Here is a 114,080-nt window from a genome sequence, read left to right on the forward strand (position 1 = left end):
ACAACGGAATTTTCCGTGTCACACAGTGTTTTGAAAACTTTCTGTGTGACCGGCAATGATGCTGAAAAACTATTGGCCGCACAGATTGCAGTGATGCGTGTCTGCAACCTGTCCGGTGTAGACACTACATTGACCAATAGTAACTAAATCGATTTAATTGTCGGTTTAATGCTTTCGTTTTCAGAATCATAATTGGAACTCCCTTTGCTGTTTTGATTTGTTGTATAAGACAATAAACTATTAGAATAATTCTGTCAAGTACTAACCTAATTTTAATCTTCTTTAATTTTCAAACACTCTTTAAAAAGTGCATATTAACGGCTTTTATGGCTGCATCATTATTTTTAAATATTTTTAGCAAATATTTTCAAAGTATCATTTAGCGACCAAATGTCCCGAAATATAAGCTTTATTGTACTTTTAAAAAATACTAAGGCGATTAAAACAATCATTATCCGTGTGAACTATTAAGTTGATTACTAAATGACAGAGGTTCTTACATTAGACAGAATTACTCTCGTTTATTAAAGCCGACTATTTTTCATTAATGACTATGAGAATTGAATAAGTAGATTATTCTTTCAACTTGACAAATTTTAAATTATTGCGTAATGTAAGTGCCAATTAAACACCGCTCATACAAACCAATGATGTGGAGATCAAGATTACCGTGCACGTAAAGAGAGCCGCCGGAGCTGAGAGTGCGACCGAACGCAGGTAGTTAAATGGACCATAGAGGGGCGCCCTGAAAGATGTGAGTGCGGAGGTTGGCGTTTAGAGACCAGCGTATAAGAAGCTAACTAAAGCAAAAATCCCGGTTTTGGATTTATGTTTTAGTTAGCTGATACATAGGTCTCTGCCAACCGCAACACGTTTAGGCTATGATGCCTATCTTGCAAGTACGGGAGCACGTACAGACATACGTCAGTTGTCGGAAATGTGATGACGCATTTCGCTAAGGGTGATGCGAGGGAGCAGTCCCTGCATCAAATTAAGGTGGCACCGCGGAAATAATATCCGTCCTTAACTCAAACGCTATTTGTAGCGTTCTTGTTATGGGCGGTTTTTTTGTTGCAAAGCGTGAGAGAAAACGCTTTGAGACCGGAGTGTAAGAGACTTGGAACAAAAATCCCGGTCTTGGATTTATGTTCCAAGTCCCTTACATGCAGGTCTCAGTTTTCTCGAACGCGTTTCAGCACTCTAACCGTAAAGGAGCACCTATGTATGACAAATCCCAACAACCAAAAACGATGGCAAACTCCAAATTTTAATATCCTAAACCCTAACAAACACTAAATTGGAGGAATTTACCATGACACTAAACGAACTGCTCACCGCTGCCAAAGGTTATCCAGCAGCACCCGTTACCTTAGAATTTCAGCTGCCCGACTTTGACGCTGTAACGCTATTCAACGCTTTGAAAGAAGCCCAAGAACCCGGCTTTCTCTTAACTGGGAAACCTAAGAAGACCGAAGATGGCTATACCTTTATTGGTCTCGCCCCAAAGCAAACCTTCACCTACCGTGATGGCGTACTAACAACCACGGTTGAAGGTGGCGAAACCACCACCAAAGAAACGGCACTCAAGCCCATTTTAGAAAACATCTTAAAAAAACACCAAACACCTCTTATCTCTGGACTACCACCATTTACTGGCGGGTTAATCGGCTACTTTAGCTATGATTATGCCAAGTATGCCACAACGGCACTCAAACAAAAGGTAGCTGACCCAATGAATCTGGATGACGCAGATCTGCTGTTGGTTGACCGCGTCATTGCTTACAACCACCGCCAGCAAAAAGTCACCATCAGTCAAATCATTCCAACAGATGAACTGAAAGAACGCTACGCTGATGTGATGGCTGATTTAAAACAGCTTCAACAGCTGATTCTGAATGCTCAGCCAAAGCCACTACCACGCTTTGCTTTGACTCAGCCCTTTCATTTCCAATTCAGCCTTTCAGAATTTTCAGAACGAGTCGCGGTTGCCCAAAAACACATCGTGGACGGCGATATTTTCCAACTGATTTTCTCAAATCCGCAACAAGCTGCTATGAGCGGTTCGTTGCTGGGCGTTGCGCCAACCCTGTTCAGGGATAGTCCAAGCCCCTACCAGTTCTACTTCCACCACCGCGACTTTGAAACCCTAGGTGCGTCACCGGAAACCCTGATCACTAAACGTGGCAACACCTTGTTCACCTACCCATTAGCGGGTACCAGACGTCGTGGGGCAACTAAAGAAGAAGACGATAAATTTGCTCATGAATTGCAGACTTCAGAAAAGGAAAAATCGGAGCATAACATGCTGATTGACTTAGGTCGAAATGATTTAGGCGTTGTCAGTCAGTTTGGTTCCGTCAAGGTAACTAAGACCCGTAACCTACTGAAGTTCGCTAACGTGATGCATCTGGGTTCAACGGTGGAAAGTACTGCTGACCCGAAAGCATCCGCCATGGATATCGTCAACGCAGTTCTGCCCGCTGGAACGCTATCAGGCGCACCAAAAATCTCCGCCATGCAGATTATCGCTAAACTCGAAAATCGCAAACGCGGCGTTTACGGTGGCTGTCTCGGTTATCTGGATTTCAGCGGTGACTTGGACCTTTGCATCGGGATTCGGCTAACTTACCGCAAAGGTGATCAAATCGTGGTTCATTCCGGAGCCGGCATCGTGGCCGACAGCATCGCCAAATACGAGTATCAGGAATTTAACAACAAAGCCCGTGCAGTGGTTAACGCAATTAACACAGCAGATCAAGGAGGCGTCGCTCATGCTTTATCTAATTGATAATTACGATAGTTTCACCTATAACTTGTATCAACTCATCGGCACACTGAGTGAGGAACCTATCACCGTAGTCAAAAACGATGAACTCACTGCTGATGAATTATTGGCCAAACACCCCACTGGGATCATCCTCTCCCCAGGTCCTGGTCGTCCGGAAGACGCCGGTAATATGATGCAAATTCTTCGCGTCTTTATTGGCAGAGTACCGATTCTCGGGGTTTGCCTCGGTCACCAAGCAATCGGTGAAGCCTATGGCGCCCAAGTAGTTCACGCACCGAAACTGATGCACGGCAAGCCTTCAATGATGACCCAGCAAGGAAATTCGGACATGTTTAAAAATTGTCCCCTTCAATTTGAAGCTGCTCGATACCACTCACTAGTTATCGAACCCTCAACCATGCCAGGTGACTTAACCGTCACGGCAACCGCTGATGATGGTACGATTCAAGCTGTGACTGATGAAGCTAACCAGGTTTACGGCGTTCAATTTCACCCTGAATCCATCATGACCGATGCTGAAGTTGGCAAACAAATTATTAAAAATTATTTGGCTCAGATTCGCATTGCAATGGCGCTGGGCAGGCTTGCATAAAATTAAATTTAGAAAAAAGTATTGACAATATTTTCATAAAGTTTTAATCTATTGTCAATCAAACAAATTCGCTCATACAAACCAATGATGTGGAGATCAAGATTATCGTGCACGTAAAGAGAGCCGCCGTAGCTGAGAGTGCGACCGAACGCAGGTAGTTAAATGGACCACAGAGGGGCGCCCCGAAAGATACCGAGTACGGGAGCACGTACAGACATACGTCAGTTGTCGGAAATGTGATTACGCATTTCGCTAAGGGTGATGTGAGGGTAAAGTCCCTGCATCAAATTAAGGTGGCACCGCGGAAATAATATCCGTCCTTAATGTAAACGCTAGTAATAGCGTTCACGTTATGGGCGGATTTTTTGTTGCAGAGCGTGAGGAGAAACGCTTTGAAACCGGAGTGTAAGAGACTTGGGACAAAAATCCCGGTCTTGGATTTATGTTCTAAGTCTCTTACATGCAGGTTTCAGTTTCTCCGAACGCGTTTCAGCAATATAACCGCGAAGGAGATCTTAATCATGACAAATTTAAATCAGAAACGATGGCAAAGCCTTACAGCTGAATCAACTCAATTGATGAACACGAACTGACAATAAACTGGAGGAATTTACCATGACAATGACTATTGAAAACGCAATTACTAAAGTAACTAGCCGTAACGATTTAACCTTTGACGAAATGAACGACGTGATGAACGAAATCATGGATGGCAAAGCAAACGACATTCAAATTTCAAGTTTACTCACTGCTTTGACAGTCAAACACGAGACAGTACAAGAAATCGCCGGGGCCGCTAACTCAATGAGAGACCACGCCTTAACCTTCAAAGCCGGCGAACCGGTCCTTGAAATCGTCGGTACTGGTGGTGACCACGCCAACTCATTCAACATTTCAACCACTTCGTCATTAGTTGCCGCAGCCGCTGGTACACCAGTTGCTAAGCATGGTAACCGGGCCGCTACCTCTAAGAGCGGCGCTGCTGATGTCCTTGAAGCCTTAGGCGTTAACATCAACGTCACACCAGAAGCTAGCGAAGATATTTTAAATCAAATCGGCATCTGCTTCTTGTTCGCTCAGGAGTACCACAAGGCAATGCGCTTTGTCGCCCCTGTTCGTAAGACGTTAGGTATTCGGACCTTGTTCAACGTCCTTGGACCACTGGCTAATCCAGCTCACGCCGGCATGCAGTTATTCGGTGTTTACGATGATTCGCTGGTAGAACCAATGGCACACGTGCTCCACGAATTGGGTGTTCAAAATGCCTTAGTCATTTATGGGACAGATGGTTTGGATGAAGCTTCCATTTCCGCCCCAACCCACGTGGTTGAAGTTCGCGGTGATAACTTCAAATCTTACACCATCACACCAGAACAGTTCGGTTTAAAACGTGCTAAGAAGGAAGACATTGTTGGTGGTACACCTGCTGATAACGCCCAAATCACCCGTAATATTTTAGCTGGCAAGAAGGGTCCACAACGCGATATCGTTCTTTTGAACGCTGGTTTAGCCCTTTACACCGCACATCCAGAATTAACCATGGAAGGCGCCGTTAAGAAAGCAGCTGAAGTGATTGATAGCGGTGCAGCTCAAAAGAAACTTGACGAATTCATCGACTTAACGAAAGGAGCACAAGTAGCATGATTCTAGACGACCTTGTGGCAGCTACGAAACGCCGCCTCCAACGCGAAAAAGAAGTTGTTTCAGTTGACGACATGAAGGCTAAAGCCGCCGCAGCGCCGACTAAGGATTCACAAGCGGTTTACGACCGTTTCAATGCTCCTGGCATTCATTTGATCGGTGAAGTAAAAAAAGCCTCACCTTCAAAGGGATTAATTGCTGACCAGTTCCCCTACCTGGAAATTGCTAAGGATTATGATCAGCACGGTGTCAGTGCCATTTCTGTTTTGACTGAACCCGATTATTTCAAAGGTGACATTCGCTACCTACAAGAAATTGCTGCTAACGTCAGCGTTCCGGTTCTGCGAAAAGATTTCGTAGTTGATTCTTATATGCTTTACCAAGCTAAAGCAGCTGGTGCCAGCATCGTGCTATTAATAGTAGCAATCCTCAGTGATCAGCAGCTGAAAGACTACTTTAAACTAGCACACGAACTGGGATTAGCGGCCTTAGTTGAAGCCCATGACGAACAGGAATTAAAACGAGCTGTAGACGTGGGTGCCAAGTTGATTGGCGTCAACAACCGCGATTTAAGAACCTTCGATGTTTCGCTAAACAACAGCATCAAGTTACGCAAACTGGTGCCTAATAATATTGCCTTCGTTGCTGAAAGTGGCATCCATACTAGAGACGACGTAAAGGTGATGGAAGAAAACCACATGAACGGTATCTTGATTGGTGAAGCCTTAATGACCGCACCGGATAAAGCTGAAAAAATTACGCAATTATTAGGAGTGTGATGACATGACGCAAATCAAAATCTGTGGCTTAATGCGAGAACAAGATACGCAGGTGGTTAATGAAGTGCACCCAGATTTCGCTGGTTTTGTATTTGCGAAAAGTCGTCGTCAAATTTCACTGGCAACTGCCTTAAAATTCCGGCAACTGCTTGACCCATCAATTCCAACGGCTGGCGTATTCGTTAACGAACCACTAGAAAATATGCTGAAGATCTATCAAAGCGGTGCGATTCAAATCGTCCAGCTTCACGGGAATGAATCAGAAGACACAGTGAAAGCATTAAAAAATGCTGGCGCAACCGTCTTCCAAGTCTTTAAACCAGATGCGAAAATCACACCTACTGCAGCTGATTACGTCATGTTGGATAGTGGCAATGGTTCAGGAATTGCCCTAGACTGGACGCGAGTACCAAAAGCGCCCCATCCGTTTATTCTCGCTGGTGGACTAACACCAGAAAATGTCACTACCGCCATCAACACGGTTCACCCAGACGTGATCGACGTCTCTAGCGGTGTTGAAACCAACGGCCAAAAAGATCCCGATAAGATTCGCGCAATCGTTGCAACTACTCATGCTAATTAATGAAAGGAAACCTATCAATGACTGAACTTAATTTGGAACTTAACAAGAATACCTCCGGACGCTACGGCGAATACGGTGGTCAATATATCCCCGAAACTTTAATGAACGAACTGGATCGCATGACCAAAGCTTACGAACATTACAAAAATGATCCAGAATTCAAAACCGAACTTCACGATTTATTAGTGGATTATGCGAACCGTCCTTCATTACTGTACTATGCGGAACGCATGACTAAAGACCTTGGTGGTGCTCAAATTTACTTAAAACGTGAAGACCTTAACCATACTGGTGCACATAAAATTAACAACGTGATTGGCCAAGCCTTACTGGCAAAACACATGGGCAAAACCCGTTTGATTGCTGAAACTGGTGCTGGTCAACATGGTGTGGCAACCGCGACTATCGCTGCCTACTTTGGGATGGAATGCGAAATCTTCATGGGGAAGAAAGATACTGACCGTCAACGGCTAAACGTCTACCGGATGGAATTGTTAGGTGCCAAGGTGCACCCCGTTACCAGCGGTTCAATGGTCTTGAAAGACGCTATCAACGCGGCACTGCAAGACTGGACTAAACGGGTGGATGACACCTTCTATCTCATGGGTTCAGCAACTGGTCCACACCCTTACCCATTAATGGTTCGGGACTTTCAATCAGTGATCAGCCAAGAATCAAAGAAGCAACTCAAGGAAAAGACTGGCAAATTACCTGATATGGTGGTTGCCTGTGTCGGTGGCGGTTCAAACGCCATTGGTTCATTTGCCAACTATATTGATGATCCAAGTGTTCAATTGGTCGGTGCTGAAGCAGCTGGTAAGGGCGTTGAAACTGAATTAACTGCAGCCACAGTTGAACGGGGTTCTGATGGTATTTTCCATGGTATGAAGTCCATGTTCCTGCAAAACAAGACCGGTCAAATCAACCCAGTGTACTCAATTTCAGCTGGTCTTGACTACCCAGGTGTCGGTCCAGAACATGCTTACCTCGCTAAAACCGGCCGTGCCCAATACGTCGGTATTACCGATGACGAAGCCGTTCAGGCCTTTGAATACATTGCCAAAACGGAAGGTATCGTAGCTGCTATCGAAAGTTGCCACGCGGTTGCCTACGTTGAAAAAATTGCACCAAAGATGCGTAAAGATCAAATCATTGTCTGCACCCTCTCCGGTCGGGGCGACAAAGATGTTGCTTCAATTGCTAAATACAGAGGAGTGGATATTGATGAGTAAATTAACTGATGCCTTTAAAAACCAAAAAGCCTTCATCCCGTTCGTTGCAGCCAACGATCCCGATTTTGAAGGTACTGTCAACAACGTGGTCGCACTAGCAAAGGGTGGTGCGGATATTGTCGAACTAGGTATTCCCTTCTCCGACCCAATCGCTGATGGCCCCGTCATTCAAGCAGCGGATCTACGCGCCTTAAAAGCCGACCCTGATTTACCAATGGATACGATTTTCGATATGGTTAAGGAAATCCGCAAGCAGACTGATGTGCCGCTAGCGTTCCTGACTTATTTAAACATCGTCTTCCAATATGGATACGAAGCCTTTACCGCTCGTTGTGAGGAACTAGGAATTTACGGGTTAGTCATTCCAGATATGCCTCTGGAAGAACGTGGCGAATTAGCACCCATTGCAGAAAAGCACAACGTTGATTTAATTCCGTTAGTAACCCCAATTTCTGCTGATCGTATCGAAAAAATTGCCGCTGCTGCTACCGGCTTTATCTACGTGGTTTCATCACTCGGTGTCACTGGTGAACGAAGTGAGTTTGCGAATGGCTTGGCTGACTTAGTTAACCGGATCCGTAAAGTCACCGACGTCCCAACCGCCATTGGTTTTGGGATTCACACCCCAGAACAAGCCACCGAAATGGCGCAAATCGCTGATGGTGCCATTGTTGGTAGTGCCTGTGTCAACATCGTGGCCGAATACGGTCGCCAAGCACCCGCAAAATTGACCGATTATACCAAACAAATGAAAGCAGCTGTTAATGCCAATCCGGTGAGATAGGCATAACTGTTTACAAAAACAGGAATCACTCTTCCAAACCCTTGGACTTGTGGTTCCTGTTTTTGCAGAAGCGACAGTTAAAACGAACTGCTCAGCCGATAATAATAAGTTTATAATTTTACTTTTAATAATCACTTGATATCAGCTTCACATCAGCATTTCCAACCATTGTAAACCCAACTGATTTAAATTTATTTGTCAAAATCAAGTCTTTATGGTTGTGATTGCAAGCATATGCTGGTATCCTACAATCGAATTACATTTCTGAGTTATATTTTGGAGGAGGGGGTCATCATGAACACTAAAACAACTGCTAGCTTAATTCATCGTATCGCAAGTTTCGAGACCCAGTATTTGAACCAGCAACTACGCACCTTAGACCTGAATTCGGATCAGGCCCGGGCAATCAATTTTATTGCCAGTCACCCTAATAGTATGCAGCGTGATATCGCACATTACCTTAACCGGCAAGAAGCCAGTGTCACCAACTTATTAAAGGGGTTAGTTCGTCGTAATCTCATTGTCCGCACGATTCCGGTGGAAAATGAACGAACCAAGCTGCTTTCTTTAACCCAAGCAGGTGCAGATCTAGTCGATGACATTCAAAAGTCTTTTTCACAAATGAACATTCTTTTAGAAGATTCTTTGTCTGATGCTGAAGCCACAAAGTTAACCCAATTACTGTATACGATTCAAAAACAAATCGATGGCGAACAGAACTAATTTTGTATATCCGGGGTAATAATAAATAAACCCGTGAACGTCTCTTTATCCTTGAAAATACTGGATAAAGAGGCTTTTTTGCGCTCCTCGTTTTAAATCATGTAAAATAAGACTAACAGCATCTTACAGAAAGAAGGCCTTCACCATTTCAATAGATATCAATTGGCTCTACCAAACCTTGCTTGACCACATGGGGCCTTCTGGCTGGTGGCCCGCAGATGATAAACGAGACATTATTGTCGGCGCTATTTTGGTTCAAAATACCGCTTGGCAAAATGCCGATGTGGGCTTAAACAACCTAAAACACCGCACCGAGTTGGACCCCGAAGCGGTGTTATCGTTATCACAAACTGAATTAATTGACCTGATTCGGGCAAGCGGTTTTTACCGTAATAAAGCTAAGGCCATCCACAATGTCTTTCAGTGGTTCGACGACCTAAACTGGGACTACGCCGCCGTGGCTGCAAGTACCACTCAGACTGAGCTTCGCAAACAGCTACTGGCGCTACCTGGCGTTGGTCAGGAGACTGCGGATGTTTACCTTGTATACATCTTTGATTTACCAACCTTTATTGCTGACTCCTACACCCGCCGCCTCTTTAAACACCTAGGTTATCGGCGCACTGATACTTACCAGCACCTGAAACAGCAAGTCACCCTACCCGATAATTTCACCTACGAAATGGCACAGGATTTTCACGGCCAGTTGGATGAATTTGGCAAACAGTATCTACAGCGTGACGACACCTTTGAAGACAGTTTTCTAGCCCGAGAGTTATCTAAATAGTAACAAGCTCAATAGTGCTAAAAGACCAGGAATCCCTTGAGTCCAAGCAATCTGACGATTTACCGTTAAACCACCGAAGATGCCGGCAATAAATACAAAAGCCGTGAACAGTAAGCAACCCGGCATTACCGCATTGGCAGGCATCCCGAAGCGCATGAATAGTAAGCCGATGCCCACAAACCCGTTATACAAACCAAAATTAGCCATTGTGGCCTTAGTTTCTGGCTGCTGTTGATACTGCATCGAAAAACCAAAGGCCCTTTTTGCAGCAGCAGTTTGCGAGCCAAACATTTCCAAACATAATATCAATAGTGCCTCTACTGCAACAATTACCACTAACACCGTACTAATGACTGACATATCATTCCCCCTAAAATAATTTAGAATCGCCAGTGGGTACCAGGTAAATACCAAATGAACCGTAACCGCTAGGCCAATTATGGTAATCAGACGTATACCCATGAGGTGTGGCGTAAATGCCAATCTGATAGCCCTTATACTTGGCCCGTTTTGACGCCGTATAGCCCTGTGCATCCAAAGCAGCACTGACTAGTTTCGAATAGTCCGTTTTGCTTGAAGTACTGATCCAGTTATAGGGCGTAAAAATACCAATGGCCGACGCGTTTTTATTGAGCTTCGAATACGTCACTGACTTGCTCACACCGGCATTCAAATCGTTTCGAGCATCGTTTGAATAACTTGAATTGAGAATGGTCCCCGGAAATAGTGCGAGTATATCTGCCTGTAATTTAGCCGCTTCACGCACCGATTTAATACCTGCTAAACCACTGCCGTATGATTTCACAACTGCACTGTGAGCAAAGGCGTCTCTCGGATTATCGCCCTTAGTTAGATACGTGTGGTAAACTAATCCTTTAACTTTGCCGTTATTATTCGTTACTTGGTAATAGTAGCCGGTCTTTTTCCCAAGCTGAAGTTTAATTTGTTTGTAGACATACCACGTTGTTCGCGGGTAATTCTTCAGATTATGAATCTTTTTAGTGTGAGTGGAATTCCACATATATTTATTACTGGTCGCCTTTGAATAGTAGGCAACATCGCTATAATTCTTTGTCTTTACTATTTTCCAAGCAGTTGCTGCCTTCCCCACTGTCGGTAGCGTAACTTCCCCTATACCGCCAAGTACTAGTCCCGCTGTCAATGCCATTACTAACTTTTTCATCTTGACACTCCCCCATTCGGATACATCATACGTTTAATTCAAATGTAGCAGAGGTAAACGTTGGTCGCAAGGGGGTTCCACTAAAAAGCCCGCTTACCAGTTAGAACAACTGATAAGCGGGCTTAAATCTTCTATGCTATCTAATTATTTATTGAATCGCCTTTTTAGCAATCTGATAGACTGTTGCTGCTTGTTGACCCTTCACATTTTCAATCTGCTTATTGTTCTGCCATTTGATTTGGTTGGCAGTCGTATCCTGAGCGCTAGAATAGACCGTGACTGCCCCCTTATCGACGTCCTGATTGGTGATTTGATTTGTCTTTAGCTGCTGATTAACCTGAGCCGCTAATTTTTCCGGATCAGTCCGCAAGGTTTGAGTTGTATCAGTCACCGTTGTCACTGACCAGTTCTCCTTTTGCCAACTCACGTAAATGTGACCCATAACACCTTGTTCCGTTGCTTTGGTGCCATCGCTTAATTTCACTGTTTCACCATTATGATCTTGGTCAGAGACTGCATCCGCTGCCTTAGCCGCTGTAGACTCAGTGGTTTGCTGATAAGTAGCAGTTGGCTCAGATTGACCCGATTGCTGATAAGTCACTTTTGCGTTGGCCGTTGTTCCCGTCACTTTAGCAGCCGTAGCCGTTTGCGCACTAGTCTGAACCGTTTTAGGCACTGATAAATCCGCAGTGGTTGGCTGGTCATTACCATGAACCAGCGGACTCGCAAAGATAACTGCTGATAACAATCCCGTTACCAAGATGCCAGCTGGAATTAAAACGCGTTTTTTCATCTCGATCACTCCTTCCTACTTCGTCGCATTAGCGTTTACGTAACCCATCCAGGTGTTGCCATCGTAAAGTGAGTAGTAAACTTTCCCGTTACCGGCAGTATAAGTATATTTAGCCGTGTATGAACGACCATTCAAATTCGTGCTGTTGTACTTAGCAGTCGCGAATAGGAGACTATTCCACAGACTATAACCATTCTTCTTCAACGTCACTGTCTGATTATAAGCAGTTGGTTTCATGACCGTCATAGCGTTCTTATTAACATAGCCGACCCATTTGCCGTGTTTGTCATAGAGCGAATAATAGGTTGAACCATTGTAATGATTATAGTAGTACTTGGCCATGTAGTCGGTCCCCACTTTAGTCGTTCCTTTTTTACTTGAGAAAACTAAGTTACCCCAAATGGTGTAATTAGCCTTGGAAACGGTCACTACCTTGTTGTAACTGATAGCTCGCGATGATAGGAACCAACTGGTGTTCTTAACGTGCTTCTTGCTGGCATCCACATTTTGATTCAGCGCAGAAGAATGCCAAGCATCCGTGTACTGCCATAGAACGTGGCTCATACTTGGCTCAGCTGACTGATAGGCTGCTAACCAGTAGCCGTCATAGTTCTTCATGGACGTGGCAGCGTACTCGTTGGCGAAGCTTTGATAGGAATAAAATAAGATACGCTTGTGTGGCACCTTAGACCTTAACTCACTGTACCAAGCCGCAGTCGCACTATTAGTCGTTCCGCTAGTAACGGTCTGATCCTCATAATCATTAACGTAAAAGGCTGCAGATGGTGCACGGGAATACAGATCTGACGCTTCAGTTTTAGCGTCTGACGTACTGCTGTACTGGCTAAATGAATAGACACCGTACTTCAGGCCATACTTTTCGCATAGTGCAGCATTATTCGCAAAATCTTTGTCCTTATAGTCACTCCCATACTGAACACGCAAAATTACGAACGGAACGGTTTTCTTTAAATTCTGTACTTCGGTAGCCGTGAGCGCACCTTGCCATTCTGATAAATCCGGAATCGAAGTCCCCACTGCTGCATGTGCCGTTGTTTGAACTGCCATGGCACCGCTAAATAGCGCTAAGCTACATACGACCCATTTGAGACACGTTGTTTTTAACTGTTTTAAGTTCATCATCTATTCACCTCAAATCTACGACAACGTCATTGGGCGCGCATAACCGACCACGTGCCACCACGGTGCGGAAATCGCTTCAGTAATGACCCCGTAGTTTTGAGCGTCGATCATTTTACCGTTGCCTGCAACGATACCGACGTGGGAAATACTGCTGGTACTGCCACCAAAGAAAGCTAAGTCACCCGTCTTTATATTAGCTTTGCTGACATGGGCATATGTGTTGTATTGCGATTGAGCTGTCCGTGGCAGCGACTTATCTGCAGCTTTCTGATAAACGTACTTCGTTAATCCGGAGCAATCAAACGCACTGGGCCCATTAGCACCATAGCTATAAGGTTTACCTAACTGTTGTTTGGCATAACCTAGTACGGTTGTTGAGGTGGCACCAGTTTTTAAATAACCGTGCCAGATCCAGCCAGAAACGCTTTTGCACTTATTAGTGATGTAGTAATAAAGATATGTAACACCGTTTGATTTCTTCATATACATTTTTTTAGTGGCTTCCCAAGTGGTATTGGGATAATTCGACAACGAATGGGTCTTTTTACTGAACGTAATTGCACTGCCATTCAAACTTAAGTTGTAAGTGCCACCCTTTGTTGATTTTCTGACGTAAGTCTTGGGTGTCATATTGCTTTGACTAACTAACGTGGCATCTGCCGCACTGGCCTGCGTTTGAACACCAAAAAATAGGCAACACATAAAGCTCAATGCCATGATTAGTCCAATCCGAAGATGATATTTTCGACTCATTTAAAACACTCCCTCACTTGATTTCACTATCCACGTTACGCTGGTAATATAACGGGAGCGTTACATCAATCTTGCATAAAAATTAACAATAAGTTACGTGAAATGCATTTGCAATCATTTTGTTATAATTATAGATTGAGCCTTGTTATATCAGCTGTTTTGCTAATTTGTGTACCTTAAATGAAGCTTAAAAAGACCACTATATTTGAATAATTATAAATTAAGTATAATAAAAATGGCATTGTACCTTATTCAATGCGTCAATATGGCCTAATCATGCGTCAAAACTTAGATTCCTGCCATTTAACGCAAATAAAGCCTATTCCGAAAAGTTCGTCGGAATAGGCTTTATTCACGTTAAATTCTGGAATCTACCAAGTTTTGTCACACACTCACACAAAAAAGACGCCCCATCACTGGGACGCCCATACAGCCACTTAGCCGAAACTAAATGGGTTCTCAAAAATCCACATTTCCTTTGAACCAAGGCAGCCGCAAATCCGGCGGTGTTACATTGCCTGCTGTGCAAAAAATCACCTAGTTGCTCGCGCAAACCGCTATTGCTAGCGACGTGATATTCTCGACTCATCGCATGTAAAGTATCATAGCACGGATTGATACCAGAAGCAAATCAACATCATCATTTGTCGGTCGTTTCTGTATCCTCATCTTCGTCTTTCTTTTCCTGATTCTCTTTGATTTGATCTAACTGCTTATCTAACCACGTTGCGATGGCAGTTGCCATATCAGCTTGATGACTGACAAAATCATCTGCCGAAGCCACCTTATCAATTCGCAAGGAAGACGCATTGATATCTGGTGATTCAACAATGCTATAAACACTGATTGGTAAAGTATCATCATCCGCCAGCATCTTCTTCATGGCATTCAGATAACGTAATGGCAGATTGACCACGCTAGTTTCCAGATGTACTTGAATATCAGCATCCGTTAAGGTCAGCGTGGCCTGTGCCAATTTATTTTCGCCAATTGCTTTAACGATCATATTGACCATTGGCTCAAGCGACTTAACCGCACCATCCTTTTTGATTTCAGCTAAACTGCTACCAAAATTCTGTGTATCATAATTTTCAGCTTCAACTTCTTCAACGAAGTCCTTTACTAAACTTTCCATAGTTACCTCGATTACTTATTTTGTTTGGCTTTTTCCTGCTGCATCTTTTTAATTTCTTCCAGCTTATCATTATCACGTTTATTATCAAGCCAGTGACGATATCGGAATGCTAATATCATCCAATAGCCATTAAAGAGAATGACTAAGAAGTCTGCCAGGATAACCGCCGCTTTGATACTAAGAATTGCTTTGCTGCTAAACATCACCGTTACAATACCATTAAACAGGCCAAATGAATAGATGATGATCACCATCGCTAAGACGTAATAGCCAGAATTATGACCTAAGGCGCCCCAAATCATGGGTAATGCGTAAAGCACCAATGAAATAATAAGGGAACTGATAATAGCTTTCATCTGAAAGGGATGCCCCAACGCGACTAGCTTAGATGACATCACGAGGTTCATCGCGGAAAAAAGCACCCACGAAACGATGCCAAGTGTGATTAATTTTTGCTTAAGCATGTGATTCTCCTTAATCGTTATTAATAGTTCAAATTGTAGCATAGTTCCGCATTAAAAATACAGGTTTGCTCCGAGCAATGTGTGCTGGGGTAAACCTGTATTTGTTTTGATGTTTGTGCTTATTGGGTTGTGGTTAATGTGTTGGTAGAAAGCTGCTCGACTTTTATATAGCCAAATCGGGCTACACTAGGCAGAGAGCTGCATGTAAGTCAACTCTGGTATAAATCCAAAACCGGGATTTTTACCGGCATTAACTTAGGCTCCAGTCTCTAAACGCCTGTTTCCGCACCTTGGTTGAATCAGGCTACACTAGGCAGAGAGCTGCATGTAAGTCAACTCTGGTATAAATCCAAAACCGGGATTTTTACCAGAGTCACCTTACACTCCGCTCTCTAAACGCCTAGTTCCGCACCTAAGCCAACAAATCCACCAACTCATCCTTCTTAATGCCCATGAAGTACTGACTAATGTCCACATCAGCAAACGCCTTTTCCAAGTTTTCACGGTCATACCGGATTCCCTTTAACTGTTCCGCTAATTCGTTAGCATCCTTTGGTCCGAAGAAATCACCGAAGAACTTGATTTGGGAAATCTTACCTTGTTCTACTAAAATCCGGGCATCAATGGTACCTGAATCAAAGTGTTGACGCTTCTTTACCGTAAATTCTGGTGAAGTGCCGTAAACCCAGTCCCAGTTGTTGTAGTACTGTTCATAGATCTTATCGATTTCTTTTTGTTCATCAGGGGTAACAACGTATTCCTTATCCTTGATTTCATCCAAACTGTCTACATGGAACAATTCCTTTAACAACTTGTCACGGAATTCTGGTACCGTAATGTTTTGATATTCAGGTGCCAAGTATGGCTTCAAGTTAGTTACACGAGAACGCACTGATTTGATTCCCTTTGAAGCAATCTTATCTTCTGGCACGTTTAAGGCATCCGCAATCACGTTTTGGTCCACATCCAGCATCAATGTACCATGTGAGAAGGTCTTACCATTCTTGGTATACATTGCGTTGCCAGAGAACTTCTTACCGTCGACTAAAATATCGTTACGGCCAGAAACTTCTACTGAAGTAGCCCCCATGTCATGTAAGGCATCAACGATTGGCTGAACGAAAGACTTGAAGTCCCCGAACTGTTCAGAGTTACTATCCAGCACGAAACTGAAGCACAGGTTACCAAGATCTTGATAAACCGCACCACCGCCTGAAAGCCGACGAGTAACCGTAATGTTGTGTTCCTCAACGTATTTTTGGTTAATTTCTTCCAAAGTATTTTGGTTACGGCCAACAATGATACATGGCTTTTCATAGTAGAAAAGCACTAAAGGTTCACCGAAATCCTTATTGTTCATTAAATATTGTTCAGTAGCTAAGTTACGCCCAATATCGTGGGCTGTCATAGAAACATACCGCATGTCCAAACTTCCCTTCCAAATATTAATAACCAATCTTGTAACTTTTGTAACCGACTTTCATTTTACCATAATCATGTAAGGGGTTACAGTTTGGGCACTTAAATTGTGCACGAAAAAACCATTACCCTCGCTTTTAACCTAGAAATTGCACAAACTCGTCCAGCGTGATACCAGCAAAATAATCTCCCACGTTGACGTGAGCTAACGCCTTTCGCAGTGACGGTTGGTCATAACGAACATCCTTGAGCATTTTTGCCAAATCAACCGCGTACTTCTCACCAAAGAAATCACCGAAGAAGGTCACCTGCTTAATGCGACCCTTTTCCACTAATACTCGCGCGTCAATCGTCCCTGCATCAAAATGCTGCCGTCTCTTCACTGTGAATTCTGGTGACGTACCGTAAACCCAGTCCCAGTTGTTGTAGTAGTCATCGTAAAGCTTTTGAATCTGCTTTTTATCTTCATCCGTTAGATGATAAGCTTTGTCAGCAACTTTAGCGAGATCGTCTACGCCATAGACTTTCCGTAATATCGTGTCACGGAACTCGGCAATCGTTAAGTTTTGATATTCTGGTTTTAAATACGGTTTCAGATTAGTCACCCGCGAACGCACTGATTTGATTCCTTTAGACGCAATCTTATCCTTGGGCACGTTTAAGGCATGAGCGATAACACTTTGATCGACGTCATACATCAAAGTCCCGTGAGAAAACATTTTGTCATTCTTCACATACATCGCGTTACCGGAGAACTTCTTGCCGTTCACTAAAATATCGTTACGGCCTGATACTTCGATTGATGTGGCACCCATCTCTTTTAGCGCATCAACAATGGGCTTAGTAAAGGCTTTAAAATCACCAAACCGTTCGTCATCGCGATCCACCACGAAGCTAAACGATACGTTTCCTAGATCGTCATACACAGCACCACCGCCGGAAAGCCGTCGTGTCACTTGAATATTATGTTTTGCCACGTAATCTTGATTAATTTCCTCTAAGGTATTCTGATTACGGCCAACGATAATGCAGGGCTTTTGGTAGTAAAACAGTAAAATAGGTTCATCAAAGTCTTTATTATTCATCAGATATTGTTCAGTCGCTAGATTATAACCGATATCTTCTGTTTCCATATTGTAATAGTACATACAGCAGCTGCTCCTTCAAATGGTTTTACTCTTAGTTTACCGCATTATAGGCAAAATGAAACCGCTGTAATTAGCTTTATACTAATTACAGCGGTCCCTTAATGACGGCCGTAGTCGCCAATCAGTTCTATACTATTATTATGTAACCTCACACCTAAAATAACAACGATTTAGCCCACGAAAAGACTTACAAATATAGTGCAAAATATGAAAGCTTTGAAATGACTTAGCTTTTCTTCTTTATCCACTAGTCAATTGACTATTATGCCGATCCAGCAATAACAAGTTTTCATTTTCCTAATACTAATGGCTAAATTATGGTAAAATGAAGGGTGAAGTACTAGTGGTTCGTTTTGTTGGGCAAAACCATGGCGTGCTTACGAAAAGGTTTTATGATGGATTTATTATTTGTGAGGGAGTGGCGTATATGGACCAGCAATACAATAACATTCTTGCACCGGTTGATGGATCGAAAGCCACTGATCCGGTGTTAGACAAAGCAATCGAAGTCGCTAAGTTAAACGATACTCATTTGGATATCTTAAACGTCTTGGAAGTTAACCAGTTTAGTGACACTTACGGTGGTGCCGTTAGTGGCGACGTGATCTACAAACTTTCAGAAGACGTGCAAGCACGTTTAAACGAGTTAAAACAAAAAGCCTTGGACGCAGGGGTTAAGTCAGTTGATATTCACGTTCGGTTTGGTAATCCTAAACCCGTTATCGCCCGTGAATTTCCAGCTGATCATGATACTCAACTCATCGTCATTGGTTCAACTGGTTTAACTGCCGTTGAACGTTTGATGATTGGCTCGGTTACCAACTATGTCAGTCGTTCTGCTGTTTGCGATGTCTTAATCGTTAAACCAGCTGAATTGGCGAAGTTAAATAAGAAATAATTTGTTAGACACCAAGCACCCTTGCCCATTCTCGGGTAAGGGTGCTTTTTTGGAGGTACTTTCATGGCTCAACCCACACAATGGCAGTTCACAGCACAACTCCCACGCGACTTTCAGACCAAGACGTTGCGCCAGCTACTTATGACAAACTGGTATCTGCCAAAGCACTTAGTATTTAGTCTAAAACACGGTAAACGAGTATTGGTAAACAACCAATATCTCCCAGTCAATTTTGACGTACATCCGGGCGACCGTATCAACCTGACGTTTCTAGCAACTGATTTTGAGCATCCGTACTCAAACGTTATACCCGATAGTGCTGCCACCGTTAAAGTGCTGTATGAGGACACCAACTTACTGGTGGTCAACAAAACTCAGGGCAGCAAAACTCATCCCAACCAGCCTGGCGAAGTCGGCACAACCTTGAATCACGTTGCTGCTTATTTAGCACCAAAAAATCAGCAACCATACGTTATCAACCGACTGGATCAAGAAACCAGTGGCGCATTACTCATCGCCAAAAATCCAGCAGTCGTGCCCGTTTTAGTTCGCTTAGTTAAGAAAAAATTAGTTCGCCGTACATATTTGACGTGGGTTCACGGCCGCCTCAATAGTTCACAGGGCCTCATTGCAATGCCGATTGGCCGCAATTTAGCTGATAAGCGAAAACGGCAGCTAAATGGTGACCATCCGCAAATGGCCATTACTCGTTACAAAGTTATCAGTCGTAAGCCAGATGCCACTTTAGTTGCCGTTCAACTGCAAACCGGTCGCACCCACCAGATTCGAGTCCACTTTGCCGGCCTCGGCCATCCAATCGTTGGCGATCCACTATATGCTAATGACCCACGACAGCAACGACTATTACTGCACAGTTGGCAGTTACGCCTACCGCTACCTTTTTCATTTAACCATATTATGCTAACAGCCAGTGTGCCAGAGCCTTTTCGGCAGTTTGAACAACAACCGTTCAAATAGAGCCAACCGTTATTTTTTGATTTGAAATAACGATTGGCTCTATTTTTTCATTTATAAGCCACTCCCTTACGCAGTCTCTGCCAAAAATGGCTTTCATCCGCCTGTAAAATCAGCCCCTTATAAATACTGCTGATATACCAGGTCAAACCGATGATCGTCAGAATTAAAAGTCCAAGTGAGATGCTAATTTCCATTAAACTGGCTGACTGATTAATAATCCGTAACGGCATGAAGTACGACGAGAAAAATGGCACATAGGACATGATTTTGACAACCAAAGCATCCGCATTATTCTGAAATGGGAAAGTCGCAAAGAACGCAATCATACTCAGGTAAACAGCCGGATACGCCGCCTTTGAAGCATCTTCAGCCTTAGAAACTAACGCACCGCTAAAGGCCGCTAATATCGTGTAGATAATCACACCCAAGAATAAGAACAACAAATTGACGTTGACGAGATTATGAACCACCTGATCAACTAACGAACCGTACTGATCAAAGAATGGTTTGGCCATATTCATTTGTTTAGCAGCTATCAAACTGATCCAGCCACCAATCAGGTATACCAATAATTGAGTCCCAATCACCATTAGCACACCGAGGATCTTACCGCAGAAATACTTAGCCGCTGTGGTGCTGGAAAAGACCATTTCCATCACTTTAGTCCCCTTCTCGGAAGCAATTTCCTGCGCAGTAATTGACGAGTAGGTCGTCAAAATCATGTAGACCATGAAGACTAGGATCCAGAACGAAACGGTGCGAGCAGTTTTGACTAGGCCATCACGTTTCTGAATAACCTGCTTAAAAGTTGGCTGAAGAGATAGCTGCTGGAGTTGCCGGTGAGTCAGCTTAGCTTGAGCCACGTTATTTTGCGTCTGCAGCTTACTCAAGAAACCCGTCAGTTGTGTCTTGTCGGAAGCTGACATCGCCTCTTTACCATGGTAAACCGCACGATACTGAATACCTTGGCTTAAAGTCACGTAGCCACTGATATCATTTGCTTTAAGTGCATGCTTAGCCGCTGCTTCAGTGGTTAATTTAGTATCCACTTTATCCTTACCAGCGACTTTGATATAGGCTTGCCGCAGTGCTGGCTGATCAGCTACCACCGCGATATCGTTACCATCAGTCGCTGAGTTAGCAGAGATAAAGCCCACGCCAAACGACACCAGCAGCATAATAAATGGTGACAGCACTAAGATGACAAAACTCCACGATTTCACCTGACGTAAATAAGTGGTCAGTGTCACGATCCACATCTTTTTCATCTGGGGTCACCCGCTTTCAATCGAAAAATCTCGTCTAGGGTTGGCGGTTGTTGACTGAATTCCTCCATATATTCACCGTTTGACAGTCGCTGAAAGATCTCCCTGCCAGCTACCGGATCATCCACTCTTAAGCGATAACGCTGATGTGAAAGTGCCGTCACTTCTACCACGTGAGGTAACTGTGATAATTGCACGGTTGACCAATCCGTAGTGACAAAAATTTCATTTTTACCAAACTGTTCACGAATGGAACGAATCTCGCCGTGCAGTACCATCTCACCCTTACGCATCATGACTAACTCGTCGCAAAGTGCTTCCACGTTGCCCATATCATGACTGGAAAAGATGATCGCTGCACCGTCTTTCTTAGCGTTTAAAATTGCCTGCTCCAAAATATCAACGTTTACGGGATCCAGACCACTAAAAGGTTCATCTAGAATAATCAGCGATGGTCGATGAATCAGCGTACAAATCAACTGAACTTTCTGCTGATTACCTTTGGATAAGGACTTGATCTTATCGGTCTTTTTCCCTTTCACTTCGAACCGTTGCATCCACTGATCAATAGCCGGTTTAATCTGCTTGGCAGACTTACCCTTTAAACGCGCTAAGTACAGAATCTGCTGTTCAACCGTCATCTTAGGCATTAGACTGCGTTCTTCGGGTAAATAACCAATTTGATTGAAAACCTGCTCGTTGATTAGCTGACCATTCCAAGTAATCTGGCCGTCGTAATGAATGAAACTTAAGATGCTATGAAACGTAGTTGATTTACCAGCGCCGTTTTGACCAATTAAACCTAAGATTTCGCCTTTTTCTACGTTATAGGTGACGTCATTTAAGGCCTGTAAATCGCCAAACCGCTTAGACAAGTGTTCGATTTTTAGCATGCTAGCTGCCCCCTTTTTCCGTGCGTCCAATCTTATGTTTATCATACCAAATCAACCGAAACATTTGGCCAAAATAAGTGGTAAAGGACAAAATATGAGGTCATCATTTTGGTAAATTTAAATTAAAAAAGTTACAAAAAAACTTAGTTTCATTCTAATCTAGGTTCCTATTAGTGGATGATGGTATAGTATAACTACAAAATCATTCATTGTTTCACATCTGCAACCACCGCAAATTTGATACATATCTAACCTTGGAGGATATCCCTTGAAAACGAAAATTTTATTAGTAGAAGACGAAGCGGCTCTAGCTGACTCCTTAACAACCGAATTTGAACTGGAACTTGATAATGTAGAAGTGATTTGGGCTAAAGATGGTCTGGAAGCACTAGATAAGTTTCGGGATAATCAGGCAAACCTAGGCTTAATTGTGCTGGATTGGATGCTACCGCGCCTTGATGGCTTCAGTGTGCTACGACGAATTAGAAAAACCAGTCAAGTCCCGATTATTATGCTGACTGCTCGGGATTACATCGGTGATAAAGTTGCGGGGCTAACTGGCGGGGCTGATGACTATGTCACTAAGCCATTCGAGATGGAAGAACTGATTGCCCGTGTCGAGGTGGCATTACGCCACAGTGTGCCAGCGCAGGAAACCACCAAAGTTTATACCGTCTCAGATTTAACTGTCGATACTGAAAATAAGCGTGTTTCGCATAACGGCAAGATTATTCCGCTAACTCAACGAGAATATGAGCTTCTGGTCGTGTTAATTACTCATGAAAATGAACCCTGCTCACGTGAATCACTCTTGGATAGCGTCTGGGGCGTAGATTTTGACGGCCAGCCAAATATTTTGGATGTCTACATCAAAAACTTACGTACTAAGATCGATTCAGTTCACAACCAGCAAAAATTAATCCACACCGTTCGAGGCGTCGGCTATATGCTGTCTGAAAACGTCCAAGAAAGGTGAGCAACATGAAAAAAGGAAAGCAGCGTAATCAATCAAGCGCAGCTATCATGCTCCGAAGCCTGATGACCATGGTGGTCGTTCTCACCCTTGCCTTAGGATTGATGACTATTTTAGCGGTAGGCCATCAGTTATTAAGAGAAGTCGGCTCGAATACCATAAACATTACTAACAGCCTCATCAAAGTCAATATTGATGGCGATGATGACTGGAAAAGCTGGCGTAAAAACAGCACGTTAGATACCAGTGCAAGTTATGTTTACGTTCATAATCGCCGCGCAGATGCTAAAACTGAATATTACTTTTCACCTAATGCGCGTGATCTTCTAAAAGTTAAACCGGTAAAAATACCTTTAGTACCACACGTTTACTATCGTCCCGGCTTTGGTTTTCTATACCACCGGCTAGTCCATGCCCGTGGTATCACTTACACCCTTTGGCAAAATATGTACTCCCAGTTGGCTGTACTCTTCCGGGTCATTGAAGTAACAGCATTTTTACTCATTTTGACCGTGCTTGTGGCACCACTTTATATTCGTCGACTGACCAAACGGCTGACTGATCCCGTGTCGAGTCTTTCTAGAACGACTAAAGTGATTGCTGCCGCCAAAGAACCAGGCTCCATGAAATTGCCCGTCCCTAATCGGCCAATGGAAGTTAGCGAACTGGCTACCAACTTTAATGAATTATTGGGTAAACTGGACAAACGACAAGAACAGCAGAAACTCTTCGTTATGAATGCTGCCCATGAATTACGGACACCGATTGCGACCATTCGCAGCCATGCGCAATTGATTGAACGTCATGGCAAGGAGCACCCCGAGATCATCGAAAAATCAGTCCGCTATATTACCGAAGAATCCCGCCAAATGCAGCAGCTGATTGAAGAATTACTGGCGTTATCGCGAGCTGATCGATTAGTGCTGGAAGTTCAACCGCTCGATTTAAGTGCGGTTGTGGCAAATACCGTTCAGAAAATGACCGACACGTTCCCGCAAACTTTCAAAACTGAGATAGCGCCAAATGTGCACCTCACTGGTAACGAAAATGCGATTGAGCAAATTCTCAACAGCATCTTAACCAACGCTTCGAAATATTCACCCAAAGACAGTACGATTGAAATCAGTCTTGTTCAAACGAACGACGGTGGTTCGCAAATCGCCATTAAAGACCAGGGCCGAGGCATCAGTGATGAAGACAAGGCACACATCTTTGAACGTTTCTATCGGGGTGCGGATGTTCGCGGTTCCGTTTCGGGGACTGGTCTTGGATTGGCAATCGCTGCACAATTAACAGAACTTCTCGGCGGTGAGCTAAGCGTTAAAGATAACTACCCAACTGGCACGATTTTTACTTTAGAAATTGCATCTAGGCCAGCCTGAATGCAAGATACTTTAAACCTACAAAAAACTTCTCAAATTTTTTTGAGAAGTTTTTTTGTACTTTTTAAGTGAATTCTGAATTTTCTTCAGATAAAAAGCCTAACGCCGCAATATTTACCATCATTTAACTAAAAAAAATTGAGTTTTAATTGAGTTTTTATAGGTGGGCAGCACATACAAATCCGTCTATTCTGATTACATTATCAACCGACGAAAGTCTGGATAAGAAGGGGGACTCATTTATGTCCATATTAATACTTACCACCTTATTACCACACCTGATCAGCCAATTTGGCAACCTTGTCTACGTTGGCCTATTCGCCCTAATCTTTATCGAGACCGGCGTTGTTGTCCTACCGTTCCTGCCTGGGGATTCGATTCTGTTTCTATGCGGATCACTCGCAGCATTGAGTACCCATTCACTCAATATCGGTATCCTCATACTCACACTTGGCCTTGCTGCCATCCTAGGTGATTCCCTAAACTTTGAAATTGGTAAACATTTCGGCAAAAAACTGTTTCAACATCGGTTGCTTAGCCGTTTTATTAAACCCGAATATTTAACTCGCTCCGAAAAATTCTATCAAAAACACGGTAAATCAGCTATTTTCCTTGGCCGCTTTATTCCCATCATCCGGACCTTTACACCATTCACAGCTGGGATGAGCAACATGCGACATCGCGATTTTATTATCTACAACGTTTTAGGCGCAGTGTCATGGATCTTAATCACTCTTGGTTCTGGCTTCCTACTTGGCAATAACGTGATCGTCAAAGCCCACTTTGAGCCCATCATGCTTGCGGTTGTCGGTATTTCAATGATTCCAGCCGCCATTTCAGTTCTGCGGCATCGTGGAGGTGCAGCAAATGCCAGCTAGGCAAAAAAATCTCGTTGGTGCAGGGTTCCTGATTGTCTTCACCTATCTAGCCTATTGCGTGGTTACTCACGCAGTTTGGCTACAGCAATTTGATTCAGCTACCGCAACATTATTAGCAGGAATCGTGACCCCAGCGAACTCAATCGTTTTTAAAGCCATTGCATTCCTAGGTAGTCCAGCAACGGTGATCGGTATCACTTGTATCCTCTGTCTCTGGCTTTGGATTAGGCACAGCGTAATCTTGAGCCTCTGGATTGGCGGTCTTCAACTGTTTGGTTCTGCTATCGCTGAAATAATCAAGAAAATCGTTGCCAGACCTCGACCGTTACACCAATTAATTCCTGACACTGGATTCAGTTTTCCAAGCGGTCATACCTTTTGCACAGCTATTTTCGTTTTTACCATCCTCATGCTTGTTCTACCATCAATCAAAAAACGTAATTGCCAAATCGTAGCAATCATAGCCGGCATTATCTGGATTATGTTTGTCGCAATCTCCCGTGTTTACTTCCGAGACCACTTTGCTTCTGACGTGATTGGCAGCGCCCTGCTAGCATCAGGTTATTGGCTTCTGATTACGCCCTACGAAACTCAAATTAAAAATTTAATCGGTAAATGTTTACCGGAAAGGATTCAATCATTATGAACACTCAAAAACTAACTATCGTGATTCCAGCCTACAACGAAGAAGAAATTCTCGTTAATTCAGTCCATCGTCTAATCGATATTGAAGACCAGATTGCAGCAAAGGAAGCACAAGGACTCCAAGGAATCCGTGCTGATATTTTAATTGTGGACGATGGCTCCAAGGATCGAACTTGGGAACTGGTTGAACAGTTACATCAAGAAAATTCTCGCGTTAAGGGGCTCCGTTTTTCCCGTAATTTCGGTCATCAGCCAGCTTTGATTGCCGGTTTAAATGAAGCCGTTAAAACTGCTGATATGTTAGTCACTATTGACGCTGATCTTCAAGATGATCCGGACAAAATCCCAGAGATGGTTGAATTGTACGCTGGTGGTGACGACATCGTCTACGGTGTTCGCAATAACCGCGACTCTGATTCCTGGTTCAAACGTACTACGGCTCAAGGCTACTACCGAACACTCCATATGCTAGGTGTCGAATTAGTCCCCAACCACGCTGATTTCCGCCTCATGTCAAAACGGGCCGTACAGACTCTCCTGGACTACCCTGAACGCAATATGTTCATCCGTGGCATTATTCCAAAGTTAGGCTTTAAAACGGGGCGCGTTGAATACAAACGAACCCCGAGAATGGCTGGTGAATCAAAATACCCGCTTAAAAAAATGATTGCCTTCGCTTGGGATGGCATTACGAGTCTTACCATCGCGCCCGTGCGTTTGATCTTGATTCTCGGAACAATCGCTTGTCTCTTAGCAATGGGCATGGTTGCGTATGCTGTTATTTTAAAGATCTTAGGTCTGACCGTTCACGGCTGGTCTTCCCTCATGGTTTCAATGTGGTTCATGGGTGGTGTGCAGCTAATCAGTTTAGGTGTCATTGGCGAATACATTGGCAAACTAACGACGGAAGTAAAGGACCGTCCAAGATACACGATTCAAACCATCTTAGAGTAGGTGAAAATAATGACTCGCAAGGCCTTTCCAACTTTTTTATCAGCTGTGTTAATTGGCTGTTTAATAATTGGTATCCTTGGCAATTTAACTGATTACACTGGCATCGCGGTGCTAATCGTAGCCGTTCTCATCTGCATCAGTACCCAGTTACTTGCTAATCGGATCAACACATTAAAATTTACCCATTTCCGTCTCGCAATTGGTATTGGCTTACTAGCCATGCTAGCAGGGCAAATTTTTGTCCTGGGCACCATGCCGGTAACAGTCTACCATGACCCCTATCGCGTTCTTTCTCAGGCGGATCAAATAGCAGCCGGCCATATGACTTGGGACATTACGTATTTCTGGCGTTATGCCAATAACGTCCCACTAGCCTACCTGATGTCGCTTTGGTTGAGAGTCACTCAATTATTTGGATTGACGACTAACTTATCCGTACATTTATTAAGCATTCTCACCCTTGATAGCTTTATCGTCTTACTGCTATCAACTATTTGGAAAATGAGCCATCGAAAAAGTTTGGTAGCCGGTGTTTTGGCCTTCCTGGCACTAACGCCATTTGCCTACACCTACTATTTACAAGTTTTTTATTCGGATTTGACTACCATGCTAGTCCTTCTGATTGTTATGAGAGTTGTCATGGACTGGCCACAGGGCTCAAAAACGAACCACCTTTTGTCCGGTATCGGTCTAGTTATCAGTGTCTTAATCGGTGCGTTACTTAAACCAAATATTATCGTCTTGCTGCCGGCTTTAGCTGTTGTTGCCCTTATTCTGATGAAAAAGAAATTATTTAAAAAAAGCCGGTTGTTAGCCCCCATTATTTTGATTGCATTAAGTTTTGGCTTAAGCCTACCTGCCACTCAAGCAATCAACCATGCCAGCAACTATACACCTGAAGCCAAGTACGCCTTTCCCGTCACCCACTGGATGATGATGGGTGTTAATCCAACACACTATGGGACTTATTCAGGTAAAGATGTGGGCCAAGACATTAAACTACCTAACAAAACCGCTCGAAGCCACTCTGACTTAAAGCACATTTCAAAGCGAGTTAAAAAATTAGGCGCGTTGGGATTAATCAAACTTTGGGTAGTCAAAATTGGGATTCTACTGAATGTTAGAGGTATCCAAGATTGGTATAATGGTGGCTTCCGTTCAGCACCCGTTTGGTACCAGCGACACGCTCGTTTCTTCATGGAACTCACCATTATCAGTTACGCTGCCGCAACTCTAGCACTTTGGTTGACCCTGATTCGCAGGCTATGCGTTTGGCGACCTGATCTTACCGATAGTCATCAGGTAACCGCGTTGCTAGCAATCGTGACCACCCTAGGTTATTTTGCTTTCCACACACTGCTATGGGAGGTTGAACCTCGCTATGGTCAAGCTGCATTACCATTGATCTGGCTTTTACTAGCCGCAACGCCGATTCCCGCAAGAGACCAGCAACGGGTGACTAATGCACCGAAACGCTTGGCACCTTTGAGCATGGCAGTGACTTTCTTACTGGGTCTTGGCTTTGCTGGCATCTTTGGTCACTCGCAGTTTAAAACCATCGTCGTAGCTGCACAACGTAGTCAGCTTTCCGAGCAATATCACGCTAAACCGACCACAATACAACCAGGACAGACGATTACTGAAGATGTCACTCTATCAGGGGCTGCCAACCGTTTTGCCCTACAGATTCATAATGGGTCAAAGGTAAACGCCAGCTTAATGAATCTCAAAACACATGTAAATTATCATCTGACGCCAGCAACACGAAACTATCATCTTCACCAACACCTTACAGCTGGAAAATATCGTATGACGATTCGAAACGGCACCAGCAAAAGTCAGCCAGTCGATGTGGTCCAAACCTACCACTATCAATTAGCTGATCACCCGGTCGTCGTTAACGGGCAAGCTAATCAAAATGCTTCTCTAGTTTACACTTTCCGACTACACCTCTAAAAGGAGTTACTTTTAATGGACAAAACTATCAAAATAGACTGCATCAAGCGTAGTGAATCGTTCCGTTACCTCGTTGTTGGCGGTGGAACCACCTTAATCAACATCGTCTTCCTCTTCGGTTTAACTCACATTGCTGTCCCGTGGGCTTTGGCAAATATGATCGCTTGGTTCGCAAGTGTTCTATTCGCCTTTATCGCCAATAAGATTGTTTTTGCCGATTCTGCAATGGCTGCTCCTAAAGTCGTCGTTAAGGAGGGACTGCGTTTCTTCGTACTTCGTGGTGCCTCACTGCTGGTTAATACCGCTATTTTATTTACCACGGGGATGACCCTAATGCATGGTTCACACGTAGCTGTAGGTTCTACAAATAACTTAAAACCCGTTAATATTGTCTGATTAAAAAGGAGCTGTAACTTTGGATAAAACCATCAAAATTCTCTACACTAAATATGGCGAGGCCTTTCGCTACCTCGTTGTTGGCGGACTAACAACCCTAATCAACATCGTCATCTTTTTTAGCTTGACGCATATCGCTATTCCCTGGTTCTGGGCAAACGTTGTTGCTTGGTTCTTAAGTGTCTTGTTTGCCTTTATCGCCAACAAGAAAGTCGTCTTCGGTTCAACTGACATGGCTCCCAGCGTCGTTTTTAAAGAAGGCATGAGTTTCTTCGCGCTTCGGGGCGCTTCATTGCTGGCTGATACCGCCATCCTATTTGTGGGACTGACCCTCATGCACGGTTCACCAATCATTGTCAAAATTGTTGATCAAGTCGTCGTCATTGGCTTGAATTACGTCTTTAGCAAGCATATTTTCTCTTGATGCAGTGAGTGACAAAACTCGGTAGATTTCAGAATTTAACAAAAACAATGCGTATTCCGTCAAATTTTGTCGGAATACGCATTGTTTTTGTTAAATGGCAGGAAGTTGAATCTTGACACAGCCCCTTGATGTTACTTTCTATGATTGACTACTGGACGGTTCACCACCGGATTTTTTAGTTGAATAGCTTCCACCGTTGGCCGTTTGGCAACGTGATGTGTCAAACGATTGCTCAGCTTCTCGTAGGAACCTAATTTAGGTCCCACAAAATGGCGTCTTGCTGATAGAACATAGTCAATCATCAAGACCACGATGACCACAAACATAATTTTCCCTGTAGCATAATGCAGCATCACGTGAGCCGTTAACTGAATGTCTGTTGGTGATAAGATCATCAGACCAATCAAGAAGATGACCCATAGACAAGCAACGATACTAACAGGAACACTCCACTTACCCAAGTGCCATGGTCCGTTATCATCAGCTGTCCAAGCACCTCGAAACTGTGCCCGCAACTTCAGTGCAATCGGAACAAAGTAGGAACTGTATAACCCGATAACACTCATGGTGCCAATCACCGCGTAAATGCCATCAGAGATGCCGGCAAGAAACGCGATGACTGCAATCACCCAAATGGCAACTGCTGGTGTATGAAATTTAGTGGAAATTCGCTTCAAATACCGTGAAAATGGTAACCCGTTATCACGGCTAAACGCGTAAACCATCCGTGATGACGACGTGATAGATGAACACCCACAAAACCACATTGCAATCGTCACTAGCCACAACAGTACACCACTGAAGCGACTCCCAACGGCCTGCTGAATGGCAACGATAAAGGCGTTGTTACCCGCTGCAGCAACCGCTGCTGGATTTTTAATTGATAAAGTCACTAATGCTAATAAAACAAAACCGAAAATTCCTGAAATAGCAACGGATAGGAAAACGCCCCATGGTGCTTGCACTCGAGGATTCAAAGTTTCCTCACTGGTATGTGCGGAGGCATCATAACCAGTCAACGTCCACTGGGCCTGTAATAACCCGATCAGGAATGCACCCCAGTAAGGCATTGACGAAGATGTCTGGGTTGAAAATGTGCTAAATAGATAACTGACGTGATGTTCAGGACCGGCAACCATCAAAACACCAATGATCAGTAAGACACCAACCACGTGATAGATAGCGGAAAGTGAATTTAACTTTGAAACTAAATCGATACCGAAATGGTTCAGTAGCGCGTGGCTTGTTAAGATAACGGCGTAGGTGAGCAAAAATTGCATTTTATTAGGATGCGCCATTAGTAAGTTAGAGGCAAACGTTGCACAGCCATAATCGATGCCGGCAACGATCGTCACTTGGCCGATAATGTTTAGCCACCCTGTAAACCAGCCCCACGTTGGCCCACCTAAAATGGCTGCCCAGTGATAAATGGCTCCGGATGTCGGAACTGCTGAGGTTAGTTCAGCCATTGCCGCAGCCACGAACAAGACGAAAAACGTTACTAGCGGCCAGCCAATTCCCATGATTGCAGGACCACCTTGACTGAACCCGTAACCATAGTATGAAACGGCACCAGTTAAAATGGAAATAATTGAAAACGAAACCGCAAAGTTAGAAAAACCGCCCATATCTCGAATTAGTTCTTGTTGATAGCCAAATGATTTGGTTGATGATTTCGCTTGATCATGGTTCAGTTGCCATTGCCGCACTGAATGTGCCGCATTGACACCAATGAAACCCATCATGACTAATGTTAATCCTAAAATTGCAATACCTAAAAAACTCATCTAACCACGTTCCTCTCTACCTGCCATTGGGAATATCAAAACTACATGTTAGATTATATAACATAAATAACAATTTTCAATACGTTTTCACAAATTTCTCTTATTTATTTTTAATTTTACATAGGTATGTTATAAGCACTGAAAAATCAACGTTACACGACAATGTAAACAAAAAATAATTTGAATATGGCTACTCCAAAAATTAAAAAACGATTGCATTCAAAATAATCAATGTTATTATTTATAACATGGAAGTCAAAAAAGAAGGTGACATCATGGTTGAAAAGCTTCGAACAGTTGGCATCGATATTGGTACATCAACGACTTCTTTGATTATCGCGGAACTGACGATTACCGATATCTCAGCCGGCTTTTCGCTGCCACAATTGGCGATTAGCCATAAACGCATCATCTATAGAAGCCCCGTCATTTTCACGCCGTTACTGAGTGAAACTCAAATTGATGCCGCACAGCTTAAACAGTTTGTCACTTCCCAATATCATCGTGCTCATGTTACGAAGAGCAGCTTTAAGTTGGGCGCTATTATCATGACCGGGGAAACAGCTCGGAAAGCAAACGCCGATCGGGTCCTTCACGCGCTTAGTGAATACGCTGGTGACTTTGTTTGTGCAACAGCTGGTCCCGGCTTAGAAAGTGTTATTGCTGGCAAGAGTGCAGCCCATTCCCTACTAACACAACCCGACCCACAGCCAGTGATTAATTTCGATATTGGTGGTGGAACTACTAACCTGGCTTACTTCGTCAATGGCGACTGTCAGGACACCGCCTGTTTCGATATTGGGGGCCGATTGATCCGACTCGATCATGACAGCAACGTGATTACTTATATTGCGCCGAAAATTCAACAATTAATTACCCAGTTAGACCTGCCAATCCGGTTAGGTGCCGTTACCAGCGTGTCACAGTTACAACCATTAATTAATGCCATGGTGGCCCTACTAGAAAATACGATTGGCCTCGGCGATCCCGTTGCCTATTTCAATCAATTTGTAACGGACAAATCGCTTCAACCGGTGCCGTCAACAGTTCGCTTAACCTTTTCTGGCGGGGTTGCTGATTGCCTAGTGGATCAGTTACCAGTAGATTCTTTCCGTTACGGCGACATCGGCCTTCTTCTGGGACACACTTTAAAACAGTCGTTGCTCTTTAAAGAAAGGGTTGTGTGTCCTGCAGATGAAACTATTCAGGCCACTGTCATTGGCGCCGGTTCACAATCAATGATACTCAGTGGCAGTACCATCAACTATGATCGGTCAACGCTGCCACTGAAAAATTTACCAGTCGTCAAAGTTTCTCAATCGCTAAAAGAATATTCACCAGAGACAGTGGTCGCAAATATTCAGCAACAATTATCCCTGTTTGAGCAATCAGTTATCGCCCTAGCGTTAGGTCCCGTCACCGCAACTTTTGAAGGTCTTCAACAATGGGTGGCGGTTATCCTTAAAAGTATGAACGCTTCTATTAAAGACCGGCAGCCACTCATCATCGTCACACAGGAAAACGTTGCCCAAGCCTTAGGTAATAGCCTTAGAAGCCAGCTTCCTCCAAATTATCCGGTCGTCGTACTGGACCAAATTAGCGCATCATCCGGTGACTATCTCGATGTTGGTCTCCCCGTTGCCGGTGGTGAAGCTGTTCCCGTCATCGTTAAAACACTGATCTTCAGTTGAAAGGAGTTTTCTTATGCATTTAAAAGTCACGTTATCTGGCGTCCACTACCAGTTTCAATCCGTTAAAGAGGTCATGGCCAAGGCTAATGAAGAGAAATCCGGCGATACTTTAGCAGGAATCGCCGCCAAAAGTACCGCAGAACGGGTTGCCGCTAAAATCGTTTTATCGCAGTTAACGTTAAACGATATTTATGAACATCCCGCTGTGGACTATGACCATGATGAAGTCACCCGCATGATCATCGATGACCTCGACGACGAGGTTTTTAACCAGATCAAGAACTGGACCCTTGAGCAATTAAGAGAATGGCTGCTGGAGCCCCAAACAACTAATCAGATGGTTCACTACATTTCTAAGGGATTAACTTCGGAAATGATTGCGGCCGTTTGCAAGTTAATGACCAACATGGATCTCATTACCGCCGCTAAAAAAATCACCAACGAAAAAACGGCCAACACTACGATTGGCCGTCCCGGAACCTTTTCTTCTCGATTACAGCCCAACCACCCTGCCGACGATATCAACGGCATCATGGCTTCCGTTATGGAAGGGCTGAGCATGGGAATCGGTGATGCCGTTATTGGTTTAAATCCCGTAAACGATACCGTTGATAACGTCACTCAGATTCTTAAAGCGTTCGATCAATTCTGTACCACTTGGCAGGTGCCTACTCAAACCTGTGTACTGGCGCACGTCACCACTCAGATGAAAGCAATCGAACAGGGCGCACCGGCTGGACTGATTTTCCAATCGATTGCTGGTTCCGAAAAAGCCAACACAGCGTTTGGCATCAACCGTCAACTCATTGATGAAGCTAATCAACTTGGTCACGAACGCTTACATAACAGTGGCCCTAACGTGATGTATTTTGAAACTGGCCAGGGATCAGAACTCTCTTCAGATGCCAACTTTGATGCCGACCAAGTCACGATGGAGGCACGTTGCTACGGCTTTGCCCGCCACTATGACCCCTTCATCGTCAACACTGTCGTTGGCTTTATCGGTCCAGAATATCTATATGATGCGAAGCAAGTCACCCGTGCCGGACTGGAAGACCACTTCATGGGTAAACTTAGCGGACTAGCAATGGGCTGCGACGTTTGCTATACCAACCATATGCAGGCGGATCAAAACGACATTGAAAACTTGGCGGTTCTACTGGCCACTGCTGGCTGCACGTACATTATGGGTGTCCCTCAAGCTGACGACATCATGCTGAACTATCAGTCTACGGGCTATCAAGAAACCGCCACGATTCGCCAGTTGCTCAGCTTACGACCAATACCTGAGTTTGACAGTTGGCTGGAGAAAATGGGGATTAGCCGTAACGGTCAGTTAACTAGTAAAGCTGGCGATGCATCATTATTTTTAACCAAGGAGGCTCTTTAAATGAAATTAATCGCACCTCGTATAGAAGCTTTACCCGTTGACGAAACCGGTAGCATCACAGATTTACGTGCCATTGATCAGCAACAGGAGCTGACGGTTAAAGAACCTGCCAACGCTAAAGGTTATTTGGCGATGAAGAAAAAGACAACCGCTCGTTTAGGACTGGGAAGAATCGGCACACGGTATACGACTCGATCCGTTCTGCGATTACGTGCGGATCACGCAGCTGCTAAAGATGCTGTCTGGACTGATGTCAGTACCACGTTTATTCAAAAAATGGGCTGGTTAGCCCTCCAGTCAACCTGTAAAACTGAAACCGAATATCTGACCCGTCCCGATCATGGCAGAATCATCGCGCCAACGGAACTCCACAAGCTTACACCGTTATTTCCAACGCCACCCCGTGTTTTATTAGCCGTTGGTGACGGTCTTAGTTCTTCCGCTATCGAAGCGAATGCAGCCGAAGTCATTCCTGCCATTAAACAGGGATTGGCTTTATCGCAAATTCAAATTGGCACCATCCCCTTCATCCGGTTCGCACGTGTCGCCGTTGAAGATTATTTGGGCGAAGCCACTCATGCCGACGTCGTTTGCCTATTAATTGGTGAACGCCCCGGATTGGCAACCGCTAAATCAATGAGTGCTTACATTGCTTATCGGCCCACTGTTGGCATGCCTGAAGCCCGCCGAACAGTGGTTTCTAACATTCATCCACAAGGTGTACCTGCTGTCGAAGCTGGCGCCTATATTGCCAGCGTAATCAAAGAAATGCTGGCTAAACAGGCTTCTGGTATTGCATTAAAAGATGCAAAATAGTCTGATTCCCTACAAAATAACCGGTGTCGTCCCAATACTAGGGATTACACCGGTTATTCTTATTGAACTAGGCGCCCTGTTTCACGCTCTCAAATTGATTTTCCACGTATTCGCGATATAGCGGATGATTCTTAACCAGTTCTTGATGCGTCCCATGGCCGCTGACCTTGCCATGTTCGATAAAGTAAATCTGAGTTGCATCGACAATGGTACTCAAACGGTGAGCAATGACTAAGGTAGTCCGGTTATGCATCAGCTTTTCCAGTGCTTTTTGAACCATGATCTCTGATTCTGAATCAAGACTGGCCGTAGCTTCATCCAACATTAATATCTTCGGATCACGCAAGAACGCTCTGGCAATTGCTAATCGTTGCCGTTGACCGCCGGAAACCTTAATTCCGCGTTCACCAACTTGGGTATCTAAGCCATCTGGCATGTCTTGAACGAAGGACTTAGCATAAGCCATCTCTAACACGTTCCAGAGCTGGTCATCCGTATAGCTGCCGTCCAGCCCATAAGTCAGATTATAGCGAATCGTTCCTGCCATAATGGCAGCATCTTGACTCACTAAACCAATCTGACTGCGCCAGTTATTCATGTTCACATCGTCAATTTCGGTATCGCCAATCTTGATTTGACCCTTATCTGGATTATAGAACCGTTCCAACAAGCCAAAAATCGTTGATTTACCACCACCTGAAGGGCCGGCAAAAGCAATCACGCTGTTCGGCTTTGCAGCAAAGGAAATATCCTGCAAAATTGGTTGATCCTTTTCATACTCAAAATCAACGTGTTCCACGGATAATGCTTGACCATCCATATCGATATCTTCACCAGAAGTCTGGTCCTCTTCGCTAGCTTGCAGCAATTCTTGAATCCGGGCAGTTGAACCGCTAGTCTTAGCCATATCAGTGAAGAACTGGCTTAACTGGGTGAACGGTCCAATCATTTGAGTCAGGTACATCAGAAATGAGATCAAGGTTCCAAAAGTCATGGTGCCTTGAGAAACACGAGTAGCACCATAGATCAGCATGCCAATCATCATACCCATCATCATCATTTGCATTAGCGGGTTGGCAACGGAGTCGTAAATCGCTTCTTTCAAACCGATTCGGTACAATTTGTCGATCTTCTGGTGGCCATCTTCGCGCTCAACGTCTTCGGCAGTGGATGATTTGACCAGACGAATATCACTGAGAATCTCGCTGGACTGACCATTGAAATCAGCTAATGCATCCTGGCGAGCAATGGAAATTTTGTGTGACTGCTTGATAACGGGCATCATCAAAACTAGCACTAGCGGTACAGCAATGAACATGATCAGTGTCATCTTCCAGTCCATAACAAGCATCAGGACTAAGGCACCAACCAGCTGCAAAATTGAGGTCACCATGTTAGGAACGGAGTTTGCCAGCAAATCCTTGACCTGGGAAGTATCATTGATCAGCCGAGAAGAAATTTCACCTGAACGGGTCTCGTCAAAGTAACCCACGGGTAAACGCAGAATTTTGTCCCAGAGGAACTGACGCAGCTTGCTGACAACGTCTTCACCAAAGAAGCCAAGAATACTGCCAGAAAAAGCACTGATCAGCGCACTGCCAATGAAAGCGGCAATGACGAGAAACATTAACTGAGAATTCATCGCGTGGCCAAGTTGATTAATCAGCTGCTTAGCTAACTGCGGCACCGTTAATTGAATCCCGGTAGCAATCAGACCGAATAGTAAGCCAACACCAAGCTGCCAAAAATGCGGTTTGATTTTGATGACCAACTGTGCAAAATCTTTGAAGTTAAATTTTTGACGTTTGAAAGGAACGCCGCCTGCTTGTGGGCCTCTTCCACCCTGTGGAGCTTGTCGTTGCATGTCTATTTGCCTCGTTTGATTAGTTATTTGTTGTTACGATCTGGGTTAAATTCACCCTGTTGCGGACCAAAACCATTAGGACGTGGGCCAAATTGACCGTTACGTGGGCCTTGATGACCAAATCCGTTTGGCTGTTGACCAAATTGACTTTGCTGCGGACCTTGATGGCCGAAGCTGTTACCTTTAAAGCCTCCCCATCCTTGAGATTTTTGCCCCTTAAAGAAAGCGTTTGGCATATTATCTAAAAATTCTGGCCGCTCTTCGCCGTCATCCCACTTAGCAAATTTTTCGTTTAAGCTGGTAGTTAATTTATTCAGTAACTTGCCCAATGTCTCTTGTTCTTCCTTAGTCAGGGAATCAAACAGTTCGTCGGAAAATTCTGTTTTAAAGTTATGGGAGGAAGTAATCGTTTCTTTACCCTTTTCAGTTAATGAAATCAAACTAACACGTTTATCTTTAGTTGAATCATGGCGTTCAACCAAACCTTCTTCTTCTAGCTTCTTAACCATGACGCTAACGGAACTTGGCCGAATGTCTAGTTCATCAACGATTTGAGAGTTAGTTAATTGATCCTTATCGTTGAGTAACAGTAACAAGCGCATTTGACCACGTTGCGGTTGTTTAGCCCAAAACTGCTGACCCCGTTTAGAAAAAGCGGAAAAACCACGTTGCCGAAAAGTCATCATAAAGTCGCCAAATTGTTTTAATAAATCTTGTGAGTTGTATGTCATTTTAATAATCTCCTGTCAGTTCATAATATTTAGTTAGTTTTCTAAATGATTAACTAACGATTTAGACTATAATTCATTAGTTAGTCATTGTCAACACAAACTAACTATTTATTTTCGATTCTCAACCAATCTACTAGTACCCCCCATTTTTGCGTTATAATGATGCTTAAGGGGGGATAACCGATGAAAATCAAAAAATTGATTGGTCTCACGGCAGCAACACTACTCGCAGCCCTAGGTTTGGGCCTATCGACGCAAGCCAACGCTGCAACGAGTAAGTCTTTTTACGCAACGACGACCCGACAGATTAAATCGGGAAAGGTGACTTTGCCGGCTAATACGCGTGTATCTGTTTGGTATACAGCAACTAAAAACCACAAACAATATGCTTCCATTGATCTAACGCAAATGAGCTATGGCACTCGTCACACAACTAAGGCAACTTCAATCACAATTCCATATAGTCATAATTTAAAAAAATTGAAAAGTAATGATCCAGCCTCATTATCTTTGGGAAAAGGGTTCAAGTATGCCTCTAATACATGGACCAAGACACCTAAACTAAACTTCACTACTGATAATTATGTTGAATACTTCGCAAATGGTAACCTTAATCAGAAGCCAACTTCTTCAACTAAGATTACAAAAACAAGGCAAAAAGGCAATGTGACTTACTACTATGCCAAGAAGAACATGCTAAAATTACCTGACAAACGCATCAGTAAAAAGGGTAACTACCAGTATCGCTTAACAGTTCGGAAAAACAAGGTTGTTTCAGGCGACCTATCAATCAGTTACTCGGTTGGTAGCAGCAAGAACTACTTTTATACACCGACACTAAAAGCTTAATCTTATAGGCCTTAACTAACATCCAATCAGATGCTAGCTAAGGTCTTTTTAAATGATATATGAGCATTTGCGACAGCCACCAAACAGTTCTGTTGACTAAATGTGGCAGAGTAAATGCAGTGGCCTGGTTTCACGCAACGAAATGACCCCTTAACCAATCCCCTCCCCTAATCGATTCCACAAAAAAGCACTCCGAGAAAAATCTCGAAGTGCTTTTAAACGTGCTTTTAAGCAATTAAATTACTTAAGTGGCGTCCACTTCCAGTTCGTGACTTCTGGCATATCAGTACCATTTTCACGAATGTAAGCAGTGTGCTTAGCAACCATGTCATCCATATGCTGTTCGAAGGAAGCACCTTTGACAGCGTATTCTGGCATGCTCAACAAAGCATCCTTTGCCAAGTGGTAACGGTCAAGTTCGTTCAAGACACGCATATCAAATGGTGTGGTGATATCACCGTTCTCACGGTAACCGTGAACACGAAGGTTGTGGTTGTGACGATCGAAGAACATGTCACGTACCAAGTCTTCGTAACCATGGAAGGCGAAGATGACTGGCTTGTCAGTAGTGAAGTAACGGTCGAATTCTTCGTCACTCAGGCCACGAGGGTCTTTCTTTGGTGAACGAAGTCTCAACAGATCAACAACGTTAATGACACGCATCTTCAATTCAGGGAATGCTTCATGCAACAATGAAACAGCTGCAAAGACTTCCCAAGTTGGTTCACTACCAGCAGCAGCGAAGACAACGTCAGGTTCTTGACCCTGATCAGTTGAAGCCCAGTCGATGTAACCTAAACCATTGTGAACCAGGTTAGTGGCTTCATCGATTGAGAACCATTGTGGGCGTGGGTGCTTTGAAGTAACCAGCAAGTTGATTGTCTGATAGCTGCGGAATGCAACATCGGCAACGGCAAGCAATGTGTTAGCGTCACCTGGCAAGTATTCACGAATCAACTCAGGCTTCTTTTCGTACAAGTGAGTTAACATACCTGGATCTTGGTGAGTGTAACCATTGTGGTCTTGCTGGAAGACAGTTGAAGTATCCACGAAGTTCAATGAAGGATACTGCTTACGCCATGATTGTTCTGAAGCTTTACGCAACCACTTCATGTGTTGTGTCAACATTGAGTCGACGACACGACCAAATGATTCGTAAGTTGCGAAGAAGCCATGACGACCAGTCAAGACATAGCCTTCCAACCAGCCTTCAGCTTGGTGTTCAGAAAGTTGTGAATCGATGACACGGCCTTGGGGAGCCATGTTTTCATCGTTAGGTTCTTTAATAGATTCTTCCCATTGACGCTTACCAGTATCCAACATTGAGTACAGACGGTTTGACTTTGATTCATCAGGACCGAATGCACGGAAGTTGTCAGGGTTCATCTTCATGGTGTCAGCAACCCAGTCAGACCAAACAATCATGTCTTGGGCAGTAACAGCACCTGGAGTAGTGACCTTAACGGCATACTTCTTATAGTCAGGTAACTTCAATGGTTCTGGCTTGATCCCACCATTTGTGATAGGGTTCATAGCCATGCGTTGTTCACCCTTAGGCGCCATATCACGGACAGATTCCTTGATAGTGCCGTCTTCGTTAAAGAAGTCTTCTGGCTTGTACGACTTCAACCACTTAACTAATTGATCAGCATGTTCCATTGACCCTGCAGCAATTGGTAGCGGAACCTGGTGAGCACGGAATGAACCTTCAACGGGGTTACCATCGAAGTCTTCCTTAGGACCAGTCCAGCCTTTAGGAGAACGGAAGATGATCATTGGCCAGTTAGGTAATGAATTGTCATTGTTTTCGCGGGCGTTCTTTTGAATAGCCTTGATCTTTTCAATGGCTTTGTCCATAGCCTTAGCCATGTCTTCATGAACTGGTTTATGATCGTCAGGATTCTTAACTTCAACGAACTCTGGATCCCAGCCCATACCTTTGAAGTAGCTTGTCAAGTCTTCATCACTCATCCGTGAAAGGATAGTTGGGTTAGAAATCTTGAAGCCGTTCATGTTAATAATTGGTAAAACAGCACCATCTTTAATTGGGTTGATGAACTTGTCTGAGAACCATGATGTTGCTAATGGACCAGTTTCAGATTCACCATCACCAATTTCAACAGCAGCAATTACGTCTGGGTTATCTAAAATTGCACCAGTACCGTGTGAAAGAGAGTAACCAAGTTCGCCACCTTCGTGGATTGAGCCTGGTGTTTCAGGGGCAGCATGTGAAGCAACGCCACCTGGAAATGAGAATTGCTTGAATAACTTCTTAAGACCTTTTTCGTCTTGAGAAATGTTAGGGTAGATTTCTGAATAACTGCCATCAAGATATGAGTTAGAAACCATAACTTGACCACCATGCCCTGAACCTTCAATGTAGAACATATTCAAATCATACTTCTTGATGACCCGATTTAAATGTGCGTAAATAAAGTTCTGAGAAACAATCGTCCCCCAGTGACCAATCGGCTTAATTTTAACATCGTCTGAAGTCAAGTCGCGGTTCAATAATGGGTTGTCCCGTAAGAAAAGCTGACCAACAGACAAATAGTTGGCTGCACGCCAGTACGTGTCAACGCCTTCCAAATATTGTTCGGAATCGTAATCTTCTGCCATTAGAGTAACACTCCTTTGATTGATTAAAGATAACTGCACGACGTAATTCAATGCAGTTGAAATGGTGTGTTAATTACCAGGTACGAATTGTATCGATAATTTACACCCACTATGATAGTCCCATTTACATAAAAGTCAACCGCTTTGAAAATTGATGCGGTCCAATCTATTAACGTCATTGCATTAGCCTACGAAACAGCCAGTACGCCTGTTATTAAAGGCTTATCTGCCCGCTTCACTGACTTTCATTAATCATTAAAAAATGAAAATTTTAAAAAATGATTCTTTTTAATTAACCGATTAGTTACCAAAAGATACAACCTTTGCTGTAACTGTGAGCGAGGTTAATTGTTAATTTATTTGACAACAGCTTCACCAGGTGTTACATTTTAAATAACAAGTTACTTTTAAAGTAACATCAAAAGGAGAACTTAAAATTATGACAACTTACGCAATTACGGGCGCTACTGGAAAATTTGGCAAGCAGGCACTAGCAACATTAGCACAATTAGTGCCGGACGCACACATCATTGGGTTAGCAAGAAATACTGATAAGGCTTCAAAATCGGTTCCAGCCGGCGTTGAAGTTCGAAAAGGTGATTACACAGACAAGTCTAGTCTGATCACAGCACTGACTGACGTCGACAAACTGCTCTTCGTTTCGTCCGTACCCGGTGGTGATATGCCACGGCAAGAACAGCACCAAAATGTGATCGACGCTGCTAAAGAAGCTGGCGTTAGTTACATCGCTTATACGAGTTATCCGCAACTTGAAACAGCTAAGTCACCGCTGAGCGGAGACCACAAATACACTGAAAAAGCGATTTTAACGGCTGGTCTTAACCATAGTTTCTTACGGAATAACTGGTACTTAGAAAACGAACTTGGCACAATTCAGGGCGCTTTAAAGGGACAGCCATTCGGCTACATTGAAGGTAAGGGCCACGTTGGTTGGGCTGCCGAAACTGATTATGCGGACGCCGCAGCCAAAGTGCTGACCCTTGATGATCCAAAAGACGTTTACGAATTTGCGGGTGCCCCATTATTGTATGCTGACTTGGCCGCAATCGTTAAACAAGTGAGCGATGTGCCATTTGACGTTCACGCTGAGAGCGATGATGAGTTTAAGCAAGGGTTGATCAATCACGGCTTAGATGCTGGCACAGCTGCAGCTATCACATCAATGCAGACCTTCATTAGCAATGGTGATTTAGATGAACAAACCAGCGATTTAACAGATGTGCTGGGACGTCCACAAACCGATTTAGCCGACGTCATTAAATCATATAAGTAAAAGTGCTTGTATTGCGTCACTGAATCGCTATAGAATAGAACCACTATTTAATCGAGGTTATTAATATGAAATATTCTCATAAGTTAAGCGATGCGGTGCACGTACTGGCTTTCATCGACATTTTTCAAGATAAAGGCGACTTATCCAGTAATGGTATTGCCGGCAGTATTAACTCAAATCCAAGTTTAGTCCGGCGCTTGATGTCAGCTCTGGTTAAAGCTGGCTTACTGGTCAGTCAACCTGGTGTGGCTGCACCATCATTGGCTAGGGCCACTTCTGAAATCTCGTTACTAGACGTTTATAACGCGGTTGAAGAAGATCATCATTTGCTACATGTTGATGAGACCACTAACGTCGATTGCCCAGTTGGTGCTAACATTCAAGGCGCCTTAACCGATGCCTATAATCAGGTTCAAGCACAAGCTGAGAAAAGTATGGCCGAAATTACGTTAGATCAAATCGTTGATGATATTCAGGCGCGACGGTTAAAAACAGCCAATAAGTAAGCAAAATGACTAGTCCCGTTATCCACGGAACTAGCCATTTTTTAATTCAAAGTATTACACTCAGTCTTGCTCAATATTCTTCACAATAACTGACATGGTACCATCCGGATTAGTTCGAAACTCAACCACGTCCTTATTTTTCAAGACATCTACTGGCACCGTCATTTCAATGCCGTTTCCAAGTTTAATTTTCTGTTTTTGGTACTTTTTCTCAAAAATCGGTGCGTTGGGTACCCGAACCGTCTCTGAAACACCGCGTTCTTTAAGTTTTTCCTTAAAAGCAACCTTAGCTTCTGGATTATCCTGAAAAACCGTTTCAGCAATATGGTCACTATCGATGCTTTCATCTTTTTTGATACTCTCGTAAACGGCTTTATGCGTCTGTGGCACCGTTAATACATCTGTTTCAGTATATTTCTTAGCGGTTTCCTTAACCGTTTTTTCAATCGTTTTGATTTCCTCAGAAACTTTTTTAACCACCGGAAGCTTTAAAATATTCTGTGCGAAACTCCAGTCTTCCCCGTTATTATCATACTTTTTCGATTGAATTCGAATCGTATCTCCCATCACCAAGAAGCCATCTTTAACCGTCTGAACCGGAGATGGCAAAATGGTTTTATTCTGAATAATCGTATTAACCAGCGTATCATTATCATACTCAACTGCGTGGAGATACTTTGCGGTGTAATCCAGTTTCACCATACCAGTTAAATCAACTAAGTCATCATTTTGAGCACGGAAGAAGAGCAGATCACCGCCATTAATCTTCGTTGCGCTCTTAATTGCGTTAAAAAAATCCAGACTGATTTGGGCAGAATGATCGATGAAATCACTCGGATTATCAACGAGTTGTTTGACAATCTCGCAATCATCGAGAGGTGTTTCCGTATACTCTGTTTTCATCAATTTTTCGATGACTTTTTGAAGGTATTCCTCCATGACCACGTCACTAGGATCAACTGCCTTATGTGATACTACAACGTTGCCTGAATCCTTGTCCATCACGTGGACGACTGCCTCTATTATTCTCATAGAACCACCTTTACTTCATTATCTGTTGTCAGATTAACCCGATTGCAAAAGGGGCTAGTGACATATGCGCCGCTAGCCTCCTATATCCACTTAAAGTTTAATTCAGTCTTACTACTACTCTTCATCCAACGTCACAAACGTATTGTAATTAAAGTAATCATACCGCAAACGCATATTAGAGACTTCAAACGGTGTGCCGTCGTCCAAGAAGAAAATGCCTTCCATGATGGCAACCGGTTCCGTTGGCTTTAAAGCCAGCAGCTCCTGATCCTCTTCGTTGGAAGGTGCAACTTTCATCGTCATAAACGACTTAGTCACAACCTTATTTTGAACGTCTTCCAGATAATTGAAGATTGATCCTGAAACTACCTTTTGCGATAGTTCAGGCGCAATCTTAATCGGGATAAACCCTCGTTCAATCATAAACGGATGATCATCGAATAATCGTAGGCGCTTGATTTCATACACAAAATCGCCCTTTTCCAAAAAGAGATCCTGCTGCATTTCTTCGTTAGCAGGCACCACTTTAAAGGACAGCAGTTTGATTCCCTGAGTCTGCCCATCACTCTTAAAACTATCCGTAACCCCTAAATTTGAGCCTTCATAATGAAAAATCGTTTGGTTCTTCATGTATAATGGATTAATGAAAGTGCCAGAACCACGTTTCTTAAAAATAATCCCTTGATTTGCTAAAACACCAAGTGCTCGCTTGATTGAACTACGACTGACGTTGTATGCTTCACTCAGACTTCGCTCATCCGGTAGTCGTTTGTCTGGAAACTGATTATCGTGAATTCGCGATTTCAAGTCATGCAATACTCTTCTGTAAACTAAATCTGCCATTCCAATCTCCCTTGCAACCAGTTCACTGATTTAATAATTAAATCGAGTATAACAGATTTTGAAGTGTTCGGATAGATTGAAACGCACTATTATTAAAATTGGTCCTTATTAATTGTTTGTCTGGACTGCACCAAATTACTCAAGTAAGGAATGATCATCATGTCAAAAAAGAAGAAAAAAGGACAATTACATAAAACATTAGTCGAACAGATTCTCGATAAAGCTAAGATCAGCTATGAACAACTTTCGTTTGCTACTCACGAAGCTGGAGACGTTCAACAAATGGATGTTGATGAAAGTACCTTTGATCAGCATACTATCTATAAAACCCTGGTTGCATCTGGCAAAACAACCGGCCCCGTTGTGGGCGTCCTGCCACTAGATACGCACTTAGACCTGAAAAAACTAGCTAAGGCTTCCGGCAATAAGAAGGTCAATATGGTTCCTTTAAAGGAGCTAGTCAAAACTACCGGGTACGAGCATGGTGCTAACACGCCCATCGGTATCTGGGAAAAACTGAAGTACCCGATTTACTTCGATAATACAGCTAAAGAACAAGGCGAAATCATTGTTTCTTCAGGACAAATTGGGCGTTCAGTGAAAGTTAATGCTGAGGCGGTTTGCAAGTTGGTTGATGGTGAATTTACGGACTTGCTGGAAGAGGAATGATTCTGTATAGCCTAATCGGGCTTCAACGAGCAGAGAGCTGCATGTAAGTAAGAGGCACCACAAATCCAAATCGGACTCTCAACTTCTATATAGCCTAATCGGGCTTCAACGAGCAGAGAGCTGCATACAAGTAAGAGGCACCACAAATCCAAAATCGGGATTTATGGTGCCTCTTACTTGTACTCCGCTCTCTAAGCGCTCGTTTCCGCACCTTACTTCATTCCATTCCACTCCGCCTTAAAATCCTCCAGAAAAGTGGTCATGGTCTTCTGCCTGCCCTTTGCAATTTTTTTCGCTACTGGGGTATTCATACTGTCCGGTAACTTCAACAGTTTTTCGTAAAAATGGTTAATGATCGTTTCGTTATTCAAATTGCGGTACTCCGCCTTTGTCATACTTGTTCTCGGCGCTATCTGCGGATCATAAATTTTTTCATTATGATGCCCACCATAATAGATAGCTCTAGTAATCCCAATTGCACCAATCGCATCCAAACGATCCGCATCCTGCACAATCTGGCCTTCCAATGGTAGTGGTTGCTGATCATCCGTCAGAGATTTACTAAATGACATATTGTTAATAATCAACATCACCGTATGCACTTGATCCGGCGCAAATTCAATCGAACTTAAAAACTGCTCCACATCTTGTTGCGCAGCTGATACATCCGAAACCAATTTATCGTCAATGACGTCATGCAAATAAGCCGAACTCAGCGTAATCAAGTAATCAGCAGAAGGCTCTTCTGCCAACAGCATTTTCGCATTGGTCACTACCCGGTTAATATGGTCAACACCATGACCCGTGACATCACCCGCTAATTTTTGCGCAGTATATTTACTAATTGCAGCTAATTGCTCAGTTGCTTCCAAGTCGCTCACCTAATCTTTCTCAATAATAGAAAATATGATACTTTACTTCTGTTAAAATTTCATTAGAAAAATTTCCGCTTTAAAATTTTCATTTATCATTTTACATCCTAACATTTATCTGAATATGTTCCACAATCAAGTGGCTATACCACCCTGTTGGTTTTATATCTTTGCTTGCTTCCCCTTCGGAAACATGCTAAATTCAGATGAGAAATAGATTAATTAGAGGAGGTCATCAAACATATGACACCAGTATCTTTCAAAGGGCTGTCGCTTGGTAGCGGTGTTCCTAAAATATGCGTTCCCATTACGGGCGTCGATTCAAACACCGTTATCGGTCAAGCAGGAGAAGCCGTTTCTTCCTCAGCGGATATTGCTGAGTGGCGCTTAGATTACTTTAACGATTTAGAAGATACTGCTGGGATTCTTTCTACGGCAAACCGGTTAGTTGAGATTCTCGGCGATTTGCCATTGATCGTTACTTTACGTGACCGCGCGGAAGGCGGTAAACGGCAGATTGCGGACGCCGATTATTTAAAGCTTTATACTCAGATCATGTTACGAACGGACGTCACTGCCATTGATATTGAATGGCGCCGGGAACCAACCATCGTAGATCAGTTAATTACTCTGGCACACGCTCACCAAGTTCGAACGATTATCAGTCACCACGAATTCGAACATACGCCTACTAAGAGTGAGATGATGGCTCAACTTAAAAAAATGGCCCAATTAAATGGTGATGTGGTCAAACTAGCCGTAATGCCCGAAAGCAACGATGATGTCTTAAACTTAATGGTGGCCACTCATGATGCCAGTCAGAATATTTCACAGCCAATTATTACCATGGCCATGGGTTCACTTGGCGCCGTCACAAGGGTTGCGGGTCAAACTTTCAACAGTGTACTAACCTTCGCAACAACGTCGGCGGTGTCAGCTCCCGGACAATTAACTGTGGATCAAACACGACAAATTTTGAAAATCATTGCACAATAAATGAGAATTTTACCAGAATTATTGAAACGGCTTACACTATCTGCTATATTATTAGTGCAAGATACGTAAAACGTTTTACTTAACTTTAATTGTAAAACACTCACACTTTGAAATGAGGCTTATTAAAATGACTAATCGTGTTACTGTAATTGGTAGTTTAAATGTAGATACAATCCTTGAAATCCCTCGCTTGCCAAAACCTGGCGAAACGTTGGCTATGGGTGATCAGTCTTTTGCTGGCGGTGGCAAGGGTTCCAACCAAGGAATCGCAGCTGGCCGTGCTGGTGCTGACACTTACTTTATCGGTAAGATCGGTGATGACGCTAACGGTAAGTTTATGGTGAAATCAATGACTGATTCTGGCATCAACGTTGACCAAATCACCATTACTAAGGATGCTAAAACCGGGCAAGCTTTCATTTTACTGGATAAAAATGGCCAAAATTCAATCTTAGTTTACGGTGGCGCTAACCAAGTCTTGTCAACTCAAGATGTTGACAACGCCAAGGACACTATCGCTAAGAGTGATTTCATCATTACCCAGTTTGAAACCCCGCTTGAAGTTGCCGAAGCAGCTTTTAAAGTTGCCAAGGAAAACAACGTTGTCACGATTTTGAACCCAGCACCTGCACAGGAAACCATCCCTGCTAGTCTCTTAGCTGTTAGTGACCTGGTTGTGCCAAACGAAACTGAATGCCAAACCTTAACTGGTGTTGAGATTACTGATGAAGCTTCCATGATCAAGGGGGCTGAAAAGCTTCACGCAATGGGTGCTAAAGGTGTCATCATCACCGTTGGTAGTAAGGGAGCCTTCTATCACACTGCTGATGGCAACTACGGTTTCGTTGATGCTTTCAAGGTTAACGCCGTTGATACTACCGCTGCTGGCGATACCTTCATTGGCGCTTTGAGTTCTCAACTAAAACCAGACTTCAGTAACTTAGCTGAAGCAATCCGCTTCGCGAACCGGGCTTCATCCATCACTGTTCAACGCATGGGTGCCCACCCTTCAATTCCAACTTTAGCCGAAATTGAAGCGGCTGAAAAAGCGGCAAAATAAGTTAATTAAAAATCAACAACTACAACAATTAAAAGGAGAATTCGTCATCACTCAAACAAGTGACGATGGATTCTCCTTTTTAGTTTGTTATTGATACTTCGGTGAACCGCTATTAGCCTACTGGTTCAATTGGCAAATGCATACCCTTCCAGCCTTCTAAGGCACATGATAATTCATAGGCTTTAAAACCAGCTGACAAGGTTTACCGCTTAGTTAAAATTTACTTTTGTGTCTTTATCGACTGATTCTTATAGGTTTCAAGCCCAACATTAGCCGTTGCTAATTGGTTCTTATCCGTCGCAGTGGCTTTAAAGCTAACCTTATCACCTGCTTGGATAAACTGGAAAATCGGCTGGAAGGACTTAGCTGAAGTGTCCATCCGGTAAACGTGACTGTCACCCTTCAAGATAAACAGGATCTGCTTATCATCGGGTTTAACCACCCGTTCAACGGTTCCAGAAATCGTCTTGCCAGTCACTTTAGGCTCAACGGTTGTCCCCGTCTTAGCGCCGACACGTTGCTGGAAGATCTCCAGCGTGCTCTGCGCATCATCGCCAACCGCATAGGTACCGCTTTGGTTGTTACCATCCGCCAGCAGGTACACGAACTTCATGAAGGAGTTGTTATCCCGGTCAAGCATCGAAACCACCCAGGTTGGATTGCCATTAATTCTGTATAGTAACGGCAACGTCCCTTTATAGTTTTGCGGGTTAATATCCTGTTGTGCGTATGAAATCGCACGCTCAGGGGTCATGACGTTACCGTGCTCACGATAATAGTGAAGTGTGTTGGTTCGCGCATCCACGAAGGCGTAACCAAGAATGGAACTTTGATGACTATTCACACTGGTCATCCCGGTGAAGTAATAAATTCGACCCTTGTATGCGTATGGGGTTAACGTCTTGCCACCCTCAGTTCCGGCTTCAGTTGGCTTCATCACATCATTATGCCCACCAAAACTGGTAGCGTTCCAAAAGCCGTGACGGTAACGGCCAAACATTGAAACTTCTTGCTGGACTAATTCTGGCGTAGCTGCCACATCCACGAACTTCGGTACCTTATTTGGTGAATAGACCTTCACCTTACCGCTGACTGTGTTTAATACAGCCACTTTGTAGTGCTTAAAGTCATAGTTCCGGTTGAAATAAGAAATCGGTTTAGCCAACGTCCGAACGTAATAGGGCGTCCCGTTATTATCAACTTCCAGCTGCGAGGTATCACCAACCATGGTATAACCCATGCTGTAAGCATTAATCCGGCGATCCGCATCACGGTTAAAGTAAGCACTTGGCGTATATCGCATAGATTTTGCCACAAACTTTGGATCGGCATTCTTATCCGTAGCGTTAGTCATGAAGTACCCTGGCACCTTTTGGTAATGAATATACCGCCAGAAGCCACCAGAAAATTCAACGGGTGCGACGTAAACCATTTTGCCGTTATACATCTGAACACGCATATGATTCAAATCATAAACGTTGGAGTTTTTAAAGCTATTTAACGAGTTATTCATATCTGTAGAAACAGTTTGCGGTGCATTAACTACTGGTGTCTCAGCACTATTTTTGATGACGGGCATCGGTGCGCCATCCGTAGAATTATTCATGTCTGTCTTAATCGAGTTCACGGCTGGCTTAGGATTCATCGTCGTGACCACTGAAGCAACACCGCTTAGAACGATCACGGCAACAATTGCAACTACTGCAGCGCCAATCAAGCGGCCAATCCATCCGATAGTAATACCAAAACTACGCAGTAAACGACTGAAAAAATTATCCTCGTGGACTGCTCGTTCTTTTACGGCGTTAGGATTGAAAACGAAACGACGCAGGATTGCTACCACCACAAAACCGGCAATCAGCCATAATAGCCAACCGTCAATTAAAGACGGATAGGCTAAATCTGGCAGATTAAAATACGTATTGACATAGCTGACGATAAATAATGCCACAATCGCTACGGTTCCCCAAATTCGCCATCGTCGGTTACTGATCCACAAGAACCAAATAAACGGGATCAATAACCCTGATAATTTAACAAGTGTAATCAAGGCAAAATAACTTAGCATAGTTAATCCTCTTTCCTGTTTCCCAAATACAGATTTTGTTACCTGTAGTATACCAAATTGTCAGCACTACTGTTTGAGAGTTCGCTTTCAAGACAACGCAAAAAAACTAGTCTTCAACAAATAGAAAACTAGCTGCACGCACTCATATTCTAAATAAACGGTCCTGTTAAGACACACTGGCAGCATACGTATCGATTAGCCGCGCAATTTCTTTAATCACTGCAACAACATCAATGTCATTCACGGCTAAACTACCAGTTGCCAGTAACTTTTCGGCTTTTGCCTTATCGGTTAATTCGATATGATACTTTTCTAATAACGTGTTTAATAAATAGTCCGCACTACTTTCTCGTGCTTCTTTTAATTTGAAATCTTCAGCATGTCCAGATTCATTTACCCATAGTGTAAATGTCTGTAGATTACGGCAGACATGAGAAATGAAATTTTTATCTTCAGGCGTTAGCAAGTAGATACTGTCGTTCACTTCAAACCACCACTCTCAATTTAAATTCATGATTCTCTCATTTTTCTTTAAGTCTAACACAAGTAAAATAAGATTGAAAGAAACAGGATGAAATCGCTTACTTTGCCTATAATACATGATATGATTGATGTATCAAACAACTAAAAATACACGCCAAGCTTAATTTTAATAAAAACTAAAGAAAGGCGATCCATCGAAGGTTGATGTTGTCTCACAACGACTTAATTAAGCTTTATCGCTAAGCATTAATATAGTAAACTGCTACTATGCTGAAAAAGCCAGCCACTGAAACGACATATGCGTTCAGGTGACTGGCTTTTCGTTAAAGGAGTGGCCATCATGAAAATTAGTAAAGACGTCTGGATCTCATCCATTGGTGTTGGACTGACTACCCTCATCTTTTGCCTGATTTCCGGTTCATTTCACCTCTGGATGAGTGGCGCAGCCTTCATCGCTGCCTCCTACTTCTTTGGTGCCGGTGCACCAATGCATAAGGTGTTAAATATTTCCGTTAGTTTCCTATTTGGTATTGCCTTAGGTTGTTTCTGTCTGTGGATCATTAGCTTTCCACATTTAGGTGATGTGATTCCAAGTGCCATTATTTTCGGCTTTTTGACGTTCTTAGTTTTGTTCCTGCAAGGTACCATCCTGAAGTTTGCGGAAGTTCCTGCCTGGTTACTCGCTTGGGGGACTACCATGCTGATCATTACCAATATTACAATCAAAAGCTGGCCAGTATTCTTGATTCAACTAATTGTCTCCATGTATCTTGGCGTTTACCTGATTATCATCGGCTCTAATTACTTCTCCAAGTGGATGTATAAATTATTTCCTGATAAGCAGCCAAAGAATAGTGATGGGTACGAAAAGGAATGACGGATTTAATTTCAAAAAGATAGCGGTTATTACTCAAGTTTGAGTAATAACCGCTGTCTTTTTATACTTTGAATGATGTTCAAAAACTTTTTAACTACCCAACAAGTAATTGATTGCGCGTTGCCATCGCTTTTTCAAAATCATCCGTAAATATGCCATCTACATCTTGCGAAAAAAGCTTTGTCATCCGTGCTTCATCGTTAACCGTCCATATTCGCTCAATCAAACCTTCATCATCTTGAGCGCGATTAAGGTGCAACCCGTTTAAATGTTCTTTCCTCAAAAAGGCTAGTGGATTGCGGATCGTTTGCTCCGTTAAAAAGCAGTAATTTTGACTATCATCCAATTGCTGACAAATTTTCAAACTATCTAAATTAAACGAAGAGTAAATCACTGGATGGCGTAAATAAGCTTGGCTAACTTGTTTTAACACGATTTCTTCAATGCCTTCATAATGAATTTGATCCGTTTTAAACTCAAGGTTAAGTAAGACATCAACATTCTTCACTAGTTCCAATAACTCATATAACGTAGGGATGGACTCACCGTTACTTAATTTAAATTCCTTTAATTGATCAAAATCGTAATCACAGATTCGGCCCTTACCATCCGTAGTCCGGTTAATGGTTTCGTCATGCATAATCACCGGTAAGCGGTCACGGGTCAAATGAACATCAAATTCAAGTCCTTCAACGTTATGTTCAATAGCGTACTGAAACCCCTGCAGTGAATTTTCTGGGAACTTTACGGGAATTCCGCGATGACCGAAGATTAAAGTTGACATGTTGTGCCCCCTATTTGTAGTGGTTGGCCCGATTGGTGTTAGCAACTGAATCGTTTAATCCCTTTTCAGCGACCGCTAGTGCCTTATTAATGTCTGTGCCGTTATAGATTTGTGCCATGGCAGTCTGTGCCAAATTTCGTTCTTGAATGACACCCTCCATGAAGACACCTGAGTTAGCCGTATTAGCTTTGATCGTTGCCAATTGCTGACTTGGCACTTGTGCAGAAGGATGCTGTTTATATAGTTTTTGCAAAATGGGCTGGGTTTGAGAATCCTTGTTAAGCGCTAAGTATCCAGTTGCAGCTTGCCATTGCGCCTGCGCTTTAGCTGTCATCACGTATTTAACGAATTCCCAGGCGCCCTGCTGAACCGCTTTTGGTTTATCGTTACTGATCCAAAGCGATGCGCCACCAACCGCGACACCGTTTCTCGGTTTACCATCTTGATGCGGATAATAGGTGATCCCCAGTTCGTCTTTTGTACCAGCTAAAAGTTGACTGATGTAGGCCGAAGATTGAGTGAAAATACCTAATTTACCAGCAAGAAAAGCAGCAATTTCGTTGGACTCGGCTTGGCTACCGGCACCATAATCAATAAAGTCACCAGCCTTAATATTCTCACGAACCCATTTCATAGCGGCTTGCGTTCCTGGAGTATTCAAATGTACCTTGGTCGGAATTCCCGTTCGACCATCTTCATGGTTCGCTAAATGCTCGTTACTATTTGCCATAAACTGTTCAAATAACCAACCATACTCTTCAACAGTCAGTCCTTTTACCTTGCCATGGGACTTGGCTGAAATAGCCTTAGCAACGCGTGTAATATCACTATAGGAAGGATCAACCGGTGGTGCCTTGATTCCTAACCGTTTCAGTAACGATGCATTGTAATAAAGAACCGGTTGAGAAGTATTGAATGGCATTGAAATTTGACTGTCTTTCTGTGAATAAAAGGCCCGAGCTACCGGTGAAATTTTGTTAATATCGTAATGATCCGCATCAATAAAGTGCTGCATTGGTGTGGCAACCTTAGCATGATATAACTGACTGGTAGAAACATCCATAGATTGAAAGACAGCGGGTGATGCCGAAGTGCCATGGGTATGCAGAATTTTCTGCACCGCTTCGTTATAATTTCCCTCAAATTGGGGCTCTACACGGTACTTCGATTGACTAGCGTTAAATTCCTTAGCAAACTGCTTGAGTTGTTCCTGCCCCGGTCCAGTCATTTCGTGCCAAAAAACAACTCGGGTTCGACTGGCCGCTTCTGATCTCGCACAAGCTCCCAGTGGCAATATCAGTAACAACATGCCTAATGTGAACCACCAACGTTTATGTGTGAATGCCATCATTTAACCGCCCCTTCATTAAGACCAGCCTTAAAATAATGCTGACCCACAAATAGAATAATCAGTGTTGGAATAACCACGATTGCGGCACTGGCTTGAATCATGCCCCAGTTGTTAAAGCTTTCCTGTCCCTGAAGTTGGCGGAGGCCATCTTGAACTGGTCGAAATGAATCACTAAACGTTGTCAGCATTGGCCAAAGATATTGATTCCAACTACTTAGGAAACTGTATGCGGCCAACGTCATCAAACTGACCTTCGTGTAAGGTAACGCCAGGTGCCAGTAAAATTGCCAGTGAGAAAGCCCTTCAACATCAGCTGCTTCCTTCAACTCAACCGGCATTTGCATAAATGCTTGCCGTAACATAAAAGTTCCAAAAGCCGCGGTTAGAAACGGAATCACCATGGCCGCATAGTGGTTCAAAAGACCTAGGCTACGTACAGTAGAAAAGTTTGGGATGACCTCTGCTTCGAAGGGCAGCATCATGGTCATTAAAAACAGCATGAAGAGCTGCTTGCGATATTTGAATTTGAGGAAAACAAACGCATAAGCTGACATGGAGCAGAGCAAAACTTGAAACAGCATCGTCAGCGTTGAAATGACTAAGCTGTTTAGCAAATACCTGAGAATCGGCGTCGTGGTGATGGCGGCTACGTAGTTATCCAGTGAAATATGTGAACTCCACAAGGCACCTTTAGAAATATCTGCTGTAGGCATCAAGCTAGTCCATAATCCCAGTAAAAAAGGACCAAGAACTAAGAATGTCAGGAACAATAGCAGTACGTACTGACCTACTTTTTTGGCATTGGCAACATTGGTTCCCGTAGTAGCTGGTTGACTCATCTCCATTAGTAGTTCACCCGCTTTCCTAAAAGTTTGAACTGAATCAACGTGATCACTGCAATGATGGCCGTTAATACCACCGACTCAGTGCTAGCAAGACCATAGTTACCATTAAGAAAAGCATCTTGATAAACCCGATAAACTAGCAGATTCGTAGCGTTATTGGGTCCACCAACCGTCATTAAATCAATCAAACCAAAGCTCTTGAAAGCATCGATCAACGTCACAATCAGGACAAAAAATAACGTTGGTGAAATTAATGGCAATGAAATTTTGAAAAACTGTGTCGTTTTACCCACACCAGCAATTTCTGCAGCTTCAAACAGGCTGGCTGGTAACTGCTGCAACGCACCAAATAAAATCAGGAAGGTGAAACCTAGATTCATCCAGACCGTTGTCATAATAACGGCTAGTAGTGCAAAATGTGGATCGGCCAACCAGTTAATTTCCGGTAAATGCAACGCCTGTGATATCTGGGCAAATACCCCGACTGATGGGTTAAAGGCAAATAGCCAAAAAATAGCGGCAACTGAAACTGAGATTCCCATTGTGGAAGAAAAAATCGTCCGGAAAAACCGAATCCCTCGTAATCGTTGCTGAGCTGCAACAGCTAATAACATCCCCAGAATAATCGTCAGAACCGAGACCGCTATGACGTACATCAAGGTAGCACCCAAACTGGATAGATAGGCTGGATTGTTAAAGAGACTCATATAATTATTTAGGCCAACAAAAACACTGGCATGGCCCAAATTATCCGTTAGAAACAAGCTGAGATAGAGGGTCTTAATCATCGGCCAGAAAACAAAGACAGACAAAATCAGTAACGACGGCCCAAGAAATATGGCCACATAAAGATTGTCCTTACTCCATTGAGCAGTTGTGGACAAGCGAACTGGCGCTGACTGTGCACCTGGATCCTTTGAATTAGAATTCCGTGGCAGCGACTGTAGCATCGTTTACGTCCCCCCTTTGACTCGCAATCAGTTCTTTGGAGTTCATATCAAATACGTCAAACTCCTTCACACCCACAATTCTGATTAAATCGTCTGCAGCCACCTGCAGTTGACTGTCAGCAACAATACGGAACCTTTGCGAATCGTTCAGAACCGCAGTAATGACCGATTGATCTCCTAAATATGAAACCGTGACTACCCGCGCATTAGCCTGTTGTGGTCCCACTTTAATTTGAATATCTGCTGGTCGAATCCCCACAAGAACCTTACTATCGTTGAGCCTCATTTGGATCAATGGTAAGCGCAATACCGAGTCAACTATTAGGTCATGCCCAACTACATCCGCCTTCAATAAATTGATCTGCGGCGTGCCAAAGAATTGTGCTACAAAAGCATTTTGAGGATGCTGATACAAATTAACGGGTGTATCGACTTGTTGGACCTTTTTATCATTCAACACCAATACACGGTCCGCCATGGTCATCGCTTCAACTTGGTCATGAGTGACATAAATGACCGTTAAACCTAGACTTCGCTGAAGCTGTTTTAATTCGACACGCATTTTGGCACGTAATTGTGCATCCAAGTTAGATAACGGTTCATCCATTAAACAAATTTTTGCTTCACTGGCAATTGCTCTTGCTAAAGCTACTCGTTGCCGTTGACCTCCCGAAAGTTCCTTGGGTTTACGATCCCGAAGTTCGGATAGACTAACCATCGCTAGCGCATCATCAACACGATGTTCAATCTCAGTAGCTGATAATTGACGAGATTTAAGACCAAAGCCAACGTTCTCGGCAACGGTCATGAATGGAAATAGTGCGTAACTTTGAAACACCATGGATAAGTTTCTATCTTTTGGTGGCATTTGATTTGCGACCTTGCCATTGATTAACAACCGACCGCTAGAAATCGATGTTAAACCGGCAATCATTCTTAATAAGGTACTTTTACCGCAACCGGATGGGCCAACGATAACGAAAAACTCACCATCGTTGATCTGAACGGCAACATCTTTGAGAACTGGTTGATTACTTCCTTCATACGTTTTTGACAGTTGCTCTAATGTAATTGTCAATCCCTTTCACCTGCTCAAATAAGTTTAGTAGTGGCATTACACTACAACGCTAAGTGTAAAGAATATTCTTATCGTTTCCGTATGGATTACGTATCGAATGTGTAAAGGTCTGGACAGGCAGATAAAGATACACGTTAACTTTCTCTAGCAAATGACACTAGAGCTACTATTTTAGCCGTAGGTCGCCAGCGTCTCCATCTGCTGTGTCGGTGGTGTTAGGGCGTTTCGCCCTTACAGCACGGGACGACATTTAAGACGCGCGTTCTTTGCGTGGCTTAGATGCGAGGCGAAAGACCTTGGCTTTCGCCGGTCCCCACAGCGATGGAGACGCTGGGGGCCGAAGGCGGACCCATCAGCTTTTTTACTCTAGCTGTAATGCACCACTGTTACATTGCCGAAACGCGCAAAAAAAGGCAACGCCCGGCCATATAAGCAAAGGCCCCCACACAGTCAAAAATCAGGCACACCACTGTTACATTGCCCAAACGCGCAAAAAAGGCAACGCCCGGCCATATAAGCAAAGGCCCCCACACAGTCCAAAACCAGACTGTATGGGGGCCTTTGCTTATATTCTGGGCGTTAACCGCCTTTTTTTACGCTCTCTACTTTTCTACACCTTTCCCATCATACTCATCAATCATAATCTGACGCAATTCACCGATCAATGGTTCTTTAGGGTTAGCAGTTGTACATTGGTCTTCGTATGCTAATTCGGCTAATTTATCAACCGTTTCGTCGAAGTGCTTCTTATCAACGCCGTTAGCTTTCAAACTCAAAGTAACGTCCACTGAGTGAGCTAATTCAATAATCTTGTTAACCAAGGCTTCCTTGAGTTCTTCCTTATTCTTGCCAGTTAAACCAATGTATCTGGCAATTTCAGCGTAGTCCTCATCCGCACGGAAGTATTCGTACTTAGGCCAAGTAGTCAGCTTACGAGGTTCCTTAAAGTTGTACCGGATAACGTGTGGCAAAGTGATGGCAATTGCTAAACCATGAGGGAGTCCGAACTCACCACCAAGTTTGTGGGCAATCGAGTGGTTAACACCTAAGAAGGCGTTAGCGAAGGCCATACCAGCAATGGTAGCTGCGTTATGCATTTCTTCGCGGGCTTGTAAATCACCGTTGTATGAAGCCGTTAAGTTTTCGAAGACTAACTTAATCGCTTGCAGTGACCATGGACGGGTGTAATCTGATGCCATGTTTGAAACGAATGATTCAATAGCATGGGTCAAAACATCCAAACCGGCGTATGAAATGGTCTTCTTTGGCAGGCTTTCGATGAATTGTGAGTCCACAATGGCAACGTCTGGGGTCAATGCATAGTCAGCTAATGGGTACTTAACGTGGGTCTTAGCATCCGTAATAACGGCAAATGGTGTCACTTCTGAACCAGTACCAGAGGTAGTTGGAATAGCAACGAATTGTGCTTTAGTTGCTTTTTCAAACTGGTAAGTTCGCTTCCGAATGTCCAAGAACTTCTGCTTTGCACCGAAGAAGCTTGCATCTGGATGCTCGTAGAATAACCACATGCACTTAGCAGCATCCATTGGAGAACCGCCACCTAATGCGATGATCGTATCAGGCTGGAAGTTCTTCATTTGAGCATAACCCTTTTCAACCGTATCAGTTGTTGGGTCTGACTCCATTACTGAGAAGAGTTGATATTCAAAGCCGTCTGGACGACGCTTCAGTTCACCAAGTACCTTGTCAACGTAGCCAAGTGAGATCATGGCTGGGTCAGCAACAATGAAGGCTTTCTTAATACCAGGCATATCGCCAAGGTAACGTACAGATGTCTTTTCAAAGTAAACTCGGGGTAATTTAATCCATTGCATATTATTCCGCCGCTTTGCGATTGTTTTAATGTTTAAAAGGTCAAACGATGAAACGTTGTGTGAAACCGAGTTCTTGCCCCATGAACCAGTACCAAGAGTTAATGAAGGAATCATTTCGTTGTAAAGGTTACCAATACCACCAAGAGCTGATGGGGTGTTCACCAATACACGACTAGCCTTCATCTTGATGCCGTATTCCGTAGCAAGGTCTTCATCCAAGGTGTGAATGGCTGCGGTATGACCGAGGCCGCCAAAGTGAAGTAAGTCGTTAGCAATCTTGAAACCTTCTTCATGGTTGGCTGACTTGTAAACGGAGATCACTGGGCAAAGTTTTTCGGCTGAGAGCCAGTTGTCTGGACCAACAGTGTTTAATTCAGCAGCTAAAACTTTAGTATCTTCGGGAACTTCAATTCCGGCTAATTTAGCAATATTGACGGCTGACATACCAGCGATTGGCCCTTTAACACCGCCACGTTTTGGATCGTACATGGCATCTGCTAAAGCTTTTTGTTCAGACTTCTTAATGAAGAAGACTTTACGATCCTTCATTTCCTTCTTAACGGCATCGTAAATGTCGGTGTCAATAATGATACTGTTTTCAGTGGCACAAACCATCCCATTATCAAAGGTCTTAGAAAGAACGATATCGTTGACTGCACGTTTGATGTTAGCAGTCTTTTCAATGTAAGCAGGACCGTTACCAGGACCAACGCCTAAAGCAGGCTTCCCAGTTGAGTAAGCAGCCTTAACCATGCCGGGACCACCAGTAGCAAGTACTGAGGCAACTTGTGGGTGGTTCATCAAAGCAGTGGTTGCTTCAAGGCTTGGTTCTTCAATCCACTGAATCACACCTTCAGGAGCACCGGCTGCAATAGCGGCGTCACGAACCACTTTGGCAGCTTCTACAGAACACTTCTGCGCTTGTGGATGGAAGGCAAAGATGATTGGGTTACGCGTCTTAACGGCAATTAATGACTTGAACATAGTCGTAGAAGTTGGGTTAGTCACCGGTGTCACACCAGCTAAAATACCAAGTGGTTCTGCAACTTTGATTAATTGACGTTCCTTATCATCTTCAATGATACCAACAGTTTTATCATTCTTAATGCTGTGCCAAATTTCTTCAGTGGCAAACATGTTTTTAATCGCTTTATCTTCCCAAACACCACGACCAGTTTCGTCCACAGCGAGTTTAGCTAAACGCATATGTTGGTCCAAACCGGCGATTGCCATTTGGTGCACAATATGGTCGACTTTTTTCTGATCAAAATTATCCATTCCACACAGAGCATCGTGTGCTTTATTAACTAATTCATCAATCTGATTATTGATGCTAACGGGCTTTTTAGGCTTTTCATTATTTGATTTTGAATTCATTTCTTTTAACATTCTTAACCCTCCATCATGAAAATACTGGCTAATTTCTTTGTTATCTCTTTCACAAAGACTATAATATCATACTTTTTTTAAATGTAAATAGCCAAAATAAATTTATTTTTTTACGTTTTCTGCTTAATTTTTTCCTTACTCCACCAGTATATACAAGTGTTTTCACTGATTTACTAGCAATGTAAGCGGTTAAATATATAGTTTGTGAAATAAAATACTATAAGGCGATAAAGTGAAACTTTTCCTGAAAATAATTTTCTTTCTCTTCTGGATCCGATGATACCGGCATTTCAGAGCAAAATAAAAAAGTTCCGCAAAAACGGGACTTTTTTAGAAATTATTTCACTTTTTTAATGGGTTTGATTGGCTTTTGAATCATCCGCAGCAACTGCTCTGATTGGATTCGGTTTAAAATCGTATCTGCAGCAACCTGCATTAGCTTATCGTTCAAGGTTTTAGCTGGTGCTTCCGGCTGTCCTTGACCTAAATTCTTTAGTGAGTTGTTCAAAACATCGATGAAATTATCGTAGGCCTGCTTAGGGAAGTCCCCCGCCGTCACTTGATCGATTCCATGACGAATCGTTTCGGTTGAAAAGAGCGGCTTCAATAGCCCAATCAACAATAAATCAGCTAACTGCATGGTCTGATATTTCTTTTTGACTGGTGCAATAATCACCTGGTGTTTAACGTAATTATTGATCATTGCTGGTGTGATTGGTTCAACACCTAGCTGACCAATGGCGTCATTAACAAAGGCCACGACCTGGTCCATATACAAATCAAACTTGGGTAATTCACTCCAATGCGGTAACTTAACCTGACGAATCTGAGCTTCCCAGCGATTATATTGATCGAATTCTGCCATTTTAGCCACTCCTTTATATAGTATATTCAACTACTTTATAATTATTGTAGCATGTTTACCTAGTTTTATAAACTAGATATTAAAAGAGTTAAAGAAAGCCCGCTGGTTAATCTCACCGCGGACCTAGAATTATCGGATTAACGCCAATTTATTCGCGCCAGTATTCGTTTGCCAACCACTTCTTGAACAAGATAAAAGAAAGGATAGATGCTGGCTAACAGCGGCAGGTAAAACACTGCCATCTGCCAGTTGAAGATACCTTCCAAAGAAAACAGTTTGCCAAAGAAAATAAAAATCAAGGCGAAACACCCTGCCATCAATAGCACTAATGCAAGTTTTAGCCGATTAAGCGGTCTGGCAACCATCAATAAAGCCACCAAACAAACGGCGCCGGTTAACAGTACCGAAAGCGTCGAAGTCTCGGTGTAATTTAAATTGAACTGCACGCCACCCACCAGATCTATCACTAGAATATAGGCCACCACGCAAATAGCAGCGGGTGCTGCAATCACCATTACTTGTTTCATAAATTGTCCCGATATTCGTTGATAATTCGGCTCCAGTGCCAATACGAAGGTGGGAATACCCACCGTTAAGACTGAAATCGGTGTTAGCTGGATTGGCTGGAAGGGATATCCATTTCGCATAAAAATAAAAATGATACTTAACGCCACGGAATACATCGTTTTGATTAAAAATAGGGACGCCACCCGTTCAATGTTATTTACCACTCGCCGACCCTCATTCAACACATTGAGCATGGCATCAAAATTTGAATCAACCAGGACAAAATCGGCAATACTTTTAGCCGCTTCACTGCCACTAGCCATGGCGATGCCACAATCAGCCTGTCGTAACGCCAAAATATCGTTTACACCGTCACCCGTCATCGCAACTGAATGCCCTGCCCGTTGCCAAGCCTTGACTAACTGCTTCTTCTGGGTAGGAGTAACGCGGCCAAAAACGGTATATTTAGCGACTAACTGATCATAATCAATGTCACCCTCTAAGCTGCTCATATCAATTAATTGCGCCCAGTTCTTGATACCGGCACGTGACGCAATGTTGGCCACTGTCGTTGGGTTATCGCCGGAAATAACTTTCAAGGCAACATCTTGATTCTGAAAATAACGAAAGGTCTCAACAGCGTTTTCGCGAATCTCATCCTCAATTAGAATTAGGCCAAGTACCGTGACATTACCTAGATTATCAGCATTCATTTCAGTAGTCTGGGCAATGCAAAGCACCCGATACCCTTCCGCAGCGTATCCTTCGATCTGCTTTGCCAAATTGGCCGGTACCCGTTTGAGAACAAACTCTGGTGCGCCAATGACGTAGTTACCCTGTTGAACACTGACACCGCTCCACTTCCGAGCTGAAGAGAACGGCACCACTTTTGTCGGCTGCCATTCCGGATTAGTTAAAGCGCTATTCAACGCACGGGCTGTTTCGTTATCGTCCCCAATGGCGTTAATGGTACCGCCAATAATCAGTTTCACCTGATCTAGAGATTGCTGATGCCAAGGCACAATTTTACTCAACTGAAGTTTGCCACTCGTGATGGTTCCCGTCTTATCTAGTCCCAGAACATCAACTCGTGCCAAGCCTTCAATAGCTGGTAGCTCTCGGACCAATACACGGTGCCGGGCAAGATTCATTGCTGAAACTGCCAGAGAAACTGACGTCAACAAGACTAGGCCTTCGGGAATCATGCCAATCATGGCAGCTGTTGTCCCTAAAATAGCTTGGTTAATACTGCTGTGGTTTAATAGACGCGAAATAAAGAGGACAGTGCCCAGCGGAACGATCACAACGGTCAGAATTTTAATAATCCGATTAATGGTATTCAGCAGCTGACTATTAGTACTTTCGCCTGACTGAACTTCGCCTGACATAGTATTGATAAAACTCTTTGCCCCAACATGGGTTGCTCGAACTACGGCTTGACCACTGACCAAAAAGCTGCCCGAGACCACCGAATCGCCAGTCGTCTTAGCAATCGGTGTTGCTTCACCGGTAATCTGTGATTCATCCACTTCAATACCCTTAGTCTCTAAAATCAGGCCATCAACTGGCAGCTGGTCACCCCGGTGCATCACCAGCAGATCATCTTGAACGATCGCATCTTGGTGGAGCTCCACTGTTCCGCTAGCCCGCTTAACCTCATAAGTAGATTCAGATAATAGACTCATTTTATCGATTTGACGCTTAGAGCGAATTTCCTGGAAGATGCCGATAGCCGTATTCACGATGGCAACACCTAAAAACAGCTCATTTTTATAACTACCTGTAATCAGCACCAAAGCACCGAGAACCAAGTTGATCAAATTAAACCAAGTCAGTAAGTTGTCTCGGAAAATGGCCTTAATTGAACGCGTTAGTGACGGTGCTGGTTCGTTTTGCCGTCCAGTATCGATTCGCTGTTGCACTTGTTTAGCTGTTAAGCCTTGTGAAATCGGCATGTTCCAAACCACCTTCCATATCTCTTGCTAACATTGTACAAAATTTACAAGCAACTTGGGCTAATCTACCGATTTCTTTAAAGAAAAGCCAATATTTGTAAGCGCTTTTGCTATAATAAAAGAGAAGACTATCAGAGAAGGGGTACCAATTCATGGCTGAAACGACGATTAAACTGGCTGATGGCAATGAAATGCCACTGGTTGGCTTCGGAACTTACTTAATTAATACACAAGAGTTGATGGATACGTCCATTAAAACCGCATTTGACGCTGGTTATCGACTATTCGACACGGCTCAACTTTACCGTAATGAGGATTTTCTGGGACAGACTTTAGTTAATCTGCAGATTCCCCGCGACCAGATCTTTATCACTTCAAAAATTGCTGAAATAAGCCAAGGATACGAGAATACGATTAAAAGTATTGATGGCTCTCTAGAACGGTTAAAGACTAACTACCTTGATCTATTATTAGTCCACTGGCCGGTACAGGAATATTTCTTCGATACTTGGCGAGCATTGGAAAAACTTAAAGCCGACGGAAAAGTAAAATCAATTGGGGTTTCTAACTTTAGCGTCGCACACCTAGAGCTATTAAAGACTCAGGCAAAGGAAATGCCCGTCGTTAACCAAGTTGAACGACACCCTTACTTGAACCAGCGGGCATTGGTGGCATTTGATAAAGCGCAAAATATCGTGACACAGGCGTGGAGTCCACTGGGACGCGGTGTAACGCTCGATAACGAAATGCTAAAGAAAATGGCGGATCACCACCGCGTTTCAGTTGCGCAGCTCATTTTAAAGTGGCACCTACAAAATGGCGTAGCAGTCATCCCCAAGTCTAAAACACCTAGTCGAATTATTGAGAACCATCAGCTGGACTTTGAGCTATCTGAGGATGAAAGTGGCATGATTGATTTACTGAACCGCAATCAACGAACTGGCGATGATCCTGAAATTGTTTATGAAACTGGTAAACAATACAAGGTTTACAAGGAATAGACAGAAAAAAAGCGTACCGAAAATTTTCGGTACGCTTTTTTAGTGGATGCAATCAAATCATGTTCAGTGATTAGTCAATCGCAATGTGATGACTATCTTGCTTATCTTCAGTCATCTTTGGCAGAGTCAGTTTAAGGATGCCGCCATCATAGGTTGCCTTGACGTTATCTTCATCAACTCCTGGCAGATAGAAGCTGCGGGTAACGTTGCTTGAGCTGCGTTCTTGACGGAGAACACGGCCCTTTTCATCCTTGTCTTCTTTATCCAAATTGTGAACGGCATTGATCCGTAACGTGTTGTCACGATAATCAATGTGAATACCATCCTTCTTGAAGCCAGGTAGTTCAGCGGCTACTTCATAACTCTTGTCATTTTCTTTAATATCGGTTTTCATATCATCACTGCCGAAGAATTTCTGACCAAAGTTACCAAAGTCGTTGAAGAAGTTCATTGGATCCAAATCGTTAAAGTTTCTGTTTGCTAAATAGTTAGTCATAGTGAAAAACCCCTTTCAGAATTTTAAACTAAGGTTAGTGGACATGTGGTTCTTATCTCCTTACCAACCTTACATTGTCTATATTAGTCAGTATTGGTCAGGAATGCAAGAAATTAGCACTCGAATGTTGAGAGTGCTAATTCCTTTTTTAAATAGTCTCTACAAACGCCTATATATCAGCATTTAAAAAAGTCTTCGAACGATATCAAGAATCACAGTTCGAAGACTTTTTAATTTTTAATTGCTAAAGGTCAAACTTTTTAAACATTTAATCAGTCAAATATACATTACTATTTGATGACTAGTGTTCTTGAATTTCGTCGGGATGTTTTTTCTCAAAACGGTATTCAAGGAAGAAGTAAACCGTGATGTAAAGGAAGCAAAGTGCTGGTACAACGAATGAAAACTGCATGGAACCAGATAAATCTGAAACCACACCTTGGATGGCCGGAATAATCGCACCACCAATTAAGGCCATAACGATTACTGCACCAGCCGTTGCTGTATACTTCTTTTCCTGAACTTGATCCAAAGTATGCGTGTAGATGGTTGGCCATTCGGGACCAAAGAAGAAGCTAGTCATAATCGCTGCATAAACCGCCGTCATATTAGGAATCGTAAAGGTTAAAATAAGACTGATCACCCCAAGCAACGAATAAACGGTCAAAGTTCCAGTGATGGAGAAACGACTCATGAAGGTATTGGCCACCAATTTACCAACGAACCAAGCAATGTAACTAAAAATCATGAAGGTTGAGGCTGCTGAATCAGTAATGCTGTGGTTTAAGTTCAAGGCTAACCGAATGGTGAATGACCAAACAGTTGTTTGAAGACCAGCGTAAATAAATTGGGTGAAGACACCCTTTTTAAAGCCAGTGTTATGCCAAAGGTACTTGATGGTTTCGCCTAATGCTGGTCGTTCTTCTTCAGCGACACCGCCTTCAACTGTTGCTTCAGCGGTTGCTTTAGCTCGTGGCATAGGTACCAACGCGAAGATGATCAACATCACAATCAGAACAATCAAGATGTACTTGTATGGCCGTAACGTCAATTGCAGCATCTTTTCACCGTAAGCGATCCGAGCGGCACCGTGCATGTGAGCCATCTTATCAGATAGGTTACCAACCGTACCAAAGATCAGGTATTTTCCAAGCAGGATACCCGTAATATCACCCAATGGGACAAGAGTCTGTGAAAAGTTCAGTCGTAATGTGGCGTATTGCTTCGGTCCAAGCATTGAACTGTAAGTATCACTGGCAGTTTCAAGGAAACTCAAACCAATCGCAATCGCAAAAATAGCGACCAGAAACATACTATAAGTTGCAACCCGTGAGGCCGGGAAGAACATTGCACAACCAAGAATATAGAAAATCAATCCGGTCATAATAGCGAATTTATAACTGTTCTTTTTAATAATTAATGAAGCTGGAATCGCGATTAAAAAATAGCCACCGTAGAAAGCACTTTGAACGAATGCCGTCGCAGCGTCGTTCAGTAGAAAAACCGTCTTGAACTGAGTAATCAAAATATCGTTTAAACTAGCAGCAGCTCCCCAAAGTGGGAAAATCAGTGAAACTAAAATAAATTGAAATACTGGTGTTTTACTTAAATAACCATCGGAAAGCTGTGTCCAGCCATGAGTCTTTTTTGTGGTTGTTTCTGTGGTTTCCATGTTTTATACTCCTCTAAATTCTTATTGATAAAACCTTTTACTAAAAACAAAAAAGCTTAAAAAGTAACACCTGACTCTAAAATAATGTTTGAAAATGGTGTCATTTCCCCGGTCCGAACAAAGGCATGAGTGTTAGCTAAGTTCTTCTTTAAATCAGAGTGAGGCATAAATGCGACTTCAACGTCTGGTAAAAGACCTTGAATTGCTTTCAATTGCTCTGGGTTTTGAGTTTTAATCTCATCAGCCAAGTAGATCTTTTGAACTTCTAATTCACTCAAAATATTCTTTAAAACATCGATAAAACTAGGTAATTGCTTAGTCAATGCTAAATCAATCTTTTTGGTCCCCATTGGTACTGGCATACCTGCATCACCAATACTGAGCCAGTCCATGTGTCCCATGCCAGCAATGACCGTTGATAGTTCAGAATTAATAACTGTTGTCTTCTTCAAATTAAAACATCCTTTCACAAATCCAGTGAATTATCACTAAAACGGTGTCCACTGGTAAAATAATGGCAAAAAAATCGTAAATCGTTTTACTATCTACAAAACGCTGTAAATTAAATATCTATCAACACAAGATAAAAGGTTATCATAGATTGTAACCGATTGCAACGAACTTTTTTAAATGACAATAAATTAGTGGTTTTTTTCACTAATCTAGACCACAAAAAGGACTTGAACCCCGATACGGATTCAAGTCCTTTTAGATTAATCTACTGATTGGTTTTTATGAATTACTTTTGGTCGTAAGCTTCTTGGAATAACTTAACGATATCTTCTTTAGTCCCTTTACGTGGGTTAGAGAAGGCGTTCCCATCCTTCAAAGCATTTTCAGCCATCAATTCAAAGTCTTCTGGCTTTGCACCGATTGACTTGATTGAACGTGGAATGTTGACATCGTCACACATCTGACGCATTGCTTTGATTGCCAAGTCAGCAGCGTCACGAGTTGATAAACCATCGGTGTTTTCGCCCATGATCTTAGCTAATTCAGCAAACCGTTCTGGGCAAGCTGGGATGTTGTACTTTTCAACGATTGGTAACAGCATTGCGCAGCAAACACCATGAGGAGCATCGTATTGACCACCCAATTGGTGAGCCATAGCATGAACGTAACCTAAGTCAGCGTTGTTGAAGGCCATACCACCAAGCATTTCGGCTTCAACCATCTTGGTACGAGCTTCAAGGTTGTGACCGTTTGAAACAGCTTCACGGAGACTTTCTTCAACTAACTTGATAGCTTCAACACATTGGCCGTCAGTAATTTCGTTACGGTTGGTTGAAACGTATGGTTCGATAGCTTGAACGAAAGTATCCATACCAGTTGCGGCAGTTAAGCCCTTTGGTACATCTAATTCAAGCATTGGATCATTGAAGGAAACCAATGGTACGTTACGCCATGACACAACAACGAACTTCAGCTTAGTCTCTTCGTTAGTAATTACACAGTGACGAGTCAATTCTGAAGCAGTCCCGGCAGTAGTGTTAACAGCCATCAATGGTGGTAATGGGTTTTCAAGTGTTTCGATACCAGCTAGCTTAGTGATGTCATCACCGTTAGTTAAAATGATACCAGTTCCTTTACCACAATCATGAGAAGAACCACCACCAACAGTGATGATACTGTCACAGTCGTTGTCCAAGTAGAGTTTCTTTGAAGCTTGGATATTACGGATCTTAGGGTTTGGTTCAACACCGTCGAAAACAACGTAATCAACGCCTGCTGCATCCAAAGAAGCTAATGTTTGGGCAACTGGACCATTTTCCATGCCTTCCAAAACCTTATCAGTAACAACTAAAGGCTTCTTCATGTTCAACATCTTGGCACGGTCACCAATCTTCTTGATAACACCTTTACCAAAGAAGTTAACACTTGGCATTAAGAAATCAAAGTTTTCCTTCATGATCTACACTCCTATTTTTAAATTTATATGTTACACAATTCACTTTAAATATAACACCAATGCAATGTAGTGTAAACGTTTGTTTTTACGCTTAGATTAATCTTAAAAATTGCCACTATTCTCTATATACTAGTAATTTAGCGTCTTTAATAGACAAACTTCACAAGTTTGCACAGATTAAAATTGGTGACTTTGACAATCCTAAAATATATTATTTTCACAAATGATACTAAACTTTAGAACCTGTCCACCACACCTCTGATTTAATTAAAATCGATTATTCTAACTGGGAATATTTCCACTATCGTTATTTTGCATAAAAATTATCATTTATCTCTAAAATTAACAAGAATGAAACAGCTTTCAATGTTAGAATTAAGGTATTAATTATTGGAGGTAGTCACATGAAGATCAATTCGAAAGTAGCCATTTTGACCACATCTTTAGCAACTTTATTCATTTTTGGTGGTGTTTCGCAACACACGGTTGCACATGCTGCAACTTTCCAAAAGGCTTCAAGCAAAACCATTAAGTCTAAGACTAGCACAACTTACAATTATGCTAAGAAAATGCTGGCTAAAAACAAGAACGGTTTTGATTCCAATGCAGCAGCCATTTTCAGCAAAAAAGCTTACCCTGCTTCTGGTGCGGCTGATGGATACTCAGACTTTCTGTTGGGCTTAAAAGCTAATGGTTACAAGTTTACCAGTGCACAGAAATCACTGATTCGCAAAAACTTGGTGCTTAAATCAAATACTGACCCAGCCATCCTGTCTAAAGCCATTGTTGGCTTAAAGAGTATTGGTTATAATCCAGCAAAATATCGTCCATACGGCAGTAAAAAAGACGTTAATCTTGTGGATCAGCTCTACAAATCAAAGATCAGTTCGCAAACTACCAGTACCCTTAGCCAAGTTTTGATTGCCTTATCAACAGGTAACTACAGTCGGCCAAAGAACGCAACATTCAGCAAAACCAGTTTAGCTAACAGTCTGGCCAAATTACAACAAAGCAACAACGGTTGGGCATATGATAACAAACTTGCCGACGTTGATACGGATACTAGTGCAATGGCAGTCACTGCCTTAGCCCGAGCCAAATCATCCGCTAAAACGGTTAAAACAAGCTTGTCTAAAGGACAAGCCTTCGTAAGGTCACAGGCATCAACAAACGGTGCTTACGGCTACAACTACCTCGGAAAGACTTATCTTAATGCTAATTCAACTGCAGAGGCCATCATTGCCTTTTCAGTAAGATCAAGTACAAACAAATACATGAACAGCGTGGCATCTCAAAAAGCACAGACCGCATCACCAATGGTTGCAATGTTGGGTTACATTAACCATGATGGTACCATCAAAGGATCTTCAAGTGCCGTATATGGTGTCGGTCAAGTTAACTTAGCACTTGCTTCATACAAGAGTCCGCAACTGCACCGGTCAGTTTACACAATTAAATAAAACAATCTAGAGTATGTGACAAAACTCGGTAGATTCCAGAATTTAACGCAAATAAGGCTTATTCCGAAAAGTTCGTCGGAATAAGCCTTATTTACGTTAAATGGCCGGAATCTGAGTTTTGGCGCATGATTAGACTATGTTGAAGGATTAAACAAAAGTACAGTGATACCTAATTTCGATTAACATATTAATTGTAGTACTTGCCAATTATAGACTTACGCAGTCGTTTTTTTGTCCATCCAATTATTTATTCCAAGTATCAACTGAAAAATGCCGATTTGTATAATCGATGCACGTATATTTTCCCTGAGTCAGTTGAATCTCCCAAAAAGGCTTCTCAGGGAATAAATCATGCATGATCACTCGAATCGTCCCCAGATGAGTCACCAGCGCTACCGAACTATTATCAAGTGTGTGATTGACTAATGCTCGAAAGCCCGATTTAATCCGGTTCTCATGTTTCACGTATGGTTCAGAAGCAGGCGGTGTATAGCCAAAGGGATCAGCTAACCAACGTTCCCATTCAACCGGAAACTTGGCCTGAATTTGATCGGCATCTAAACCTTCCCATTCGCCAAATCCCCATTCATCTAAAAAATGAGCCACTTCATATTGTCGATTAGGGAAGATCAGTTCCGCTGATTGATGGGTTCGTATGCGACTGCTGACCAGAATCTTGTCGATTGCTCGCCCCTTAAATTTAGTATGAACAAGCTCACACTGTTTTTGACCGGTTTGATTAATGGAAACATCATCCGTACCGTAGAATTTCCGTTGCACGTTGTAATCAGTTTCTCCGTGCCGAATGAAATACAGTTTCATAACCCTTTTCACCACCTTAATATGAGATTGCCTATTCACAAAGGGCTCAATTCACCGTAGAATTGAGCCCTTTAATTCGTTTAAATTATTGACCCGACAACTAAAAACTTTGCCGGTCAATTTCCTGCTGGACATTAGCCAAACCGTACTTGTATTTAAATCGAATAATAATTTTATACCACGATTTGTAGAAAAAGAACAATAAAACAGCGGTGGTAATCCCATGCGTTAGATCAAAGTAAAAGCTGGTGGCAAAAGCCGCTATGAACGTTTTGATGTTTAAAGGCTGAACATAAACCATGGCATACCAAAGGTCCATGATCCAACCAAATAAAAAGCCATAGAAAACGCCAAGTACCGCTAAGAACTTTCGGTTATGCGCCCACTTAAAATTCCGGATCAATCCAGCGGAAATTCCCATCAATCCCCAAGCAAACATTTGCCATGGTGTCCAAGGGCCTTGACCCAAAAATAGGTTAGAGACCAAAGCTGACGTTGAACCCACGATAAAGCCAGCCTCAGGTCCCAAAGTCAGCCCCGTCATGACCACCACGAAACTGGTGGGTTTCACGCCAGGTATCGCAGCCATGGCAACTCTCCCTAAAGCTGCAATCGTCGCCAAAACCGCTAAAAAGACAATTTCTCTGGCCTCCGAGTTCCGAGTTTCGAAGTGCCAATAAAATGGCAGCATACTAGCCACCAGGCAGATTAGACTTAGCAAAAGGTAGTGCTGATCACCGTTAAAAAAAGTGATCCATACTAGAGCAACAATAAAGATTGCGATTGAAACAAAGTACCCACTACGGTGCTTAATTTTATCAACAAAATTATTCAAGGCGTGACCTCCCCTCGTTGAATCACTTTAGGCAGCTGATAGCGCAACATTCGGTTAACCGTGGTCGTGTAGAAAAAGTTATCCGCAAAGAATTGATGCGGCTCCGCTTGAGCAACAAGTTTGCCATCAAACAGCAACGCGCACTGAGTGGCGAACTGAGCGCTAAAATTCATATCATGGCTCACCATTACAACGGTCAGTTCCTGTTCTACTTGCAGTTTCTCTAAAATATTACCTAATTCTTGGCGCCGAATGGGATCCAGCCCCTTCGTTGGTTCATCCATAAACAGCAACTTTGGGTTGGAAAAAAGCAATATTCCAAGAGCAATCAACTGTTGTTCACCACCACTGGCATCATACGGATTGCGGTCGGCAATGTTTTCGATTGTCAGTTTCTTGAGCATTGATTCAGCCGCCGACTCTGGATTATCCATTTTTAGCTGCTTTGCACGCTCAACAAATTCTTCACGTACCGTGTCATAGCTAAAATAGTCGCTTGGGTTTTGAGAAAGATAGGAAACTTCCTTGTAAAACCGATCTGTATTTTTAAGCCAATAGCTCAATTTTTTACCCAGTAACTGAACCCGTCCGCGTCGTAATGACAGCAAGCCCATAATGGACTTTAATAAGGTCGTTTTCCCAGTCCCATTCTTACCAATAATGGCAAGCCAGTCTTGCTTATGAACGGTCAAATTCAAATCATTTAAGATATAATTACCGTTTTTATCATACTCAAATGCAAGGTGAGATAGTTTTGCAACAACTGGCTGTTGAGACTCATCAGCTCTGACCTGAAGATTGCCATTCAACTTAACATGATTAGCCTGCAATACTTCGCGACCTTGAGCCACCGTTAGCGGTAGATCAGTCAACTGCAATTTATTCGGTAAGTCTTCCTGTAAGAAAAGATAGGGCACGTCTGGAATGAAACTCTTCAGATGAGAATCTTTCGAGATGCTTTTCAAGACTTCGGCTACTGACCCCTCAGCTTTCAGTTCTCCATGTTCCAGAATCCAGAGCTTATTGGAGAGTGGCAATACATCATCTAAGATATGTTCGCTCATCACAATGGCGATTCCAAGTTCATCATGAACTCGACTCAGCAACGAAATGAATTCTTTGGTGGCAATCGGGTCCAACTGTGCCGTTGGTTCATCTAAAATCAGTAACTTGGGCCGTAAAATCAAGACGGCCGCTAAGTTAACTAGCTGCTTTTGCCCACCAGATAGATTCTGTACGTTTTCATACAAAATATCTTGAAGACCTAAAAAACTAACTAGTTCAGCAATCCGCTGTTGAATCACATCAGTTGGAACATTGATATTTTCCAACGAGAACGCTAATTCTTGAATCACGTTATCCATCACTAATTGATCGTCAGGGTTTTGAAAAACCATGCCAATACTTTGCGCGCTTTCCCGTTTGGGTAGCTTTGAGATTGGTTGACCCTCAAAATAAATCTCACCTGTCCGTTTTCCCACCGGCCACAGTTCTGGTTTCATCTGCCGTAGCAAGGTTGTTTTACCACTACCAGAATCTCCGGCAATCGTGATAAAATCGCCAGAATTAACGTTAAGATTAATATCTGACAGACTTTTGTGCTTTGCCAGTGAATATTCAAAATTAAAATCTACGACCTTAATAAGTTCCACCATAGCCACTCCCATGCTTCTAGAATTAATGGAAAACTGAACAGCAACACCACACCAAGTAGTACCAGCCAACCAGTGGGCGTCAATGCGATTGTTCCCAAACTCGGATAAACCGTCATTCGACCAATACCACGACTAGCTGCATAGAAGCAAAGCCCAGTTAATGGCAAATACCAAGCCAGTGACACAAAATCACGGGTTGAAAAACGATAGCGCTGATAGCTAGACCGTTTGCCGCTGCCATAGCCTCGAGCGCTCATGGAATCAGCTGTTTGAAGTGCATCCGTAAAAGACTGAATCAGCAAAACCTGCATCATTTTGACCACGCCAAGCCCTCTTTGGCGGCTATTTCCTTTCGTAACTGCAATCCCACGAATTTTTTGTGCTTGCGAAATATTTTTTAACCGTGAAATGAACAGGGGCACAAACCGTAACGTTATCATGGTTAGCAACGTTAGCTTAGGCGATATTCTTGAAAATAAATACATGAACTTTTGACTGGTCAACACCTTGTTATAAGAGAGAAAAGTTAACAGCACAATGATCAAAGATAATGCCATCATAAACCCATAAAAAATCGATTCAGCGGTAATGATGGTCCCGCCAAACGTCCAAATAACATGGGTTCCTCGATTATTGACCAAAGGATTCAAAATCATGATAAAGGCAGTCATGAACAGACTGCCTTCCAGAACCATTAGCATTTGTTTACCCGTATGTGCGACAAAATCCACACAAATGACTAAAAGCAATTCAACCAATAAGAAGATTGGATGCAAGAAAACCATTGAACATGCAATCGTCACGACATAGTAGGTAAACATCACCCACGGATTAAGCTGCTCAAAAACAAGTGTAGAACGACTTACCCGTTCCACCCGCGGTCGCCGCTGCCTTGTGTCCATACCCATTGAACGACATCTCCACTCTTAACTTTATAAGCACCAGCACTGTAACTGGAATAAGTGCCGTTAACACTGTAAAGCCAGCCACCACCAGCTCCACCAGAACCAGCATATTTACCATTAATCATCGTAATGTATGCTGAACTGCCACTACCAGAGTAACCGATCTTAAAGCCTTTTTGCTTTGACAGTGTCTGCAAAACACTAAAGACTGTTGCGCCTTTTTTATACGAAATGTTGCCGGAAGCAATCACTTTATTGCCTGTGCTAATCGGGCCATAAATTTTTACGGTTACCGGTTTCGTGACACCCGTATTGGTATTTCCACTCTTAGAACTTGTTGAAGATGATTTCTTAACAGCTGGTGCTTTACCAGATTTAAGGTAACTATGCCAAATCCAGCCACTCACTTTTTTATCTGAAGATTTAACGTAAACATAGGAATAGCTCTTGTGGTTACTTTTCTTGATAGTTGCTTTTTTATACGAATAAAAGGTGGTGTGCTTATAGTTCTTTCCATAGTGGTTCACCTTCGTTAGATGACTTGTAGAATAGAAACTACCATTGGTAACGTGATACGCTTTTTTTGAAATCTTACTGTAGGATACCTTGACCACCTTGGTCGTCTTTGCGTGAGCAATCTCAGCATGATTTGAGATAACTGTAGCAGCCCCAACAAAACCAAAGACTGTCAGCATACCCACTACGGCAAATTTAATCACTTTGCTAGCTTTCATGATGACTTCTCCTTAGACAGATTAGAATTTAAAAATGGAGCCCTTGTTGGCTTTGAAGTAACTGTACTGTTCTAGCGCATAAGCAGACTGTTGCGTTGCCATCTGCAGCGAACCCGAGTTACTTCCCATCCACCATCTGAATTGACCAGACGACTTTTGATATTTAATTAAACGCTTGATTGGTGTGACGCCGCTCTTTGTCTTCAGCTTTTCTGGGTTGACACCCACTGCAGAAAGACCCGCGATTGCCAAGGCGTCAGAGTTTGAATTAGCCTTCTTAGAAAATGAACCAGCAATCACAAAGTCACCCGTCTTTTTGGAAAATGCCTTAGTTTCCAGTAACTTAACCGCCTTTGAAATAGCTGTGTTAACACCGCTATAGTTCTTATGCATTCCTAATGCCATCAATGCCATACCGGTAACGTCAACATCGCTGGTGTGACCACTAATTTCCCAGCCACCCTTTGAATCTTGGGCTTTAACGACTTGAGAAACTAGGGTTTTGACGGTTGCATTACTTTTACTGCCATAGTTTTTTGTACTGAGCGCAATGATACCGAAGACTTTTGCCAGCACGCCCGCGTTTGACTTAGGTGCTGTTTTAATAATACCGTTCACTAAGTTTTTGCCACGATATTTGGTTGGATTATACCCGATTGATACCGCACCAATCAGCGTACGTTCGTAATCAACTGCCGCATAATGACCATCTAGATCACTAAATTGTCCTGACAAGCTTTTTACGAATACTTTTTTAGCTGCCGAACTCATGCCGTATGGTGAACGTTTCACAGCCAGCGCATCCCAGCAGTTAAGTTCACTTTTTTTCGTGTGTCCTTTAATATAGCTGACACTGGAATTAATTGATTTCGTATAATACGGGGTAGATGCGTGAGCAGTCCCCGCCATAAAACCGGCAGCTAGACCAACAGTCCCAAGCATCAACAATAGTGCTTTCATCTTTTTCATATTAGTCACAAATCCTTTCGTTAATTAATGTTGACTTGCTACTGGGGAATGACGGTCCTTACCTAAATTCTCCGTATAAAGCCACTGAATGTTGTCACCGCTTTTAACCTTTTTCTTCCCAGCCGCATAACCAGGGAATTTATTGTTCACTGAGTATAACCAGCCGCTACCAGAACCGTGATCAAATTCAAACAGGCCGCCAATTCCGCGAATATATGTGCTACCGCCGCCTCCTTGATAAGCTAACGAAACGTGTTTTTCCTTAGCGACTTTTTTCAATACCGAAGCAACCGTCTCGCCCCTGGTAATCTCAACTCGACTGCCCCGAAGCATGACTTTATTACCTTTACTAATGGGACCTCGTACCGTCAACGAACAGGTACTTGCACTTGCACTTTTATGAGCTGGTGCTTTGGCAGTTGCTACCACTTTCGAAGCAGAAGCAGAACTGTGATGGTTCTTCTTAATGGTTGCAATTTTTGCCTTGGACTTATTCTTTTCCTGGCTTTCGTTCTTTAAAGCTGCAGTTTCACTTTTCGATTTGCCAGTAGCTTTTTTTTCTGGCTTAGAAGCCGCTGACGTAGAACTAGCCGCACTGGCACTCTTAGCAGGCGCTTTTGATGTGCTGCTAGCCGATGTTTTATCGCTGCTATACGTATTATTGGCCGACTTATTACCCTTGTTCATTGCTGAATAGCCAGCAAATCCCAAGCCAATGATAACCAATAAACTCAATACGATCATTGTTATTTTTCGTTTAGACACGATAATCCTCCTATTACACTCGCTATTCAATCGTTATGACAGACGTCTTAGGTACTAGGTACAGGCTTACTTCACCCATAAACCAACGTCTGAATCAGATTCTCCCAGTAGTAACCTTCCTAAATCTCAACAAATCCCCCCTACAAAAACAGTAACTTTTAGTTGTTAGAATTTTAAGTTAGCGTTTTCATTTATAAAGTAATGGAATAAGTGCATATATTACCTTCTAATTATTCTATCCTACAATCACCTGGCTTTTCTCGATAAAAGAATGATTAGCAATTTTAAGCACACAATCATCAAGAAAGAACAATTAATTCACGATAAATTGTCCTCTTTAGTCTTAATAGCATAATTTTGCACTATTCCTCTATAGCTTTCTCATTTATTGTAAAACCAATATGAGGTTTCCAATCATTAAATTCTCTTTTTAATCAGGCAGCTTGCCATCCAATCATTCCCTTGTATAATAGCTTTTTAGTGCTTTTTGATTTAATGAATTTTGGAAATATTTAAGTAACAATTTGGATTATGAAATTTAATATCATTATCAATCCTTAAAAAGAGATTACAATCTTACAACAAAAATGAACAAGTATATCATAAATTATATCATTATATTTATATTTTATTGTTTTCAGATTGTGTATAAGTAAAAATAATAAAAGGGTATCAAGATTTCAGTCTTGATACCCTTTGTCTTAGATATATAAATATCCGTCTAATTAGTAATGTTATGTTCGATTTCGTCCAAATGACCGTTAATAATCTTATCGCCTAACACTTCGCCTAACTTTTGAAGTGCATCATTACGAGTCTTAATTTGATCCATATCGAAGATGATGTCAGCAATATCGCCACCAGCAAAATCAAAATCTTCATGGTAAATGTAACGACCAGCATTTTTACTGTTAAAATACTTGTCGACAGCTTCTCCCAAACCGTAAGCCCAGTCCAAATCCTTCATTTCTGGAATATCCTTACGGGTGACATAACCTTGTTTGGCAATCAGGTCGGCAGCCTTTTGAATCATTTCATCAGTATATTCAAAAGCCGGCTTGGTTGTTTCAGCTTTCTTATCCTTATCTGCACTTTTTGTTGCCATAACTAAGATCTCCTTTTGATTTATGTTGCAATTTTATTTTAGCACTATTCCCATCAGAATGGGCAAATATACTGCTTGAGTACCGACGTGACGGGGCCTATAGTGGTTAATTACAACGCTTATTACTCATCACCGCTTAGTCCTAAACCCCTACCCACCATACCTTGCTGATTCATGGTAGAATTAATAATGTATCCGCTAACATTTATTTTAAAAATGAATTTTGAAAAGGAAGTTATCACATGGCAGACGATAAGCAAACATTTAAACCAGGTAAGTATACCGTTTCGGCTCAAGGTCATAACGGGACGTTCCCAATGGACGTCACTTTTTCAGAAAACCGCATTGAATCAATTGAGATTGGTCAAAAAACTGAAACAGCTGGTATCAGTGACGTGGTCTATGACCGCATTCCTGACGCTATCGTCGACGGTCAAACACTAAACGTGGACGCTGTTACCGGTGCTTCTGAAACTAGCCGTGGCATTTTGAACGGGGTTGCTGAAGCTGTCAAAGAAGCGGGCGGCAATGCTCAAGAATGGCAGTCCCGCGATAAGTACACTCCAAAGGTGACAGAAAATAGCGATCTTCAAACTGATGTTGTCATCATTGGCGGTGGCGGTGCTGGTCTCGCGGCGGCTGCAACCGTTTTGGATCAGGGTCGCAAAGTGGTCGTGCTAGAAAAAGCACCCTCATTAGGTGGTAATACAGTTCGTGCAGGTGGTCCCATGAACGCTGCTGACCCTGATTGGCAAAATACCTTTGATGCTCTACCAGGCGAACGCGAAACGCTGCAAAACTTGCTTGATATGAGTGTTGACGACATTGATTCTGAATACCAGGACGATTTTAAAACCTTGCAGTCACAAATCAAAGCTTACTTTGCTGACATCAAGGACAAAAAGCCCTACCTCTTTGATTCAGCTGAACTCCATCGTATTCAAACTTATTTAGGCGGTAAACGTACCGATTTGAACGGCAACAGTATTCACGGTGACTATAAACTCGTCAAAACACTGACTGATAACGCACTTGCTTCCCAGAAATGGCTGGCCAAAATTGGTGTCAAATTCGATACTTCTGAAGTTGCTATGCCTGTTGGCGCGCTTTGGCGTCGTGGCCACAAACCAGTGGAAACTGCCGGGTATGCTTATATTTCAGCGCTTAGCACTTACGTCAAACACAATGGTGGCATTATTCTGACCGATAGCCCAGTCTCACGATTACTGTATGCCAAGGGTCACATCGATGGTGTGCTAGTCGAAAAGCCCGATGATCACGCCTTTACCGTTCAGGCAAAAGCAGTTATTTTAGCTTCGGGCGGCTTCGGTGCCAATACCGCTCTAGTTCAAAAATATAACACTGCTTGGAGCAATATTGATGACGACATTGCTACCACTAATGCTCCGACAATTACTGGTGATGGTATCAAGCTAGGACAACAGGCTCACGCAGGCGTCACTGGTATGGGCTTCATTCAAATGATGCCCGTTTCAGATCCAAAAACCGGTGAAATTTTCTCAGGTATTCAGTGCCCACCTGCGAACTTCTTGATGGTTAATCAGCAGGGTAAGCGATTCGTCAACGAATATGCCGAACGTGATGTCTTAGCTAAGGCAGCTTTCGATAATGGTGGTCTCTTCTACCTGATTGCTGACAATGAAATCAAAAAAACGGCTTACAATACTAGTGATGAACAGTTGGAACAGCAAGTTAAGGATGGCCGGCTATTCAAAGCGGACACATTAGCTGATTTAGCCACTCAAATCAACGTGGATCCAAAGACATTGGAAAACACCGTTGCCACGTACAATTCCTACGTTGACAAAGGCAGCGATCCTGACTTTGGTAAAAGCGTCTTTGATTTGAAAGTCGAAAAAGCCCCCTTCTATGCGACACCACGGAAACCAGCCATTCATCACACCATGGGTGGCTTAACCATTGATGACGGTGCTCACGTTCTTGATAAAGATGGTAATCGTATCAATGGTCTTTATGCAGCTGGCGAAGTTGCTGGTGGTCTTCACGCTGGTAATCGACTTGGCGGTAACTCATTAGCTGACATCTTTACTTTCGGTCCCATTGCCGCTAAATCAGCCGTCAACGAAATTGTCGATACGGTCACATCCGCTTCCATTCACTAGATCAGCATTGGGGTTTCTCACGACGCTTAATAGCGTTGAATCCCTTTAATTTCCCTACAACAGTTAAAAAAGGGACCGACAAGCGTTATAATGGAGAGTAAACTCTAAATGTTGATTTTATTATGAAATGAGGAATGAATTCTTGGATAGTGGTCAGATAATTATCAATTTGATTGTCATATTAATCACTTTCTTCATCGCGGCCTTTTTTGTTGCTTGCGAATTTGCTTTAGTACAATCTCGGCCAAGTGCCATAGAAGAGGCCTTGGACAATGGAGAAGGATCCAAAAAGAGATTAACCCGTTCGTTAAAAATGGTGACTAACCTGAACGAGTATCTTTCAACCACTCAAGTGGGTGTTTCAGTCGCAGGGATTATCTTAGGCTGGTTAGGTGAATCAACGATCTCGGCAATTTTGCTTGATTTACTCAACATCACACACACCAATCCGGGCGGCGCTACTGCTCATGCGATCGGTGCCGTGTTCGGCGTTCTCCTGCTGACTTATCTAGAAGTGGTTTTCACAGAAATCGTGCCCAAAAACATTTCTATCGACATGCCATTAAAGGTACTGCGCTACGTGACAACGCCACTGCATTACTGTCATATTCTGTTCTATCCCTTTGTCTGGTTACTCAACCATTCTGCCAATGGCGTCGTCAAAGTATTAGGCTTCCCCGTTGCCAACGAAAGTGAAGAGGTCTTTTCACAAGCTGAAATTCTCAGCCTGTCACGAAACGCCGTTGCTGGTGGTGAATTGGAGAAAAACGACTACGTTTACATGCAGCGTGCTTTTGAGCTGAACGATAAAGTGGCTAAAGATATTATGATCGACCGAACTGCTTTGGTCGTGATCGATATTACAGCAAATGTTAAAGAAGCCATCAATATGTATCTGCAAGAACGGTTCTCTCGCTTACCAGTTGTGGCAGATGGCGATAAAGATAAGATCTTAGGCTATGTTTACAACTATGATTTGATTCGTCAGCAGCAAGTTGACCCAACGATTCACATTGACCGTTTGCTGCGGCATATTTCTACCACCCCAGAATCAACGCCAATCACGCAGGTCTTACAGCAAATGATCCATAAACAGACCCCTATCGTGGTGGTAGTTGACGAATATGGTGGGACTTCCGGTATCATTACCGATAAAGATATCTACGAAGAATTGTTCGGCACCGTCCATGATGAAATTGATGATTCTTCAAATGAGGATATCTTTAAACAGCCAAATGGCACCTACCAAGTTAGCGGTAAGATGACCACTTACGATTTCGAACGTTACTTTGACGTTGATATTAAAGAGTTTGAAACCAATGATGTGGTGACGCTTGCCGGGTCAATCTTGGATAATCATCCTGATATTAAACAAGGAACGGTCCTCCACATTGATAACTTCGACTTTAAGGTCGTTGATTATGAAAACTCGTTTATTAATTGGTTTGAAGTAACGGTTAATGAACCTGCTCCGGCAGATGATGCCGATGATGAAAATAATACCGATAACGATGAATAGCTATACAAAAATAGCCCGATTACCACTTCAAGTGATAATCAGGCTATTTTTTTATTGAATGCCCTGGGTTGGATTCAGTACGAATTCTTGTAATCGGTCGCCAAACTGAATAACGGAATCGTTTTTACCGTGGCGTAACTGCCAAAGTAAAAATAACATCACGTTACTAGCGTAAAGATCGCTCAAATAATCTAGTGGCAAATCAATTTCACTTGGTAAGTCCACATGCTGGAAATACTGATAGGCTGTTGTTCGTAAAATCCGTTTGAAATTACGTTCCAGATCTGCTGTTTCAGTGTGAATATCAAATAGCTGCAACAGAATCTCGCGGTATTGAGTCAGCGCAAGGATCAATACTTTAACGGTATTGGAGCCAATTTCTGGTGTATGTATACTAAACCGCTGATCCACAATTTTCCGGAAAACTTCCGTGTATTCTGCTACCAGTTTCTCTAGCAAATCATACTTGTCGTAATAATGACTATAAAAAGTTGACCGGCCGATGCGTGCCCGTTTACTGATATCCTGCACTGTCATGGTCTTAAATCCCTTTTCTTTGAGCAAACCAAAGAAAGCTCGTGTAATTTGTTCGTTTGTCCGCCGAACTCTTAAATCCTGTTTCTCTGCCATTCTCTCACCTCTATAATCATTAACTATCTCCGCTATGATATATCACAAGCACTCAAATCACAAAACTTCTGCTGCTTGCTTTCAACCCTATATATGGCTAAAATTAACTGATAATACTACCAGTATGTATCATCTGTACGATTAACACAACATCTACCATTATATCGATAAATTGGAGGAAAAACACCATGGATTCCATACGAATTTTATTTATTTCAATTGCGGGTAATACGCGTAATTTCGTTGAAAATTTGACCCATTATGCATTCGCGCAACACGTTAAAAATAAGGGCTTGCCAGAAATTGAAGCAACCGAAATTTCGGAACAGACTGATTTTGCTGACGAAACAAAGCCCTTCTTCTGTTTTGTGCCAACTTATTTGGATGGTGGTAACGGTATCGATAATGGTGTTAAAGAACTGATGACAAATGTTATGGGAGAGTACATTGATTACCATGATAATGCCAAACAGTTAATTGGCGTTGTTGGCAGTGGCAATAAAAATTTCAACGAACAATATTGTCTCACTGCGCGTCGATACTGTGAAAAATTTGACGCCCCATTTATCGATGACTACGAACTACGCGGGGTCCCTGCTGATGAAGCACGGGTGTACAAAAAACTAGTTGAACGACTTCAATTTTTGAACTTATAAGGAGACGACATTTTGTCTAACAATATTTTAAACCTACTTAATCAACATCGCAGTATTCGCCAGTTTACCGACCAGCCGCTGACTGACGAGGAAGTTACTACCTTAGTAACGGCTGCTCAACACGCGGCTACGAGTACCTTCGCCCAGCAATACAGCATCATCAGTATTACTGACCCAGCTATCAAACAAGAACTTGGAGATATTACTGGTCACCACTGGCTGGAAAAAAGCGGCCACTACTTTATGCTGGTTGCCGATCAGCACCGGAATTTGAAAATTGCTGAAGCTACCCATGCCGATACGACGATTTTACGCTCCTTTGACAAGTTTCTCGCCAGCACCTTCGACGTTGCTATCGCAGCAGAGGCCATCGTCACTGCTGGTGAAAGTATGGGTTTAGGCAGCACGATCATGGGCAGTATTTTGAACCATTCACAGCGGGTCATCACGTTATTAAACTTGCCAGAACTGACTTTTCCACTGTTGGGAATTGCCATTGGTCATCCAGCAGAACAACCTGGTCTAAAACCACGATTACCGCAACCGCTCATGCACTTCAGTAATCAATACGCGTTGCCAGATGATTTTGATTCACAATTAGCTTCCTATGACACGACGACGGCTGACTACTACGCTCACCGCAACAGTCATTTGAAAAACACCACTTTCAGTCAGCACATTGTCCAGGAACTGCAGCGTGACCCTAAGCTGCGAGCCGAACTCCTTCAGGTAATTAAACAACAGGGATTTAATATAGACTTATAGTATTGAAAATTTACTTGAAATTAAGGTTGTGACATAAGTCTATATTGGCAAGTATTTTTTATTTAGATCATGAGTATCCGTGAGTTCGACACGTTGATATAGCCTAATCGTGCGCCCAAACTTATATTCTGGCCATTTAACGCAAATCATGCCTATCCCAACAAAGTTGCCGGGATAGGCATGATTTGCGTTAAATTTTGGAAACTACTGAGTTTTGTCGCACACTCATTTTTTATTTAGATAGCCGCCGATGACTGACCAATACACAGCCAAGTGACAGTAACATGGCTAATCCCACGCATAAAAACAGCGCCTGATAGCTGAAATAGTCAATCATCAAACCACCGAATAGCGGTCCGATTGCTCTGCCAAGCGAAATCGCCACGTTATACATACCTTGGTATTTTCCCTTACTGCCGTTTTCCGCTAGACCATCGATCCAAGCTGGCAAACCTGGAAACCCAATCATTTCACCAATCGTCAAAACAATCATAATGATCACAAAGGCTGAATATTGACTGGCAAAAATCAGGCCAAAAAACGACAGGGCAAAAATTGAAACACCAAGTCCAACTTGCGTAGCTAATCGATGACCACTAAATAACCGGTTCATCAGTGGCTGTCCGAACACGATCAAAAAACCGTTCATGGTCCACAAGAAACTATAATCCTTAAACTGAATGTGCAGATTCGTCATGTGCACTGACAGAACGCTTTCCCAGAGTGAATAACTAGCGTAGATGGTAAAAACCATTATGCAGATCCACCAAATTGCTTGTAAGTTTAATTTTGGTACCTGCCCGTTTTCTTGACGCTCACTCTTTGTACTATTCACGTCAACTTTAAATTCAGTCAGCATGAGAACAAAAAGCAAGATGTAGCAGAGTGTTGTCACCGCAAAAACCAACGTCACACCATAATCCAGCAAATAACCTACCAGTAACGTCCCGATGACAACACCAACGTTTAAAGCAATGTACATCAAGTTAAAAACTTTGCGGATCGACGTACTCTTGATGGTTGCGGCAAACGAATTGCCAACAGTCAAACTGATACCATCACCAAAGCCGACGATCACAAGCAGAATAGCAAAAATCGGCCATCCGTGGAAAAAGATCAGCAAAATCATTCCCACAAGTGATATGCCAGCACCCAATATTCCCGTTAAGTACGGTGACCAACGATCAAACAAAACACCGCCAATGTAGTTACCCACCATCATCATTAACGACATGACCAGTAACACGGCACCCGCAGTAGTGAGTGATTCCCCTAGCATTTTATTCATGTAAACCGTCGTTAGCGGCCACATAAACGCCGCACCGGTATTCAACATTAGGTTAGCAATGAATAATGAAGGTAAACGAACTTCTTTCCTAGTCGCAATCATTTCTGATCGCTCCGACCCTCTGCTGATGCATTAAATTCACCCGTTAAGACAAGCTTACCGTGAACTTTGCCTTGGCTGACCAGTTTGTGAGCTTGAGTCAAACTCTTTGCGTTGATCCCATCCGTTAAAACTTTAGTGAGCGTGGAAGTCAAAACGCCTTGATCAAGCAGATGGGCAATCAACTGCAAGGTCTTCCCCTGACTATTAACGTTATAATCCGCATCGCTTTTTGCAAACATGTACTCCCAGTCAAAACTGGCAGCTTTATTTTTAATTTTGTATAGCGGTAAATCCACCGGACTACCGACGATTGAGCCAATGTGCCCAAATGGTTTCACTAGTTCAGCAGCTAAGTCAAAGTAATCTGCGGGATTATATAAAATGGCAATACCATCAAGTGACGTATAGCCTAAATCGTGAATGCTCTTTAACAGATCACCATGGTAATCTAAGGGGTGATCGACTTTATTTTGTTTTAGCCAATCAAAATGTTTAGGACTGCTAGTCGCCAGAACGGTGATACCAGCCCAGTGTGCCAACTGCGTCATGATGGAACCAACGCCGCCAGCACCGTTGATAATTAGTAGGGTGCGTTTTTGATTCTGGTTAGCCTTACCCACAAACTGCATTTTTTCAAACAACAGCTCATAAGCAGTTAAAGCTGTCAGTGGCATGGCAGCAATCTCGGCTGCAGTTAATGACCGTGGCGCTAGACTGGCAAGCCGTTCATCAACCAACTGGTACTCAGCATCGGCACCAGCAACCTGAGAACTGCCGGCATAAAAAATTCGGTCGCCAACTTTGAACTTGGTAACCTCTTTACCCGTTTCAACCACTTTGCCGACTGCATCATAACCCAGTATTTTGGGCGCAGTAGCTTCGTTAACCGCCTCTTTCAGCTTAGTATCTACTGGGTTAACCGATACCGCATCCACCTGAACCAACACTTGATTAGAGTTTGCGATGGGTTTTGGTAACGTGAAATTAATTAACTGCTGATCTGCAGTTACGCCAATAGCTTTCATAATGTATACGCTCCCCTCTAATTTCTTGACCTAAACTGATTGTACCAAACAAAGGCGTGTAAGCAAGTAATTAGGGAGCTGGCGTGGACTACCTGGTACAACAAATAAGCACCATCCCGTTTTGTCGGAATGGTGCTTATTTGTACACTCTTATTGTTTATTGTAACTTAAATGTATAGTGTCCAGCTGGTGCTTTACCAACTGAAGTGTTAATTACTTGGTTCTTGCTGTTTACCAGTACAAATTGCTTCTTGCTGCTAAAGCGCATGTAGAAGGTCGCTTTGGCACCGCCCTTAGCACTGGCACTGATCTTCCAGAAGCTAGGTGTCTTAGCATCAACGCTGTAACGTGCATTCTTCAAAACGTGAGTTGATTTCTTACCTTGGTAAGTATATTCATTCAAACCAGTTTTTTGACTGAAAGTAAACTTCATCGTCCAGCCTTTGTTACTGGTTGACTTCCAAGTACCTGTTGGTGTGCTTGGTGTATTTGATTTTGAAGTCGTCTTTGAAGTCGTCTTTGAAGATGTCGTTTTCTTGGTTGAAGTAGTCTTCTTAGTCGTAGTCTTTGATGACGCAGTTGCTTGAACCGTCATGATTCGGTAGAAGTAATGCCCATTAGAAGCCTTGGCGTAAACGTAAAGTTTGGTACCTGCCTTTTGCTTAGCTGGTAACTTCACAGTGTATTTACCGGTAGTTTTAGATGCTGTTGAACTGGCAATTTGTTTCTTCTTGCTGTTTTCAACAGTGATCTTAACACCCTTGCTGGCCTTACCTGATACTGATGTTGAACTTGAGTAAATTTTGTTGATTGACAGGCTAGGACTGCCCGCAACAACAGTTGTCTTAGCTGATGCTTGAGTCTGCGTCATGGCGCCAGCTCCTAGCAAGCTAAATGCAGCAATTAAGCTACCTGATAAAACGACTAATTTCTTCATTTGAGTCTCTCCTTGTGTATATTCGCTTTAACTAGCGAATTCTAATAGCATTGACGAGTATAACCTCTTCGCCACTAGGTTGCTAGTGATTATTAAAAGGTTTTAGGAGTTTTTAATATCTTTTTGAAAACGGCGACACCCCTTGTCCCATTTACTAGTATCAAATACCCAAAAGGGGCAAGGCAAATAAAGGTATTTCTTTTACCAGATTAAGAAACGTTGTATAATAATAGCAAATGTTTAATTCGTTTAATTTGTTTAATTATTTTTTAGAAAGCGTGGCCTGCAAATGCCAACTATTAGAGAAATTGCAAAACTGGCTAATGTCTCCCCTGGAACGGTTTCACGGGCATTAAATCCAAACAAAAAACAAGCAGTTGCCTCTGAAACAATCGAAAAAGTTAAAAAGATTGCTGCCGAAGTTGGCTATGAGCCAGTTCAGCACAAAGAGACCAGTCAGCACGTATTGACGTGCGCTCTGATTACAACACTAACATTGCAAGAAGAAACCGAAGATGAATATTGGCACTTCATCCGAAAGGGAATTTACGAAACCGCCGCCAAAGAGTCAGTTGCCATTCAAAACATTTTTCGAATTCAAAACGGTATCAAACCAAATGTTGTTGCCGACTTTGATGCTGTTATCATCTTAGGTTCGCTGTCCTCAAACGCCATCATGCGGTTTAAGGCCTACAACAAAAATATCGTCATCATTGACGATGTCAAAAGCGATGACAGTCATGTTGATACCATCGGCACTAATTTATATGCTTTAACACGCATGGCTTTGGATAAGTTAAGTGCAGATACTGATGGTCCAATCGCGTTTATTGGCGGTAACCGCTTAGAATTAAGGAGTAACGGTTCGGTTGAACAAGTCGTCGATGATCCACGCACATCGGCTTACCACGATTGGGCGGCAATCAAGCGGCAGAAAGAATTACTTAAATTAACGTCTTGGTCCAGCCAGGCGGGCTTAACAGCAGTTGAAGCATTATTATCTGAATCTCAGACAAAAATTGGTGCGTTACTAGTTGCCTCTGACCCACTAGCTATTGGTGTGATGAAGGGTCTGCGGGAACAAAACATCATGCCTGGTAAGGATATATCGATCATTAGTTTTGATGGTATTAAACTAGCCTCGTTTCTAACGCCAGTGTTAACAAGCATATGGCTACCGAAAGAAGAACTCGGCATTACCGCTATTAATCAAATCAAAAATCTAGTCACCACGAATCGTGACTGGTCAGTTCGAACTGAAATACCCGGAAGATTAGGAACAGGCGACACTTACCCTATTCGTGAAAAAACAGAAAATGAGTTATAGAAACAAGAGATTATCTAAAAGGCTTGAAGTTAACCATTTGCTTCGGCCTTTTTTAATGCTATCCAGTATGTTGGCTGCCAATAAGAGAACCCTCAAATTAAGTTTAATAAACTTGTTTAAAATACAATGCAATAAATAATAAATTTAATAAATATTATTGACATTTCGTTTGAAAACGCTTACTTTTAGAAATGTAGATACTTACTTTTAACTTTATTAGGAGGCTTTTTCATGGCAGACACTACGATGTCACCGTCAGACAAGCGTAAACGAATCACGTCCAGACTATCTTATTCGTTTGGTGCATTTGGGCATGATATGTTTTATGCAACATTATCAACTTATTTCATTATGTTTGTTACTTCTCATTTATTTGATAAGAGCAGTGGCGGACAAAACGCTCGGATGATTGGCTATATTACAACCATCATCATGATTTTAAGATTCGTTGAATTAGTGATCGATCCGTTCATTGGCAACACCATTGATAACACGAATACCCGGTGGGGTCACTTTAAACCCTGGGTGGTCACAGGTGGAACGGTTGGTTCCGTGATGTTAATCATCCTGTTTACTAATATGGGAGGCTTAAACGTTTCCAACCCGATTTTATATTTAATCTTATTCGCGGTTTTCTATATCACGATGGATATTTTTTATTCGTTTAAAGACGTTGGCTTCTGGTCAATGATCCCAGCGATCTCCTTTGATTCCGCTGAACGTGAAAAAACAGCTACCTTCGCTCGTGTTGGCTCTAACATTGGTGCTAACATCGTCGGAATCATCGTTATGCCACTTGTATTATTCTTCTCCGTTAACTCTAACAACGGTCAAGGTGATAACCGAGGCTGGTTCTTCTTCGCCGTAATCATTGGCTTAACTTCTTGGATTTCAGCAATCGCTGTTGGCTTAGGCACTAAGGAAAAACATTCTGAATTACGTGAAAACAAAGAAAAAACGACCTTCAAAGGTGTCTTCAAAGTTTTGTTGAGTAACGATCAATTAATGTGGATGGCATTAACTTACTGCTTATATACAACAGGCATCGCTATTTTGAACTCACTCGAACTATATTACTTTACGTATATCTTGGGGAAGCCTGCTGAGTTTAGTTTTTTGGCTTCGTTAAATGCAATTATTGGGATTTTCTCAGTATTGACCTTCCCTTCATTGGCACAAAAGTTTAGTCGTCGACGCGTATTCTTCCTCTCAATTATCGTCATGCTATTTGGGGTTTTGCTATTCTTCTTTGCCGGCAGTTCATTACCATTAGTTCTAACCGCCGCTGTTTTGTTCTACGTTCCTCAAACCTTGATCTTCTTAGTTGTACTGATGATTTTATCTGATTCCGTTGAATATGGACAACTAAAGAATGGGCACCGAGACGAGTCGCTGACCCTTTCAGTTCGGCCATTATTAGATAAATTTGGTGGTGCCGTTTCTAACGGTGTGGTTGGTTTAACTGCCGTTTGGGCCGGGATGACCAGTGGTGCATCTGCTAGTGATATCACAACACATGGTCAAATGGTCTTTAAATTAATGATGTTTGGTGTACCTGCCATTCTCATTCTGCTTGGCACATTTACTTTTTGGAAGAAAGTAACGCTTGATGAAAAAGAACACGCGGAAATTGTGGATGAACTAGAAAAAACTTGGCACCAGCATTTGAGTAGTGATGACGAATCAATGAGTCAAATTCGTCAGGATGTCGATAGTCAGACACTATCATACACTGCACCAGTTGATGGTGAATTAGTTTCTCTAAACGGCGTTGGCGAAACCAACTTTGCCAGTGGCAAGATGGGTAAAGGATTTGCCATCAAACCAAGTGATGGTCACGTTTATGCACCCTTTGACGGTGTGATCGAAGCGACCTTCCCTACTCGGCATGCGGTTGGTTTAAAAGCTGCAAATGGTACGCTTAGTCTGATTCACATTGGTGTGGATACAGTGAAAATGCGTGGAACTGGTTTTGTCAGTCAAATTAAGAAGGGGCAAACCGTTAAACAAGGCGACTTGTTGATTGAATTTTCACCACTGATTTTGAAAAAAGCTGGCTATGATGATACTGTGATGGCCGTAATTACCAATGGTGATAAGATTAGCGACTTCACTTATTTGAAGCAAAGTGGCAGTGTTAAACATGGCGACGAAGTTCTGAACCTCTCCGCTCCTACCGAATAAGCCATTTAAATCACTTAACCTCTAGGTAATTCATTAGAAAGGAAGCTTAACGCATGGCAATCTTTGTTAATGACAACGTATTTCACTTGCAAACGGCAAATATGAGCTACATCTTTTATGTCATGTCGAATGGCGAACTGGGTCAGCTATACTGCGGCAAGCAAATCCCGGTTAAAGCAAACTATGTTAACTTAAGTACACGTGAAGAACGCGGCTCAATGCCCGCTCTATCACTTGATCAGCCCGATTTTCAACTGGAAATGCTCAAGCAGGAGTATGCGGATCTGGGTACTGGTGATTTTAGGTATCCTGCTTATCAAGTAGAGGAAGCAAACGGCAGTCGGATTTCTGAATTCAGGTTTAGTAAATATGAACTGACAGCTGGAAAGAAACGCTTACCAGACATGCCATCGACCTTTGATGACACCAGCGACGCTTCTCAGACATTAACTATTGTTCTAACTGATAAAGTGACGGCAATGACTTTAAAACTGAACTACACTATCTTTCCGCATCAGGACATTCTGGTACGTAGCAGCAAATTTGAAAATAATGGTCAGCAGCCGGTAACTCTGACGGCCGCTTACAGCAGCGAACTGGATTTACCAGATGCCTCATACGATATGATTCAGTTTTCAGGTGCTTGGACCCGGGAACGTCAGCTGATTCGGACACCATTACGAAGTGGCGTTCAAAGTATCAGCAGTTTGCGTTACGCATCCAGCCACCAGCAAAACCCGTTCTTCATCTTAGCAAGACCACAGACAACTGATGACCAGGGAGAAGCATTCGGTTTCAACCTGATTTACTCTGGTAATTTTATGGATCAAGTTGAAGTTGATCACTATGATACCACCCGGATTTTAGTTGGCATCAATCCAAACGAGTTTTCTTGGCAAATTGATGCTGGCAAAACATTCCAAACTCCGGAAGCAATCATGAGTTATACGTCAAACGGGATGAATCAATTGAGTCAGCAAATGGCAGATTTCTATCAGAAACACTTGGTTAACCCCCGCTTCGCGCAGAAGCAGCGACCAATCGTAATCAATAACTGGGAAGCCACTTACTTCGATTTTGATGAAGAAAAACTGCTAAAAATTGTGAAAAAAGCGAAGCAGCTTGGCATTGAAATGTTTGTCCTCGACGATGGCTGGTACGGCCACCGGAATAATGACCGGAGTTCACTGGGCGACTGGTTCGAAAACCCGAAGAAATTTCCGAAGGGTTTAGCGCACTTAGTCACCCAGGTCCACGACATGGACATGAAATTTGGCTTGTGGTTTGAGCCAGAAATGATTTCCATGGACAGCACGCTCTACACCCAGCATCCAGACTGGTTGATTGCCGCTCCTAATCGGCAAAAGACACCTAGCCGCAACCAGTTTGTTTTAGATTTAAGCCGTCCTGAAGTTGTCGATTACGTTTTCCAGATGGTAGGTAATATGATCAAGAAAACGGGCTTAGACTATATTAAATGGGACATGAACCGAAACATTACTGATATGTTTGGTCAAAAATTGCCACCTCATCAGCAACAGGAAATGGGCCATCGGTATATGTTAGGTGTTTATCAGCTATACGAACGTGTGACTACCGCCTTTCCAGACGTTTTAATCGAGTCTTGTGCAGCCGGTGGCGGTCGTTATGACCTAGGCATGATGTATTATGCACCGCAAGCATGGGTCAGCGATGATACCGATGCCGTTGAGCGATTAAAGATTCAGTTTGGAACTTCATACGGCTACCCTCAAACTATGATGGGCGCTCATGTTTCAGCAGTACCTAACGAACAAACGGGACGAAAAACGCCATTTGATACTAGAGGAAACGTCGCCTTCTTTGGCGACTTGGGCTATGAACTCGACATTACCAAGCTGACTGAAGAGGAACAGCAACAGGTCGCCTCACAAGTTGCTTTTTACAAACAATACCGGCAGTTATTCCAATTTGGCAAGTTTTATCGAATTGATAGCCCCTTCGAAAAACAAGGCAATATCGTCAGTTGGGAAGTCGTCAGTGCGGATCAGCAAAAGGCCGTTGCTGGCTGGTATCAAATCTTGAACCATCCTAACGGTCCATACCAACGGTTGAAGTTTCGGGGATTGATTCCTGATCAGTTATATACCGTCAATCAATTAACGGAACAGTTTTATGGCGCTGAATTAATGAACGCCGGCCTAATGCTTCACCCTGACGCGATGCAAGGCGCTTCAGAGGGTGATTTTAAGTCACAGCTCTTTATGGTTAACGCAGTCAAAGACTAATAGCAACTAAAAACGGCTAGTCATCGGTTTCCGGAATGGGAATCGATGACTAGCCGTTTTTTAGTTACCTTTGCAAATCCATTATCCGCACCAAAATTACTTCACCAACGTTATTCGATACTGCCGTCCATTAGCCTCAAAGGGTTCGGAAATTAACTGATCAGGTTTAAAATACACTTCAATTTTTTGATACACTTTACCATCGCTGTCTACTAGCTCTAGGTGAACACCATACTGATTTTCTCGAAATGGGCTTTTATTGACCAGATAATTGATCCCCGTCCCATCACTGTAACGCTGACGCTTCATCTGGTCCAATTTAGCTAACGAAATACTAATTAATTCCATCTTGAAATCACCTATACGGCATCATGACTGTCACTTGTCAAATGAGCGCTTGCTAAAATGGCATCGACAACTTCGGCTGGTGTCAGATCATCCGTATCAATTTCCACATCGCTCACTTCATGGTACCTGGCATCCCGCTTTTGTTTCAGACCAAGTAAGCCATCGACACCAAGTTCTTTGACTAACGGTCGTTGCCCATCATCCGATAGCCGGGATAAAACCGTCTCCGGCTTAACGTTGAGTAGAATAACTGGCACATCGCTTTTACGTAACAGCTCATAGTTCGCCGTTTGAATCGGTGTCCCGCCGCCCGTCGATAAAATGCCTTTACTATTCACAAGCGTGTCAGCTAAAACATCGTGTTCCAGTTGGCGAAAGGCAGTCTCGCCTTCATCGTCAAAAATTTGTTGAATTGTTTTGCCAGCACGTTCCACAATCACGTCATCCAAATCCCGATGAGTGAGGTGCAGCCGTTGGGCTAACAGCTCGCCGACAGTGGTTTTGCCGCTACCCATGAAACCAACTAAAATCGCTCTCATTGTTTCTTCTCTCCTTGATCCAAACGTTCTCTAACTGTCTTGGCATGCGCAAAGAATTGATAAATCTTTTCGGTATCATGCGCTTCAATGGCTTCTTGAATCTGCTTTAACTGATCCATATAAGTTGTTAGCTGTTCACTAATAGCCTCAGAGTTGCTTAGCATGATGGCTGTCCACATGGTCGGGTCAGACCCAGCAATCCGAGTCGTACTTTTAAAGCCACCCGCAGCGGCACTGAGTCCAACTGAGTCATGTTTTAACTGATGATCAGCAGTGTTGACCAGGTTAGCTGCTAACACGTGCGGTACGTGGCTAATTTCGCTGACTAAGCCATCATGTGCCTTAGCAGACACATTCACCCAGCGTAATTTTGCCGGTTTGAGACAGGCTTTAAATTGTGCAGTTTGGGCCGTGGTCTGGGAACCGTCGACGATGAAATATGTAGCGTTATCAAATAAATCTTCGCGGCCAGCTCGGCCACCCGTTTTATGCGAGCCGGCCATGGGATGACCACCCATGAAGCCGACGTGTTGCTTCTGTATGGGCTGTGACGCAACCATGACCTGCGTTTTGGTGCTACCAACATCCGTCACCAGCACACCTGGTTTTAATGTTACATTAGCTAATCGTGCTAATTGATCAATAATCACTGAAACTGGGCCAGCGAGCACAATGATATCCGCGCGTGAAGCTGCTTTTAACAGCGTCACCCGTTCATCAATGATCCCCTGACCCAGCAGAAACTGGCTGGTATCATCGTTGGGATCGTCCCCTAAAATTGTTGGCTGCAGGTCACTTTTCTTCATGATTCGAGCCAATGAACTGCCAATCAGCCCCAAACCGCTTATCAATACCGTTGTCATGCCAATCACCTCATTACAGTAGTTTGTCTAGATCATCGAAAAATTCTGGATAGGAAATTCGAACACTGTCAGCACCCTTCAACTGCAAAGGTTGATCAACCAGTAACGCTGCAATTCCAATCACCATACCGATCCGGTGGTCATCATGGGCATCTAGAACTGGATCAACGACGTGCCACGGTTTGCGCCCATCAATAACGAAGCCATCTGGTAATTCTTCAATATCGATGCCTAGCTTCTTAAACTCAGTCACAATGGCACTAATACGGTCGGTTTCCTTGACCCTTAACTCTTCAGCACCAGTAATTCGGCTGATTCCATCAGCTTTGGCAGCTAAAAGTGCTACCAATGGTAATTCATCGATCACCGCTGGAATTTGCGCCTTACCAATATCGATGGGCTTCAAATTGGCCGATCGAATCGTGAGATCACCAATCGGTTCGCCGTCAGTAGGTTCAGATTCGACTGAAACATCCCCACCCATGACGTTTAAAATATCCAGTAACCCAGTCCGGGTTTTATTCAGGCCAACATCTTTTAACGTAATTTGAGATCCTGGCACAAGGCTCGCCGCCGTCATAAAGAAGGCAGCCGATGACATATCACCAGGCACCGTCATCGATTGGCCCTTTAGCTGCGGCTGTGGCTGAACGGTGATGGTTAACCCATCAGACGCCGTAGTAATCTCGCCGCCAAAAGCTGTCAACATCCGTTCCGTATGGTCCCGAGTCGGTAACAATTCCGTCAATGTTGAGGGTTCATCTGCCTGCAAAGCCGCTAAAATCAGCGCACTCTTCACCTGCGCACTGGCCACTTTAAGCTGATAATCAACTGCGTGCAATTTTTCACCGTTGATGGTCACCGGTAAATGCCCATCTGTGGTGGTAATGTCAGCGCCCATGGCTGCCAGCGGATCACTCACTCGTCGCATAGGCCGCTTAGACAAGGAGGCATCACCAATCAAAGTCGTGCTAAATGGCTGACCGGCTAATAGGCCCATAATCAGTCGAGTGGTGGTGCCAGAATTCCCCATATCAAGGGGTTCCTCGCTGGCCTTTAATCCGTGCAGGCCAACACCATGAACCGTCACCGTAGTCCCTTCGCGTTCGATCGGTACACCTAACTGCTGAAAAGCAGCTAATGTTGATAGGCAGTCCGCAGAAGTCAGAAAATGCGTCAGTGTAGTGGTTCCTTCACTGATTGCCCCTAACATAATACCCCGGTGAGAAATACTCTTATCACCAGGAACCGTCAATTCACCATGCAATCCCTTTGCTGGTTGACTTTTTAGTGTTCTCAAGGCTGATCCCCCCTTAGTAGTTTTTCAGTTCTTCTCGGTAAGCCTTTAACTGGGCCTTTAGACGTGTCATATTACTGCCATCAAAGGTATCTGTGATGGCCTTAGCTAATTCAATGGCAACCACGCTTTCGATAACGATAGAAGCAGGTACGATTGCTGTGGTATCAGAGCGTTCAACACTGGCCTTCTTGACTTCTTTGGTTTCAACATCGACGCTTTGCAGTGGCTTGTATAGCGTTGGAATTGGCTTCATCGCTGCTTTAACGATCACCGGCATCCCGTTAGTCATGCCACCCTCAAATCCGCCTAAGTGATCGGATTCACGGGTAAAGCCCTCACCTTCGTGCCAGTCGATTTCATCCATTACTTGACTGCCAAAACTAGTGGCCGCCTTAAAGCCATCACCAATTTCAACACCCTTCATGGCGTTGACACCCATGACCGCGGCTGCAATCTTACCATCTAACTTCGTATCCCAGCTAATGTAGCTGCCTAATCCTGCTGGGACGTTGGTGGCTACGACTCTAACAATACCGCCCAGAGTGTCGCCATCCTTTTTCGTTTTATCAATCAGCGTGTGAATTTCGTCGACTTTATCTGCTTGCACCACACGTAAATCATTTTGACTGATTAAGTCCTTGATTTGAGCAACATCTAATGGTGATTGATCATCCGCAGCAACGGGACCAATCTGCTGGACGTAGCCCACAATGTCGATTCCTAGTTGCTGCAGGAACTGTTCACAGATGGCACCAATGGCAACTCGCATCGCTGTTTCTCGAGCACTGGAGCGTTCCAAAACGTTCCTCAGGTCACGATGGTTGTACTTCATCCCACCAACCAGATCAGCGTGTCCTGGACGTGGGCGTTCCACCGTTCGCAGTGAATTTTCCGCCGTCTCATCCGCCACTGGGTCCATGATTTTACCCCAATGTGCATGATCCCGGTTGTTAACTACTAGCGCAATTGGTGAGCCCATGGTCTTCTTGTGGCGAACACCGCCAACAATGGTCACTTGATCGTGTTCAATTTTTTGACGACTGCCACGGCCATAGCCGCCTTGCCGAGCAGCTAACTGGTCGTTAATGGCGTCAATATCCAACAATAAGCCAGCTGGTAAACCTTCAATAATCCCTGTCAGTTGCGGTCCGTGAGATTCTCCCGCTGTTAAATAATTCATCTTATAATCCCCTTTTAGTGTGCTTGGTTAGTTTTTGTTAAGTAGTCTTGATAGTCCCTAGAGTTTTTCATGATGGTTGCAAAAATATTGCGCATATAGAGCTTCGTTCCCGGATTAGGATCCATGCTTGTCACCCGGTCGAGTACCTGGTCTTCCCGGTTGTGATCCATAATCGGTAGATTGGCAGCTGCCTTAGCTTCATTTACCTTCGTGACGGCCTCAAAGCGTTGTGCTAAAAGTTTCACGATTTGGTCATCAATATCGTTGATCTGCTGACGGGCGGCAGTTAATTCATTGGGTTGCCACGCGCCTGAATCATTTTCATTTGTTTCCATCATTTTAGTCACTCCTTAATTTTGGTACGAAAAAAGCCAGCTAGACAACCTAGCTGGCTTCATTGCTTCCTTTATGGAATCAATCATGGTCCAGCTAGTATCTTCACGTCTAGCTGGCACGACAAATTGACGGCTTGCTTTAGACGCGAACGCGATTGCTTCAGCGTCCGCATTTAAAGTTGCGGACGCTAACTAAAGTAATAACCGTACCAATACGCATTAACTTGAGCTAACTGTGTCGTCATTGTCATTGATCCCTTCTCATTTAGATTGTTTTCATTAAAACATATTGAGAAATTTTAGTCAACATTTTATTGTATTCTCACTTTGTGAACTTTTAGCCTGACAAGCAACAAGCCAGTCGAGATTGCTAGGCTAACCAGTAACCCTGATTGATGCGATCAAGCAAGGTTACCATTTGACGGGTTTCTTTCACATCGTGTACACGAATAATTTTACCGCCCTTTTGAATCATGGCCACTTCACTCACTAACGTCATCGGTAAGCGTTCATCCTTCTTCAGGCCCAACAACTTAGCCATGTAACCCTTCCGCGAAACGGCCACCATCATCGGCCGTTCAAGGTCATTGAACTGATCCGTGTTATTCATAATGACGTAATCTTGATCGTCATTTTTAACCTGAACGTTAGCGTAGCCTAACCCTTGGTCAATGGCGATACGGTCACGATCAATTCCCGCCGCAGTGAGAGTATTTAAATTATCTTCAAAAAACTGATGAGCTTCATCCGTCATGATTTTAAAGTCAAAGTTGCGGCCATTCAGCATCGTCAATAAGCCCACATTAGATTGCGCCATCAATTTTAGCTTGGCAGGATCATCCGTAAAGCTATTCACATCGTTAATAATCGCTACTCCAGCATCAATAGCGGCTGCCATTACGGGTACTTTATAAGTATCGATAGCCAGTACCGCTTCAGGAAAATGACTGGCAATCGCTTTAATGTACGGAATTGTCCGTTCCATTTCAACTTCAGGCGTCACTTCAGTGTACCCTGGCCGAGTTGTTTGCCCATTAACTTCGATGACGTCTGCCCCCGCTTCTAGCATTTCCGAAACGTGAGCCAGCACCGTATCCATGGTCGTATACCGACCGCCATCGTAAAATGAATCAGGCGTAATGTTCATAATCCCGTAAATCATTGAGGTATCACGAAGTTTAAACCGTTTACCAGCAACCTGCCAATCTAAATCGTGCTTGGTCAAAATTCGCTTTAAGGTTTGTTCACCAGTATGATCATCCGAAAACCAAGTCGACCAATGCTGAGTCAACAACCGCAGTGCCGGTAGTTTTAATAGTCCAAAAATATCGCCGTCGCTCACCACCATGACAGCATCCAATTGGCGTAACCGTTTTTGCAGTTCCGTCTGTTCTGACACTGCAAGTGACGTAAAAAACAGCGCAATCAATCGTTGCTGCTGGGCTAGCTGAAACAAGGCCTGACTCTGAAAATCAGTCGCTTCTTGAAACTGGTCAGTCAATTCTCGAATTTGCATGAATTAAACTCCTCTCAATTCTGCTGCTAATTGCTTAGCTGCACGACCTCGATGGGTCAGTGGTAATCGTTTCTCATCAGACATCTCAGCTAGTGTGCATTGCTGATGGGGTAAAATAAATAGTTTATCAAATCCGGTGGAATTCGTTCCGCGGGTTTGCGTTGCTATGGTACCACTAACACGCCCAACTGCGGTCACTGGTGCTTGACCCGGCGCAATAGCCACCAACGTACTGACCATTGTCGCTCGGCGATCATCCTGACCCTGCATAGCGTTTAAAATGGTTTGATTATCGCTATGGGACACGTCTTGATGCAGTTCTCTTTTGGTGGTGACACCTAAATGCTCACCAAGCGCATTGACTTCAATCCCACTATCATCAGCGATAACACCCTTAGTCGTTTGCTTGGCTAAAAATTGGGCTTTATGCAATGCATTGGCCGCATAACTGTCAGTTTGTTCTGCTGGAAAATTCAACTTAGGCAGCTCATTTGTATAGGGAATTGCCTGAATCCCATAGAACGCCAAACATTTAATCAAATCGCGTGTTTTAAACTCATTATTTGATGCAATCAGCCATTCAGTCATGTTCAGCCCTCCATCGCTGCTAGTTCGCGAGCCACGTAAAAGGATCCAGCCACCACGATCATACCGTTTTGGGGCAGTGTTTCCCGAGCAGTTTGCATGGCTTGCGGCATACTAGACATCATCTGAACATCAACCTCAGGGGAAAGGATTCGTATCTGACTAGCCAACTCATCGCCCGGTAACGCTCGTTTAGGATTATCTGGCGTGACCGTCAACACATGGTTTGCCAATGGTAATAGCAGCTGCAGCATAGGTGTCACTGCTTTATCAGCTAAAAAACCCACCACCCACGTCAGTGAATACTGTTCTGCTAACCGCTTTAGACTATTTGTCAACGCCGTCATGCCATCAGGATTATGGGCCACATCAACAACAATTAGTGGGTGCTGCGAGATGACTGTTAACCGATCTGGCAGCTGAATTTGCTGCAAACCAGCTCTTAAAGCTTCATCCGTTATGCGAACATGATGTCGCTTTAGCACTGCGACTGCCGTTAAAACGAGGGTTAAGTTCTGCACCTGAAAATCACCGGCCAGATTGAGTTTAAGCGCTGACCAGTTAAATAAATCGCTATGTAGATCGACCGTCATACCAGTGAAACTACGAGCTAAAACGGCAGCTTCCGTTTTGGGAGCGGTCAAAGAAACCCCTTGATTTTGCGCTTCATTTTGTAGCACCTTGAAGACTTCAGGTTTCTGATCATAAAGGGTTACCACGGAAGTTCCGGACTTAATGATCTTCGATTTTTGAGTTGCAATCTTCGTCAGTGTATCGCCCAAAATCTGCATGTGGTCCATGGCAATCTTCGTAAACACCGTCAGCTGCGGTGCACTAATTGCATTAGTGGCATCCGTTAAGCCGCCCAGACCGGCTTCTAAAATCACGTAGTCAGCCCGTTGATTGCGATACCAAATAAGACTGATCAAAAACTGCCATTCAAAGATTGAAATATCAGTGGTGGCCATTCCAAGCCGCTTCACCACTGGTTTAATTTCGTTATAACTATCAATAAAGGCAGCTTCTGTGATCCACTGATGATTAAACTGAATTTGCTCCCGGTCGTTTAAAATGGCAGGGCTGTTAAACCGGCCCACTTGATAACCTTGCGCCTCCAAAATAGCACTCAACATTGCGCCAGTAGACCCTTTACCATTGGTGCCAGCAATGTGGATAACATGGTAGTGCTGATCCGGATCGTCCAGAGCGGCCACAATTTTCCGCAGTAACGGCACCCGGTTATTATCGCCCACTAATCGCGCTTGATTGAACTGATCAATTAATTGAACATACATATCATGAACAGTGTTTTGATTCATTGCCATCACCCGTTAATTCGTTGCAAGAATTCCTGTTTTAATTCACGGTCGGTCTTGAATGCACCAGTATAATAGCTGGTTTCGGTTTGACTGCCCGTCTTTTCAACGCCGCGCATTTCCATGCACATATGCCGAGCCGAGACCGAGACTGCAATCCCTTGTGGGTCAAGAATCCGCGTCAGCTCTTTAGCAATGTTGACCGTCATCCGCTCCTGCACGTTTGGCCGCTTAGCACAGTAGTCAATCAATCGAGGAATCTTACTAAGTCCCATTACTCGCTGATGGTTAGGGATGTAAGCCACGTCTACTGTCCCGAAAAATGGCAGCAGGTGATGTTCACACATGGAGTAAAAGGAAATATCTTTGATCAGCACCATTTCAGTGGTTTCGTCCACTGGAAAGAGTTTGTAGTTATCAAATGCCGGCGCGTTAACTGACGAAAAGACTTCACTATACATCCGGGCAACACGACCCGGCGTTTCAACGAGACCGTCACGATCAGGATCTTCGCCAACGGCCTCCAAAATCATCTTTACTGCTTGTTCAATTTTTTTCTGATTTGCGTCATTTATCATAGTTTATGGTGACCCCTTCTACTTTTTTAATCCAACTCTGATCTGCTTTTTGCTGTAAGGCAGCCTCTACTTGGACCTTCACTTTCAAATCATGACCAGCAATTTCCTGTACTGGCAGTAATACAAAGTTACGTTCAGATGCCCGTGGATGCGGCACAGTTAAGTCCGGTGTCTCAATCTGGCGATCACCCCAATAGACAATATCTAAATCAATTGTTCGGGGTCCCCAATGCTTTAACCGCCGCCGATGACCTGCTTGCTCAATGTCATGAAGCAAAGTCAATAACGCTTGCGGATCAAGCGCAGTGGTGAGTGACACAGCGATATTATAAAAATTAGCTTGATCCAAATTGCCCCACGGCTGCGTTTCGTAAACCGAAGAAACGGCTTTAACTTGAACAGCTGGGTCAGCTTGAAGTAAGTTAACTGCTTGCGTTAAGTTGGCCAATCGATCACCAATATTTGACCCGATGCTTAAATAAACTTGCTCACTCACGATTTTCACCTGACACTTCAATTTCGACATTATCAAAAATTCCTGGCATGGGAACACTGTACTTACGAATTTTAAGCGTGATCTTGGTCGCCATTGGAAAATCCTTTAACAACAGCTTTAAAAGTTCATTAGCAAGTGATTCAATCAACTTATAAGAATGCGTATGAACAAACTTATCAATGGTAGTATTAACATCCGCATAGCTAATTGTTTCGTCTAACTCATCATGTTGAACCCGAGCTTCAATTGGATAGTTCAAGGCAACATCAATAGCCAATTGCTGACCATTCTTTCGTTCTTCAGGAAATACACCGTTAAAGGTATGAAACTTTAGATTATTAATTCGAATAACGCCCATGATGCCACCCCTTCTCTAAATGCGACTAAATTGTTTCTATTTTACCATCTATTACAGGTTTAAACACCTATCAGCTCCCTTTTTTGGTACACTGGAAGTAACGTCTTTTCGAAAGGATGATGAAGTTGAATAACCGAAACTTTAAGTATCCAGATACTGCCGCCTATGACAGTATCATCGCTTACTTCGAAAGCAAAAATATCAAGCTCGAGGACATTGCGTCAATCACCTATCAGATGCAGTTGCAATTCATTCCCGAACTGAAGGAAGAAGAAGCTATGTCAGCCGTTATTGACGTGCTTCATAAACGGGAAGTCATGAACAATGCTATGGTGGGGATTGCCCTGGATCAATTAGCAACTAAAAAAGAACTACCTGAACCGTTGCAAAGCATCGTTGAAAACGACGCGGGGGTCTTCGGTGTAGATGAACTGCTGGCTGAAGGGGGCATCTCCGGTATTTACGGTAAGATTGCGACCACTAATTTTGGCTACCTCGATCGTGAAAAACACGGTATTCTAAAGCGATTAGATACAGTTCAAGGTAAGGGAGTCAATACCTTCTTAGACGATATTATTGCGGCTATCGCAGCTGCTGCGGGTGCTAAACTAGCCCACAAATATGCTTAATGGTCTAATATCATCTTTACAATGTCGTTAAAGTGAGAGTTCTTAATTGGCTTGTTGAGCTGTTTCAGGTAAAATGAAGGTCATTTACAAGTTGATATTTTGTTTTCTAAAATTTTCTTTCAAAATTGTCGTTTTATATGAAAGCTTTTTTCATAAGGCTTTATAGCTGATATTTCATTTGAGCGATGAACTTGTTTAAGAAACTTTTCTTAATTCCCTTTTTTTACTAGGAATTTGTTATATAATAATTTCGACACGAGTGGTCTAGACGATATTGTTTTGTCTACGGCGCATTCGTCAATGACTACTTTACCTCATAAAATTTAAGGAGTGACTGTATTGGCTGCAGAAAGAACTTCACTATTTATCTTCTTCGGTGGGACTGGTGACCTAGCTTACCGGAAACTTTATCCTTCCATGTATAACTTATATAAAAAGGGAACTTTAAGAGAACATTTTGGTGTTCTCGGAACTTCTCGTGAAAAATTAACCGATGAACAATTCCGGGACCAAGTGCGTAAGTCACTTGGAACCGCTAAAACTGATAAAGATGCTGAAAAGTTCGTTTCACACTTTGTCTACGAAGCACATGATGTTACCGACAAGGAACATTACCAAGTCTTGAAAAAACGTGCAGAAGAATTAGACAAGAAGTACGAATTGAACGGCAACCGGATCTTCTATCTTTCACTTGCACCTTCATTCTTCGGCACTGTTGCTGGTTTCTTAAAGACTGAAGGCTTAACTGATACTGACGGCTTCGACCGTGTTGTGATTGAAAAACCATTCGGTCGTGACTTTGACTCAGCTAAACAATTAAACGATGCCTTAAGCAAGTCATTCGATGAAAAACAAATCTTCCGGATCGACCATTACTTAGGTAAGGAAATGATTCAAAACATCGAAGCTGTTCGTTTTGGTAACACTTTGATCGAATCTCTTTGGAACAACCGTTACATCGACAACATCCAAGTTACCTTATCTGAAAAACTGGGTGTTGAAGAACGTGCTTCATACTATGACAACTCTGGTGCCTTACGTGACATGGTTCAAAACCATATTATGCAAATCGTCAGCTTACTCGCCATGGAACAACCCGTTTCCTTCACCGATGTTGATATCCGTGCTGAAAAAGTGAAGGCATTGCGTTCACTTCGAGTTTACAACGTTGCTGAAGCTTCAACTAACTTCGTCCGTGGTCAATATGGTGCCGGCGATAGCCAACGCGCATATCGTGATGAGGACAATGTTCCTCATGATTCAAACAACGATACCTTCGTTGCTGGTAAGTTATTGTTTGATAACTACCGTTGGTCGGGTACCCCATTCTACATCCGGACTGGTAAGATGTTGGCTGACAAGTTCACTCGCGTGGATGTTGTCTTCAAAAAGCCACTTATCGACATCTTCTCATTCCCACAAAACCACAACGCACCGCTTGAAGCTAACGTTTTGACGATGTACATCGAACCACATGCTGGTTTCTCACTACGTCTGAACGCTAAGACTAACGGTCAAGGTTTCCAAACTGAACCAATCAATTTGGACTACTTCGTTGATGCTAAGGATTCAAAGGCAACACCAGAACCATACGAACGTTTACTTCATGACGTTATGAAGGGTGACGGTACCAACTTCTCAAGCTGGCAAGAAGTTTCCTACGCATGGCGCTTCGTGGACCAAATTCGTAAGGTTTGGGACTTGCAACAACCACAGTTCCCTAACTACACCCCAGGTTCAATGGGCCCTGCATCTGCTGACGAACTGATTCAACGTGATCATCGTCAATGGGTATACCGCTTAAACAAATAATTAATCAAATTTAAATCAAAAACTCGCAGTTCCGTGATTGGAATTACGAGTTTTTTTGTACCGAATTTTAAAAAACAGCTACTTTGAGAGAATGGTTTTCGCATACGGATTAGGTAACTGGTTAATAGTCTTTTCTTGCTGAACAAACTGCTGCTCCTTGGTAACCGTAGCCACTGCGTTCGGTGATTGATAGACATTTAGTTTGTAATCGATTTCTTGCAAATTTTGCGCAATTTTCCGTTGCCGAGCTTCCACCTTTTTTCTGTGTTCCGATAATAATGTTATTCGTTGCTGGATCGTAGCCGGACCCTGCATCACATAATCAATATACCGACGAATATCCTTAATCGTCATACCGGTATTTTTTAAACAGCTGATCGTATGAATCAGACTTAAATCACCGTCAGTAAATGCCCGGTAGCCTGACGAATTTCTTGCCACAAAGGGTAATAATCCCTGTTTATCATAGAATCGCAAGGTATAAATTGAAATTTCTGTTTTCTCTGATACTTCTTTAATTGTATAAGTCATTAAAAAACTCCTTTTTACCCTTGCCCTAGAGTAATGTCTAGAGTTTAGTATAGCCATACTAACTTAAGTCACTAAAGAACACAAGCAAAGGATGAATACAATGAAACATAATAACCTCGTATTAGTTACTGGCGGCAACGGCTTTTTGGCAATGCACATTATTCGACAACTATTAACTGCTGGCTTTCCGGTTCGTGCTACTCTGCGTAACCTCAACCGCAAAGATCAAGTCAAAACAACTTTAGAGAACACCCAAACACCTCATTTAGATCAACTGACATTCGTTCAAGCTGATTTAACCAAGGATGCTGATTGGCCTGCAGCTATGAAGGACGTGACATATGTGATGAGCGTCGCCGCACCCGTTTTCGTTAACGGCAAACAAGGAACTGATGCCATGGCACAAGTTGCTACCGATGGGACACTGCGGATCATCAAATCAGCTGAAAAGGCCAGTGTTAAGCGGGTGGTCATGACCGGTAACTTTGGCGCTGTCGGTTTCAGCAATAAGGATCCTCAGCATATTACCACAGAAGCGGATTGGACCGACCCTGATGAACCAGGTCTCTCACTTTACGAACGCTCAAAATTAGTCGCAGAAAAAGCAGCTTGGAATTATCTAAAAACGACTAATAGCGCCTTAGAATTTACCACTGTTAACGCCGGCGCGATGCTTGGTCCATCCTTGGATAATCACGTTTCTGGTAGTTTTGGAATCGTCAAAAATTTACTTGATGGATCAGTGAAACGAGTGCCAAACATTCATATTAATGTGGTCGATGTCCGCGACGTTGCAGATATCCACGTTCGTGCTATGACGACACCGGCAGCAAACGGGCAACGCTTCTTGGCGATTGAGGATAGCGACGCCCTATCAATGATGGACATGGTTAAGATCATCCGTAAACACCACCCAGAGTTGGCAGCCAAATTACCAACCAAGACGTTGCCGGATTTTGTGATCAAGCTTGGCGCCCATTTTAACGATGCCGCTAAAGAAGGTCGCCTAATGATGGCCCTTACGACTCACGTTAGCAATCAAAAAGCAAAACAAGTCCTTGGCTGGCAACCGATCAGTTCAAGTGAAACGGCCGTTGTCAAAGCTGTTGATGCCTTAATTGCAGCTGGAGAAATCTAACAATTAAATCACCCTTTAATTACGCGTGAAAGAGTAGTAGCTTAACGCTGTTTAAAGTAGATAGTGGCTTGTGAAATTTTATTAGTTTTATACTGCTATTAATTATATGAAAGCACTTCACTTCAACAAACCATTATGTTTATCACTTACTTTTTTATTTCTCAAATCGAAGCTGTTTCTTCACATTCCAATTGTGAAATGTTAAACTAGGACTGTGCTACAATTAATATTTCATTAAAAGGAAGGTTTGTAATGGCAGATAAATTAGCAAACATTGGTGTTGTCGGAATGGCCGTTATGGGTAAAAACTTAGCCCTTAACATCGAAAGCCGCGGCTTCACTGTTGGTATTTATAACCGTACAGCTTCAAAGACTGATCAGGTGATGAAAGATCACAGCGACAAGAACTTGGTTCCTAGTCACACGATTGAAGAATTCGTTGATTCACTAGAAAAGCCACGTCGTATTCTTTTGATGGTTAAAGCTGGTAAGCCAACTGACGCTGTTATCGATGAATTAATTCCATTACTCGACAAGGGTGACGTTTTAATTGATGGTGGTAACACTAACTTCCACGATACGATGGCACGTAACGCAAAACTCGATAAATCAGGGATCAACTTTATCGGTATGGGTGTTTCCGGTGGTGAGCTTGGTGCTCTCCAAGGACCATCATTAATGCCTGGTGGTCAAAAAGAAGCCTACGATTTGGTTGCCCCAATTCTAGAAAAGATTTCAGCAAAAGCTACCCAAGATGGCAAGCCTTGTGTCACTTACATTGGCCCTAACGGTGCTGGTCACTACGTCAAGATGGTGCACAACGGTATCGAATACGGCGATGAGGAACTCATTGACGAAAGCTACAACATTATGCGTAACGTTTTAGGCATTTCTGTTGATGACATGGCTGACATCTTTAAAGAATGGAACAAGGGTGAACTTGACAGCTACTTGATCGAAATTACAGCTGATATTTTGAGCCGTAAGGATGATCTTGGCGATGACAAGACTAAGCCAATCGTTGACATGATCTTAGACCGTGGTAACAACAAGGGTACTGGTAAGTGGAGTTCAGAAGATGCTTTGAACGTCCAAGTACCACAATCAGTGATCACTGAAGCCGTTTATGCCCGTTACATCTCAATGATGAAAGACGAACGTGTGACTGCTTCTAAGACCTTAGCCGCACCAAAGGCTAACGAACAAATTGGTGACAAGAAGGAAATGGTCGAAAAGATTCGTCAGGCCCTCTACTTCAGTAAAATCATGAGTTACGCCCAAGGATTCGAACAACTTCGCTTTGCTTCAGAAGCTTACGGCTGGAACTTACAATATGGTCAATTAGCTCAAATCTGGCGTGCCGGCTGCATTATCCGTGCACAGTTCCTGCAAAACATCACTGATGCTTACGACAAGAAACCTGATTTGACTAACTTACTGTTGGATGACTACTTCAAAGATATTGCTGCGAAGTATCAAGAATCAACGCGTGAAGTCGTTGCTTTAGCTGTGAAGATGGGTGTTCCAGTACCATCATTCAGTGCCGCAATTACTTACTACGATTCATATCGTTCAGCTGTATTGCCTGCTAACCTCTTGCAAGCACAACGGGACTACTTCGGTGCCCACACTTACGAGCGTGTCGACCGCGATGGTATGTTCCACTATCCATGGTATGAAGAACAATAAAACTTAGTTAGACAAAAAGCGAATGGTCGATTTTCGGCCATTCGCTTTTTTGTTGTCTTATTTAGTTAATCTCAATGTACTAATTGGTGAACTACTCGTCACTAAAGTAACGAGCTTCTAGGAACACCGCTTACTTATACATCAATCATTGATTGATATACAGAGGTTACGACTATTTACTAAGGCATGTTCCGCGCCAGTTGTGTTTCTATCTTTGATAGCTTGGCTTTCGCTACCAAGTTCATTATAATCGTTACCACGATTATAGGCAATTCGTCACGTCCTTAAAAGAACGTGTTTCCTTGCCCCTAATCAAAATATCTCACCAGTTTCTTTAACGGTGAATGCTGCAACAGTAAAACTAGTGAATACCCAATCACAACACCACCTGCGTTAGTGATGATATCGTTAATATCAACCCACCGTGACATTTGCAGGAAACTGTCTAAAATGAACTGAGTGCTCTCGATACTTAGACCAATTAAAACACCTATGATGGCAATTTGCCGAAAATCAGCCTTACACAACAGTTTTAAATAAACACCCATGGGAACCAACATCAAAATATTCAGATAGAAATCTATCTCGATTCCACGAAATGGAATTGGGTTAGTTGGCGCATTACCGACCCAAAACGGCCGCATAGTCGGTACATTACCAAATGCGTATGAAGTTGGTGTTAACGTCAAATAACCCACAATAGCTAGGTAAACGCCAAAGGTGACGATGGTCACCATTTGGCCTACCGTTCGCTTTTGACCAGCTAACGTACCTATTCCTATCATGACTAGAAACACGTAGGCAAGATACGGTAGCCATTGAGAATAATTTGTCATTGAAACACCCTCTTTCAAAAATGATTAATAGTCACTCTGATTCTCTGTTCATCACTATAAACCCTGACCATTCTGAAAGATAGGCACATACCCGTTGCTTAAACGTTTTTTAAAGCTTCTTCAATCGGCGTTTCACCGGTAATCAGTGGAATCGTCTTATTAATGGTCCCAGGTTGGTCTAGTGAAGCGACGACGGTACTAGCAACGTCCTCACGAGCTACTGAACCGCCTTCTAAGCCATTAGTGTTGATTTTACCAGTACCCTCATCAAAAGTGAGTGCCCCGGGTTCCACAATCGTATAATCTAAATCGGTTCTGTATCGTAACCATTCATCCGCATAAAATTTTGCAGCATAGTACGGTCGAATGGTATCACTCCAGCGATTACGATCTTCTGCCCATAGCGCGCTGACCATGACGTAGCGCTTAACTCCTGCAATTTGGGCCGCCTGCATACTTTTAACAGCGCCATCAAGATCAACGAGCAATGTCATATCATCACCTGTTTTACCGCCAGACCCGGCTGTAAAAATAACGGCGTTAAACCCGTCTAATGTGACACCAAGTTCTTCTGGTCGACCCAGTAAATCAACATGAGCCGTTTTAATTTGGTGATCTTCAAAAAAAGCAGCTTGTTCAGGTTTCCGAATACCTGCAACAACTTCCTCTCCCTTTTCACTTAGCTGTTGGCTGATCAATCGGCCAACATTACCATTAGCTCCAATAACAAATACTTTCATAGAAATATCCTCCAATTACTGAACTCGTTTATAGCTCTTAATTATACCTATCATATGTGCTCAGTGCTATGATATCGTCTTGATTCTATTTTTAAGCTCCGTTTAAAATAACATTGTTACGCTTTAACAGTAGTTTTGAGACTACTTTTTGCTCATCAAGCCGGTTTATTAGGCAAAACCGACATCTCTAGTTGATCCCTAGACGGGGACTAACCTACTTATCAACCTGCATTCAAGCAAAAAACCGATGACCCTATTTGATAGGATTCATCGGTTTTTGCTTGTATTTAAAGGGATATGATTAAAGGCCCTTTGAAATTTCATCATACTTTTTCTGATACCATTCATCATATGATTGGTCAGTCATAACACCATTTTCCATAAATGACTGGTCAAGTGATGAAATAATTCTATCAAATAATTCGCCATCATTTTGATACAAATAATCACGGAGTTGGTCCGGATGGAAATTAGAATTTTGTTGAATATCATGGTTAACTTGTTCAATCTCGTATTGAATTGGATAATCTGTCAAGATTTCAAGACTCTTGGTAGAATATTTTCTAAGATAAAAATCAATAAAGTCGTGAGTGGCACGAGATTTAGCTTCATCGCTCAATTGATCAAACAAAACAACGCCTGGTTGTAACACAAAGATCACTCCTTAAATTAATCAAAACTTTTTCGTTTTATTCCACAATATAAGTATAGTTCTTTTAAGGTCTTTTGGTAAGGTTGATGCTGAACGTCTAGTCCCCTAATTGTCAAAAATAGCGTAAACTATACATAACACTAATTACATAACAGAAAAGAGGAAAATTATGTTACCTTTTGCAAACGATTATTCTCGCGGTGCGCATCCTAAAGTTTTACAAGCGTTGGTTGATACCAATATGGATGCCCAACCCGGTTATGGACAAGACGACTATACCAAACGAGCCGCTCAAAAAATTAAAACTGCCTGCCAGATGCCAGACGCCGAGGTCTTTTTTATTTCTGGCGGTACTCAAACGAATCAAGTCGTCATCTCAAACTTATTAGATGGTGATGAAGGTGTGGTGGCTGCTGACTCTGGTCACATTAATTTTCACGAGGCTGGCTCAATCGAATATACTGGCCATAAAGTGCTGACACTGCCTGGAGAAAACGGCAAAGTCACCGCAAAAAATCTTCAGGCTTATTTGGAAGCTTGGCAAGCCGATGAAAACCACGGCCAGATGGTTGCGCCAGGTATGGTGTACATCTCATTTGCAACTGAGGTTGGCACGCTTTACAGCAAACAGGAATTGGCCGCACTTTCTAAAGTTTGCCGAACTAATCATCTAACCTTATTTATGGATGGTGCTCGCTTAGGCTACGCGTTGATGAGTCCAGAAAACGACTTAAGTTTAGCTGATATTGCTCAATACTGTGACGTTTTTTATATTGGCGGCACTAAAGTTGGTGCGCTAGCAGGTGAAGCCGTGGTCTTTACTCAACATAACGTCCCTAAACGGTTTACAACCAAAATCAAACGACAAGGAGCTATGCTAGCCAAAGGGCGCCTCATTGGCGTTCAATTTGACGCCTTGTTTACAGATGACCTTTATTTCCAGATCAGCCAGCACGCCATCGATTTAGCAATGAAATTAAGACAAGCTTTAAAAGATAAGGGCTATCAGTTCTTGATCGATTCACCAACTAATCAACAGTTTATTGTGGTTGATAACAAGCAATTACCAGAATTAAAAAAACAAGTTGATTTTTCGTTCTGGGAAAACGTTGACAGCACGCATACGGCAATTCGATTAGTTACCAGTTGGTCAACTACTGAAGACGAAGTGGACGCATTAATCGCTGTATTATAGCATCTGAAAACCGAATCAATGGCTATTTAGCCAGCAAATCATTTGTTATTTTTTAAAAATTCGGGTATACTTAAGTATGGAATTGAATAAGCCGTTAGGTGAGGCTCCTATACGGAAAACGCTACTGCTCAGAAACGTCGAAAAACGCCAATGAGTCAGCTGTCCGAGTTAAAAAAAGGCTCGGTCTAATGTGGCTGTTATCCAATAACTACGCCGTATAGTGCTAAAGCTCAACGATTGGCGAAACAACCTTTATAGGTTATTTGAGTGTGCAAATTAATGCGCTCAGCCGATTGTTGGCTGAGCGTTTTTTGATCCCTAACGCACGGCAACCATCACGGGAGGTGAGTATCTATGACAACAGAAACATATGATCCTGGATCGCAGTCTTATCACGCGTGCCAGGGAAAGCGAGCTGCCATAGCTCACCTTAAGAGTAATCGGTAACCGTTTCTGATTCTCAAGCTATGCTATCTTACTTTCCCGGCCCTATATTTGGCGCTTTTAGAATGATTAATAAATTGATTGAAGTCTGTATTTTTCTTCGTAATCGGTGTTGCAGCTGATTATTAGCGAAGATCCTGAACGTATCCGTTAGTGCAGTCAATTTATAATTCGATTGAATTGGGAAAGCAAGGGTTAGCAGTCTGAGTCTCGGTGCCCGAGTTGACCAGTTGACAGTGAAATGTCGGTCAACTAAAAAATGTGCTTCACCATGTAGGGAACTGCGTGGGGAGATTTTAGAACGGCTAACTTGCGCGATAAAGCGTAAGAATGTCATTTTGAAACGTCAATCATCACCATAAAATTTACTATAACGCTGTCGATATTGTTAACGACAATCACAAGTATAGCTTGATGGGAATCAACCTCACTTGCGGTTATCAGCCAATTGAGATGGCACCGAAAAAGCGCCCTGATTTTTTATCAGAGCGCTTTTTAATAACTATTATTTAATTAATCTATCTTTCAGCTGGAGACGTTTTCGGTTTATCAAATGTAGCCGCATATTCCGTTGATTGCTTCTCATTAAACTCACTTTCTGATTTAGCAATCACAACTGAGGCCAAGGAATTACCAACCACGTTAACAGCAGTCCGGCCCATATCTACTAAACGATCAATTCCGGCGATAAAGGTTAAGCCAGACATTGGGACACCAATTGTAGAAATGGTTGCCAATAGAACCACGAATGAGGCCCCTGGCACGCCCGCCATCCCCTTTGAGGTGATCATCAAGACAACTAATAGGGTAATCTGCTGACCAATGCTAAGGTGAATATGATAAGCCTGAGCAAGGAACAGTGCAGCTAACGATTGATAAATCGCCGAACCATCGAGATTAAACGTATAGCCAGTAGGAATCACAAACGACACGATTCCTTGGCTAACACCAAATTTATCCATTTTATCAATGATTCGTGGTAAAGCAGCTTCTGAACTTGCAGTTGAAAAGGCCAAAACAACTTCGTCGCGAATAACCTTAAGTAAAGTAAAGATATTCAAGCCGAACAGCCGACCGACTATGCCCATCACAACAAGAATGAAAACCGCCATTGTCGCGTAAGCCAGGAAAATGAAATATCCTAGTGGCGCTAACGCCGACAATCCCATTTGGGCAACCGTAACCCCAATCAGTGCACAGACCCCAATTGGTGCGGCGTGCATTACCCAATTTGTAACTTTAAACATGACTTCAGAAACGGCTTTAAGAAAATCAATAATGATTTTACCCTGCTCGCCAATTGCTGCAGTCCCTAATCCAAAGAAAACACTAAAGAAGATCACCGGCATCATGTCACCGGTACTAAGTGCATTAAAGAAATTGGTTGGGATAATTCCTACTAGTGTTGCCCAGATACCACTATGTGCTTTAGCTGTTTTAGCTGTGGAAACATACTGGCTAATATCTTGAGAATGTAGTTGATGAATGTTAATGAAATCACCAGGGTGAAAAACATTTGCCACCACTAACCCTAGAATAATGGCAACCGTAGTCATTAATTCGAAATAAATCAGTGTTTTACCACCAATACGTCCAAGTTTCTTGATATCCCCCATGTTGGCAATACCCACAGTTAAGCAAGAAACGACAATTGGTAGGACAATCATTTGAATTAAATTAATAAACATGTTACCAATGTTCTGCATTGCTGTAATCGCTGTTTTATTCTGGTAGAAAACAACACCCAGAATAATCCCTAGTACTAACCCAATCATAATCTGCCAGCCCAAGGTTAAGCGATAACCTCGATAACGTTTCATTTTCGAGCCCCTCAATCTAATTAATTATTGCACTTCCTTACTATTCTATCATATTCTCAGAATACCTGAGTGTCTCATTTTTTGAGTTCACAAGCTATCACTTCATAAACGTTGATTTGGCAACGTTTATGAATAAACTTTGACCTAAATTAATTTGTATTCAATTTGTATTATCCATTATCTGTCTGATAACGAATGATAACGAAAAAAGACAGCCATCGATTTCTCGATGACTGTCTTAGTTTGCGTGGCAACGTCCTACCCTTGCAGGGGGCGATCCCCCAACTACTCTCGGCGTGCTGAAGCTTAACTTCTGTGTTCGGCATGGGAACAGGTGTATCCTTCAGGCTATCGCCACCACACTATTGAGAACTGGTGCTCTCAAAACTAGACAATATCATTTTCTTTTACCG

105 protein-coding genes, 1 rRNA gene, 1 pseudogene and 1 riboswitch are annotated in these 114,080 nt (G+C 42.9%); of the genes and pseudogenes, 44 read left to right on the forward strand and 63 right to left on the reverse strand.

Annotated features, from left to right (window positions below; translation table 11 throughout):
- Positions 1-15: 15 nt before the first annotated feature.
- The 10 genes from CES82_RS12780 to CES82_RS06490 all read left to right on the forward strand — a co-directional run bounded on the left by CES82_RS12780 (position 16) and on the right by CES82_RS06490 (position 9,909).
- The gene (locus CES82_RS12780; RefSeq protein WP_263850125.1) at positions 16-147 is read left to right on the forward strand and encodes a hypothetical protein; all 132 of its coding nucleotides are present in this window, start codon (positions 16-18) and stop codon (positions 145-147) included.
- A gap of 1,165 nt (positions 148-1,312) precedes the next feature.
- Positions 1,313-2,788, forward strand: coding sequence for an anthranilate synthase component I family protein (locus CES82_RS06450; RefSeq protein WP_098824636.1), 1,476 nt, complete (start codon positions 1,313-1,315; stop codon positions 2,786-2,788).
- Complete coding sequence (locus CES82_RS06455) at positions 2,772-3,380, forward strand: anthranilate synthase component II (protein WP_098824638.1); 609 nt, start codon at positions 2,772-2,774, stop codon at positions 3,378-3,380. Before CES82_RS06450 ends, CES82_RS06455 begins: the two co-directional genes overlap by 17 nt.
- A 621-nt stretch (positions 3,381-4,001) precedes the next feature.
- Positions 4,002-5,024 carry an anthranilate phosphoribosyltransferase gene (gene trpD, locus CES82_RS06460; protein WP_098824825.1) on the forward strand — a complete coding sequence of 341 codons (1,023 nt, stop codon included), beginning with the start codon at positions 4,002-4,004 and terminating at the stop codon, positions 5,022-5,024.
- The gene (trpC, locus tag CES82_RS06465) at positions 5,021-5,800 is read left to right on the forward strand and encodes an indole-3-glycerol phosphate synthase TrpC (RefSeq protein ID WP_098824640.1); all 780 of its coding nucleotides are present in this window, start codon (positions 5,021-5,023) and stop codon (positions 5,798-5,800) included. Before trpD ends, trpC begins: the two co-directional genes overlap by 4 nt.
- A gap of 4 nt (positions 5,801-5,804) precedes the next feature.
- Positions 5,805-6,383, forward strand: a complete 579-nt coding sequence (locus CES82_RS06470) for a phosphoribosylanthranilate isomerase (RefSeq protein WP_098824642.1) — start codon at positions 5,805-5,807, stop codon at positions 6,381-6,383.
- Positions 6,384-6,400: 17 nt separating this feature from the next.
- The gene (trpB, locus tag CES82_RS06475; RefSeq protein ID WP_098824644.1) at positions 6,401-7,615 is read left to right on the forward strand and encodes a tryptophan synthase subunit beta; all 1,215 of its coding nucleotides are present in this window, start codon (positions 6,401-6,403) and stop codon (positions 7,613-7,615) included.
- Positions 7,608-8,399, forward strand: coding sequence for a tryptophan synthase subunit alpha (gene trpA / locus CES82_RS06480; RefSeq protein WP_098824646.1), 792 nt, complete (start codon positions 7,608-7,610; stop codon positions 8,397-8,399). Before trpB ends, trpA begins: the two co-directional genes overlap by 8 nt.
- A gap of 294 nt (positions 8,400-8,693) precedes the next feature.
- The gene (locus CES82_RS06485; RefSeq protein ID WP_180245687.1) at positions 8,694-9,122 is read left to right on the forward strand and encodes a MarR family winged helix-turn-helix transcriptional regulator; all 429 of its coding nucleotides are present in this window, start codon (positions 8,694-8,696) and stop codon (positions 9,120-9,122) included.
- A 178-nt stretch (positions 9,123-9,300) separates the two neighbouring features.
- Entirely contained in the window at positions 9,301-9,909 is a 609-nt protein-coding gene (locus CES82_RS06490) for an endonuclease III domain-containing protein (protein ID WP_225364856.1), read from the forward strand.
- Here the strand turns inward: CES82_RS06490 and CES82_RS06495 are convergent.
- The 9 genes from CES82_RS06495 to lplA (CES82_RS06535) all read right to left on the reverse strand — a co-directional run bounded on the left by CES82_RS06495 (position 9,898) and on the right by lplA (CES82_RS06535) (position 17,947).
- Positions 9,898-10,269: a DUF1304 domain-containing protein gene (locus CES82_RS06495; protein WP_098824652.1), complete on the reverse strand. Its 372-nt coding sequence runs from the start codon at positions 10,267-10,269 to the stop codon at positions 9,898-9,900. The genes CES82_RS06490 and CES82_RS06495 overlap by 12 nt on opposite strands.
- A gap of 10 nt (positions 10,270-10,279) precedes the next feature.
- The gene (locus CES82_RS06500; RefSeq protein WP_098824654.1) at positions 10,280-11,092 is read right to left on the reverse strand and encodes a hypothetical protein; all 813 of its coding nucleotides are present in this window, start codon (positions 11,090-11,092) and stop codon (positions 10,280-10,282) included.
- Between the two features lie 148 nt (positions 11,093-11,240).
- On the reverse strand, positions 11,241-11,885 hold the full coding sequence (locus CES82_RS06505; RefSeq protein ID WP_098824656.1) for a hypothetical protein: 645 nt from the start codon (positions 11,883-11,885) through the stop codon (positions 11,241-11,243).
- A 15-nt stretch (positions 11,886-11,900) separates the two neighbouring features.
- Positions 11,901-13,028, reverse strand: a complete 1,128-nt coding sequence (locus CES82_RS06510; protein WP_098824657.1) for a GH25 family lysozyme — start codon at positions 13,026-13,028, stop codon at positions 11,901-11,903.
- Positions 13,029-13,043: 15 nt separating this feature from the next.
- Entirely contained in the window at positions 13,044-13,781 is a 738-nt protein-coding gene (locus CES82_RS06515; RefSeq protein ID WP_225364857.1) for a C40 family peptidase, read from the reverse strand.
- A gap of 640 nt (positions 13,782-14,421) precedes the next feature.
- Entirely contained in the window at positions 14,422-14,916 is a 495-nt protein-coding gene (locus CES82_RS06520) for a hypothetical protein (protein WP_098824659.1), read from the reverse strand.
- An 11-nt stretch (positions 14,917-14,927) separates the two neighbouring features.
- Entirely contained in the window at positions 14,928-15,380 is a 453-nt protein-coding gene (locus CES82_RS06525) for a hypothetical protein (RefSeq protein WP_098824661.1), read from the reverse strand.
- A 412-nt stretch (positions 15,381-15,792) separates the two neighbouring features.
- On the reverse strand, positions 15,793-16,803 hold the full coding sequence (lplA, locus tag CES82_RS06530) for a lipoate--protein ligase (RefSeq protein ID WP_098824663.1): 1,011 nt from the start codon (positions 16,801-16,803) through the stop codon (positions 15,793-15,795).
- 133 nt (positions 16,804-16,936) lie between these two features.
- Positions 16,937-17,947: a lipoate--protein ligase gene (gene lplA / locus CES82_RS06535; protein ID WP_098824665.1), complete on the reverse strand. Its 1,011-nt coding sequence runs from the start codon at positions 17,945-17,947 to the stop codon at positions 16,937-16,939.
- A 427-nt stretch (positions 17,948-18,374) separates the two neighbouring features.
- On the opposite strand from lplA (CES82_RS06535), the gene CES82_RS06540 reads away from it, so the two are divergent.
- The gene (locus tag CES82_RS06540; RefSeq protein WP_098824667.1) at positions 18,375-18,845 is read left to right on the forward strand and encodes a universal stress protein; all 471 of its coding nucleotides are present in this window, start codon (positions 18,375-18,377) and stop codon (positions 18,843-18,845) included.
- Between the two features lie 63 nt (positions 18,846-18,908).
- A complete protein-coding gene (locus tag CES82_RS06545; RefSeq protein WP_098824669.1) occupies positions 18,909-19,823 on the forward strand; it encodes an RluA family pseudouridine synthase in 915 nt (304 codons plus the stop codon).
- Between the two features lie 47 nt (positions 19,824-19,870).
- Here CES82_RS06545 and CES82_RS06550 read toward each other — a convergent pair whose 3' ends face one another.
- Positions 19,871-21,091 carry an ABC transporter permease gene (locus CES82_RS06550; RefSeq protein ID WP_098824671.1) on the reverse strand — a complete coding sequence of 407 codons (1,221 nt, stop codon included), beginning with the start codon at positions 21,089-21,091 and terminating at the stop codon, positions 19,871-19,873.
- Positions 21,088-21,981, reverse strand: coding sequence for an ABC transporter ATP-binding protein (locus tag CES82_RS06555; RefSeq protein WP_098824673.1), 894 nt, complete (start codon positions 21,979-21,981; stop codon positions 21,088-21,090). The genes CES82_RS06550 and CES82_RS06555 overlap by 4 nt, the downstream gene beginning before the upstream one ends.
- Positions 21,982-22,249: 268 nt before the next feature.
- Between CES82_RS06555 and CES82_RS06560 the strand changes: the two genes are divergently transcribed.
- The 8 genes from CES82_RS06560 to CES82_RS06595 all read left to right on the forward strand — a co-directional run bounded on the left by CES82_RS06560 (position 22,250) and on the right by CES82_RS06595 (position 29,589).
- Positions 22,250-22,957 (forward strand): response regulator transcription factor, encoded by a 708-nt coding sequence (locus CES82_RS06560; RefSeq protein ID WP_098824674.1) that lies wholly within the window; start codon positions 22,250-22,252, stop codon positions 22,955-22,957.
- 5 nt (positions 22,958-22,962) lie between these two features.
- Positions 22,963-24,336 carry a HAMP domain-containing sensor histidine kinase gene (locus CES82_RS06565; RefSeq protein ID WP_098824676.1) on the forward strand — a complete coding sequence of 458 codons (1,374 nt, stop codon included), beginning with the start codon at positions 22,963-22,965 and terminating at the stop codon, positions 24,334-24,336.
- A 242-nt stretch (positions 24,337-24,578) separates the two neighbouring features.
- On the forward strand, positions 24,579-25,214 hold the full coding sequence (locus tag CES82_RS06570) for a VTT domain-containing protein (RefSeq protein WP_098824678.1): 636 nt from the start codon (positions 24,579-24,581) through the stop codon (positions 25,212-25,214).
- Positions 25,204-25,860: a phosphatase PAP2 family protein gene (locus CES82_RS06575; RefSeq protein WP_098824680.1), complete on the forward strand. Its 657-nt coding sequence runs from the start codon at positions 25,204-25,206 to the stop codon at positions 25,858-25,860. The genes CES82_RS06570 and CES82_RS06575 overlap by 11 nt, the downstream gene beginning before the upstream one ends.
- Positions 25,857-26,813, forward strand: a complete 957-nt coding sequence (locus CES82_RS06580; RefSeq protein ID WP_098824682.1) for a glycosyltransferase family 2 protein — start codon at positions 25,857-25,859, stop codon at positions 26,811-26,813. Before CES82_RS06575 ends, CES82_RS06580 begins: the two co-directional genes overlap by 4 nt.
- 9 nt (positions 26,814-26,822) lie before the next feature.
- Positions 26,823-28,769 carry a glycosyltransferase family protein gene (locus CES82_RS06585; RefSeq protein ID WP_098824683.1) on the forward strand — a complete coding sequence of 649 codons (1,947 nt, stop codon included), beginning with the start codon at positions 26,823-26,825 and terminating at the stop codon, positions 28,767-28,769.
- A gap of 15 nt (positions 28,770-28,784) precedes the next feature.
- Complete coding sequence (locus CES82_RS06590; protein WP_098824685.1) at positions 28,785-29,165, forward strand: GtrA family protein; 381 nt, start codon at positions 28,785-28,787, stop codon at positions 29,163-29,165.
- A gap of 19 nt (positions 29,166-29,184) precedes the next feature.
- The gene (locus tag CES82_RS06595) at positions 29,185-29,589 is read left to right on the forward strand and encodes a GtrA family protein (protein WP_098824686.1); all 405 of its coding nucleotides are present in this window, start codon (positions 29,185-29,187) and stop codon (positions 29,587-29,589) included.
- Between the two features lie 131 nt (positions 29,590-29,720).
- Here the strand turns inward: CES82_RS06595 and CES82_RS06600 are convergent, their stop codons facing one another.
- Positions 29,721-31,376 carry an amino acid permease gene (locus CES82_RS06600; RefSeq protein WP_098824688.1) on the reverse strand — a complete coding sequence of 552 codons (1,656 nt, stop codon included), beginning with the start codon at positions 31,374-31,376 and terminating at the stop codon, positions 29,721-29,723.
- Between the two features lie 248 nt (positions 31,377-31,624).
- Here CES82_RS06600 and CES82_RS06605 point away from each other — a divergent pair, with 248 nt between their 5' ends.
- From CES82_RS06605 to eutC, 3 genes are read left to right on the forward strand one after another with little or no spacing between them, the layout of a single operon-like run.
- The gene (locus tag CES82_RS06605; RefSeq protein WP_225364858.1) at positions 31,625-33,067 is read left to right on the forward strand and encodes an ethanolamine ammonia-lyase reactivating factor EutA; all 1,443 of its coding nucleotides are present in this window, start codon (positions 31,625-31,627) and stop codon (positions 33,065-33,067) included.
- A 13-nt stretch (positions 33,068-33,080) separates the two neighbouring features.
- Positions 33,081-34,457, forward strand: a complete 1,377-nt coding sequence (locus CES82_RS06610; protein WP_098824692.1) for an ethanolamine ammonia-lyase subunit EutB — start codon at positions 33,081-33,083, stop codon at positions 34,455-34,457.
- Positions 34,458-35,273 carry an ethanolamine ammonia-lyase subunit EutC gene (gene eutC / locus CES82_RS06615; RefSeq protein ID WP_098824694.1) on the forward strand — a complete coding sequence of 272 codons (816 nt, stop codon included), beginning with the start codon at positions 34,458-34,460 and terminating at the stop codon, positions 35,271-35,273.
- 67 nt (positions 35,274-35,340) lie between these two features.
- Here the strand turns inward: eutC and CES82_RS06620 are convergent, their stop codons facing one another.
- Positions 35,341-37,137, reverse strand: coding sequence for an ABC transporter ATP-binding protein (locus CES82_RS06620; RefSeq protein ID WP_098824696.1), 1,797 nt, complete (start codon positions 37,135-37,137; stop codon positions 35,341-35,343).
- A gap of 23 nt (positions 37,138-37,160) precedes the next feature.
- Positions 37,161-37,868: a MarR family winged helix-turn-helix transcriptional regulator gene (locus tag CES82_RS06625; protein ID WP_098824698.1), complete on the reverse strand. Its 708-nt coding sequence runs from the start codon at positions 37,866-37,868 to the stop codon at positions 37,161-37,163.
- 183 nt (positions 37,869-38,051) lie between these two features.
- Between CES82_RS06625 and CES82_RS06630 the strand changes: the two genes are divergently transcribed.
- Entirely contained in the window at positions 38,052-38,717 is a 666-nt protein-coding gene (locus tag CES82_RS06630; RefSeq protein WP_098824700.1) for a hypothetical protein, read from the forward strand.
- 240 nt (positions 38,718-38,957) lie between these two features.
- Here CES82_RS06630 and CES82_RS06635 read toward each other — a convergent pair whose 3' ends face one another.
- The gene (locus CES82_RS06635; RefSeq protein ID WP_098824702.1) at positions 38,958-41,336 is read right to left on the reverse strand and encodes a phosphoketolase family protein; all 2,379 of its coding nucleotides are present in this window, start codon (positions 41,334-41,336) and stop codon (positions 38,958-38,960) included.
- Positions 41,337-41,775: 439 nt separating this feature from the next.
- Between CES82_RS06635 and CES82_RS06640 the strand changes: the two genes are divergently transcribed.
- Positions 41,776-42,630 carry an NAD(P)H-binding protein gene (locus CES82_RS06640; protein ID WP_098824704.1) on the forward strand — a complete coding sequence of 285 codons (855 nt, stop codon included), beginning with the start codon at positions 41,776-41,778 and terminating at the stop codon, positions 42,628-42,630.
- Positions 42,631-42,695: 65 nt separating this feature from the next.
- Positions 42,696-43,136, forward strand: coding sequence for an Rrf2 family transcriptional regulator (locus CES82_RS06645; RefSeq protein WP_098824706.1), 441 nt, complete (start codon positions 42,696-42,698; stop codon positions 43,134-43,136).
- 60 nt (positions 43,137-43,196) lie between these two features.
- On the opposite strand, the gene CES82_RS06650 is transcribed toward CES82_RS06645, so the two are convergent.
- Together CES82_RS06650 and CES82_RS06655 are read right to left on the reverse strand one after the other, a co-directional pair.
- Entirely contained in the window at positions 43,197-44,168 is a 972-nt protein-coding gene (locus tag CES82_RS06650; protein WP_098824708.1) for a nucleoid-associated protein, read from the reverse strand.
- Between the two features lie 114 nt (positions 44,169-44,282).
- Positions 44,283-45,011 carry a GntR family transcriptional regulator gene (locus CES82_RS06655; RefSeq protein WP_098824710.1) on the reverse strand — a complete coding sequence of 243 codons (729 nt, stop codon included), beginning with the start codon at positions 45,009-45,011 and terminating at the stop codon, positions 44,283-44,285.
- Between the two features lie 159 nt (positions 45,012-45,170).
- On the opposite strand from CES82_RS06655, the gene CES82_RS06660 reads away from it, so the two are divergent.
- On the forward strand, positions 45,171-45,680 hold the full coding sequence (locus tag CES82_RS06660) for an aminoacyl-tRNA deacylase (protein ID WP_098824712.1): 510 nt from the start codon (positions 45,171-45,173) through the stop codon (positions 45,678-45,680).
- 212 nt (positions 45,681-45,892) lie between these two features.
- Here the strand turns inward: CES82_RS06660 and CES82_RS06665 are convergent, their stop codons facing one another.
- A complete protein-coding gene (locus CES82_RS06665; protein WP_098824829.1) occupies positions 45,893-46,552 on the reverse strand; it encodes an HD domain-containing protein in 660 nt (219 codons plus the stop codon).
- Between the two features lie 243 nt (positions 46,553-46,795).
- Between CES82_RS06665 and aroD the strand changes: the two genes are divergently transcribed.
- Positions 46,796-47,548 (forward strand): type I 3-dehydroquinate dehydratase, encoded by a 753-nt coding sequence (aroD, locus tag CES82_RS06670; protein WP_098824713.1) that lies wholly within the window; start codon positions 46,796-46,798, stop codon positions 47,546-47,548.
- A gap of 127 nt (positions 47,549-47,675) precedes the next feature.
- Positions 47,676-48,608 (forward strand): ribokinase, encoded by a 933-nt coding sequence (gene rbsK, locus CES82_RS06675; protein ID WP_098824715.1) that lies wholly within the window; start codon positions 47,676-47,678, stop codon positions 48,606-48,608.
- A 112-nt stretch (positions 48,609-48,720) separates the two neighbouring features.
- Here the strand turns inward: rbsK and CES82_RS12370 are convergent.
- The 3 genes and pseudogenes from CES82_RS12370 to CES82_RS06685 all read right to left on the reverse strand — a co-directional run.
- Positions 48,721-48,807, reverse strand: a pseudogene (locus CES82_RS12370) (rhodanese-like domain-containing protein); the annotation flags it as partial.
- A gap of 21 nt (positions 48,808-48,828) precedes the next feature.
- Positions 48,829-50,676 carry a hypothetical protein gene (locus CES82_RS06680; protein ID WP_098824716.1) on the reverse strand — a complete coding sequence of 616 codons (1,848 nt, stop codon included), beginning with the start codon at positions 50,674-50,676 and terminating at the stop codon, positions 48,829-48,831.
- A gap of 166 nt (positions 50,677-50,842) precedes the next feature.
- The gene (locus CES82_RS06685) at positions 50,843-51,160 is read right to left on the reverse strand and encodes a hypothetical protein (protein WP_098824718.1); all 318 of its coding nucleotides are present in this window, start codon (positions 51,158-51,160) and stop codon (positions 50,843-50,845) included.
- A 339-nt stretch (positions 51,161-51,499) separates the two neighbouring features.
- Between CES82_RS06685 and CES82_RS06690 the strand changes: the two genes are divergently transcribed.
- Positions 51,500-52,036, forward strand: a complete 537-nt coding sequence (locus tag CES82_RS06690; protein WP_098824719.1) for a DUF1097 domain-containing protein — start codon at positions 51,500-51,502, stop codon at positions 52,034-52,036.
- Positions 52,037-52,130: 94 nt separating this feature from the next.
- Here the strand turns inward: CES82_RS06690 and CES82_RS06695 are convergent, their stop codons facing one another.
- The 8 genes from CES82_RS06695 to CES82_RS06730 form a co-directional block, all read right to left on the reverse strand.
- Positions 52,131-52,820 (reverse strand): glycerophosphodiester phosphodiesterase, encoded by a 690-nt coding sequence (locus CES82_RS06695; RefSeq protein ID WP_098824721.1) that lies wholly within the window; start codon positions 52,818-52,820, stop codon positions 52,131-52,133.
- Positions 52,821-52,830: 10 nt separating this feature from the next.
- Positions 52,831-54,171, reverse strand: coding sequence for an extracellular solute-binding protein (locus tag CES82_RS06700; protein ID WP_098824723.1), 1,341 nt, complete (start codon positions 54,169-54,171; stop codon positions 52,831-52,833).
- Positions 54,168-55,010, reverse strand: a complete 843-nt coding sequence (locus CES82_RS06705) for a carbohydrate ABC transporter permease (RefSeq protein ID WP_098824831.1) — start codon at positions 55,008-55,010, stop codon at positions 54,168-54,170. Before CES82_RS06705 ends, CES82_RS06700 begins: the two co-directional genes overlap by 4 nt.
- A 5-nt stretch (positions 55,011-55,015) precedes the next feature.
- On the reverse strand, positions 55,016-55,966 hold the full coding sequence (locus tag CES82_RS06710; protein WP_098824724.1) for a carbohydrate ABC transporter permease: 951 nt from the start codon (positions 55,964-55,966) through the stop codon (positions 55,016-55,018).
- Entirely contained in the window at positions 55,938-57,044 is a 1,107-nt protein-coding gene (locus CES82_RS06715; protein WP_098824726.1) for an ABC transporter ATP-binding protein, read from the reverse strand. The genes CES82_RS06710 and CES82_RS06715 overlap by 29 nt, the downstream gene beginning before the upstream one ends.
- Positions 57,045-57,646: 602 nt before the next feature.
- Positions 57,647-60,256: a bifunctional acetaldehyde-CoA/alcohol dehydrogenase gene (gene adhE / locus CES82_RS06720; protein WP_225364866.1), complete on the reverse strand. Its 2,610-nt coding sequence runs from the start codon at positions 60,254-60,256 to the stop codon at positions 57,647-57,649.
- 349 nt (positions 60,257-60,605) lie between these two features.
- Complete coding sequence (locus CES82_RS06725; protein ID WP_098824729.1) at positions 60,606-61,133, reverse strand: DUF1836 domain-containing protein; 528 nt, start codon at positions 61,131-61,133, stop codon at positions 60,606-60,608.
- 137 nt (positions 61,134-61,270) lie between these two features.
- Positions 61,271-63,595, reverse strand: coding sequence for a cation-translocating P-type ATPase (locus CES82_RS06730; protein ID WP_098824732.1), 2,325 nt, complete (start codon positions 63,593-63,595; stop codon positions 61,271-61,273).
- A 152-nt stretch (positions 63,596-63,747) separates the two neighbouring features.
- Between CES82_RS06730 and CES82_RS06735 the strand changes: the two genes are divergently transcribed.
- On the forward strand, positions 63,748-64,596 hold the full coding sequence (locus CES82_RS06735) for an aldo/keto reductase (protein ID WP_098824734.1): 849 nt from the start codon (positions 63,748-63,750) through the stop codon (positions 64,594-64,596).
- A 70-nt stretch (positions 64,597-64,666) separates the two neighbouring features.
- On the opposite strand, the gene CES82_RS06740 is transcribed toward CES82_RS06735, so the two are convergent.
- The 4 genes from CES82_RS06740 to CES82_RS06755 form a co-directional block, all read right to left on the reverse strand.
- Positions 64,667-65,092, reverse strand: a complete 426-nt coding sequence (locus CES82_RS06740; protein WP_098824736.1) for an Hsp20/alpha crystallin family protein — start codon at positions 65,090-65,092, stop codon at positions 64,667-64,669.
- 301 nt (positions 65,093-65,393) lie between these two features.
- Positions 65,394-66,764: an L-fucose:H+ symporter permease gene (gene fucP / locus CES82_RS06745; RefSeq protein ID WP_098824738.1), complete on the reverse strand. Its 1,371-nt coding sequence runs from the start codon at positions 66,762-66,764 to the stop codon at positions 65,394-65,396.
- Between the two features lie 56 nt (positions 66,765-66,820).
- Entirely contained in the window at positions 66,821-67,216 is a 396-nt protein-coding gene (gene rbsD / locus CES82_RS06750) for a D-ribose pyranase (RefSeq protein ID WP_098824739.1), read from the reverse strand.
- Positions 67,217-67,503: 287 nt separating this feature from the next.
- The gene (locus CES82_RS06755; protein ID WP_098824741.1) at positions 67,504-68,673 is read right to left on the reverse strand and encodes an iron-containing alcohol dehydrogenase; all 1,170 of its coding nucleotides are present in this window, start codon (positions 68,671-68,673) and stop codon (positions 67,504-67,506) included.
- Positions 68,674-69,077: 404 nt separating this feature from the next.
- On the opposite strand from CES82_RS06755, the gene CES82_RS06760 reads away from it, so the two are divergent.
- Positions 69,078-70,133, forward strand: a complete 1,056-nt coding sequence (locus tag CES82_RS06760; protein ID WP_098824743.1) for a prenyltransferase/squalene oxidase repeat-containing protein — start codon at positions 69,078-69,080, stop codon at positions 70,131-70,133.
- Positions 70,134-70,376: 243 nt separating this feature from the next.
- Here the strand turns inward: CES82_RS06760 and CES82_RS06765 are convergent, their stop codons facing one another.
- The 8 genes from CES82_RS06765 to CES82_RS06800 form a co-directional block, all read right to left on the reverse strand.
- On the reverse strand, positions 70,377-70,955 hold the full coding sequence (locus tag CES82_RS06765; protein WP_098824745.1) for a histidine phosphatase family protein: 579 nt from the start codon (positions 70,953-70,955) through the stop codon (positions 70,377-70,379).
- Positions 70,956-71,055: 100 nt separating this feature from the next.
- Positions 71,056-71,790, reverse strand: a complete 735-nt coding sequence (locus CES82_RS06770) for an ECF transporter S component (RefSeq protein ID WP_225364859.1) — start codon at positions 71,788-71,790, stop codon at positions 71,056-71,058.
- Positions 71,787-73,445, reverse strand: coding sequence for an ABC transporter ATP-binding protein (locus CES82_RS06775; RefSeq protein WP_180245688.1), 1,659 nt, complete (start codon positions 73,443-73,445; stop codon positions 71,787-71,789). Before CES82_RS06775 ends, CES82_RS06770 begins: the two co-directional genes overlap by 4 nt.
- Complete coding sequence (locus CES82_RS06780; protein WP_098824834.1) at positions 73,421-74,347, reverse strand: energy-coupling factor transporter transmembrane component T; 927 nt, start codon at positions 74,345-74,347, stop codon at positions 73,421-73,423. The genes CES82_RS06775 and CES82_RS06780 overlap by 25 nt, the downstream gene beginning before the upstream one ends.
- Positions 74,308-75,084, reverse strand: coding sequence for a DUF4430 domain-containing protein (locus tag CES82_RS06785; protein ID WP_098824749.1), 777 nt, complete (start codon positions 75,082-75,084; stop codon positions 74,308-74,310). The genes CES82_RS06780 and CES82_RS06785 overlap by 40 nt, the downstream gene beginning before the upstream one ends.
- 21 nt (positions 75,085-75,105) lie before the next feature.
- Positions 75,106-76,053, reverse strand: a complete 948-nt coding sequence (locus CES82_RS06790; protein ID WP_098824751.1) for a prenyltransferase/squalene oxidase repeat-containing protein — start codon at positions 76,051-76,053, stop codon at positions 75,106-75,108.
- Between the two features lie 24 nt (positions 76,054-76,077).
- Positions 76,078-76,818, reverse strand: coding sequence for a DUF4430 domain-containing protein (locus CES82_RS06795; protein ID WP_143466295.1), 741 nt, complete (start codon positions 76,816-76,818; stop codon positions 76,078-76,080).
- A gap of 721 nt (positions 76,819-77,539) precedes the next feature.
- Complete coding sequence (locus tag CES82_RS06800; RefSeq protein ID WP_098824755.1) at positions 77,540-77,923, reverse strand: hypothetical protein; 384 nt, start codon at positions 77,921-77,923, stop codon at positions 77,540-77,542.
- 242 nt (positions 77,924-78,165) lie between these two features.
- Here CES82_RS06800 and CES82_RS06805 point away from each other — a divergent pair, with 242 nt between their 5' ends.
- Positions 78,166-80,067, forward strand: coding sequence for a flavocytochrome c (locus CES82_RS06805; protein WP_098824757.1), 1,902 nt, complete (start codon positions 78,166-78,168; stop codon positions 80,065-80,067).
- 127 nt (positions 80,068-80,194) lie between these two features.
- Complete coding sequence (locus CES82_RS06810; RefSeq protein WP_180245689.1) at positions 80,195-81,586, forward strand: hemolysin family protein; 1,392 nt, start codon at positions 80,195-80,197, stop codon at positions 81,584-81,586.
- A 51-nt stretch (positions 81,587-81,637) separates the two neighbouring features.
- On the opposite strand, the gene CES82_RS06815 is transcribed toward CES82_RS06810, so the two are convergent.
- Entirely contained in the window at positions 81,638-82,216 is a 579-nt protein-coding gene (locus tag CES82_RS06815) for a TetR/AcrR family transcriptional regulator (protein ID WP_098824760.1), read from the reverse strand.
- Between the two features lie 188 nt (positions 82,217-82,404).
- Here CES82_RS06815 and nrdI point away from each other — a divergent pair, with 188 nt between their 5' ends.
- Entirely contained in the window at positions 82,405-82,872 is a 468-nt protein-coding gene (nrdI, locus tag CES82_RS06820; protein WP_098824762.1) for a class Ib ribonucleoside-diphosphate reductase assembly flavoprotein NrdI, read from the forward strand.
- 12 nt (positions 82,873-82,884) lie between these two features.
- On the forward strand, positions 82,885-83,637 hold the full coding sequence (locus CES82_RS06825; protein WP_098824763.1) for a nitroreductase family protein: 753 nt from the start codon (positions 82,885-82,887) through the stop codon (positions 83,635-83,637).
- A gap of 232 nt (positions 83,638-83,869) precedes the next feature.
- Here the strand turns inward: CES82_RS06825 and CES82_RS06830 are convergent, their stop codons facing one another.
- The 3 genes from CES82_RS06830 to CES82_RS06840 all read right to left on the reverse strand — a co-directional run bounded on the left by CES82_RS06830 (position 83,870) and on the right by CES82_RS06840 (position 86,989).
- Entirely contained in the window at positions 83,870-85,027 is a 1,158-nt protein-coding gene (locus CES82_RS06830; RefSeq protein WP_098824765.1) for an MDR family MFS transporter, read from the reverse strand.
- Entirely contained in the window at positions 85,024-86,052 is a 1,029-nt protein-coding gene (locus tag CES82_RS06835; protein ID WP_098824767.1) for a zinc-binding alcohol dehydrogenase family protein, read from the reverse strand. The genes CES82_RS06830 and CES82_RS06835 overlap by 4 nt, the downstream gene beginning before the upstream one ends.
- A 157-nt stretch (positions 86,053-86,209) precedes the next feature.
- The gene (locus CES82_RS06840; protein ID WP_098824768.1) at positions 86,210-86,989 is read right to left on the reverse strand and encodes an Ig-like domain-containing protein; all 780 of its coding nucleotides are present in this window, start codon (positions 86,987-86,989) and stop codon (positions 86,210-86,212) included.
- Positions 86,990-87,278: 289 nt separating this feature from the next.
- On the opposite strand from CES82_RS06840, the gene CES82_RS06845 reads away from it, so the two are divergent.
- From CES82_RS06845 to CES82_RS06855, 3 genes are all read left to right on the forward strand, one after another.
- Positions 87,279-88,316 (forward strand): LacI family DNA-binding transcriptional regulator, encoded by a 1,038-nt coding sequence (locus CES82_RS06845; RefSeq protein ID WP_098824770.1) that lies wholly within the window; start codon positions 87,279-87,281, stop codon positions 88,314-88,316.
- 231 nt (positions 88,317-88,547) lie between these two features.
- Positions 88,548-90,500: a sugar MFS transporter gene (locus CES82_RS06850; protein WP_225364860.1), complete on the forward strand. Its 1,953-nt coding sequence runs from the start codon at positions 88,548-88,550 to the stop codon at positions 90,498-90,500.
- A gap of 53 nt (positions 90,501-90,553) precedes the next feature.
- A complete protein-coding gene (locus tag CES82_RS06855; RefSeq protein WP_098824772.1) occupies positions 90,554-92,767 on the forward strand; it encodes an alpha-galactosidase in 2,214 nt (737 codons plus the stop codon).
- Positions 92,768-92,863: 96 nt separating this feature from the next.
- Here CES82_RS06855 and CES82_RS06860 read toward each other — a convergent pair whose 3' ends face one another.
- From CES82_RS06860 to folB, 12 genes are all read right to left on the reverse strand, one after another.
- Positions 92,864-93,115: a hypothetical protein gene (locus CES82_RS06860; protein ID WP_098824774.1), complete on the reverse strand. Its 252-nt coding sequence runs from the start codon at positions 93,113-93,115 to the stop codon at positions 92,864-92,866.
- Positions 93,116-93,126: 11 nt separating this feature from the next.
- Positions 93,127-93,654 (reverse strand): shikimate kinase, encoded by a 528-nt coding sequence (locus CES82_RS06865; RefSeq protein ID WP_098824776.1) that lies wholly within the window; start codon positions 93,652-93,654, stop codon positions 93,127-93,129.
- Positions 93,651-94,517: a prephenate dehydrogenase gene (locus CES82_RS06870; protein WP_098824778.1), complete on the reverse strand. Its 867-nt coding sequence runs from the start codon at positions 94,515-94,517 to the stop codon at positions 93,651-93,653. Before CES82_RS06870 ends, CES82_RS06865 begins: the two co-directional genes overlap by 4 nt.
- Positions 94,518-94,530: 13 nt before the next feature.
- A complete protein-coding gene (gene aroA, locus CES82_RS06875) occupies positions 94,531-95,817 on the reverse strand; it encodes a 3-phosphoshikimate 1-carboxyvinyltransferase (protein ID WP_098824779.1) in 1,287 nt (428 codons plus the stop codon).
- Positions 95,818-95,830: 13 nt separating this feature from the next.
- Positions 95,831-96,997 (reverse strand): chorismate synthase, encoded by a 1,167-nt coding sequence (aroC, locus tag CES82_RS06880; RefSeq protein WP_098824781.1) that lies wholly within the window; start codon positions 96,995-96,997, stop codon positions 95,831-95,833.
- Between the two features lie 14 nt (positions 96,998-97,011).
- Positions 97,012-97,335 carry a chorismate mutase gene (locus tag CES82_RS06885; RefSeq protein WP_225364861.1) on the reverse strand — a complete coding sequence of 108 codons (324 nt, stop codon included), beginning with the start codon at positions 97,333-97,335 and terminating at the stop codon, positions 97,012-97,014.
- 367 nt (positions 97,336-97,702) lie between these two features.
- A complete protein-coding gene (folP, locus tag CES82_RS06890) occupies positions 97,703-98,848 on the reverse strand; it encodes a dihydropteroate synthase (RefSeq protein WP_098824784.1) in 1,146 nt (381 codons plus the stop codon).
- A 3-nt stretch (positions 98,849-98,851) separates the two neighbouring features.
- Positions 98,852-99,436, reverse strand: coding sequence for a non-canonical purine NTP pyrophosphatase (locus CES82_RS06895; protein ID WP_098824786.1), 585 nt, complete (start codon positions 99,434-99,436; stop codon positions 98,852-98,854).
- Positions 99,437-99,438: 2 nt separating this feature from the next.
- Positions 99,439-100,758 carry a bifunctional folylpolyglutamate synthase/dihydrofolate synthase gene (locus tag CES82_RS06900; RefSeq protein ID WP_098824788.1) on the reverse strand — a complete coding sequence of 440 codons (1,320 nt, stop codon included), beginning with the start codon at positions 100,756-100,758 and terminating at the stop codon, positions 99,439-99,441.
- Positions 100,758-101,327, reverse strand: a complete 570-nt coding sequence (gene folE / locus CES82_RS06905) for a GTP cyclohydrolase I FolE (RefSeq protein WP_098824791.1) — start codon at positions 101,325-101,327, stop codon at positions 100,758-100,760. The genes CES82_RS06900 and folE overlap by 1 nt, the downstream gene beginning before the upstream one ends.
- Positions 101,317-101,853, reverse strand: coding sequence for a 2-amino-4-hydroxy-6-hydroxymethyldihydropteridine diphosphokinase (folK, locus tag CES82_RS06910; RefSeq protein WP_098824793.1), 537 nt, complete (start codon positions 101,851-101,853; stop codon positions 101,317-101,319). The genes folE and folK overlap by 11 nt, the downstream gene beginning before the upstream one ends.
- Positions 101,816-102,181, reverse strand: coding sequence for a dihydroneopterin aldolase (folB, locus tag CES82_RS06915; protein WP_098824795.1), 366 nt, complete (start codon positions 102,179-102,181; stop codon positions 101,816-101,818). Before folB ends, folK begins: the two co-directional genes overlap by 38 nt.
- Before the next feature lie 125 nt (positions 102,182-102,306).
- Between folB and CES82_RS06920 the strand changes: the two genes are divergently transcribed.
- Positions 102,307-102,810 (forward strand): phosphatidylglycerophosphatase A, encoded by a 504-nt coding sequence (locus CES82_RS06920; protein ID WP_098824797.1) that lies wholly within the window; start codon positions 102,307-102,309, stop codon positions 102,808-102,810.
- 339 nt (positions 102,811-103,149) lie between these two features.
- Positions 103,150-104,622 carry a glucose-6-phosphate dehydrogenase gene (gene zwf, locus CES82_RS06925; RefSeq protein WP_098824799.1) on the forward strand — a complete coding sequence of 491 codons (1,473 nt, stop codon included), beginning with the start codon at positions 103,150-103,152 and terminating at the stop codon, positions 104,620-104,622.
- Positions 104,623-104,700: 78 nt separating this feature from the next.
- On the opposite strand, the gene CES82_RS06930 is transcribed toward zwf, so the two are convergent.
- Positions 104,701-105,153, reverse strand: coding sequence for a MerR family transcriptional regulator (locus CES82_RS06930; protein WP_098824801.1), 453 nt, complete (start codon positions 105,151-105,153; stop codon positions 104,701-104,703).
- A 100-nt stretch (positions 105,154-105,253) separates the two neighbouring features.
- On the opposite strand from CES82_RS06930, the gene CES82_RS06935 reads away from it, so the two are divergent.
- Both CES82_RS06935 and gnd read left to right on the forward strand, forming a co-directional pair.
- Positions 105,254-106,291 carry an SDR family oxidoreductase gene (locus tag CES82_RS06935; protein WP_098824803.1) on the forward strand — a complete coding sequence of 346 codons (1,038 nt, stop codon included), beginning with the start codon at positions 105,254-105,256 and terminating at the stop codon, positions 106,289-106,291.
- Positions 106,292-106,543: 252 nt separating this feature from the next.
- Positions 106,544-107,980, forward strand: a complete 1,437-nt coding sequence (gene gnd / locus CES82_RS06940; protein ID WP_098824805.1) for an NADP-dependent phosphogluconate dehydrogenase — start codon at positions 106,544-106,546, stop codon at positions 107,978-107,980.
- 308 nt (positions 107,981-108,288) lie between these two features.
- Here gnd and CES82_RS06945 read toward each other — a convergent pair whose 3' ends face one another.
- From CES82_RS06945 to CES82_RS06955, 3 genes are all read right to left on the reverse strand, one after another.
- Positions 108,289-108,816 (reverse strand): VanZ family protein, encoded by a 528-nt coding sequence (locus CES82_RS06945; protein ID WP_098824806.1) that lies wholly within the window; start codon positions 108,814-108,816, stop codon positions 108,289-108,291.
- A gap of 98 nt (positions 108,817-108,914) precedes the next feature.
- Entirely contained in the window at positions 108,915-109,556 is a 642-nt protein-coding gene (locus CES82_RS06950; protein ID WP_098824808.1) for an SDR family oxidoreductase, read from the reverse strand.
- Positions 109,557-109,857: 301 nt separating this feature from the next.
- A complete protein-coding gene (locus CES82_RS06955) occupies positions 109,858-110,208 on the reverse strand; it encodes a hypothetical protein (RefSeq protein WP_098824810.1) in 351 nt (116 codons plus the stop codon).
- A gap of 169 nt (positions 110,209-110,377) precedes the next feature.
- Here CES82_RS06955 and CES82_RS06960 point away from each other — a divergent pair, with 169 nt between their 5' ends.
- Positions 110,378-111,403 carry a threonine aldolase family protein gene (locus CES82_RS06960; protein WP_098824812.1) on the forward strand — a complete coding sequence of 342 codons (1,026 nt, stop codon included), beginning with the start codon at positions 110,378-110,380 and terminating at the stop codon, positions 111,401-111,403.
- Between the two features lie 83 nt (positions 111,404-111,486).
- Positions 111,487-111,652: riboswitch (M-box (ykoK) riboswitch) on the forward strand.
- A 713-nt stretch (positions 111,653-112,365) separates the two neighbouring features.
- On the opposite strand, the gene CES82_RS06965 is transcribed toward CES82_RS06960, so the two are convergent.
- Together CES82_RS06965 and rrf are read right to left on the reverse strand one after the other, a co-directional pair.
- Positions 112,366-113,667 carry a cation:dicarboxylate symporter family transporter gene (locus CES82_RS06965; protein ID WP_098824814.1) on the reverse strand — a complete coding sequence of 434 codons (1,302 nt, stop codon included), beginning with the start codon at positions 113,665-113,667 and terminating at the stop codon, positions 112,366-112,368.
- A 245-nt stretch (positions 113,668-113,912) separates the two neighbouring features.
- Positions 113,913-114,029: ribosomal RNA gene (gene rrf / locus CES82_RS06970) — 5S ribosomal RNA — on the reverse strand.
- Positions 114,030-114,080 lie beyond the last annotated feature (51 nt).

It is taken from the genome of Secundilactobacillus silagincola, from assembly GCF_002583405.1.
Classification (GTDB): domain Bacteria; phylum Bacillota; class Bacilli; order Lactobacillales; family Lactobacillaceae; genus Secundilactobacillus; species Secundilactobacillus silagincola.

Coding starts and splice junctions, on each gene's coding strand:
- CES82_RS06450 (WP_098824636.1), top strand. CDS start 1,313: ATGACACTAAACGAACTGCTCACCGCTGCCAAAGGTTATCCAGCAGCA.
- CES82_RS06455 (WP_098824638.1), top strand. CDS start 2,772: ATGCTTTATCTAATTGATAATTACGATAGTTTCACCTATAACTTGTAT.
- trpD (WP_098824825.1), top strand. CDS start 4,002: ATGACTATTGAAAACGCAATTACTAAAGTAACTAGCCGTAACGATTTA.
- trpC (WP_098824640.1), top strand. CDS start 5,021: ATGATTCTAGACGACCTTGTGGCAGCTACGAAACGCCGCCTCCAACGC.
- CES82_RS06470 (WP_098824642.1), top strand. CDS start 5,805: ATGACGCAAATCAAAATCTGTGGCTTAATGCGAGAACAAGATACGCAG.
- trpB (WP_098824644.1), top strand. CDS start 6,401: ATGACTGAACTTAATTTGGAACTTAACAAGAATACCTCCGGACGCTAC.
- trpA (WP_098824646.1), top strand. CDS start 7,608: ATGAGTAAATTAACTGATGCCTTTAAAAACCAAAAAGCCTTCATCCCG.
- CES82_RS06485 (WP_180245687.1), top strand. CDS start 8,694: ATGAACACTAAAACAACTGCTAGCTTAATTCATCGTATCGCAAGTTTC.
- CES82_RS06495 (WP_098824652.1), bottom strand. CDS start 10,269: ATGTCAGTCATTAGTACGGTGTTAGTGGTAATTGTTGCAGTAGAGGCA.
- CES82_RS06500 (WP_098824654.1), bottom strand. CDS start 11,092: ATGAAAAAGTTAGTAATGGCATTGACAGCGGGACTAGTACTTGGCGGT.
- CES82_RS06505 (WP_098824656.1), bottom strand. CDS start 11,885: ATGAAAAAACGCGTTTTAATTCCAGCTGGCATCTTGGTAACGGGATTG.
- CES82_RS06510 (WP_098824657.1), bottom strand. CDS start 13,028: ATGATGAACTTAAAACAGTTAAAAACAACGTGTCTCAAATGGGTCGTA.
- CES82_RS06515 (WP_225364857.1), bottom strand. CDS start 13,781: ATGAGTCGAAAATATCATCTTCGGATTGGACTAATCATGGCATTGAGC.
- CES82_RS06520 (WP_098824659.1), bottom strand. CDS start 14,916: ATGGAAAGTTTAGTAAAGGACTTCGTTGAAGAAGTTGAAGCTGAAAAT.
- CES82_RS06525 (WP_098824661.1), bottom strand. CDS start 15,380: ATGCTTAAGCAAAAATTAATCACACTTGGCATCGTTTCGTGGGTGCTT.
- lplA (WP_098824663.1), bottom strand. CDS start 16,803: ATGCGGTATGTTTCTATGACAGCCCACGATATTGGGCGTAACTTAGCT.
- lplA (WP_098824665.1), bottom strand. CDS start 17,947: ATGTACTATTACAATATGGAAACAGAAGATATCGGTTATAATCTAGCG.
- CES82_RS06540 (WP_098824667.1), top strand. CDS start 18,375: ATGGACCAGCAATACAATAACATTCTTGCACCGGTTGATGGATCGAAA.
- CES82_RS06545 (WP_098824669.1), top strand. CDS start 18,909: ATGGCTCAACCCACACAATGGCAGTTCACAGCACAACTCCCACGCGAC.
- CES82_RS06550 (WP_098824671.1), bottom strand. CDS start 21,091: ATGAAAAAGATGTGGATCGTGACACTGACCACTTATTTACGTCAGGTG.
- CES82_RS06555 (WP_098824673.1), bottom strand. CDS start 21,981: ATGCTAAAAATCGAACACTTGTCTAAGCGGTTTGGCGATTTACAGGCC.
- CES82_RS06565 (WP_098824676.1), top strand. CDS start 22,963: ATGAAAAAAGGAAAGCAGCGTAATCAATCAAGCGCAGCTATCATGCTC.
- CES82_RS06570 (WP_098824678.1), top strand. CDS start 24,579: ATGTCCATATTAATACTTACCACCTTATTACCACACCTGATCAGCCAA.
- CES82_RS06575 (WP_098824680.1), top strand. CDS start 25,204: ATGCCAGCTAGGCAAAAAAATCTCGTTGGTGCAGGGTTCCTGATTGTC.
- CES82_RS06580 (WP_098824682.1), top strand. CDS start 25,857: ATGAACACTCAAAAACTAACTATCGTGATTCCAGCCTACAACGAAGAA.
- CES82_RS06585 (WP_098824683.1), top strand. CDS start 26,823: ATGACTCGCAAGGCCTTTCCAACTTTTTTATCAGCTGTGTTAATTGGC.
- CES82_RS06590 (WP_098824685.1), top strand. CDS start 28,785: ATGGACAAAACTATCAAAATAGACTGCATCAAGCGTAGTGAATCGTTC.
- CES82_RS06600 (WP_098824688.1), bottom strand. CDS start 31,376: ATGAGTTTTTTAGGTATTGCAATTTTAGGATTAACATTAGTCATGATG.
- CES82_RS06605 (WP_225364858.1), top strand. CDS start 31,625: ATGGAAGTCAAAAAAGAAGGTGACATCATGGTTGAAAAGCTTCGAACA.
- CES82_RS06610 (WP_098824692.1), top strand. CDS start 33,081: ATGCATTTAAAAGTCACGTTATCTGGCGTCCACTACCAGTTTCAATCC.
- eutC (WP_098824694.1), top strand. CDS start 34,458: ATGAAATTAATCGCACCTCGTATAGAAGCTTTACCCGTTGACGAAACC.
- CES82_RS06620 (WP_098824696.1), bottom strand. CDS start 37,137: ATGCAACGACAAGCTCCACAGGGTGGAAGAGGCCCACAAGCAGGCGGC.
- CES82_RS06625 (WP_098824698.1), bottom strand. CDS start 37,868: ATGACATACAACTCACAAGATTTATTAAAACAATTTGGCGACTTTATG.
- CES82_RS06630 (WP_098824700.1), top strand. CDS start 38,052: ATGAAAATCAAAAAATTGATTGGTCTCACGGCAGCAACACTACTCGCA.
- CES82_RS06635 (WP_098824702.1), bottom strand. CDS start 41,336: ATGGCAGAAGATTACGATTCCGAACAATATTTGGAAGGCGTTGACACG.
- CES82_RS06640 (WP_098824704.1), top strand. CDS start 41,776: ATGACAACTTACGCAATTACGGGCGCTACTGGAAAATTTGGCAAGCAG.
- CES82_RS06645 (WP_098824706.1), top strand. CDS start 42,696: ATGAAATATTCTCATAAGTTAAGCGATGCGGTGCACGTACTGGCTTTC.
- CES82_RS06650 (WP_098824708.1), bottom strand. CDS start 44,168: ATGAGAATAATAGAGGCAGTCGTCCACGTGATGGACAAGGATTCAGGC.
- CES82_RS06655 (WP_098824710.1), bottom strand. CDS start 45,011: ATGGCAGATTTAGTTTACAGAAGAGTATTGCATGACTTGAAATCGCGA.
- CES82_RS06660 (WP_098824712.1), top strand. CDS start 45,171: ATGTCAAAAAAGAAGAAAAAAGGACAATTACATAAAACATTAGTCGAA.
- aroD (WP_098824713.1), top strand. CDS start 46,796: ATGACACCAGTATCTTTCAAAGGGCTGTCGCTTGGTAGCGGTGTTCCT.
- rbsK (WP_098824715.1), top strand. CDS start 47,676: ATGACTAATCGTGTTACTGTAATTGGTAGTTTAAATGTAGATACAATC.
- CES82_RS06680 (WP_098824716.1), bottom strand. CDS start 50,676: ATGCTAAGTTATTTTGCCTTGATTACACTTGTTAAATTATCAGGGTTA.
- CES82_RS06690 (WP_098824719.1), top strand. CDS start 51,500: ATGAAAATTAGTAAAGACGTCTGGATCTCATCCATTGGTGTTGGACTG.
- CES82_RS06695 (WP_098824721.1), bottom strand. CDS start 52,820: ATGTCAACTTTAATCTTCGGTCATCGCGGAATTCCCGTAAAGTTCCCA.
- CES82_RS06700 (WP_098824723.1), bottom strand. CDS start 54,171: ATGATGGCATTCACACATAAACGTTGGTGGTTCACATTAGGCATGTTG.
- CES82_RS06705 (WP_098824831.1), bottom strand. CDS start 55,010: ATGAGTCAACCAGCTACTACGGGAACCAATGTTGCCAATGCCAAAAAA.
- CES82_RS06710 (WP_098824724.1), bottom strand. CDS start 55,966: ATGCTACAGTCGCTGCCACGGAATTCTAATTCAAAGGATCCAGGTGCA.
- adhE (WP_225364866.1), bottom strand. CDS start 60,256: ATGAATTCAAAATCAAATAATGAAAAGCCTAAAAAGCCCGTTAGCATC.
- CES82_RS06725 (WP_098824729.1), bottom strand. CDS start 61,133: ATGGCAGAATTCGATCAATATAATCGCTGGGAAGCTCAGATTCGTCAG.
- CES82_RS06730 (WP_098824732.1), bottom strand. CDS start 63,595: ATGCCGATTTCACAAGGCTTAACAGCTAAACAAGTGCAACAGCGAATC.
- CES82_RS06735 (WP_098824734.1), top strand. CDS start 63,748: ATGGCTGAAACGACGATTAAACTGGCTGATGGCAATGAAATGCCACTG.
- CES82_RS06740 (WP_098824736.1), bottom strand. CDS start 65,092: ATGACTAACTATTTAGCAAACAGAAACTTTAACGATTTGGATCCAATG.
- fucP (WP_098824738.1), bottom strand. CDS start 66,764: ATGGAAACCACAGAAACAACCACAAAAAAGACTCATGGCTGGACACAG.
- CES82_RS06755 (WP_098824741.1), bottom strand. CDS start 68,673: ATGAAGGAAAACTTTGATTTCTTAATGCCAAGTGTTAACTTCTTTGGT.
- CES82_RS06760 (WP_098824743.1), top strand. CDS start 69,078: ATGAAGATCAATTCGAAAGTAGCCATTTTGACCACATCTTTAGCAACT.
- CES82_RS06765 (WP_098824745.1), bottom strand. CDS start 70,955: ATGAAACTGTATTTCATTCGGCACGGAGAAACTGATTACAACGTGCAA.
- CES82_RS06775 (WP_180245688.1), bottom strand. CDS start 73,445: ATGGTGGAACTTATTAAGGTCGTAGATTTTAATTTTGAATATTCACTG.
- CES82_RS06780 (WP_098824834.1), bottom strand. CDS start 74,347: ATGGACACAAGGCAGCGGCGACCGCGGGTGGAACGGGTAAGTCGTTCT.
- CES82_RS06785 (WP_098824749.1), bottom strand. CDS start 75,084: ATGAAAGCTAGCAAAGTGATTAAATTTGCCGTAGTGGGTATGCTGACA.
- CES82_RS06790 (WP_098824751.1), bottom strand. CDS start 76,053: ATGAAAAAGATGAAAGCACTATTGTTGATGCTTGGGACTGTTGGTCTA.
- CES82_RS06800 (WP_098824755.1), bottom strand. CDS start 77,923: ATGGCAACAAAAAGTGCAGATAAGGATAAGAAAGCTGAAACAACCAAG.
- CES82_RS06805 (WP_098824757.1), top strand. CDS start 78,166: ATGGCAGACGATAAGCAAACATTTAAACCAGGTAAGTATACCGTTTCG.
- CES82_RS06810 (WP_180245689.1), top strand. CDS start 80,195: ATGAGGAATGAATTCTTGGATAGTGGTCAGATAATTATCAATTTGATT.
- CES82_RS06815 (WP_098824760.1), bottom strand. CDS start 82,216: ATGGCAGAGAAACAGGATTTAAGAGTTCGGCGGACAAACGAACAAATT.
- nrdI (WP_098824762.1), top strand. CDS start 82,405: ATGGATTCCATACGAATTTTATTTATTTCAATTGCGGGTAATACGCGT.
- CES82_RS06830 (WP_098824765.1), bottom strand. CDS start 85,027: ATGATTGCGACTAGGAAAGAAGTTCGTTTACCTTCATTATTCATTGCT.
- CES82_RS06835 (WP_098824767.1), bottom strand. CDS start 86,052: ATGAAAGCTATTGGCGTAACTGCAGATCAGCAGTTAATTAATTTCACG.
- CES82_RS06840 (WP_098824768.1), bottom strand. CDS start 86,989: ATGAAGAAATTAGTCGTTTTATCAGGTAGCTTAATTGCTGCATTTAGC.
- CES82_RS06845 (WP_098824770.1), top strand. CDS start 87,279: ATGCCAACTATTAGAGAAATTGCAAAACTGGCTAATGTCTCCCCTGGA.
- CES82_RS06850 (WP_225364860.1), top strand. CDS start 88,548: ATGGCAGACACTACGATGTCACCGTCAGACAAGCGTAAACGAATCACG.
- CES82_RS06855 (WP_098824772.1), top strand. CDS start 90,554: ATGGCAATCTTTGTTAATGACAACGTATTTCACTTGCAAACGGCAAAT.
- CES82_RS06860 (WP_098824774.1), bottom strand. CDS start 93,115: ATGGAATTAATTAGTATTTCGTTAGCTAAATTGGACCAGATGAAGCGT.
- CES82_RS06865 (WP_098824776.1), bottom strand. CDS start 93,654: ATGAGAGCGATTTTAGTTGGTTTCATGGGTAGCGGCAAAACCACTGTC.
- CES82_RS06870 (WP_098824778.1), bottom strand. CDS start 94,517: ATGACAACGGTATTGATAAGCGGTTTGGGGCTGATTGGCAGTTCATTG.
- aroC (WP_098824781.1), bottom strand. CDS start 96,997: ATGAATTATTTAACAGCGGGAGAATCTCACGGACCGCAACTGACAGGG.
- CES82_RS06885 (WP_225364861.1), bottom strand. CDS start 97,335: ATGATGGAAACAAATGAAAATGATTCAGGCGCGTGGCAACCCAATGAA.
- folP (WP_098824784.1), bottom strand. CDS start 98,848: ATGCAAATTCGAGAATTGACTGACCAGTTTCAAGAAGCGACTGATTTT.
- CES82_RS06895 (WP_098824786.1), bottom strand. CDS start 99,436: ATGACTGAATGGCTGATTGCATCAAATAATGAGTTTAAAACACGCGAT.
- CES82_RS06900 (WP_098824788.1), bottom strand. CDS start 100,758: ATGGCAATGAATCAAAACACTGTTCATGATATGTATGTTCAATTAATT.
- folE (WP_098824791.1), bottom strand. CDS start 101,327: ATGATAAATGACGCAAATCAGAAAAAAATTGAACAAGCAGTAAAGATG.
- folK (WP_098824793.1), bottom strand. CDS start 101,853: ATGTCGAAATTGAAGTGTCAGGTGAAAATCGTGAGTGAGCAAGTTTAT.
- folB (WP_098824795.1), bottom strand. CDS start 102,181: ATGGGCGTTATTCGAATTAATAATCTAAAGTTTCATACCTTTAACGGT.
- CES82_RS06930 (WP_098824801.1), bottom strand. CDS start 105,153: ATGACTTATACAATTAAAGAAGTATCAGAGAAAACAGAAATTTCAATT.
- CES82_RS06935 (WP_098824803.1), top strand. CDS start 105,254: ATGAAACATAATAACCTCGTATTAGTTACTGGCGGCAACGGCTTTTTG.
- gnd (WP_098824805.1), top strand. CDS start 106,544: ATGGCAGATAAATTAGCAAACATTGGTGTTGTCGGAATGGCCGTTATG.
- CES82_RS06945 (WP_098824806.1), bottom strand. CDS start 108,816: ATGACAAATTATTCTCAATGGCTACCGTATCTTGCCTACGTGTTTCTA.
- CES82_RS06950 (WP_098824808.1), bottom strand. CDS start 109,556: ATGAAAGTATTTGTTATTGGAGCTAATGGTAATGTTGGCCGATTGATC.
- CES82_RS06960 (WP_098824812.1), top strand. CDS start 110,378: ATGTTACCTTTTGCAAACGATTATTCTCGCGGTGCGCATCCTAAAGTT.
- CES82_RS06965 (WP_098824814.1), bottom strand. CDS start 113,667: ATGAAACGTTATCGAGGTTATCGCTTAACCTTGGGCTGGCAGATTATG.